This window comes from uncultured Roseobacter sp. (assembly GCF_947493125.1).
Lineage (GTDB): Bacteria > Pseudomonadota > Alphaproteobacteria > Rhodobacterales > Rhodobacteraceae > Roseobacter.
In genome coordinates this window covers 55,256-139,460 of sequence record NZ_CANLQB010000010.1, presented here as the reverse complement: position 1 = coordinate 139,460, position 84,205 = coordinate 55,256, and the positions used below count along the sequence as shown (strand labels likewise).

Sequence of the window (84,205 nt, the reverse complement as noted above, 5' to 3'; positions counted from 1 at the left end):
GGCTGTCACCAAACTCATCGGAATCGACGATGCCCGACAGGCTCTCGACCGAGCCGATCCGCAGCCCGCTCCACTCCACGGCGGCGCCCACCGTGAGCCCGGAGATGTTCTCGTCGAAGATGACCCGCAGCTCCAGTAGATCGGTCTCGGAGGCGTTGAAGACACTGTTCCGCGCGCTGGCATCATCCGGATAGACCTCAAACACGGTGCCATCGGTGACCCGGCGCCCGCCGGAGACGAAGGTGTCGAAGGTCAACCCACCGCCGACGAGGGATGCGAGCGAGGAGAAATCGACCTCGGCGCCCGAGGGGCCAAGAGAGACGCTGAAACCAGAGCTGTCCCAGAAGCGGGTGGAATTGGTAATCAGGCGTCCGTGCGGCTCATAGATGATGGCCTCGGCGATGGCGAAGGAGCCGGTGCGCGAAATCCGTGCCGGACCGACCCGGCCGACCTCGATGCCGCGAAAGAGGATTGGCGCGTTGTCCGTGAGATACCCGCCAGGGCGCGTGCGCAGCGCGATCTGCAAACCTTCCTTTCCGGGTTGGAACAGGGGCGCAGCCTCAAGACCCCTGAAGCTCGTGCGCTCCGGACCGACCTCGCTGTCCCAGGAGCCTTCGATGAAAATACCGCTGAGCACCGTGTCGAGACCCGAGACGCCTTGGATCGTCAGCTCCGGCTGCACCACCCAGAAGGAGGCGCCTGCATCGACGAAGGGTGCGATTTCCTTGTCCAGCCGCACCTCGGCGACAACGCCTTCGAGGCCTTCAGCAAAGGTCACATTCTCGACCACCCCAACCGTCACATCGCGGAACCGCAACTCGGTCTGCCCGGCGGCAATACCGGCGCCACTCTCAAACTCCACCGAGATCAGCGGCCCGCGGTCGTTGTAGGATTGCCAGGCCACCACAAGCGAGATGACCAGTGCGATCAGAGGGATCACCCAGACGATGGAAGCCCGGCCAAAAAAGCTCTCGCGCGCAGGACCAATCGGCACGGGGGCGGGGGTGTCGTTCATTCTTGTTGTTGTCCTTTGCCCTGCTGCGCATCCCAGATCATGCGACTGTCAAACGCCTGTGCCGAGAGCATAGTGAAAATCACCGAGAGCGCAAAAAAAAGACTGGCCAGCCCGGGGTTGATGGCCACCAGCACTTTGAGCTGGACCAGCGACGACAGGATGGCGACGACGAAGATGTCGATCATCGACCAGCGCCCGATGTAGTCGACCACCTCATAGAGCATCTGTCGCTGGGTCTTGGAGACGCTCGAGGGTCGCGTAACGGAAATGGCGAGGAAAGCGATGGCCATGAACTTTCCCAAGGGGATGGCGACGCTGGCGAGCAGGATGATTATAGCGATGCCGACGTTGCCATAGTGGATGAGCTCGATTGCGCCGCCGACAATCGTGTCTTCCTGAACGAAGAAGAGCGTGCGGGTCTGGAGCATGGGGTAGAGGTTGGCGGGGATGTAGCACATGAAGCCCACGATCCACCACGCCCAGACCCGTTGCAGGCTTTTCAGGTCCCGCTGGACGAGCTTGCGCCCGCAGCGCGTGCAGATCTGCACCTCGGCAGGCCACACCTGCAAACAGCGCGTACAGGCGACGACACCGAGGTCGCGGGCGCTTATGACCGTTTCGGTTTGCTCAGCGCGTTCCATACCGACCACCTGCACAGGAAGTTATCCTGCACCACAACCAGCACCACGAGGATGGCAAACATCCAGAACGCGGGGCCAAAACTTACATCCGCCAGATCGCTGACCTTGACGAGAGCCACCGCGCACCCGATGGCAAAGATCTCGGCCATGGACCAGGGCCGCAGCGCCTCGGCCAACCGGAACGCCTGTGCCGCGTGGCGCGCCGGGGGACGGTCCATCACGATGGGCACCAGCACGTAGAGCGACAGCAGGACGCGGGTGAGCGGCACGAAGATGATCAGGGCCGCCGTGGCAAGCGACAGGACGACCAGCGGCCCATCGCTGAAGGCGAGGGCGGCATCGAGGATCGATACAGAATTCCGCGCGCCTGCCGCCGAAATGGACAGAAACGGAAAGATCGCCGCCGCGGTGATCAAGATCACAATCGCCACCGACAGTGCGATGATCTGCAATCCGGCCTTGCGGCGTGGCATGATCAGCACTGTATCGCAGCGGTGACAAACCGCGCGCTCGCCATGACCGGGGCGAGACAGCGTGTAGGCCGCATCGCAATGTGGGCACACGATCAGGTCATCGCGGGGAATCGGCGCAGTCACAGCGGTCATGATCTGTTTTTACACGGATTTTTGGCAAAGACATATGCTGCAAACCGGGGCAGGCGCCTTGGCGCTAGCCTGCCCATGGCCCATGCTGATCCGTGCTGCCATCATCAAGCCGCGCAAAGCCATGCAGCCCGAAGTAGTCGCGCTGGCCCTGGATTATATTCGCGGTGCCTCGTGCGGTGCGCATCGCGTCGAAGTAGGCAAGGCCCGACGCGAGGGCAGGCGCGGCGCTCCCATGCAGCGAGGCTGCCGCCACCACCTCGCGGAGGGCGTTGTGGCTGGCCTTCAGATGATCGGCAAAATACGGCGCGAACATCAAGTTTTGTGCTGGGTTCTGTGTCAAGGCGTCGGCCATGTCGTTCAGCATATCCGACCGGATGATGCAGCCTTCGCGCCAGACCCGCGCGATATCGGGCAGCGGCAACGCCCAGCCAAACGCTTCGGATGCGGCAGAAATCATCGTGAACCCCTGCGCATAGCAGAGGATCTTGCCGCAGATGAGTGCCTGCTCTAGCTGATGCTCTTCCAGTGTACCGGATGGCATGGCCTTGGGTGCAGCACCGAAAAAGGCTTCGCCATCAGCGCGGGTGTCGCGCCGGGACGACAGGTTGCGCGCGACCACGGCAGCTTCAATCGCTGGCACCGGGGCGGCGAGATGCTGCGCCTCTATCACCGTCCAACGCCCGGTGCCTTTCTGGCCCGCGGCATCGACAATCACGTCGAGCAGGGGGCCACCGGTCGCCGGATCCGTGGTGCCCGCCACTTTGCCCGAAATCTCAACAAGATAAGATCGTAACGGCCCGTCGTTCCAGCGATCAAACACGACACCGATCCGCGCGGCGTCATAGCCCATGCCGTCGCGCAGGACGCCGTAGACCTCGGCGATCATCTGCATGTCGGCATACTCAATACCGTTGTGCACCGCTTTCACGAAGTGGCCGGCGCCTTCTTCGCCCATCCACGTGGCGCAGGGGGTGCCTTCGTACTTTGCACTGATCGCCTCGAGAATATGCGACACCCGGTCCCAATGGGTGCGCTGACCACCCCCCATGATGGATGGCCCATGGCGCGCACCCTCTTCACCGCCGGAGACGCCGACACCGAGAAACGGCCCCTCCGCCGCGCGCATACGGCGGTTGGTGTCGTGGAAATTCGCGTTGCCTGCGTCGATGATCAGGTCGTCAGGGCCGAGCAGGGGCCGCAAAGCGTCGATCTGTGCGTCCACGATTTCGCCGGCAGGCACCATGAGGATGATGGCCCGCGGCTCGGCCAACGCGCCGACAAACGCCTCCAGCGTCTCAGTCGGTGTGATCCGCTCCGCCAAATCACCGGCTTCGCTGTGGAAGTCCCGCGTGACCTGCGCAGTGCGGTTAAAGACCGCAATGTCAAAACCTTTTTCGGCAATGTTCAGCGCCAAGGCCGACCCCATCGTCCCAAGGCCAATGAGGCCGATCTCGCTACTCATGGAACTTGCACTCCGCGCCGATTGAGGATCACCCGATAGACGCTGGTTGTCGCCGTGATGTAAAGCTCATGTTTCGCCCGCCCGCCAAAGCAGATGTTCGAGACCAACTCAGGCACAAGGATCTTGCCCAGAAGCCGCCCGTCCGATGCGATGCAATGCACCCCATCGGCGGCGGAGGACCACAGGTTGCCATCGCTGTCGGCGCGGATGCCATCCGCCGCCCCGGGATCGATTGTGTGAAAATGGCGCCCGTTGGCGACACTGTCATCGGTCACGTCGTAGACTCGGATATGCTGCGGATCGTCACTGAACATGCGGCCCGTGTCGGCCACATACAAGAGCGACTCGTCCGGTGAGAAAGCCAAACCATTGGGGCAGTTCATGTCGTCAACCACTACGTCGAGCGCGCCGGTTTCGGGATCGGCCCGATAGACCACGCAAGGATTTTCCTGTTCGCTGGCAAAGCCTTCGTAGTTCGTCATGATCCCGTAGTGCGGGTCGCTGAACCAGATGCTGCCGTCGGACTTCACCACCACATCGTTGGGAGAATTCAGCGGTTTGCCATCATGTCTGTCGGCAATCACGGTAAGGCTGCCGTCTAGCTCTGTCCGTGTCACACGCCGCTGCCCATGCTCGCAGGAGATCAAGCGCCCCTGCCGATCCCGCGTATGCCCGTTCGCATAGTTCGACGGGGCTCGATAGGTGGTGACGTCCGCGTCCGGCGTCCAGCGCATGATCCGGTTGTTGGGGATGTCCGAAAAGAGCAGGCACCCGGCATCGCCAAACCACACCGGACCCTCGACCCAATCAAATCCGGTCGCGAGCTGTTTGACCGGTGCATTGCCCATCACGTATTGTCCGAAGACCGGGTCATACACCTCGAAGAATGACATCGGATTGTCCCCTCTTTTTCATATCAGGATGGCGGCCTGCAGGCCGGGAAGCCCACTCAGGCGAAGGCGATCTGTGCTTTCATGGCCTGGGTGCGATCGCTGGCCAGCTCAAAGGCTTTGACCGCGTCTTCCAGATTGAGCGTCTGGGTGATCAGTGGCTTCACGTCGATAAGGCCCTTCTGCATCAGCGTGACACCGGTGAAGAACTCCTCGTGAAAGCGAAACGACCCACAAAGGCGCAGCTCCTTCGCCGTGAGGGCCTGCACAGGCAGCGTCATATCGCCGCCGAGCCCCAGTTGCACAATCACACCGCGCGGACGGAGCACCGCGATCCCGCCAGCAAGCGCGGGGGCGGCCCCGGTGCATTCGAAGAGGACATCGAAGTGCCCCTTGTCAGCCTCGTAGCCCGCCAGCCCGTCTGGCGCGCTCGCCATATTGATCACCCTGTCAGCACCGTTGTCCGCGGCCATCTTGAGGGTGAAATCTGTCAGATCAGTAGCAACAATCTCCGCCGCCCCGGCACGCCGCGCCGCCAGAATGCAGAGCAACCCGATGGGCCCGCAACCGGTGACCAGAACGCGCTTGCCCAAGAGCTCCCCGACCTGCCGCGCCCCGTGCAAACAGACGGCCAGCGGCTCTGCCATCGCCGCTTCACCTGTTGTCAACCCATCGGCCGGGGCGCATTGCCGCTGATCTGCAACAAGGACCTGACGAAACGCGCCCTGGATGTGCGGAAAAGGCATCGCGGAGCCGTAGAACCGCATATTCAAACAGTGGTTCTGCGTTCCTTCCTCGCAATAGCGACACTTGCCGCAGGGACGGGACGGTGACACGGCCACCAACTGACCGACCTCGAGGCCCGAGACCTCCGATCCAAGTGCGGTGATATGACCTGACACCTCATGCCCGAGGATCATGGGCTCCTTGATCCGGATCGTGCCAAATCCCCCGTGCTGGTAGTAGTGCAGGTCTGACCCGCAAATCCCACCCGCCGCAATCGCGACCTGAACCTCTCCGGTGCCTGGTGTCTCTTCAGGCTTGTCTTCGATCCGCAGATCACGGGGCGCGTGGATCACCAGCGATTTCATGATGTCCCCTCCTGAGCCACTTTTTTCGTAGCCCTCAGCTTACTTGACTTCGTGCGTTACCGGTAACATAACCAGCTTCGAAATTGACGTCGAGCGCAAAGAGGGACCCCGATGAGCCTAAATCTGTTTGACCTGAGCGGGCGGCGCGCCCTGATCACGGGCTCTTCTCAGGGTATCGGCTTTGCCCTTGCCAAGGGCTTGCAAGATGCGGGCGCCGAGGTGGTGCTAAACGGGCGCGATGCCGGCAAGCTGCAGGCTGCGGCCGAAACACTCGGCGGCGCCATCCACACGCTGCCCTTCGATGCGACCGACCATGACGCCGTGCGCGCCGCCGTCGACGGGTTCGAGGCGGAAACGGGCGCCATCGACATTCTGGTGAACAACGCGGGCATGCAGCACCGCACCCCGCTGGAAGACTTCCCAGCCGACGCCTTTGAGCGCCTGATGCAAACAAATATCGCCAGCGTCTTTCACGTCGGGCAAGCCTGCGCGCGGCACATGATCGGGCGTAGTCAGGGCAAGATCATCAACATCGCCTCGGTGCAAACGGCCCTGGCACGGCCCGGCATCGCACCTTACACGATGACCAAAGGCGCAGTGGCGAACCTGACCAAAGGCATGGCGACCGACTGGGCGAAGCACGGGCTCCAATGCAACGGCCTGGCGCCCGGCTACTTCGACACACCCTTGAACGCAGCGCTCGTCGCCGACGCGGAGTTCTCTGCATGGTTGGAGAAGCGCACACCCGCCGGCCGCTGGGGCAAGGTCGAAGAGTTGGTCGGCACCTGCATCTTCCTAGCCTCGAATGCATCGTCATTTGTGAACGGTACGACGGTTTTTGTGGATGGCGGGATTACCGCCTCCTTATGATCGGTGTTGCAGCAGTCGTCTCGGTTTGTGGCTGCACAACAACCCAGCGCGGGTAGGTTATCCTCACCCAGCGCGCCGCTTAGTCACGAGAAACGTCGTTTTCAACACAGCTTCTCCATAGGTTTTTTATAATTGGGCATCAAAGGCAATCTCGAGCACTGATACCATATCAGTCTCGGAGACTACGAGCTCGACACGGATATCCTCTGAGAAATCAAGTTGTGTCATAACAGAGAGGAGTAGGGTTGGCGGAATGTCGCGCAAGGACCCTCGTAATCCTAACAGCGGTGGAGGGCGCTTGCCACCTAAAATTGCGCCTCGCCTTTCGCGCTCTTTCGCTTATGCCCTGGAGAGCTACTACAGCCTAAAATCCAGGTTGCGCGACTGCTCCAACCTTTGTTGCTCTGCGATGCTTTGCTTGACGCGCTTGAGTTGCCGCAACTTGGGGATATGGGCCATGAGGCGCGTCCTGTCGGTCTTGGCGACCTCTCAGGGTGCAAAGTCATCATAACCCGCTAAGAAGCGCTCAAGCGGCCCCCGGCGCTTGCTGAGTGCCGCCTGGAAGCCGTCCAGCCGTGCCATGACCTCCGGAGCATCCTTCCCGGCTTGTTCGAACGCGGCTGCGAAAGCCTTTTCGCCCTCTCGCGCCGCGCCATCAAGCCGCCGGAGCAAGGACGACGCCTCTTGCGAAAGGGCAGGGATGCCGACACCAAGCCGCTTGCGGCGCTCGCTCTCAACACCGCGCTCCTGGGCTTCCATCGCCTCGAACATCCCGCGATAGTCGCCGATGCGCCGCCGCAGCGGCGGGATTGCGGCAAGCGCCGCCGCGCGTTCCTCTCGGGCCGCACGTCCTGCCATCAGGCCCGTGCCGCCTCGCAATGGGGCCACACTCTCGGGGTCCTTGAGAACTCGGCTGGCCATGCGATCCGCTGCGTCGAGCGGTTCTGCAAGCAGCTGACGGAACATCGCCATCGCAGCGTCCGCGTTTCGGAAGACCTTTGCCGTCGCAGCCTGCAGGTCGCGTTCAGCCTCCGCCGCTTTCGACGAGGCCAAGGCACGGTCACGCGCCAACTTCGCAGCGTCGCGATCCGCCTCAACCATAGGCGCAATCAACCATTCGCTCGCTCTGGACACTTCTTGCGCAACAGCCTTTAGGCGGGTCACGAGGCCCGCGAGGCGCTTGGCCTGGCGTGCGATGGTGTTGCGCACACTGCGCAGCACGGACTGTTTGGACGCGAGACCCCGCCGCTCGCCAAATTCGATGGCGCTCTGGATATCGAAGCCGTTTACGTAGTCGAGCGTGCTGGACTTCAGGCCGGACCGCGACAAACGGTTTTCCAACTGAGCATGGACCATCTCGTCTACGGTCCGAAGCGTCCACGTGTTGCGATGGGTCCGCGTACCATCGGGCAGGGTGACAGGGGTGGACCCAAGGTGCTGCAGTGCGATCTCGCCGCCCACCTGGAGCACGGCCTCCGACATGACCCGCTCAAGATCCTTGCTCCAAAGCGTGTGCTGCTTGCCGTTCGCGCGTTCCAGCTTGACGTAGTAGCTCTCGCTCTTTTGCGGGTTGTGCTCAAAGGAGGCCGCGCCGTGCGCCACCAGACGACCCGCCCGCGTGTCGGCGAACTCGTCCATCGCCGCATAGAGCTACACATCTGTCCTGTGTCGCGTCATCGCCACGTAGGTCAACTGCCGATCCATCGTACGCGACGCCAGGACATGTGCGGCGAGTACACAGTGGAGACTGTGACCCGATCCAAGTCCAGCATGTTCAGCAAACGCGCCACCAACACGCGCAACTACTCGGACCAAAAGCGACGCTTGATCCTGGCGCATGAGATCCTGCAGGAGATGCGCTCCGACGAACAGCTCGTCTTTGTCCAGGGCCGCCGCCCGCTGCGCTGCGGGCGCGCCGTCTACTTCCGCCGTCCGGAGATGGTTGCGAAGGTCGGCGTAAACCGCTTCTCGAAGAAGGCCAATTGATAGACAAGCAGTGGCCATGGCAAAGTTTCGCGTTTTACGAGGTGTCGCATGCGTCAACCTGGTCCAGTGGATGCCATTTCTCAGAAGGTCGGAATGCCAGCGTCGCTCTATTCATCGTCCACAAAGGCATGGTGAGCCGCTTCAACACCGGCCGTCTTTTACCATAAGATCGATTATCTGTGATCTAGGTGTAGCGGGCGCACATTCTGAACTGGGTTGCGACAAATCCCCCATCTTGCTGGAAAGCAAGGAGAATGGAATTGGCCCATACAGAGCTGGATTTGCGTGAGAGACGCGCAATTGAAGACATGTTGCACGCAAAGGTGCCTGTGAACGAGATTGCAGCGTTGATCGGCAGGCATCGCTCGACGGTGTATCGCGAGATCAAGCGCAACAGTTTTGAAGATGACGAGTTGCCAGAACTGAATGGCTAATACGGCGTGACAGCTCAGCGAACGGCCGACGCCAGGCGTGCGCGTCGGCGCAAGCTGATCCGGCTTGATGATCTTCGCGCGCATGTCATCGCGCAGTTGAGGATCAGCTGGACGCCGGGACAGATCGCGGGCCGCCTCGGATATGATGGTCAGCCGATCCGTGTCAGCCACGAGACGATCTATGCCTATGTTTACAGCGCTGACAGTCAATCCGAAGAACTGGCGCGCTATCTTCCCAGCCGACGTAAGAAACGGCGACCGCGCTACGCGAGACGGCCCAGAGGCCAGGTTTTCCCGCCGGATCGGTCCATTCATCAACGCCCTGAGCTGTGAAGACGCGCGAGGTCTTCGGAGACTGGGAAGGCGATCTGATGATCTTCGAGCGCGCCCACCGTCCAATGAACGTCGCCTGACTGGTGAAGAGGAAAACGCGATATGCTGTTCTGTTCAGAAACAACGACCGCAACTCAACGCACTTCATGAACAAGCTGATGGATGTGATGGAACCCCTCCCCCGGCCAGCCCGAAAGTTGATCACTTTCGGCCTTGGCTTTGAGTTCCGCGCATGGCGGAAACTCAAATCTGGCATTGGCACCGACAGCTGGTTCTGCGACCCCCAAGCGCCTTGGCAAAAAAGACCGGTCGAGAGCCTCAACAAACGCGCGCGTCGATACTTGCCAAGCGACACCCAGTTGGTGGCGCTCTCAAATCGCAATACGAAGGCGATTTGCGGCCGCCTGGACGCACCCGCCCAGAAAGTGCCCGGGATAGCAGACGACCACCGAGGCATTCAGAGAAGAGATGATGAAACTGAGATAGCGCAAACCGTCGCAACGATCCTTGAGCCATCAACTTCAGAGGCGTACCAATGGCACCGCCTAACTTCACCAGATTCTCGATTTAGAACAATTGGTGACGCATGTTGCGCCGACCGAGAGCAAATACCCCAGCAGACATCAAACAACATGCGGCGTCAGCAGGACCCAAGTTGAAACAATCAGTTGAAGAAAGATGGTGGTAAGAATGAATGTCGCCGAAGGGGAAGGCCGTCCAAGCTAGAGCCTAAATCCGCCTTCAAGTGCGCCTCGTATTGGAACCCATCGGATTTGAACGAGTTCAGTGGATCTCTGCTGGGTCTCTTCAGCAGCTTCAAATCTGGGTTTGTGCGCGTTCATCCAGCCACCAAAGGACAAAGATCGTCTAAAGGGCATCCGAGAGCGGCGTTCCAGTTTGCTATATTCTGGTTTTACTCTCTAGATACGGTTAAACCGCTTCGACCGGCCAAGCTGGCAATTGTGTTCACTCCACAGCCATAGTCGCGTTGCGTGCCAATCCTCTGGAGTTCCGCAAAAATCGTCCAGAAAGCACCTACACTGCGATTGAAACCTCGATTTCGACCTGCCCCACCCTGCCAAAGTTGGCGGAAACAGAAGCAACCTCGGCGTTCACCTCTTGTACGATCAATCGCAAAAACGCCGCTTGTTCTTGCGGACCGAACCCTTGCAGTGCTGTCACGCATCTGCGAAATGCGAGGTATGTTCTAACGGAGAAGATGCTCATGACTGAGTTTACGGACCGAGTGAGCGATGGCTCTGCCGTTGTCGGCATTCTGGGCTTGGGCTACGTCGGCGTGCCCTTGGCCCTAAGGATAGTGGAAACAGGCCTCAAAGTCATCGGCTTTGACGTTCTCGAAGAGCGAGCGCGCCAGTTGAACGCTGGCGAAAGCCCATTCAAGCACATAGCCAACCAACAAATCAGCAGCATGATAGAAGGCGGTTTCGAAGCAACAACCGACTTTGCGCGCGCAGGCGACTGCGACGCGCTTATCATCTGCGTACCAACACCTCTAAATGAAACTCGCGAGCCTGATCTCAGTTTCGTTCTCTCTACAATGGACAGTCTGAAACCTTATCTGCGCGCTGGACAGATGCTTACCTTGGAGAGCACTACCTGGCCTGGAACGACTGCCGAAAAGTTGCTTCCCTATGTCGAGGGCGCTGGGTTGGACGTAGGCACTGATTTTTACCTCGTGTACTCGCCAGAACGGGAGGACCCTGGGAATGCCAACTATACGACACGCACCATCCCGAAGGTCGTCGGCGGTCACACGTCCGCCTGTCTTAGAGCAGGCGAGGCTCTCTACTCAAAGTTCATCGACCGCGTTGTCTCCGTGTCGTCGACCCAAGCCGCGGAGCTGGTCAAACTACTCGAGAACATACACCGCTCAGTCAACATCGGACTTGTCAACGAAATGAAGGTCGTAGCCGATGCCATGGGGCTCGACATCTTCGAAGTGATCGACGCAGCGGCAACCAAACCGTTTGGCTTCACGCCGTACTACCCTGGCCCCGGAATAGGGGGGCACTGCATACCCATTGATCCATTCTACTTGACTTGGAAGGCCCGCGAATATGGGCTGCATACCCGCTTCATTGAGCTGGCGGGCGAGATCAACAACAAAATGCCTCAATATGTCGTGGATAAGACGATCCGTGCACTCAACCAAACAGGGAAATCGCTGAAAGATGCGCGAGTTCTCGCGCTCGGCATTGCGTACAAGCGCGACGTGGACGACATGCGCGAGAGCCCGTCGGTCTTTGTGATGGAAATCCTACGAGATTGGGGCGCCCAAGTCTCTTATTGCGATCCAAATGTACCGGTCTTCCCGGTGATGCGAGAGCACAAGTTTGATCTCAAAAGCGAGCCGCTGACCAGCGATGTTCTTGCTAGTCAGGATGCGGTGATCCTGCTCACCGATCACACCGACTTTGATTACGATCTCATTGCCAAGCATTCGAAAATTGTCATTGATACGCGCGGCAAATACCGGGACGCGCCCACCGCCAATGTTGTGCGCGCGTAAAGGAGTTTTCGGGATGAAGAGCTACGCCTTGATTGGTGCTGCTGGCTACATCGCGCCACGCCATCTGAAAGCGATGAAAGAGACAGGCGGCACGCTTGCGGCCGCGTTTGATGTGAATGATAGCGTTGGCATCATGGACAGCTATTTTCCTGACGCTGCCTTTTTCACCGAGTTCGAGCAATTCAATGCGCACCTTCAGGCTGAATACTATGCCCGTCGCGCTCTGGACTATGTTGCCATCTGCTCGCCGAACTACCTTCACAAAAGCCATTGTGCCGCTGCAATGCGCTTTGGAGCGCACGCAATCTGTGAAAAGCCACTGGTACTTGATCCGTCAGATCTTGACGATCTTATCGAAGTCGAAAGGCAAACTGGTCAGCATGTTAACTCGATTCTGCAGTTGCGGCTACACCCTGCAATCATCGCGTTGCGCAAAAAGGTCGCTGAAGCCGACGCAGGCAAGATCTGGGATGTGGACCTAGGCTATTTCACATCGCGCGGGGCGTGGTACCATGCCAGCTGGAAGGGTTTAGTCCACAAATCCGGAGGGATTGCAACTAACATAGGAGTGCATTTCTACGACATGCTAGCCTTCGTCTTTGGTCCGCAGACAAGAAGTATCGTACATCATCGCGGCGACGACGCGGCGGGCGGCTATCTGGAGTTGGAGCGCGCGCGGGTTCGCTGGGTCCTATCAATCAACCGTGACCACCTACCCTCTCACACGCCTATCGGCCAGACCACTCATCGGTCTATAACTGTCGATGGAGAAGAGATCGAGTTCTCCGGTGGCTTCACTGATCTACACACACTCAGCTATCAGTCCATCCTCAATGGTGAGGGATTTGGCCTGGACGTCGTACGCCCGTCCATCGAAACGGTCGCCCATATCCGTACTGCACCTATCCAGTTGCATAAGGGGGAGCAGCATCCCGACCTGGCCAAGGTGATCGGATGAGCGAGGCCGCTCGGATTCATCCCGACGCCGTGGTTCACGAAAGCGTTTATGTAGATGCACCGGCGACAATCGGGGCAAACACGAAGCTTTGGCATTTTGTACATATTCTTGCGCACACGCATATTGGAGCGAATTGCTCGCTGGGCCAAAACGTTATGGCCGGGCCGAGTGTGACGATTGGTGACGGCTGCAAAATTCAAAACAATGTGGCGCTGTACAAGGGGGTCACTTTGGAACAGGACGTGTTCTGCGGCCCATCCTGCGTCTTTACCAATGTACTCACGCCTCGCGCCCATTTAGAGCGAAAAAACGAGTTCAGTGACACACTGGTTAAGCGTGGCGCCACGATTGGAGCAAACGCGACCATCGTCTGCGGGAATACGCTCGGCACCTATTGCATGATCGCCGCCGGCGCTGTTGTGACAAAGGATGTTCCAGACTTTGCCCTAATGGCAGGGGTTCCTGCGCGCCAGATCGGATGGGTCTCGCGTTCGGGTGACAGACTAGGCGATGATCTGATGTGTCCACGAACGGGCGAGCACTACGAAGAACGCGGCGGTGTTCTTATCCTTGTCGCGACCTCCTGAACATACCCAGTTCCGAAGAAGTAACAGACTTGAACATGTCAGCCCCTAGGAGACACGACATGCAATTCATTGACCTGGCAGCACAACAAAACCAAATCCGGGATCGGATCGACTCGCGGATTGCAACCGTACTTGATCATGGGGTTTACATCATGGGCCCAGAAGTTGTGGAGTTCGAAGAGGCATTGGCAGATTTTTCGGGTGCCAAAAATGTAGTAACCTGCGCTAACGGTACGGATGCTCTCCTGCTCGCGCTGATGGCGTGGGGGGTACAAAGCGGCGACGCAGTATTTGTACCATCTTTCACCTTCGCGGCCACTGCGGAGGTGGTACCATGTATGGGTGCAGTACCTGTCTTTGTTGATATCGACCCACGCACGTTCAACATGGCCTCCGATAGTCTGCGCCATGCCATAGCACATGTTTTGGAGATTGGATTGCGCCCAGCTGCTGTTATTCCAGTCGACCTCTTCGGATTGCCGGCAGATTATGATTTGATCACCGAAATCGCTTGCGCGCACGAGATGCCGATCCTTGCCGATACGGCTCAAGGATTTGGCGGCATCTACAAAGGCTCACCATCCGGCACGCTCGGCGATGTCGCTTCAACCAGCTTTTTCCCAGCCAAACCTTTGGGCTGCTACGGGGACGGGGGGGCGCTCTTCACGGGCGACGACGATCTCGCCGAGCACTTGCGTTCGTTACGCGTCCACGGCAAAGGATCCGACAAATATGATAATGTGCGCATAGGTCAGAACTCGCGCCTCGACACCCTACAAGCTGCAATCTTATTGGAAAAGCTGGCAATCTTTACAGATGAACTGGATGCGCGCCAGCGCGTGGCTGATCGATACACGTCGGCGCTCAGCAATCTTGTCACGACACCCTTTGTACCTGACGGTCTGCGCTCCGCTTGGGCGCAATATACACTGAAGGCCGAGACCACTGCCGACCGCTCTCTGATTATGGCTGGTCTAGAGGAGCAAGGCATACCGACCGGCATCTACTATCCAAAACCGCTCCATCAGCAGACTGCTTATGGCGGTTTTCCCATCGATCCAGAGGGACTGCCAGTGACTGAAGATCTCGCACAAAGGGTCTTCTCGCTACCTATGCATCCTTATCTAAGCGAAGCAGACCAAGATCGTATTATCGATGTGCTCTATTCGCTGCTGCCAGAATGAACAAATTTGTTGATCTCGACATATTGTGCTCGAATGTCGACCTCCTTACATGATCGAAATTCGTTCTCTCTAACATCAGAGAGAAGAGCTCTTTCTCAAATGGATCATCGACCCAACCCTCAATCGGTGCTCACTATAACCTTCTCGTCCTCCCTCGGAACGCTCATCAGAGAAATTGCCAACACTGCTTCCATCGCTGATCGCGGCATCAGAGAGCTGATTGTAGCTCTGTTCCGCTGCAGTATGGCCACGTTGAGGGTCTAGGGAGCCTTGGCATAGTGGAGCTGTGGCACTTCGGGACTGGATATCGACATACACCAGTGCTAGCCCCTCACCAAAACGTCTGTCGTAAACTCAATGGGTTCACGCAAATTGCCTTGCTTTGTGACGAGACTGATGAAAGCTTTTCCGCAATGATTGGCTGTTGTGTGCAGCCGTCGGTAACCCTCGATAGATCTCAATGCGCTCTGGCGAAGGAAACGGCGAAATGAAGATATTGGTACTCGGCGTGTCCGGCATGTTGGGTCATGTCACTTTCCGAAAGCTGAGCAAAGACGCATCACTAGAAGTATGGGGGTCGGCCCGTTCAAATGGAATGCTTTCCTATTTCGATGCTTCGCTGCACGACAAGGTTCTGACAGGTGTTGACATTTTGGACGAATCAAGGCTTGTCGGATTGCTGGATCGGCTCAGACCAAACGTCATCGTCAATTGTGTAGGACTTATCAAACAGCTCGAAAATGCGAATGATCCCTTGGTCGCATTGCCAATCAATTCGCTTCTACCGCATCGCCTTGCCCGACTTGCAAGCCTTGTGGGCGCGCGGTTGATACATATGAGTACAGACTGTGTTTTCTCCGGTGCTCGAGGCAGTTATTCGGAGAAGGATCCCAGTGACGCGAATGATCTCTATGGCCGATCCAAGTTCATCGGCGAAGTCGACTACGAGAATGCTATCACTCTGCGGACTTCAATCATCGGTCCGGAACTGAACCGCGCTACGGGGCTGGTTGGTTGGTTCTTGGCTCAGGAAGGGGCGATCAAGGGCTTCACTCGCGCAATCTTCTCAGGGTTGCCGACAGTCGAGTTGGCCGGAGTTATACACCGCCATGTCCTATCACGACCCGACTTGCGTGGTGTGTATCATGTTGCAGCGGAGCCGATCTCAAAATATGACTTGTTGAGACTTATTGCGCAGAAGTACGGCAAGACAATCAAGATTGTCCCCGATGATGCGCTCTCCATTGATCGCTCGCTAAATGGAGAGCGCTTCCGCGCCCAAACGGGATACACAGCCCCTCCATGGCCCGAACTTATCACACGAATGCGCGACTTCGCGTGAGGGTGGGCACTTTTGGGGTTGGGACGGTGACGATCACTGCGCGCAACAAGATCGCCTATACTCCTTACATAGTCGGCGAGAATTCTGAGCCTAAAGATGCCCGCGTTTTTTCTCATGACGACGGCAGGAAGCAGCTCAAAGCGCGGCTGGCTACGACAATCCAAGGTATAGACTAGTAAGGCTGATGACATGCAGCAATCGATTTGGCGGCATACTCTTTCAAAACCGACAACCGAGCTTACGACCAATGCCAGGACGCAAGCCGACTTAGGCGCGTCTGTCGCGCCCAATGACTGAACGCAACATCCAAAGGATTTGATGTGCTCGTCGATTAAAAGCCGCATTCAACAGCAACCTGTAAAAGCGCCGCTCGATAAGTAGCTTTGGGTAGTGACGCAACCCAAGTCCTGTGTTCAACAACCCTGGTCCTGCCCGACCCGCCCTAAAATGAAGCTGCGCGCTTAACAAGTGAGCGTTTGCTTTGGAGCGGGTCTCCAATCCTCGCACCTCATCAGGAAGATCTTGCCGCTCAAAGAAGCGCTGGATAATCGTAAATGGCTCTGCGGCTTGTTGGGGTGTTGCGGCTGCATAGGTCTGCGACTCTTCATGCACACGGAATGACGCAAGTGCCTCGTCTAAATGGACGAAGGGCCCCTTGATGCAAAGACGCAACCAGAAGTCATAGTCCGGCATTTGCCGGTACGCTGGATTCCAAGGTCCTGTAGCGAGATAGGCATCGCGCCGGAAGAATGCGCCTGGCCCCGGCAGGCACTGTACGTCGCCGATCAGTTTTCTGATATCAAAATCTGGGGCGACGATTGTCCGGATTGTCCGCCCCGCTGGATCGATCAAACGGAAGTTACAATACACCGCGACTGCCTTCGGATTGGTCTCAAGTATTTGGACGCTATGTGACACGGCGGTCGGATCCAATCCGTCATCTGCGCTTAGATATCCAAGGATCGAACCGGACGCTGTGGCCCATCCCACCTCAAGCGCCTTGGCTTGGCCTGCATTCTCCTGATGAATAACGTATACGCGTTCAGTCCCGTAGGTGGTCTGCAACTCAGCGAGCACTTCTGGCGTGTTGTCTGTCGAGCCGTCATCAACGATAATCAACTGTGTGGCCGTAAAGTCCTGTGCCAAGACACTTTCAACAGCACCTGCCAGATAATCAGCGTGATTGTAGGCTGGGATTACAATGGAGACTATTGGACCGGTCATGTTAAACATCTGTTATGAAAGAAGCGTGACATATCAATTTGCCCAAGCAGGCGACCACGTATTGGGCCGTCCGCCCGGACAGATTGGTTTCGAGTCTTCAGGCAGCTCGATCTCGAAGAGGTAAATCTGTCCAGTCTGCATCAGCAACGTTGCATCTTGGTTCGCTGCCGCTGCCCGAAGTATTTGATCATGACTGCTCCCATCGGCCACCAGATATCTGAAACCAAGGGCTTGCAGTCTATTAACGGGAGCGTTCGCCTCATGCACGCTCTTCGCCTCATCGAGGTTTGGGCCACAAAGAAGCTGATCCGTGCGCAACCAGTAGGTGTAGTATCCTGCAACAAAGACGCGGTCTTGAGGTGTGCCTTTCTCTGCGAGCAGGCGCTGTGGCGCGCAATAGTCACTCGCCATGGCACATTGATCAAGTGTGCCAACTGCATAGGCGGGTAGCGCGCGCAACGTTGGAAGCACGTGCCAGCTTGAACCCGCCAAAGCGGCCCACATCACGCAAATCACTCCAAATCGAAGTACGCCGTAAGCCGAAAATCGTCTGAGGAAATGCTCTGTCGCCACCGCAAGAACCGGTACGAAAAGAAGAACGGTTGCGAGGAAGTAACGTGGTGCGATGATCGAAGGACGCAGAGCCACCCATATCACAAGCCCTGCAAAACCTGCATATGCCAAGCGGCGCAAAAGCTGCCTACCTTCGCCGAGTTCCTTCCAAACTAGCCAAATGAACGGCGCAAATGCGAGCATAACAAAAGACAGACTTCCGCCCATCATGGGGTAACGCCCGAATACCAAGGCAAATGGATATGTTGCGAGGATCCAGTTTGTAACATCCGGGGCAAACCATACCTGATTTAACCACGCGCCGTCTTGAGGCCCCCCGATGAATGGCGCCAGCGGCGCACCAAAAACTGCAGCGTTCTTAACCAGATGCGGCACCCATGGAAGAGTAGCCCAAACTGATGTCCGCAAAATCTCCATCCCGGTGACAACAGACGCACGGCTAAGGGTCCCATGCCGCCCGTCCAAGTTTCGCCAGATCAGAAGTACAAACAGCGTTGGAACCAATGTCGGAAGATAGGAGAACTTTGAGACAGTCGCAGCACCGGACATTAGTCCAACCCAGACAAGCATGCGCGCGTGCCTCTTCTCTAAAGTTGCGAGCAAAGCCCAATAAACAGCCGCAAGCCCAAAGGCAGCTGCAAAGAGATCGACCTTTCCGTCAATCGCGTAGAACATAAAAGTTGACGAAGATAGAAGGATCACAGCGAGCACCAGTCGTGATGTGGGACCACCGCCACAAATGCTGCAAATCCGACTTAGAAATACGGCACTAGCAAAGGCTACCGGTATTGCAAACAGCTTTGCCGCACCCAAGTCCCCAATCGTCATTAGCGCAGCAAAGTGAAGCTCTCCCGGCAAGCTGATGGTTGAGAAAAACGTGAAGCCGGCCGGCATTGCAGTGAGCTTTCCGGTCTCGGAAATCAAACGCGCATAATTGATGTAAAAGGCCTCAGCATCGCCGATCGGTGGAGTAATAAGGGCCGTAAGCACGTAACCCAGCGAGAGGATAATGACTCCGCCCGACAAAAGCCTTTCGCTCCAAGGCAGTTGCTTTAGTCCCAGAGAAACAGAGCTGGCACTCCAGTGCCGCTTGGCCAGCCCCCAAAACATTGGCAACCCGACGATCAGACCCGCCAGCGTCAGGATCCAGACAGGCATCAAACAAATGCGTCCTATAACACCAAGAAGCGTTAAGAAAGCACCATTCACCACGATACCGAGAAGGAAGGCCGTCGTAAGATCGACACCGTCTGTTCGGTCCTCGCGATACACAAGAGCCCAAGCAATGCGCCATCCGAAACCCAGACATGAAAACGCGTAGACGAGGACCGTGACCACACTCCAAATCGCCGAGATGGCGCCGGCCGTCTGCATCTCTACTACCATAGCACCGATGGACTGTAGAAAAGGCCATAGACAGCGCTTTGCAATGACTGGATAGGGTCGGGTAGCATGTCTATGAGTGAACTGTCGCGGGGTATCATGACCAGAGCAAACAAAACCGTCACGGCTCCCATCCATGCCAAAAGAACCGTTGTGATCAAGACGCGCCTAGTCATCTGTTCTTCTACGCATGCTCTTGCGCGTTCGGTGTCGATGGCCGCAAAGCCACGCAGACTATTCCGATGACAACCGCACCAGCGATTGTGATGGCATGAAGCGTGACGATGGTCACCACGGCTTTTGCGCCAATAACTCCAACGATGTTAAGTGCCATTACTCCAAAAAACTCATATGTTCCTATCATTCCAGGCGATGCTGGTAGCATGCTGACATTCGCCAAGACCAAAAGCACGAACAGTGCATTTCCCAGAGAAAGATCGACTCCACAGGCTTGCGCCACCTGATGGACCAGAAAAACTTCGACTGACCAAATCGCACCGGTCAAAACACTAACGATCCCAAGACGCGCTCGCGCGAAAAGGGGATTGAGGCCCTCAAGGCCGGCACGCGTCATCGGTTCGAGGCGGACAGCGAGCGCTGGGGGCAGAATGCGACCAGCGGTATTGGTCAGGACGACTAGACGATCACCACCTGCGAGATGAAGCGCTATAGTCACGACCAACAGCCCCCCCGATATAGTCCCGATCACGATACCAGCGGCACCCAACCAGTCCGGCAGTGCCGGATACGCTAGGAGAACACCGGAGAGGATAACAAGCACTGAGCCAAGATCCACGATCTTTTCTGTGACCAATGTCGCGAGAACCTTGGTTCGCGACATTTGTTGTGTGCGCGCCAACTCGAGTGTCCGTACGAGATCACCGGCGCGTGCAGGCAAAAGCGTATTGAAGAGATAACCCTGCATCATCGCGTTGAAACAGCCCCTAAAGCCGATCGCTGGTGTATGCTCGATGAGGGCCTGCCACCGGAGCGCACGTAATGCAAACCCCAGGAGGAGGATGAACGGAACCGGCCAAAGGGTCACCAATTCGACGTCCACGAGTGCCCGCACCACTTCCGCCCAAGTCACCGTTCGTCCGAGCAGTACAAGTGCCGCAGCGCTGACCATCAGACCGATCAAGGTGACAAGATGGCGTTGTAGCCAGCCAAACTTTGTGCCTGTGGTCATTTCGAGCGCGCCTCGATTATGTCCTTGAATTCAATAACCATATCCCGCGCCACAGCGTCCCAGTCCATGTGGGTCGCGACAAAGGCTCGGCCGCCGTGACCCACACGCTCGCGCAAAACGACATTAGGCAGTACGGCGCGCAACCGACTTGCAATGCGTTCTGGGTCGGTGGTCGTCAGTTGAAAGAGATGTTCCTTATCAACCAACTTATGTTGGCCCAGAAGATCAAGCGGCACATTGGCCATGGTTGGAAGACCCAAAAGCATAGCCTCGATCGTCGCCGTACCGAGACCGACATATTTTCCCGTAAGCGACGAATAAAAGAGGTCCGCCTGTTCCATCTCCTGAAGAACGGTCGCATGAGGCCGTTCGCCCAGAAATATCACACGATCCTCTAAACCCGCTTCCCTAGCAAGCCGCCTGGCGGCGTCATAGTACACGTGACCGACTATGCGCAGTGTCAAGTCGGGAAATTCGTCAGCAATCTTCGAGAAGGCGGCGACGAGCGGAACAAAGCTCCGCTGTTCACTGACCGCACCCACACCGAGGATCACTTTCGGCGTGTCATATGTATGCGGTCGCTTTGCAAGCGCATCGATGTCTCCGTTCGCCCCATAAGTCAAGATCACGGTTTTGCGGCGAATGCGGCTGCCTTGAACGTCTTCAAGATAAGCGAGGATCTGAGAATCCCACGCGATCAACTTTGCGCAGAACGGAAAGATCAGTCGCCCGCAGATGATCCAATCAAGAATATTCAATATTTTGTTTCGGCGAGGATTCAAAGATTGCAACTGGGTACCGACAGAGCAAACCAATGGCACCTTGATTGACCGAGCGGCAAAAATAGCCGGGAATGCAATGTCGAGGTAATGATTCACGAGCAAAACGACATGAGCGTCCGATTCCCTCGCAATCCGACGCAGCCGTAACCAGTTCCGAGGGTTCCACGAACTCAGTTGAAAATACTTGAAGAACCCAGCCAGCGGCAATGTCCACGCCGGCAACCTATGAACCTTGAGACCAGCCGCGTCGGCGACGGCCTTGTCAGATACAGGATCAGCAGTCCGCAAACCGACAACCGTCACTTCGTGGCCTTGCTTCTGAAAGACCTGGGCAAGGTTGCGGGCATAAAAGGCTGTGCCGGTCTGGATCGGGGGAAACATCCCGCTGACGACGAGAATTTTCATTTGACGCGAGCTATCGGACGCGCTGGAACACCGACAACCGTTTCTCCATCAGCGATATCTCGGATCACAGCACTACCCAGCCCTGCAAGCGCGCCCGCTCCGATCTTGATACGCCCTTTGACATTCACACCACAACCGAGATAGCTGGCCGACCCCACGACCACATCGCCTGAAAGACACACATTGCTGGCTAGGATAGCAAAGTCCGCGACTCTGACACCGTGGTTCAAGACGCAATTCGCAAGTATGGTCACATGCGACCCAACAACGACATCTGATAGAATCGACACATTGGCAAAAATCAATGAACCAGAACCGATTTGTGCGTCGAAAGCCACGCTCGCGTGTGGATGAATAAGCGTAGCGAAGCGCCCAAGATCCAGCCCGGCATCGGTCAAGACCACCTTCCGGCGGGTGTAGTTGTCTGGGCTGCCCATGCAGTCGACCAGCGACACGTCCGGATCCTGCGCGCAGAGCTCGGCCCCTTGATCTAGCCCACCTAGCACCTTTACTCCGAACCGGTAAGATCCCGCTTCAGCCCCATCATCCAGCAGCCCCCTCACCTCATATCGCTGAACATCGTTGAGTTGGTTGCAGGCTTCGATGAGGCTCATAACATCCGAACCCGTACCACCGCCACCGACCAGAATAAGAGGTTGAACCAGAGCCATCGTGTATCAGATCACCTTGGTCCGATACCAATCCGCAGTGCGGCGAATACCCCCTTCAAGATCGACCTTTGCTTTGTAACCAAGCAAGGCTTCGGCTTTTTGAGTTTCGGGAATCCGCAACTCGATATCTGCAGATAGAGGCGGCTTGAAGATAATCTCGGATTTGGAGTTGAGCACGCGGCATACCGCCTCGGCCAGACCGAAGATGGTAGTTACGGCACGGGCATTGCCAATATTGAAGGACTCGCCGACAGCTGCAGGGTGCTCGACTGCAAGCATCAGTGCATCGACCATATCGTCGACGAAGCACCAGGCTCGGATTTGCGTGCCGTCGCCGTAGATTGAAATTGGCTCACCCGCTAACGCCTTGCGAATGAAGATTTGGATCGCCCCTTCGCCGGTCTGACCCGGTCCATAGACATTGAAAGGGCGCAAAGTGACTGTCGGGAGGCCCTTTTCGCGGTGGTAGGAATGTGTGAGATGTTCGCCAGCGAGCTTGCTGACCGCATAAACCCAACGCGCTTCTCCTGCGGACCCAGCTACGGCTTGAGTTGCCTCATTGACCCTATAGGCCATGGACCCAAACACCTCTGAGGTCGAAAACTCCACCACGCGTTCACTCACACCCGCATCGCTGGCCGCCCGCAACACATTAGCCGTACCGATCATGTTCACTTCCATGGTGTTTATCGGCGATTTGATCACAGTATCGATCCCGGCGATCGCCGCCGCATGTACAACAATGTCGGCGCCCTCGACGGCCTCACGGATGGAGCCGTAGTGCAGAATGTCACCCTGCATCAAGCTAACGGTGGGCAGGTCGGCAACGCCAGTATGCTTGACCGTGTTGCGCGTTAGATTATCGAACAATACAATCTCGTTTCGCTCGGCAAGTCGCCCAGCCAGTGTCGAGCCGATAAAACCGGCACCGCCAGTGATGACAATTCTCTTGTCTGCTATCATGACGATTCACCCTCCATGTTTGCGCTCTTTTGGCCAATGGGTGACGCGGAAGCAAGAGCAAGAAGCTCTGCCAGCAGCTCAGGCTTGTCGTCGAGACAAAACACTTGCTGCCCATAGGTGTCATTCAGTGATCGGATAATTTCGATCAGCCGCGCCCTTGGCAAACCCATACCGCCGACATAGCGACAATCCATTGGATCGCACATCCATTCCTTAGGAGGATCGCTATCTATAACTCTCAGGTACTTTTCAGCGCAATGCCGGGCCGTCCAGTGGTTTTGGACAAATTCTCGTGCTGCATTCCCTATCTCGCGCCGATGGTGAGCGTCTTTCACCAACTTTTCAATGGCTGCATCGATCGCTTCAGGGAAGCAGAATGAGGTTGGCGGTATCAACCCTGGATCATAGTCTTTTTCGATATGGTCGGCATAATAACCACCGACCACAGCCGGTTTACCAAAAAATGCCGCTTCAACGGCAAACCCTGCCATCGGCGTGTCAGAATATAGTTGATCCATCGCAAAATCACACCGTGCAAGGTACTCAAGCACTTCACGATTTGGTCTATCTCTAATCTCCACATATTCAATTGCATCCAAAGATCCGCAAACCCGTTCCAGAGACGCCCGGAGTTCATCACTTCCCTTGCCCAGCGGATAAGAAGGAGAGTGCACGACCATCAGTTTACGACCGGCGGCAGCGGTCCCATCATTGTGCTTTGAACGCGCACTGGCATTTGGCGCGAAAGGCAGACCGATGTAGCAGAACTTGACATATGCGCGCTGATGATGGTGAGCCGAGGCCGGATTACCGATGATCACGTCGGCGTGCCGCTCGACCGCCAACACCGTAGCGCGCCTTTGAAGTGTAAGCTTGCGATAGGCTTCCAAAACAGCCCTACGAGTCTCGGTGTCCTTTACCTGATCTAAGGGCGGTAGAAAACCCGATCCGGTACGGAACTGCTCAGGCAAGTGAATATCCTCAGCAAATCCATCGAGAAAGGCCGCGCGTTCGTCGGTCCCGTGAAAGACATAGATAATGCGCTTGCCAAGAAGTCTCAGGAGCACGAATTCACGAAACCGGAAGAAACTGTTTCCACAACTCAAGATGAAAACGTCATGGCGAACTATCGCCCATGCCAGCAGAAAGGCTCGGGCCAAGAGCATCACCGCAAACCAAAGTCTTGCCTTTACCTGACCAGTCGCCTGTTGCCGCTTAGTCAGCGACCAGCGTGCAAAACGTAGCCAGACCCCACCTGGTCGTTTTGCGACTTTGTCCGAGTACTCAAAACGGTGGTCGACTAGGGTGACCAGGTTGGCTTGGACCCCGAGGTCTTCAAATCCCTTGCTCAGGTGATAGTAGTATCCGGAGACATCGCTCAACCCGATAAAAATTCTCACGTCGCGGCTCCATCTTCGTCGATGCCGACACGCCGCGCATGTCCCCGCACCAGTGGTATGAGCACAACAACCAGAGCGAAAAGGCCAACAGATTTCGCGCCGATGACCGTAATGTTCAAATCATAATTCATAGTATTCAAGCTGATCACACAAACAATACCCCAGATCGCGCCCAAGGCTGCCAAGTACCCCCACCGGATCGGGATAGGATGCAGTTTTTGGCTGTAGTGAAAATAGCCCCATATCAGGCCAACATTCGCCAAAACCGTTGCCCAGGCGGCTCCCACTATTCCGAACGGACCGATTAGCGTCAAATTGAACACCAGATTGATACCGACAGCTATCCACGCAACCCGAGCGAGAAGCGGCGTTCTTTTCTCCAATGATATACCAACTGCAGCAATGTGATGACTGCTCTGGATCGCGACCGAAAGAACGATCAAGACGAAAGCGGGGGCCGCGAGGTGATACTCCACTGGCATCAGGAAAACCAGAATCTCTGACGCAAACAGTGCGACCGATGTACAAATAAAGAGCATGACAGAGAGCATCGCAACCAAGAGCCCCGCATAACTACGACGGTAGGTGTTTGGACTGTCGGTCCGAAGCTTGATGGACCAGGGACTCCACGCCATACCGAAGGCCGTCGAGCAAAACAGCGCGATCGTCGCAAATCGACTTGCGATTGAGTACAGACCTACGTCGGAAACCGACATCATAGACGCGATCATCCAGCGATCCATGCTTGCCATTAGCCAGAACGCGGAAGTTACAAATATGAACGGATATCCATATTGAAGCAGCGGTTTGACGAAAGACCCATCAAGTCTGGGCGTCAGATCAGATCGGATGAGCCACACACCAAGAGGTAGCGCCAGAAAAACGAGTACGAACTGCGAAACGAACATACCATCGAGCGATTGACCACGTAGAACGACCGCAAAAACTAACGCTATGGCAGCCCCTGCTCGCGCGATAAGCGCAAATGTAAAGAAGTGCCACGGACGAAACTGAAGTCTGAGCACATCGAGTATGTACTGCGTGATCTGCATCGCCACCATTAGCCCCAATGCGGCCCCCACTCCGAGAAGCGACAGCCCATAGGCACCGAGCTTCACTATGTCGCTCGCTTCTACTGTCAGCGCAGCAAAAAGGAAAATCGCCGATATCCCTGTCGTCGTAAATGTGAGAAGCAACAAACCGGTGCTGACCAGTCGTGACCGACCCGCTTCTCCGGTCTCGCCATCCCAGTAGTAACGCTGGGCCGCATTGTTCAGTCCCACATTCGCCAGCAGGCCGAGGATGTTGGTCAAGCTCATAACGAGCTCGAACACACCAAATACCTCAGTCGACAATCGCGCGGCGACAATTGGAAACGATGCGAAAATAATCAGCTTGGAGACAAAGTCGGCGCTGCCGTAGATGAGCGTATCAGTTGCAATCCGCCGCCAAACTTTCATTGGCCCTGCCACCTTAGTAGGGCGCCGTAGATGGCGAAAAGAACTTCGCTTCTGCGACCGATCCTACCGAGCATACATCGCTCGACTGACTGATCTCTTGCCTTAATCGCAATTTTTTTGTCGCTAAGAAAGTGCACAGACGTTTCTTAGCGAAAGCTGCGACACTTTTGAAACGCTCGGCAAACCTCATTGCGACCGTCGATGTCTTACCACGAGATGTCGGCTGCCATGTCATCTGAACTATGTGATCTACAGCATTGCCGATCATTTTGAAGGTCAGGTGCCTATCCACATCCTGCTCTTCGACCGTGTCGTAAACTGAGACGTCGTACAGTCCGTCGGCCTCTTGGAGGCCGATCACGTAGTTGAGATTCGTTGGTGCCGACTTCGCAGAAGCGAGATTGAAGTTCCGGTGAGACAGCGGTCGGTACAAGTGGGCATCCATGATATCGCGCCCCAAGTAAGCGCGGTTCCGATCAAACCTGTGGCGAAGAGTATATGCTTTTTGATCCACGGGTATATGACCTGCACAGGGCCGCTGAGCGGTGATTGCGCGAATCTCAACATAGACACCGGCTACCCCCGTGTCCGACACAAGAGATCCGCCAGACCTCGCGACCTGGCGCGCTGATACTCTTATGATGTCATTGTAGCCGCGTTGGCAACTCTGGAAGGCCGAGTCCCGCCTCGATTTATCTTCAGCGCTTAAACTGTTCTGAATATGAGTCGGTGTAAACACCTTACATCCATGTTCGCGACGCAGGCAGTAAGCCAACGAAAAGTAGGTAGGTCTTTGGCAGAGTAGCTTCGCCGGACCGGCTAGAAAAATGCATCTTGGCGAGCCCGCACCTCAACTGGACAGCACGCAACGCGCATCCGTCAACTCATTGTTTCCTGAAACCATGCTTCGATATAGAGCAATGACCATATGAGCAATCGTCGGTTCTCCCTACTGCTCAGGTGGTCGTTGATCAAGTCCTCCACTGGCCCGCGAGCCATGAACTGGTAGATCGCTGCATCGTTCTCAAGCAGGGTACGGCGCACAAAGTCGATACTCTCACCCTTGAACCAGCTTGCGTCTGGCGATGAGAAGCCTTGCTTGGCCGCGGCCGTCACACTGTCAGGAATATATCGGGACATCATGTCCCGCAGAATCTGTTTGCCATCACTGGTCTTATGGAAATAGCGTTGCGTCTTACGGCCAACATCATTCTCATTCATCTTTACAACATCAGCTAGACTATTGAGCTTCAAGCCCACTGGACACCGCATTGCAAAGTCGACGAGGTCGTTGTCCATGAAGGGCACACGGCTTTCGAGACCATGTGCCATGCTGAGCTTGTCTTCGACAACGAAAAGACCATGCAAGAATGTCTTGGCCTCGAAGTAAAGCGAATGGTTTATGTAGTCTTCGGGGCTGGACAACTCGTTGTCATGGCTCAGGAATACGTCACGGAAGATGTCACGCGTCCAAACCCCTTCGACTTGATCCGCGACAGGAGCAAAGACCCTCGCCAACATCGAGTTCGGTATTAACCTACTCCAGAATTGGTAGTATTTGTCGATGTACTCCTCAAAACCCTGAGCCCCGACCGCTCGATAGTACCGCCAGGGATATCCGCCGAAGAGTTCGTCGCCTCCGCTACCTGACAAAACCACCTTCACGAATTTGCTGGCGAGCTTCGCCGCATAGAAGTTCGGATAGCTCTGGCCCACGCGTGGCTCTTCAAGGTGAAGCGCGAGGCTCGGCAGACAACGCTCCATATCGCCAGCCTTCAAAACCATCTCATAGTGCTCGGTTTTGAAGAGGGCCGACATCGCCTCGGCGCGTTCTCGCTCATCATATGCCAGCTCTACGCCGGACGCCGAGCTCAAATCAAAGCCGCAGGTAAAGGTTTTGAGATAGGGAAAGGAATTCGCCGCAATCGCGGTGATCGAACCGCTGTCCATGCCGCCGCTCAAGTAGGAGCCAAGCTCAACGTCGCTTACGAGCTGGCGGTTCACCGCCTGTCGAAACAGGCGGTCGAGTTCATCGACGTATTCTTGACGATCGATTGGCTCCGTTGGTTCGGTGAACTTATAATCCCAGTATTTTGTGACGGACAGGTCGGCGCCACGCTCGCTCAACTCCAGCGTCGCATAGTGACCCGCCGGAAGCAGCTGTACGTCTTTAATCAACGTCTGATCGGTAAAAATGTTCTGGAATGTGAAGTACTCGAGAGTTGCGCGCATGTTCATCTCGCGCCGAAAATCGCTCTGAGACAAGATCGTCTTCTGCTCCGAACCGAAAGCGAACTTGCCACCTTGCTTAGCGTAGTAAACTGGCTTGATACCATAGCGGTCGCGCGCGATTGTCAGTCGCCTTTCGGCGCGATCCAAGATGGCGAACGCAAACATGCCATTGAACTTCAGTAGGGCGTCAGTCCCCCAATGCGCAAAGGCATTGAGCACTACTTCCGTGTCACTCTTCGAGCTGAACCAACAGCCGGCAGCCTGCAACTCAGCGCGCAATTCGCGATAGTTGTAAATTTCGCCATTGTAGGTCAACACGAAACGATGATCGGTCGAGATCATTGGCTGATGGGCCGCTGGCGAAAGATCAATGATAGCGAGACGGCGGTGACCGAAGCCGACATTTCCATCGATCCAGCTTCCCTCGCCGTCTGGACCGCGATGCGCTATAGAATCGGTCATGCGCTGCAGGGTGATCGGCGAGACAGGCGCCCCAGTAAGATCAATTAAACCGGCGATGCCGCACATTAGGAGGGTCCAGCGCGCACGTGCTTGATGACATGTGCCTGTTCGGCCTCGGTCATACCGTGAAAGAGCGGCAGGGAAATACTGCAGTCATTGGCTGCCCAAGCATTTGGCATGTCCTCCGGCTGAAGGCCATACTTTTCCCGGTAAAAGGTGAGCATGTGGACTGCATGGGTCGCTGGGCGCGTCGAGATACCATTCCGCAACAGATCATCCATCCAAGCGTTTCGCTCAGCATTGATGATCGCGATGGTCTCCGCCGTCTGGTGCGCTGGCCTAAACATACATGGATAGCTCTGATAGCCATTTTCCATGCCCTGAATATGCGCTGGGGTTCTGAACCACTCGAGGTCGGCGAAGGCCTCGTCGTAGACCGCCGCAAGACGCTGACGTTCAGCAACGATCGCCGCGGCGCGCTTCATCTGCGCACAACCGAGTGCAGCCTGAAAATCCGTCATGCGCTGATTGTAGCCGGCGTCCGGATGATCGGCGAGAAGATACGGTCGAGCGCCGAGATGGCGTTGCAAGTCGCTCACGGCTGCGCCGTGATCGCGCAAGCGGCGGACTTTGTTCGCCAACTCGCTGTTGTTGACGGTAACCATCCCGCCTTCACCGGTCGTTATAGCCTTGCGCGGATGAAAGCTGAAACAGCCCGGATTTCCGTAGGAACCGACATGTCGACCGTCGATCCGGCTACCAAAACCACAGGCCGCATCCTCAACCACCAAGAGCTCATGCTTCTGAGCTAGCGCATCCACTGCTGACATATTCACCGGCAGCCCGAACAAGTGCACTGGCAGGATTGCACGCGTCTTGGGGCCGACAAGCGATGCGGCCAAATCCATGTCCATGTTAAAGGTCACTGGATCAATATCGCAGAACTTCACCGTGCCACCCAGATGCTCTACGACGTTCGCTGTCGATATCCACGTAAGCGCAGGCACGATTGCCTCATCACCCCGCCCAAATCCCAACGCTGCGAGTGACAGGTGAAGCGCCGTGGTGCAGGATGTCACTGCAACGGAATGCTCCGCCCCAGTAAAGCCCGACCATGCGTCCTCGAAAGCCCGGACCTGCGGCCCCTGGACCAGCCAGCCCGACTGAAGAGGAGCCAGTACGCTGTTGATCTCTGCCTCTGTCAGAGCGGTCCGGGCGATGGGAATATTCATCTTCTCGCTCATCACGCAAGCCCAACCGCTTTGCGACGCATCTCAACCTCGGCCTTGTGTTCAGCCCTCCAAGCGATGAGCCGCTCCAGCCCCTCACGCAACTCGACCTCCGACGTGAAGCCGATTTGTTGCGCGGCTTTGACCGGCGAGCCAATGCGATTACGTACCAGTGTGGCTTGGCTACGTTCAGCATACTTGATCGGCTGGTTCGATCCAGTGATCTGGATCAACAACTCGGCCAGCTCTTTGAGCGAAGTTCTCTTCCCGGTGCCGACGTTGTAGAATTCGTCCGTCGCGTCCGATTGCATCGCACGCACATTTGCCAAGCCGCAGTCCTCAACTGCGACGAAATCGAATGCCTCCGATCCGTCGCCCATGATCGTCGGGCTTTCACCGCGATCAATCGCATCAAGCATTTTCATGATCACCGCGATGTAGGCACCATGATAGTCCTGACGTGGCCCGTAGACATTCATGTAGCGCAGCCCGACAAAATCGAGGCCGTAGCGATGATGGAACGCTCGCATCATAGCCTCGCCCGCGATCTTGGTCGCACCGTAAAAGTTCTTATTGTTATAGGGATGATCCTCGGTCATCGGCTCCTCAACGGCGTCTCCATATACCGACGCAGAGGACGACCAGACCAGGCGTTTCACACCCTTTGCTACACAGGCTTCCATTACATTGAACGTGCCGCGTATGTTGACGTCGAAAGCAGTCCGCGGAAATTCATGGCATTGTAGCAACCACAAGGCCGCGAGGTGAAAGACCCCATCTGCCCCTTCGAAAGCCGACTGCAAAATGTCAGCTTGCATTACGTCGCCGCCAATATCATAGATCGATACGCGCGGATCGGTCTGCGCCCTTTCAAGGTTCTCGCGGCTACCTCGAACGAAGTTATCATAGATTATAATCTCGCCCACATCATGGGTGAGTAATCGGTCGATTGTGTGAGACCCAATTAGGCCGGCGCCGCCGACCACAACAAACTTCTTTCCACGGATATCCATGATTGCTTCCTGCAAACTTGCGATCTACGGAAGATCCTCCCAGCACGACCGTCACCAGATCTTCACTTCCTATCCGCCCATACACGAACACAAGGGGTGAGGGCCAGAGACAGTTTAGGTCCCAAGGTCCATCTGGCAGATCACCTATCTATCGGCTTCCGAGCTGATCTCCCGCCGGAGACCGGAAAACACCGCCGGCACATAGGTCGTTCGCCAATGCGACAGAGCCCAAACGGTAACACTCGGACCATTCAGAGCCCTCTGAGGCAGATGGACAGACCGCAGCGAGATGGTAAAGCTCCTTCCATTCTTATCAAAACCTGGCCGCCTTAGCGCGCCACACGATCGCCGCCACCTCGCCCTGCTATCGTTAGAATGGCTATCTTTAAGTCTAAGAAGAGCCCCTGCAGGGCAATATAGTCCGCGTCTCGGGCTGCCAGACATTGGGGAGTGCTCATGTCGATGCCCTCCACTTGGGCAAGACCCGATATACCGGGTCGGGCGGTCAGCACCCCGCGGGCTCGGCGAGCCGCAATCAACTCATCTTGCGTGGGCAGACATGGGCGGGGTCCGACCAGGCTTAGTTCTCCTCGGACTATGTTCCAGATCTGAGGAAGTTCGTCCAACTTAGTTCGTCGGAGGATTTGACCGACACGGGTGACCGAGGCAGAACTGATCTCATGGGTCCCTGCTTGCTTGGTTCCTGATGCCATCGTCCGGAACTTGTGGCATATAAAGATCCGCCCCTCTTGGCCAATCCGCTCTTGTGAGAAGATGCCAGGACCTTGGGATGTCAGCCGTATGGTCAGCCAGATTGCGATGAGTAACCACCAGAAAAAGAGTGCAACTACCAATACAAAAGCCAGATCGATAGACCGCTTAGAGAATTGAAAAACCTTGTTGTTATTCTGTCCATCCGAAACTATCCCCGCCTTAGAACCAGCAAGGATATGCGCGCTGAGAATGTCTGCATGAACCATCGGTTTGCAAGCGGACACCAGTGGCAAAAAAGCGCGCCGCACGACGGCTGGCAGAGCGTTTAGCCAGGAAAGTCTTCCAGTAAAGCGATCAGCATAAACAAGGGGCAGATAAAGCGTAGAAACAGCGATATCCATCTTAGGGGCCAATTGCCGCTGTGCCCTTAACTTGCTCCGAGCATATGGGGTGTCAACTCTGTCGTCCAGAACCTGGACGGTCGAGACATTGACGAACTGGCCGACTTTGGCCTCACGTGCCCGACATAAAACATCCAACATGAAATCGACATTTACGGCATCAAATGCAGCTTCGTCATCGGGCTGATTGTTGTTAAGGACAGCTAGGTGCACAAGCTGATCAAATCCCTTGCCCAGCTTTGCGAGTTCATTATAGCCACATGTTTTTTGCTCCGGAAACATGCTGGCCAAACGGTCTTTATGACGTCCGGCAAGAAGCAATGTCGCGCCGGCCGCCGTGAGACGCGGCACAAGCAGCTGGCCTACAAAGCCCGATGCGCCGGTGAGAATGAGTTTCAAAATGAAGACGCTTTCGTATTGGTAGAGGCGGAACCTGAGGCCGCCGTGAGGTCAACCAACTGAGCATCCGGTCTATAGCCGGTTGGGGCATCTGCCAGAAGCTCTCTGAGCGCGGAAACATCCTGATCAAGGCAGGCCGCGAGCAGGTCTTTCACAATGGGTTGCAGTTCTTCCCAAGAGATACAGCGTTCGTTTGCGGTCATTATCCTCGGATGATCAGTTGGCCGCGCATCATCGCCAATAAGTAATTCTTCATAAAGCTTCTCGCCGGGTCGCAACTGGGTGAAGACGATTTCGACGTCCCCATTACTTTGGCCTTCGATGTAGGGCGTCAGGCCCGAGAGACGGATCATGCGATCCGCAAGATCGGCGATTTTGACCGGAGCGCCCATGTCTAGCAGAAAGACGTCGCCCCCCTTGGCCATGGCCCCCGCTTGAATAACCAGTTGTGCGGCCTCGGGAATAGACATGAAGTATCGAGTTATCTCGGGGTCGGTCACGGTCACAGGACCGCCCGTCGCGATCTGCTTACGAAACCGAGGAATAACAGAACCCGATGATCCCAGCACATTGCCAAAACGAACTATAGAAATACTGGTTTGTGTCTGGGTTCGTGAATGGGCCTGACAGATCAGTTCCGCCATACGCTTCGACGCACCCATAACATTTGTCGGTCGCACTGCCTTGTCGGTTGAGACAAGAATGAAAGACTCCACATTTGCTGCAATCGCAGCCTCCAGCAAGGTCAGCGTGCCAAATACGTTGTTGCGCAAACCCTCCACAATGTTCTGCTCTACGAGCGGGACGTGTTTATAGGCAGCTGCATGATATATGGTCTGAACACCATAACGCCGGATGACGGCTTGCACCCGACGGGGGTTCTGCACAGATCCAAGAAGTGGAACAATTTGGCCGTCGCATTGACGGGCTTCGAGGCCATCGCGCAGTTCCATCTCAAGTGTGTAGAGTGCCACCTCCGAGACATCAAAAAGAACAACTGTCCGGGGGCGATGCTGGGAGATCTGTCGGCACAATTCGCTGCCAATGGAGCCTCCCGCTCCGGTGACCATCACTATCTTGTCGGTGATATTGGCGCTCATTAGCTCGAGTTTAGCAGGTACAGGATCGCGACCAAGCAGGTCTTCCGGCGCAACTTCCCGGATTTCGGAAATCTGGGATCGCCCGGATACGATGTCTTCGAGGTCCGGAATAGTCTGCACCTGAACCGCCAGTGACGCGAGCAGGTCAATGATCTCTCGTCTCCGTGCGCGGCTTGCCTCTGGAATGGCAAGCAGTACCAGCTTGATCCCGTGATCTTCAACCAATTCAGGCAGCATCTCCGGATCGTATACTCTCAGTCCAACGATGTCAGTCCCATGCAATGCCGGAGTTTCATCTATAAATCCGATTGCTGTATAGTCTCTCCCTCTGCCAAGAACACCAACAAGATCGCGACCAGCCGTTCCAGCACCATAGATCAGGAGCGGCGTGCGTCCTCTGCGCTGCTGACGAAAAAAAAGCTCGCGTAGTATGAACCTTACACCGCCAATACTTAGGAACGCGAGCATCGCATATATCCCCGGCACGGAGCGAGGCACGAAAAGCCCCAGAAGCTGTGAGACGCAGAACAAGATGATGGAAGACGCAAAGATTCCCCAGAAAACCACCGCAAAGGCACGTGACGAAATGTACCTCACGACGGCCCGGTAGAACCCTTTGCGCACAAAGATGAAGAGAGTGATGGGTAACGTAATACCTATGGCGATCCACGGCTCATACAGCGCCAGAAAATAGAAACTGTCCAACCGCAAGGCCATCGCCCCGACGAAACTGGCCAATAGCAGCATGCCATCCACAAGCAACTGGAGCATTCGCTTGTGGACGCGGGGGAGCTGAACAAGCCAAAGCAAGCAAGCTTCAATCATTGTTCAGTTCCCGGAAGCGTTATCTTGCGTCGCAACGTAGTCAAATCTGCATACTTTCTTGAAAGCGCGAATGCCGCACCAAAGTGGCATGTGTATTAAGATGCTGTTTGGGCACTGTCCACAGGCTTGCTCGGCCGTTTTATGCCGTCATCCAGCTTCGAAAACTTTGGCCTGGGAGCGCAAATTGGCTTTACACTGGCCAAGAGCCCCCCGACCACTTCGCGGTCCGGCAAGACGCAGTCAACGACGCGCTTCGCCGCGACCTTCTTCAAATCATCGCTGAACCGAACCTGCGATCTCATATACGAGTCTTCTGATTTGCAAGTTGCCGAACAATGCTTCTGGAAATCTTAGAGGATGGCTGAGTCACTCCACGTTGGACTGTAATCAATCTCATTCATCATGCGAAGAGTGACCACTCGAAACTGACAGTCTTCACTGGCCCCTAAATTTTGACCTAGCCCCCTGATCCGGGCGGTTCAGGTGTCGAATCCGTTCTTGTTTCTTTCTGTTGATTGGGTTGTGGTTATCTCCGGCACAATTCCTGCGCCATCACACCAGCTTCATATTCGTTGACCACCCCAATGATATGTTCGCCACTAAATCTGCGTTTCATGGTCTATCCTCTACTTCGACGGATCACTAACACCTCAATGACCTGATTTCAGGGGGCTGGGTTAACTTCACTCTTCCGCTTTAGGTCTTCAAGTATGAGGATTGCAGCGATAAATGACAGACCAAGAGAAAAAGCAGAGATATCAACAAATAGCACGTTGTTGACCAAAGCTGTCCCAGAAAACGCAAGGCTGAACATAAAGCCTATCTGAAGCCGAAGAGCCGCGTTTTTTCCACGACCTAGAGCGGCAAGAATCGGTATCGCCAAAATAACGCATAATAGCACCACCGCCGGAAGTCCGCCTGCAACTGCATGTGTGAGAAAGTCATTGTGCAGATGCGAGAAACGCTCGGATACATCAGCCGGGAAGTAAGCCGCAGCCGCATCAAAACGAAACTGCGGACCATGCCCGAAAACTGGCTTTTCCGTAAACGCCTGCCATCCGGTACGAAGCATGAGAAGCCGCAAAGACATCGAATAATCCTCAACCTTACCCGACGCCGCCTCTGGTCTTGATGGTATCGCCATTGACGTCTCCGCCTCGGGCAGTTTCGCGATTGTAAGGTATCGATGCAGCGCGTCTTTATCGAGGGCGCTCGCGGCCATACCAAGCGAAAAAGCTAGTATCAGATAGGCGGACTGCTTTGCCTTCTCGCCCAACACTGCAGCGCTCGCCAGAATGAACGCCACGCGAACTACTGTGAGAACAAAAAGCACCAGCAAAATACCTCGGGTCGATCCGAATCCGCCGATCGAAACGACTGTCAGAATGAAACTAAGCAAGCCAAGGCGGGCCCAGAAGGAAGATGGCGCGAACTGTCGGAATGTGCAGAGCATCGCGGGTATCAACAAGAGCGGCATGAGGTTGAATGAGTTTCCCAGCAACAGTGAAGGGCGCGCATTGCCGAGTAGCTGCTTCTCGCAAAAAAGAAGAGCAAAAACCAAAATCAAAAGGATAACCATGGCCTTGAAGAGAATTTGCATATCCAAGGGCCGTGTCTCTCTGATCGACCACATGGCTATTGCGACAGTTAGAAGGAGGGAAAATGCATCTCCGGTAGGTTCTACGGCCGTCTGGAGCGGGCCGGCAGTGATGGCCCGAATGCCAATGTAGGCAACATAGATAGCACAAACTAGTGCAAAAATTTTGAAGCTTGGTAAGAAAGGCAAGGCGGCATCGCGGCGCAAGAGCAGACCTATGACGAACAAAGGTGGTGTGAGATTGCCAAGAACTGGCAGCGCGAGCCATAGGAAAAGGGCCAGATAAGCGGCTGGCTCACGCATAAGATGTGTCATTGATTTGAGGGCCTACTTTGTCGACGATGGACTTCTTGATCTGCGTGAAACGCAGTCCAGAGCGATTGGTGCATAGCGATCATATTCTACTGGCCTGGGTCAAATACTGCGTCAAACTTCATTGGTTTGTAACATCACCAGACACGCTGGCGGAACACACCGTATCGCAAAAACGTAGCGTTCAAGCTCGACAAATGCTGAGCCGCGACGCGATCAACCATCTGGTCAGCCTTTGAGAATAGTTCGTCCGCCATAGCAGCAGGCGGCACCAAATCGACCGGTGACGACAGGCGGAGACCTGTGACAAGCAGTTCTTCGATCAAAGAAGCAGACGCAGTCTCCGTTTCCCCGGATGGATGGTAGTCGCTTCCTCCACTATGAAGATCCACAGATACTGATGGCCTGAACGTACTTTCCGGCCCTTTGTTTTTGCCCATCCGATAATGGAGTTCCCGACCTGCTCCAGCGCTTAAGGCTGCCCGAGAACAGATCGTACAACCTTTTTGCACCGAGCGATATCCCGTTTCTTATACCCTGCTTGAGCTTGGTCAGAGTGTTGTTTTCAACCACGCTACGTGTCTGAAATCTTAGTAATCTAGGAGCCAGCCGTCCACTTTTGTAGACACATCGTCAAGACTGGTAATCCACTTTCTGCAATCACACCCTCGGCATGAAACTGCTCAGACAATAACGATTCCTAGACTTGTCAGGGCGTGACTCCTGCTTTACATTCAGTAGTCCAATAAGCGAAAAGCAAATTACAGCGGTGATCTCACCCGCAATGCCATGCATCAGATAGCTATACGCAGTGTATTGCGCTCTCGACGCTTTTGCTTCGTCACGCGTTCCTCTGCATGCAACCGACGCTTTTACAGTAATGAAGTGTATTTCGTCGCTTTCAAGATCTGAGGCCGAGCATAAGGGAGTGTGGCGACAGTCACGAGAACGCTGCTACCGATCGCCCCATCTAAAAGGCCGAGACGGAAACACGATCTTCCAAATCCGAGCCGTTGTATGGCTGCACGCATTCAGATACGTGGAACCGCTCTACAATGGGAAACGACGAGCAAGTCAGATATGGCCAAGTTCTTTGCTTTCAATTGGGATGACGCGCGTATCACCAGAATCCGAGCTCCTGACTGATCCAAGTATCAATCGGTAAACTGCTCAGTGCCTTTACCCTGCGCCGCTCTCTACTGATCCGCTTTGCGCCACACAGTACGGTTGATGTAGTCGGTATAACTCTGAACGACGCGAAGGACGTGCTTTGAGACAGGTTGCGGATCGACCTGCGAGACATAGTCCTCCACGATCGGCAAGTTTCGTGTCTGATGGCTGTGCTGGGTACGTACAATCTCAACGGCCTCAATAACGCGGCGGCGGCTGAGGCCACTCATAATGAGTGTGCCAGCGTCCATGCCCTCCGGGCGCTCATGTGCGGTGCGTATTGTGATAGCCGGGAGATTCAGAAGCGCCGCTTCTTCAGTTACCGTTCCACTGTCTGAAATCACGCAAGCAGCCCCTTGCTGCAGCCGAATGTAGTCAGCAAACCCAAATGGCTTTAGAAAACGGATCAGAGGGTCGAACTCCACGCCGTTCAGCGCATCGAGCCGCTTGCGGGTGCGCGGATGGGTCGAAACGACAACCGGGAAGCCGAATGCCTCGGCGACTCCATTCAGGCTATCGAGCAACTGGCGGAGTGTATGTTCGGAATCAACGTTCTCCTCGCGATGGGTACTAACAAGAAAGTAGGCCCCCTCCTTAAGATGCAACGCATCTACGATTCCCGAGGCTTTCACCCGATCACGCGTGTAGTGCAGAACTTCGCCCATATGCGAGCCCGTCTTGATGATCGTCTCCGGTCGAATACCTTCAGCGATCAGGTAGCGTCGCGCATGCTCGGACAAAACCATGTTGATATCGCTAAGATGGTCCACAACTTTTCTGTTCAGTTCCTCTGGGACACGTTGATCAAAGCAGCGGTTTCCGGCCTCCATGTGAAACACCGGCATCTTCCTGCGCTTTGCCGCGATCACTGAGAGACAGGAGTTGGTGTCGCCATAGAGCAACACCGCATCCGGCGCTTCAGCCTCCAGTACTGGGTCAATTGCGATCAGAATCTGCCCAATGGACTGCACCGCTGTCTCGCCTGTCGCATCGAGGAAGTAATCCGGTTTACGGATGCCTAAATCCTCGAAGAAAATCTCATTAAGCTCGTAGTCATAATTCTGCCCAGTATGCACAAGCACATGGTCTGTATGCCGATCCATCTCATGAATCACTCGGCTCATCTTTATAAGTTCCGGCCGCGTGCCAACAATCGTCATCACCTTAAGCACGCAAGGCCTCCTGCATTAAATCAAGCGTCAAGAGGAGATCTTTGACCTGAGCGACGTTCAGTCGCTCGGTGTTGTGTGAAGTATAGTCTTCCAAAGTCGAGACGTTGACTTCTCCCTCACTGAAGTACTTGTCGTAATTCAGGTCACGAACATCGGCAGGCACGCGGTAGTAAGTACCAGTGTCTTCGGCACGCGCCATTTCTTCTCGGGAGAGAAGAGATTCGTAGAGTTTTTCACCGTGTCGGGTTCCTATAACCTTGATCGGCGTGTCGCTCTTCAGCAGCGATCTGACAGCCTCGGCCAAATCGCCCACCGTTGAGGCTGGTGCTTTCTGGACAAAGACATCCCCTTGCTGCGCGTACTCGAATGCATGCAGTACGAGATCCACTGAGTCATCAAGCGACATCAAGAAGCGTGTCATGTTGGGATCGGTGACCGTCAGAGGCTTTCCAGCCTTAAGCTGATCGACAAAGAGTGGAATCACCGATCCGCGTGATGCCATAACGTTGCCGTATCGCGTCGCGCAAAACACTGTATCTCCCGGCAGACCGGCGCGGGCTTTGGCAATCATGAGCTTTTCCATCATCGCTTTGGACATGCCCATGGCATTGACCGGATACACGGCCTTGTCAGTGCTCAACACGATAACTCTTTGAACTCCGGCGTCCCGCGCAGCAGTCATCACATTTTCTGCACCGAGAACATTTGTGCGTACGGCTTCCATTGGGTAGAATTCACAGGATGGAACTTGTTTGAGTGCCGCGGCATGAAAAATGTAATCGACGCCGTGCATAGCCCCGCGCACGCTGTCGAAGTTCCGAACATCTCCAATATAGAATTTCAGCTTTGAATTGTTCAAAGTAATCCGCATGTCTTCTTGCTTCTTTTCATCCCTGCTGAAAATACGAATCTCCTTGAGATCAGTGTCCAGAAACCTGTTGAGCACAGCATTTCCGAATGAGCCAGTGCCACCGGTGATCATCAGTACTTTGTCTTTGAACACGATTTCCCCCATTAGATTTCTGTTGTGGCCCGTTGCGCGACCGGCTCATCCAAAAGATGCTGCATCAGCGCCTTGGTGATGAGTTCAGGCGCAAACTCCGCCTCGAAGTAGGCGCGGCCCGCGGCCCCCATATCTGCCCGCTCCTTCTCGCTCGTCTCATACATCTTTCGAATTGTCGACGCCAATGCCGTTGGATCATCTGTCGGCGAGATAAATCCAGCCCCAGCCTCCGTTAGGATTGCGGCACCTTCCCCGTCCAAAACAGCAACGATCGGTCGTCCGATCGCGAGGTATGTTTGAAGCTTACTGGGTACCGTGTAGGTAAAGATCTCATCACCACGTAAAGACACGAGTAATGTTGCCGCCTTGGAGAGCAGAGGCGGCATGGCGTCAGCTGGAAACCGACCGGGCAGAACCACATTTGTAAGCTGGTATCGAGCTATTTGCTCATGTAACCAAGTGTCCATACTCCCGCTTCCGATAAGAAATATCCGTAGCGAGGCGAGATCCTCTAGTTCTCGTGCTGCATCCATCACAACATCGAGGGCTTGAGCTCGCCCCAAATTGCCAGCAAAAACAATCGAAAACCCTGAACCAATGTCGTCCGCTAGTAGTGCTACATCCTGAGCGACCTGATCTGGAGGCGTTAAATCAGGGGTCGGATTTGGCAAATAGTGGACTTTGGACCGATCATTTGCCAGGGCGGAGACAGGCTGGCGAAACGCACGGGATTGGACAAGTATGCGATCACTATGACGGTAGATATACCGCACAACACTGGCGACGACTGCTAAGATGCGGCGGTCGGTCACGGCTCCGGTTGCCGATAGACTTTCGGGCCACAAGTCCTGTACCCAGAGTACCAACTTCGCCTGTTTGAGCCGGGCAATCAGTATCCCCGGGAGCGCCTGCAAAATCGGCGATGGGGCATAAACAAAGACAGTGTTAAAACGTTGTCTTCTGAGCAAAAGCGGAGCCAGCAGCCCCGCGCTGAGGACGAACGAGATGTAGTTCAACGCAAGCCGTACACCTGAATTCTGTCCGCGCGGGACAAGAGGTACACGGAAGATCTCGACGCCGTCATGCCACTCTCTCTGGACACCCCAAGCCTTGTACTCGTCGAAGACCTGCCCGTCGGGATAGTTTGGCTTACCTGTCAAAACGGTAACCTTAGCTCCTTCGGCCCTCAAGCGTGCTACTTCGGCCGTGATCGGAAAGGTCTCCGGCCAGTAGTATTGGGTCAGCAGAAGCACGTGCATTTCAGACCTGCGCTCCAATCCGAACGAGGAACTCCTTTGCATCCGTAACCTTTGTCAAATCCTCTTCTCGTCCACAAAATCGCCTAACCGCCCGGGCGATCGAAACCGCCGATACTGGGTCAAACGTCTCCTGCGGAACTACAATATCTCTTACGTAGTCTCGTTCTGCCGCGACAATTGGTAGACCCGCGTCGCGAGCCTCAAGAAGTGGCAATCCAAAGGATTCAAAGAGTGACGGATAGATCAAAGCTCGGGCCTTCCGGTACAGATCTACCATTTGGTCGGGTGGTCTCGGACCGAGGCATGTTATGGGCGCGCCGGCTTTTTCCAGAGCACTCAACTGAAAACGCAGGTCTGATGGAATCCGTTTTGGCAAGGTCAGGCCAAGCGATGGCGCAGTGCCCTCCGAATGAAGCAGTTGCCAAGCCGCAAGCAAAGTGCCGTGGTTCTTATGAGGCTCGCAGGACGCAACATAAAGAAAATCGAATTGCTTTGCACCGGAGTCCTGCGTATTCTGACGAGACGACGACCCTTGTCGGGCGAATGGGTGAACAGCCGACGTGCGGCGCAAGGCCCCGTCGACAGCCCTAGCCATGGTGGGCGTTTGCACTACGATCTCCGAGCCACGCACGCAAAGTCGCAACCAAGCGCGTTCGATCTGTAGGCGCAGTCTTGTACGGTAAGGCAGGTGCTGAAGGCCGTCTCTCTGCAAGAGGTACCTGTTTTGCACTAGAACAATAGTCCGCGCCGAACAGCGAAAGAGCGGTGGCAAATTGCCAAAACAAACGACAACGTCTTCGGGACCTGCCACTGCGCGGAGCACCCGTTCGGCACCAAGACGGCCCGCAAGACTAGGCTGGAAGCGACGTACCTCGATCCCACCACTCAGTTCGATCTCAAACCCCAGTCGCGCATCCAAATGCACACGGGCCGGCGGTTTGAGGGCTTCGAGGACGGGAAGCAATAGAATCTGGCCACCGCCCTGATGCACATTCGGCGCATGTAAGATCAACATCGGTGCCACATCTTGCCAATACGCGAGGTCATCTTACAACGCCACGCGTCTGTGCATCACCCTGGGTTCCACATGCGACAAAGACGTCTCCCCCTAGCTCCTCAATACCATCAACAAATGCCATCTGGGCCGTTTATTTTTACCCGATCTTTCCGGCTCTTGGGCCAGTTTCGCAGATTTTGAAATCCGTCTTCCTGTGGCATCGCGCGACCAAGCCTGTCGTTGTGCATTTGCAAGGTTCCCATACACCAAAAAGTTTCCAGCCAATAGACGATTAACATATGGACGTACAAGCGCATCCTGAGGACAGTTGGTCCGAGCTTACCAAGGCGCGACATAGCTTTCGAGATTCGTCAAACTCGCCACATCACCAGGGACATACTGGCATTGTGGAGATACCGCAGCGAACGGAACTTACGCAACAAGCGAAAAGTCAATTTTTCCCATTAAGCTCAGATCGCTTACATAGTCAAAGATCTGCACTACTTGAAGTCATTTCAAATCATGATCTTTCCTACGCTCCGCGAGCGCCAAGACTTCATAGATACAATGCTCTGTCTCACGATGGCAGATTGGGGCCTCATCTGGACGATCAAGTCGCAGATGTCTGGTTCCTGCTCTTTGCGTCTTGCCATTCTCGACGTGCAATCATGTCATGATTTGGCCTTCAACCATCTACAAGAGAGCATCACTCGTCGACTTGCTACCTCAGTCTGAGATCGCGTCACTCTACAACCAACTACCATTTAATCATTTGACGGAGATAGATCTAGGATACAGCTGAAAGACCTTCAAAAATGGTCTCGCCGTGCTCTTGTAGGTAAATCCGCAACCACGGAGTGAAACGTTCTGGCGTCCTTTCTACCTCGGCACTCAATTCGCAAAATCGCATCCATGAAACCGCCATGACCTCATCCGGGTTCAGCGTGATTTTCAGCCGCTGCGGAGCCTCAGCGACAAAAACATCCACGACCTCATGCTCGGTCAGACCGCCGCCGACATCCGCGCGATACTCCAAGTGGTGCCGATGTTCCGGCACAATGCTCGTCAACCCGATCTCTTCCTCCAAGCGCCGCACCGCACAGTCCAGTGGGTCTTCGTCCCATTCGGGATGGGTACAGCATGTGTTCGCCCAGAGGCCCGGCGTGTGGTACTTGCTCATCGCCCGCTGCTGAAGCAACACCTTGTCGCCGTCCAGCACGAACACCGACACCGCCTTGTGCCGCAGGCCTTTCACGTGCGCCTCGAGCTTTTCCACAGGCGTCAGCGTGCCTTCGACCCAGGCTGGTATCATGATCGTCATACGCGCGTCGGTGCCACAAGACCGCTCAGATGTGCAAGGTTCTTCAGCCCGATCTTCAGATGGGCCATGGGCCGCGCGCGCACCAGCTTCTTGTTCATGTAGGCCTCGAAGGTCAGCCGCTGCACGTCAATATCATGGCAGAGCGAGACAAAGCGCTCGCGGCGCTCATCACTCCGGTAATATGCGTTTTGCATGGATCCAAGCACGCGGAACACCATCTTGTGCTCTTTCATGAAGAGCGACCGCGCCAACTGCAGATCTTTCACCCGGCCAGACGCCAGAGCCGCGGCACAGGCGGTTGCGGCCACCCTGCCGCCGACCATCGCATAATAGATACCCTCACCGGAAGACGGTGCTACGACACCTGCCGCGTCCCCCGCAAGCACAACATCCTTGCCATTGTCCCAGCGATCCAGCGGTTTCAGCGGAATGGGCGCGCCTTCCTTGCGGAGCGTTTCGCAACCACTCAACCCTGCCGCTTCGCGCAGTGCGGCCGTCGCTTGCTTGAGATCAACGGAGGAAACCTCCGTCCCCATACCGACGCTGGCGCTATCACCGTGCGGGAAAATCCAACCGTAGAAATCAGGCGAAATCTCACCGTCGTAGATCACGTCGCACCGCACCGGATCATAGACGTCGGACTTGCCCGGCGCCTTGATGATCTCGTGATAGGCCAGCACATACGGTATCTTGTCACCGCCAGGCACCTCGGCCCGACCGACCTTGGAGCGCGCCCCATCGGCGCCGATCACAAGCTTGGTCTGCGCCCGGCGTTCCTCGCCTGTGGCCTTCTCACGGTAAACCACGAAGGTGCGAATGCCCTCGCGCTCGATCCGCATGAATGTGCCTGTGAGCGCGGTGGCTCCAGCCGCCGCAGCCCTTGCCCGAAGAAACGGATCAAAATCCTTGCGGTCCACCATGCCGACAAAACCGTTCTCGATGGGAATGTCCACGTGCCGCCCTGTGGGGGAGATCATCCGCGCCGTATTGACCTTGGCGACCAACTGATCATCGCCGATGTCGAAGTCCTGCATGAGGCGAGGCGGAATGGCCCCGCCGCAGGGTTTGATGCGCCCATCGCGATCCAACAGCGCCACCTTATGGCCCGAGTTCACCAGATCAAGGGCAGCCGTCGCCCCCGAAGGCCCACCACCGACGACAAACACATCATACATGGGTCATTCTCCCGGGACCAGATTTCGGTGTGGCACGCCGGGCCGGTCCATGACCCGCAGTGCCATAAGGGCGGCGGCCACGAAGAGCCCCGCTTCAATCAAGAAAACCGTTCCAAAGGCCGCAGCGTCCTGCCCAACGCCCGCACGCATCACATCGACCAGCGCGGCCCCCGTCAGACCACCAAAGCCGGCCGCCATGGCTTGCGCCGCACCCCAGAGACCCATGCGCGTGCCCTCGCGCGCCTGCCGCCCCTGCCCTGCCAGTGCCATCATCGATCCGATAGCCGCAACCGCGAAGACACCGTTAAAAAATCCGAGGCCAACCACCGCGGGCACCAACAGCGCGACCGCACCGATTTGCCCAAGCAGCGTCAGCGCGACCAGCATCGCCGCCGACCCGAGGCATCCACCGATCACCCAGGCGCGCAGGCTGCCCAGCTTGAACCCGGTGCACATGATGCCGACAACAACCATACCCATGAAGACACCGCCGTTCTGTGCGCCAGCCAGCGAGGTCGATTGCCCAGGTGTGAAGCCGAAGACCAAACCCGCATAGGGTTCGAGGATCAGCTCCTGCATGAAGTAGGCGGTCATGGACAGGAACACGAAAAAGGTGAAGTTGCGCGCCCTGCGCTCGGCCCAGATCTCGGCAAGCCCTTCGCGAAACGGCATGGGCGCGGCCTCCGGGGCAGCATCCACGCGTGCCTCAATGCCCCAGACAGCAAAGCAGGTCAGCAGAAGTGCGCCACCTGTCACACAAGCAACGATGCGCAGCAACAGGCCCGTCGAATAGGGATCCAACTGCGCGCCCACGACGCCTGCGGTGATCGCAATGCCAGCAATCATCATCAGCCAGGTGATCGTTGCAGCCGCCGCGCGCCGCGGGGGGGCTGTGGCTGTGGCCAAAAGGGCCAACAGGGATGTGCCCGAGGCCCCTACCCCCAACCCGATCAGCGCGTAGGCAGCAACCGAAATGCCAAGCCCCAGACCGAACCGGCTCTCCAGCACAACGACTCCGTAGGCGGCCAGCATCGCGCCGGCAGCCAACGCCGCCATACCGAGGATGATCCACCGCGTTCGGTTGCCGCCGGTATCGGACAGAAACCCCCAGTTGGGCCGGGTGATCTGAATGCCGTAGTGCAGCGCCACCAGCAGCCCCGGCAGCACCGCGGGCAAGGCCAGCTCCACCACCATCAGCCGGTTCAGCGTCGAGGTGGTTAGCACCACAATTGCGCCCAGGCACATCTGAACGAACCCAAGGCGGATGATGGCCAGCCAGCTCAGCGTCATGTCAGCCCCCGCACCGCAAAGGCGGTGATCATCATGCCGCTCACATAAAGCGACACACCGGTGCCATTATACCATGGCGCTTTCGCCTTCGGATCCTTGAACATCACGGTCATCGCCCAGAACTGCACGCCGAGCACAGCGGCCACGCCAAGGCCATGCAGCGGCTTGTCCCACAGGAACAGCAACGCCACTACGATCATCTGCGGCAGGGCCATGACCGTACAGGCGACCTTGGCCGCGCGCTCTGGGCCAAGTGTCACCGGCAGGGAGTTCACCCCCATTTGCCGGTCGCCTTCCAGCGCCTTGAAATCGTTCAGCGTCATGATCCCGTGCGCGCCAATGCCATAGAGCAGCGCGACGGTGATCACATAGACAGACGGCGCCCCCGCGCTCAGGATCGCGGCGCCGGTGAACCACGGCAGGGTCTCATAGCTCAAGCCGACAAGCCCCGGCCCCCAAATCCCGGAGCGTTTGAGCCGGACGGGCTCCGCCGAGTAGGCCCAGGCAGCCAGCACGCCGACAACCGTGGCGCCAAAGCCCCAAGGCCCAAACTGCCAGCCCACAATCAGTGACAGCACCGACATGGCCAGCGCAATCCACAACCCCCAGCGGCCCGGAATGCGCCCCGAGGGGATCGGCCGGTCGGGCTCATTGATCGCATCCACATGGCGGTCGCACCAGTCATTCGCCGCCTGGCTCATACCGCAGACAATTGGCCCGGCCAGGATGACACCGAGGATGACCAGCCACCACTGCCCCGCGGGCCAGACGCCCGACGAGACCACGCCGCACAAATAGGCCCACATCGGCGGGAACCATGTGATCGGCTTGATCAGGCGCAGTGTTGCTGCTGGGTCAGGAAAACGGCGCGACTGTATGACCTGCGTGACAGACATGTGTCAACTATGGCTGACAGTTTGAGTCGGTGCAAGAGGACAGAGCGGCACAGGCGGTATCAGTTGTTCTTGCTGAGCAACCCGTATTTGCGCAACTTCACGTAGAGGCTCTGGCGCGACAGGCCCAGCATTTCGGCAGCAGCCACACGGTTATTCCCGGTGAGTTCCACCGCGGTTTCAATGCACATCTTCTCAACCACATCCGTGGTCTCGGCTACGATGTCTTTCAGGGAGGCAGATCCCACCAGATCCATCACATTGCGCGACGGCTCCGCAGGCATTTGCGCCGTGGCAACACCCTGCGGGCGGCTGGCTTCCATATGGCTGACGTCCCGAATGATACAGCCAATGAGTTGCGCGCCCTGGTCTTCCAGATGCGTGGCCGATACCTCCACCGACAATCGGGTCCCCAGATCATTGATCAACTTGGTCGCATAGACCCGCATCTGCCCCGATCTTTGAGGCTGGTCGATCAGCACACCAAGATCGATCTGACCCCGCGCAAGAAAATCCGACAGGCTGCGCCCCACCACATCCGATAGATGTGCAGCACCCACAACGTCCAGAAAACTCTCGTTAACCGAAGTGATCACACCCTTGCCGGTCATGAAAACCATCGCGTCACTGCCCGCACGGAATAGCGCCAGCGCCTGGTTCGCCACAGTATCAGTGATCGTGGCCGCTTCCTCGTCCGAGGCGATGCGGCAGAGAAGGACCCGCTGGCCACCAGCGCGAAACACAACCGGCCGCACGATCACCGACTGCCCGCTCTTCTGCGCCTTCAGTGTGACCCGCCCGCCCTCTTCGGACAGCGTTGCATTCATCAGGCTTTCTGTCAGCTCGACGGTCGAGCGGTCCGAGAAATGCTGTGCGAAGGTGCTGCCGCGCAGGGCATCGAGCTTAAGGCCCAGCAAACCCGCCGCGGCCTCATTCGCATCATCCACCCGCCCGGATTGAACCGAAACAAAGACAATCGCATCATCCGTGTTCGCCAGGAGCACGCGAAAGCGCGCGTCGAACTCCCGCCGGGCCTCATATCCCTGTTCCAGCGCAATCTGCGCCTGCACCAGCTGCTGCTGCGTCTCGGCAATGGGCCGAAGATCACGGCCAAGCAGCAAGCAGGCGTTCTCATGGCCAAAGCGGTGGAACGTATATCGCACCGGATACTGCCACACCGCATTGTCACTGTGGTTGAGCTCCAGCGGCTTGCGCGGCACCTCCCCACCCAGGTAGGCGGCATGCGCGGCCTCGAACTTCGGGACGGTTTCCCGCGTCAGAAACTGGACGATCGGGCGCCCTTCCCAGTGCTTGAGATTGCCGAAGGACTCGCTGTGTGTGTTGAGAACCACCGAAAGGATGATACCCTCAGCCGAAACCACCAAGGCGATGTCGGAGGCTGCGCCGATGATGCTGCTGAGAAACTCCGGTTCAATCAGTGGAACAGCGCCGCTGCTCCAGAATGTGTTGCCACCGGTCGTCATCTAGAGGTTGGCGCCGTGCCGCTTTTGGAACAGAAGGCCACGGCGTCCTTTGCAATGCTGGTCACGATGTCAACGCCCGTCTGGTCCTTCAAATCTTCCGCATCATCCAGAACCCCTCCACCAAGTGCGATGACCGGCTGCACGATCGATGACGTTCGGATGGTGTGCACTGTCTCTGCGGCAGTTTCAAGGGTCTCGACCCGCGCGCAGGAGATCATCACCAGGTTGGGACTTTCTTCCAACAATCGGGCCTGCAGGCACCCCATCGACTCATCGAAGGAGACGGACACCTCACAACCCATGCGACGCAGTTGCGCCGCCACAACGCTGGTACCAAGAAAATGCTGCTCACCCTGCGGCAGAAGAACCAGCACTCGCAGGCGGCTGTCGTCCGGCGACAGATCAATCTGCATTTGCCCGTTCGCCTCGCTCAACAGCGCCTGCAACCGCAACGCCCCCACGGTGACATCTGCAAACCCGATGTCATCAGCGACCCAGCTTTCACCCAGCATGCAGGACGCCTGCGGGATATAAAGGTCAATAATCTCATCATGGGTGAGGCGATGGCCCCGCATCTCATCGAACACCAGCGCCGGGTCAAACGCCGTTCGCGACAGGATCGCGCGCATGAGATGATCGAGCACGAATTGGCGTGCGCCGTCCCGCCCCACGACCTGTCGGTCGCGCAGGACAGAAATGACCTTTGTAGCGAGCGCACCGACATCCTCCGGTCGGTTGCGCTGAAGGCCACGCGTCTGCGATTGATCATCTTGCGACATGGCACCACCTGGGCGGACTCTGGTTCGAAGCGCAGGACAGGAGCCCGCACAGAGTCGTCAACTGCACCAAGCCTCCGCTTTGAACCCTACAATGTCAAATCAAATTGACAGATTTGGGTCGCTCCAGTGCAATAAAGTGCACGCCTCAACGTCGTCATTTCAATATCTGTGGGCTTTTTCCACGAAATGGGGCCTCGGAGCCTTCTTCAGAAGTGTCAATCTGATCAGTCAAAGGTGTAAGTTTGAGTTGACACTTTTCTGTGAAAGCAGCTACCGTCAAAAGTGAAGATCGGGAGAGGTCATTCACGCGATGCACAATCGGAGCGCGCATAAAACCGTGCCAGCTGGGCTCTATACGGCTGAAGAACGCGCCCGCCGCGACGCCACGATCTGGACCCTTGTGCAAGGCATTCTGGCACCGCTGCAATTCGTCGTTTTTCTGGTCTCCCTGGCGCTTGTGCTGCGCTATCTCGCCACGGGGCTCGGCTACGAGGCCGCAACCATCTCGATCCTCCTGAAAACCGCTCTGCTCTACCTCATCATGATCACCGGCGCGATTTGGGAAAAAGTCGTTTTTGGTCAATACCTTTTCGCACCGGCCTTCTTCTGGGAAGATGTCTTTTCTTTTGCCGTCATCGCGCTGCACACAGCCTATCTCTGGGCGCTCCTTTCGGCGGCACTTTCGCCCGTCTCCCTGATGCTTCTCGCGCTCGCCGCTTACGCGGCCTACGTGATCAATGCCGCGCAGTTTTTGCTCAAGCTGCGCGCCGCCCGGTTGCAGGCCCAAAGGGCCCCCGCCCAAGCCCGCGAGGCAACCGCATGACCGAAGCCCCCCGCCTGCCCATTTCCGGTGGCTGCCGCAACGAACCGATTCTGAAACAGCGCGGTCAGCGCGAGGTGTTTTGCGGGCTCACCGGCATCATCTGGCTGCACCGCAAGATGCAGGACGCGTTTTTTCTGGTGATCGGCAGCCGCACCTGCGCGCATTTGCTGCAATCCGCCGCTGGCGTGATGATTTTCGCCGAACCGCGCTTCGGCACGGCGATTCTCGAAGAATCGGACCTTGCCGGGATGGCAGATGCACAGACCGAGCTCGACAAGGTGGTCGATCAGTTGCTCGCCCGGCGCACTGACATCAAACAGCTTTTTCTCGTAGGCTCCTGCCCCTCAGAGGTGATCAAGCTCGATCTGAGCCGCGCTGCCGAGCGGATGACCGAGAAATACGCCCCCTCCGTCCGGGTTCTCAACTTCTCGGGCTCGGGCATTGAGACGACCTTCACCCAAGGCGAAGACGCCTGCCTTGCGTCCATGGTCCCGGTTCTCCCAGACACCGCGGAACGCCAACTCGTGCTCGTCGGCGCCCTGCCTGATGTGGTGGAAGAGCAAGCCGTTTCCCTGCTCTCTGACATGGGCATCGGCCCGATCAAGGTGCTGCCCGCCCCCCGCGCCGACACGGACCTCGGCGTCGGCGAAAATACCGTCTTCGCACTGACGCAGCCCTTCCTTGGCGACACCCACGCCGCCCTCGAACGCCGCGGCGCCCGGCATCTCCCGGCTCCCTTCCCCTTCGGCGAAGAGGGCACCACGGCCTGGCTACGCGCAATCGCAGACGAATTTGGCGTTGATGCCGATACCTTCGAGCGGGTCACCGCAGCCCCCCGCGCCCGCGCCCGCAAGGCCATCGCACAGGCCGCACAGGCCCTGCGCGGCAAATCCATCTTCTTCTTCCCCGACAGCCAGCTTGAGATCCCGCTGGCCCGCTTCCTCACTCGGGAATGCGGCATGGAGGCCACCGAAATCGGCGCCCCCTTCATCCACAAAGGCATCATGGGCCCCGACCTCGACATGCTGGCCCAGGGTCCAACCTTCTCCGAAGGCCAGGACGTCGATCTCCAACTTGACCGCTGCCGCGCGGCACGCCCGGACCTCACAGTCTGCGGCCTCGGCCTCGCCAACCCGCTGGAGGCAGAAGGCCTCGCCACCAAATGGGCGATCGAACTCGTCTTCACGCCCGTGCACTTCTACGAGCAAGCGGGTGATCTCGCGGGCCTCTTTTCCCGCCCGCTGCGCCGTGCAGATCTCTTGGACCTGGAGGGCACGGCATGACCCTTCATTCTTCCCAAAATACTCAAGTCCGGCGCGCATCATGAAGCTCACCGTCTGGACATACGAAGGCCCGCCCCACGTCGGCGCCATGCGCGTCGCCACCGGCATGACCGGCCTGCACTACGTCCTGCACGCGCCTCAGGGGGACACCTACGCGGACCTGCTCTTCACGATGATCGAGCGGCGCGATCACCGCCCGCCGGTGACATACACGACCTTCCAGGCCCGCGATCTGGGCTCGGACACCGCTGATCTGTTCAAAACCTCACTGCAGGACGCCTACACGCGGTTCGAACCCGAAGCGCTGATCGTTGGCGCCTCCTGCACCGCTGAACTCATCCAAGACGACCCCGGCGGCATGGCCGAAACCATGGACATCCCCGTGCCCGTGATCCCGTTGGAGCTGCCGAGCTACCAGCGCAAGGAGAACTTCGGTGCGGACGAGACCTTCTTCCAGATCGTGCGCGCGCTCGCCAAACCGATGGACCGCACCGCGCAGATCACCTGCAACCTGATCGGGCCAACCGCGCTCGGGTTCCGCCACCGCGACGACATCACCGAGATCACCTCACTGCTCAGCGATATGGGCATCAGCGTGAATGTGGTCGCTCCGATGACCGCGAGCCCCTCGGACATTGCCCGGATGGGTGCGGCCCATTTCAACGTGCTGATGTATCCAGAGACCGCCGAAAGTGCGGCGCGCTGGATGGAACGGGAGCTCGATCAGCCCTACACCAAAACCGTGCCCATCGGCGTTGGCGCCACCCGCGATTTCGTCGCCGAAGTGGCCCAGATCACGGGGCTCGCCCCCTACCTCGACGAAAGCCGCCTGCGCCTGCCCTGGTACTCCAAGTCGGTCGACAGCACCTATCTCACCGGCAAGCGCATCTTCCTCTTCGGCGATGGCACCCATGTCGCCGCCGCTGCGCGTATCGCACGCGACGAGATGGGCTTCGACGTGGTGGGCCTCGGCTGCTACAACCGCGAAATGGCCAGGTCGATCCGCGCGCTGGCCAAGGACTATGGTGTCGATGCGCTGATCACAGATGACTACCTCGAAGTCGAGCGCGTGATCGAAAAGCTTCAGCCCGAAATGATCCTCGGCACGCAGATGGAGCGCCACATCGGCAAGCGTCTCGGCATTCCCTGCGCCGTGATCTCAGCACCGGTGCATGTGCAGGATTTCCCCGCGCGCTATTCCCCTCAGATGGGGATCGAGGGTGCAAACGTGATCTTCGACACCTGGGTGCATCCGCTGGTTATGGGCCTGGAAGAGCACCTGCTGCACATGTTCCGCGACGATTTCGAATTCCACGATGCGGCGGGCCCCTCGCACCACGGTGGTCACACTCCCAAACCCGAAGACCCCCAGGCTGCGCCTGCCTCGATGGGCAATGTCATCTGGCTCGAAGATGCGGAACGCGAGTTAAAGAAGATCCCTTTCTTCGTGCGCGGCAAGGCGCGCCGCAACACCGAAACCTTCGCAAGCGAACGCGGCGTGTCGGAAATCAGCATCGACACGCTTTACGAGGCCAAGGCCCATTATGCGCGATGATCAAGGCATAAACGGGCGCTTGCCCGGATATCGCGTCGTGATCCTGACGTTGGACAGCCACGCGGCTGGCCCGGCCCTGCGCGCGATGGAGAGGCTCAGCCTCGACTACCCCGGCCTCACCCTCTCGATCCACGCAGCCGCCGAATGGGGCGAGACGCCCGGCGCCTTTGAGACAGCCAAGGAGGCGGTCGAGACCGGCGACATCATCATCGCAAACCTGCTGTTTCTTGAAGAGCACATCAGCCGCATCCTGCCCAGCCTTGAGGCCCGGCGCGATCATTGCGACGCGATGATCGGCGTGATTGCCGACGCGACCATCGTCAAGCTGACCCGCATGGGCGCGCTCGACATGATGGCGCCGCAATCGGGCACGATGAAGCTGATGAAGCGCCTGCGCGGCTCTTCAAAACCGTCGAGCTCCTCGGGTGCGCAGAAGATGGCGCTGCTGCGGCGCCTCCCGAAAATCCTCAAGTTCATCCCCGGCAAGAGCCAGGACCTGCGTGCCTGGTTCCTGACGATGCAGTATTGGCTCGGCGGCTCGGATGACAATGTGGAAGCGATGGTGCGCTTCCTCGTGAACCGCTATGCGCGTGAGCCCGGCTGGGCCAAGGCGCCCGAAGCCGCCGCCCCCATCGAATACCCCGACACGGGCCTCTATCATCCCGATCTGCTCGGGCGGATCACCACCGATGTCACCAAGGCACCCGGCCCGAAGGGCGCAACCATGACCGTGGGTCTTCTGATGATGCGCTCCTACGTGCTGTCGTCGGACACCGCCCATTACGACGCGGTCATCCGCGCGTTTGAAGCGCGCGGCATCAAGGTGCTCGCCGGGTTTGCAGGCGGGCTCGACGGGCGCCCGGCCATTGATGGCTACTTCCGCGACGGCGCCGAGGTCAAGATCGACGCACTGGTGTCTCTGACCGGCTTCTCGCTGGTCGGCGGCCCCGCTTACAACGACAACGAAGCCGCCGTCGATGTGCTGAAGAACCTCGATGTGCCCTACATTGCCGCGCATCCGCTGGAGTTCCAGACGCTGGGTCAGTGGGCCGCTTCGGCGCAGGGTCTCGGCCCCATCGAAACCACGATGCTGATCGCCCTGCCCGAGCTTGACGGCGCCACGACACCCACGGTCTTTGCCGGGCGCCACGGCGAGGCCGGCTGCGCTGGCTGTTCGCGGACCTGCGGTGCTGCCGCGCAGGGCAAGGCCATGGCTCCGTGCCCCGAGCGCATCGAAGCCCTCGTCGCGCGCACCGAACGGCAGGCCCGCCTGCGGAAGTCCGAGGCCTTCGACCGGACGGTCGGCATTGTCCTCTTCGGCTTCCCACCCAATGCGGGCGCGGCGGGCACTGCTGCCTATCTCAGCGTTTTTGAAAGCCTTTTCAATACGTTGAACCGTATGAAGGCGGAAGGCTACGATGTCGATGTGCCCGCAGACGTTCAGGCCCTGCGCGCCGCGGTGCTGCAAGGCACCGCGCAACGCTACGGCCAGGAGGCCAATGTCGCCGCCCATGTGAGCGCCGATGACATCGTCGCCCACACACCGTGGCTGAACGAGATCGAAGCACAATGGGGCCCTGCCCCCGGTCGTGTGCAATCCGACGGGCGCGGGGTGTTCGTGCTGGGCGCACAATTCGGCAAGGTCTTTGTCGGGCTGCAACCAGGCTTCGGCTATGAAGGCGACCCAATGCGCTTGCTCTTCGAGCGCGGCTTCGCGCCGACACATGCCTTCACCGCGTTCTACCTCTGGCTCAAGAACACGCTGAAAGCCGACGTGCTCTTGCACTTCGGGATGCACGGCGCACTCGAGTTCATGCCCGGCAAGCAGGCAGGTCCATGTGGTGCCGACTGGCCCGACCGGCTGATTGGCGATATGCCAAATGTCTACCTCTACGCGGCCAACAACCCGTCCGAGGCGACGCTGGCCAAGCGGCGCAGCAATGCGGTGACCGTCAGCCACCTGACCCCACCGCTTGCGACCGCCGGGCTCTACAAAGGCCTCGCGGAGTTGAAAGACAGCCTCACCCGCTGGCGCGGCGCCGATCCGGCAGCACCCGAGCGGTCAGACCTGGAGGCACTCATTTCCGAGCAAGCCGAGGCCGTCGACATGGGCGGCGTGCCTGCCGAAACACTCTGGATCAAACTGCTCGAGACCGAGGATGCGCTGATCCCGGAGGGCCTGCACGTGGTCGGCCAGCCGCTGAGTGACACCGAGCGCGCCGAATACCTGCGCATTCTGCCCGATGTGGATGACGAGACGCGGGCGCGCATCGATCACCTGTTGCAACAGGAAACCGAGCTTGACGCGCTGATGGCCGCGCTCGCGGGCCATTTCACCGCGCCCGTGGCGGGCGGCGATCTGATCCGCTCACCCGAAATCCTGCCCACCGGGCGCAACATCCACGCCTTCGATCCCTTTCGCATGCCCACCGCCTTTGCATGCCAGGACGGTGCAAAGCAGGCGCAGCTGCTGCTCGACACCCATGCCACCCTGCCCCGCACCGTGGCCCTTGTGCTCTGGGGCAGCGATAATATCAAATCCGACGGCGGACCGATTGCTCAAGCGCTCGCACTCATGGGTTGCACTCCACGCTTCGACAGTTTCGGGCGCATTTCCGGTGCAGATCTGATCCCGTTGGAGGAACTGGGCCGTCCGCGCATTGACGTGATCATGACCCTCTCGGGCATCTTCCGCGACCTGCTGCCCCTCCAGACTCGCATGCTGGCCGAAGCGGCGCTGAAATGCGCCTGCGCCGAGGAGCCTCTGGAGCAGAACTACATCCGCGCCCACGCGCTGGCCTATGCAGAGAAAACCGGCTGTGCGATGGAAGAGGCTGCCCTGCGGGTCTTCTCGAATGCCGAAGGCGCCTATGGCTCCAACGTGAACGGGTTGGTTGATAGCTCCGCCTTTGGAGACGAGGATGAGTTGGCCGACGCCTATGAGGCGCGCAAGAGCTATGCCTACGGCACCGACGGCAAGGCCGCCGCCAATGCGGCCCTGTTGCAGGCCACCCTGGCCGAGGTCGACGTGGCCTATCAGAACCTCGAATCCGTGGAATTGGGTGTCACAACCGTGGATCACTACTTCGACACCCTGGGCGGCATCGCCCGGGCGGTGAAACGCGCCAAGGGCACCGACGCCGCCGTCTACATTGGCGATCAGACCCGCGGTGGGGGCAAGGTGCGCACGCTGAAAGACCAGGTGGCACTGGAGACCCGCGCTCGCAGCCTGAACCCGAAATTCTTCGAAGGCCTGCTCAAGCACGGGCCCGAAGGCGTGCGCCAGATCGAGGCGCATGTGACCAACACGCTCGGCTGGTCCGCCACCACCGGCCAGGTGGACGACTGGGTTTACCAGCGCATTTCCGAAACCTTCGTACTCGACCCCGAGATGCGCCAACGCCTCGCTGATTTGAACCCCACCGCCTCCAGCCGCATGGCCAACCGCCTGCTGGAAGCGAATGACCGCAACTACTGGTCCCCCGACGCCGACACGCTGGCCGCCTTGCAAGAGGCCGCCGACGCGCTCGAGGACCAGCTCGAAGGGATCGCCGCGCAATGACGGCGGCCCCAACAGAAACCCCGAGGGGAGCGCGCCCCTTTGAAAGGAGACCCACATGAGTCCCTTGGACAGAACACCCCCCTCCCTCCGCGGCCTCGATGGCGAAGGCTCGGTGCAGGTGCATCAGGATGAAACAGCCAAGATCGAGGGCGCCAAGGTCTTCTCCGTCTATGGCAAGGGCGGGATCGGGAAATCGACGACCTCGTCGAACCTCTCCGCTGCCTTTTCCATGCTGGGCAAACGCGTGCTGCAGATCGGCTGCGATCCCAAGCATGACAGCACCTTCACGCTGACCGGGATGCTCCAGCCAACCGTCATCGACATCCTCAAGGAAGTGGATTTTCACCCGGAAGAGCTGCGCGCCGAGGATTTTGTCTTCGAAGGGTTCAACGGAGTGAAATGTGTCGAGGCAGGCGGGCCGCCTGCGGGCACCGGCTGTGGCGGCTATGTGGTGGGCCAGACGGTGAAGCTGCTGAAGCAGCACCATCTACTGGAAGACACCGATGTGGTGATCTTCGACGTGCTCGGCGACGTGGTCTGCGGTGGTTTTGCCGCGCCTCTGCAACACGCCGACCGCGCGCTGATCGTCACCGCCAATGACTTTGACAGCATCTATGCGATGAACCGGATCATTGCCGCCGTGCAGGCGAAATCCAACAACTACAAGGTCCGGCTTGCGGGCTGTGTCGCCAACCGCAGCCGCGAAACCGACGAGGTTGACCGGTACTGCAAGACCGTGGGTTTTAACCGCATCGCCCATATGCCCGACCTCGACGCCATTCGCCGCTCGCGCCTCAAGAAGAAGACCCTCTTCGAGATGCCGGATGACGAGGAAATCGTGCAGGTCCGCAAGGAATACATCCGCCTCGCGGAAACGCTGTGGAACGGGACCGAACCTCTGGCCCCCGCCCCGCTGCCCGACCGCGAAATCTTTGAGCTTCTGGGATTCGATTGATGCGTGAGTTCGCCACCTCTTCCGCGCCTCAGCCTGCCGGCCCCGTTCGGGCCGGATATGATGCGACGCGCGACCGGGTGGAGACCTATTTTGATAAGACGGCAACCCAGACCTGGGAGCGGCTGACCTCGGACGCGCCTGTCTCGAAGATCCGCGAGACCGTACGCCAGGGCCGCGACCAGATGCGAGCGCTGATGCTCAACCGCCTGCCTGCCGATCTGAGTGGCCAGCGCGTGCTCGATGCGGGCTGCGGCACCGGTCAGATGGCCACCGAACTGGCCGCGCGCGGGGCCGAAGTATTGGGCGTGGACGTCTCGCCCCAGCTCATCGACATTGCCGAGCTGCGCCTGCCGGAAGAGTACCGCAAGCAGGTGCGCTTTGCTGCCGGGGATATGCTCAGCGCGGCGCATGGTCATTTTGACCATGTGATCGCGATGGACAGCCTGATCTACTACGACGCGCATGACATCGGCGCAGCACTCAAAAGCCTCGAAAAGCGGACACGCGGCACAATTGTCTTCACCGTCGCGCCACGCACCCGCCTGCTGATGGCGATGTGGTATGCGGGCAAGCTCTTTCCGCGGTCCGACCGCAGCCCGATCATGGTCCCCCACGCGCACCAACCGCTGGCACAGGCCGCCCGCGCGCACGGCGTCAGTGGCCTGATCCGCCCGGTGGAGCGGATCACCTCCGGCTTCTACATCAGCCAGGCGATGGAGGTGCGGTCATGAAAGCGCGCCTGCAAACGCTCTCGATCCGGGCGATGCCCTTTGCGGATGCGGCGAGCCCCGATCTGCCCATGGCACAGCTCTTGCGCTTGTCGCTCTTCCAGGTCTCGGTCGGCATGGCCGCGGTATTGCTTCTGGGCACGCTGAACCGGGTGATGATTGTCGAGCTCAGCGTGCCTGCGATGATCGTCGCCGCGATGATCGCCCTTCCGGTGCTGATCGCGCCCTTCCGCGCGCTGCTGGGCTTCCGGTCCGACACGCATAAATCAGCCATCGGCTGGAAGCGGGTGCCCTACATCTGGTTTGGCTCGCTCTGGCAGTTTGGCGGGCTGGCGGTCATGCCCTTTGCTCTGCTCGTTCTGGGTGGAGACGTGGTGCATGAGATCCCCTTCGCGGGCGAGATCCTCGCCGCGCTTGCCTTCGTGATGACCGGCTTGGGCATGCACATGACCCAGACCGCCGGTCTGGCCCTCGCCTCGGACCGCGCGACGGACGAGACGCGCCCCCGCGTCGTTGCCCTTCTCTACGTGATGTTCCTCGTCGGCATGGGGATTTCAGCAGTGATCATGGGCGTGCTGCTCACCGATTTCACTGCGCTGAAACTCATCCGCGTGGTGCAAGGCGCAGCGGCCGTGGGCATCATCCTGAACCTGATTGCCCTTTGGAAACAAGAGACTGTACGTCCCATGAGCCGCGAGGAGCGGGCACAGCCGCGTCCTGCCTTCTCGGATGCCTGGCGCGATTTCATGGATGGTGGGCGTGCTGGCCGGCTGCTTGTCTGCGTGTTTGTCGGCACCATGGCCTTCAACATGCAGGACGTGCTGCTGGAGCCCTACGGTGGCGAGATCCTCGGGCTCTCCGTCTCGGCAACCACGCTTCTGACCGCTCTGTGGGCCGCTGGTGCTCTTCTCGGCTTCGCCCTCGCGGGCGCGCGTCTTGCGAAAGGCTCCAACGCCTACCGTCTGGCGGGTGCAGGTATCGTTGCGGGCATCTGGGCGTTTTCGCTGGTCATCTTTGCGGCGCCCATGCAATCCAATTTCCTGTTCTACGCAGGTGCCGGCATCATCGGCTTTGGCGGCGGGCTCTTTGCCGTCGCCACGCTGACCGCCGCCATGACCATGCCCGCCACGGGTACCGCAGGCCGCGGCCTGGCCCTCGGCGCCTGGGGCGCTGCCCAAGCCACGGCGGCGGGTCTCTCCATCGCCATCGGTGGCGGCTTGCGCGACTGGATCGACCACGCCGCGATGTCCGGCCAGCTGGGCGAGGCGCTGCAAAGCCCCGCCACCGGCTATTCCTTCGTTTACCACACCGAGATTGGCTTGCTTTTCGTCACTCTCGTGATCCTGGGACCGCTCGTGCGCCAAAGCGGTTCCCTCACCCCGCAGGATGTCGGCACCCGCCCAATGGGCCTTGCCGATTTCCCAACATGACCCCGTTTCAGGAGGAAACGACATGACTGAAACATTCTTTGGCGAAGTCGATCTGGCGAGCGTAACCTTATGGTTATTCTATATTTTCTTCGCAGCGCTGGTGATCTGGATCCAGCGCGAGAACATGCGCGAGGGCTATCCGCTGGAAGATGACGAGGGCAACAAATCCTCCAATCCCAGTATGTGGCCGCTGCCGAAAGACAAGACCTTCAAGCTGCCCCATGGCCGCGGTGAGGTCACCGTGCCGAGCGGGCAGGCGCCCGAACGCCCCGATATCCCGATGAAGCGCGTGGGCCCCGGCAACGGCTATCCGCTGGAGCCCACCGGCGATCCGATGCTCGATGGCGTCGGCCCGGCCAGTTGGGCGCCGCGCCGCGATGTACCCGAGCTGGATGGCCATGGTCATCCGAAGATCGTGCCCATGTCTGCCGCCGAAGGTTTCAGCGTTGCCGCAGGTCGTGACCCGCGTGGGCTGCCCGTGGTGGCGGGTGACGGCGAAATCGTGGGCAAGATCATCGACATGTGGATCGACGAGCCGGAACAGCTTGTCCGCTATCTGGAGCTGGAGCTCGACGCGAAATGGGGCTCAGGCAACCGGCTCCTGCCGATGACCTTCGCGCGCATCCGCTCCGACAGGGTGAGTGTACACGCGCTCTACGGCAAGCATTTCGCGACCGTGCCCAGCATCGCGAGCCCACGTCAGGTGACGCTGCTCGAAGAAGACAAGATCTCGGGCTACTACGGCGGTGGCAAACTCTACGCAGGCACCCGCGCCGAACCGAAGATCTGACCCGCGCGGGGCGGTTCGCTGCCCCGCGCCTGACCCGCAACCGAAATGGAGATACTCGCCATGTCCCATGATGATTTTGAGATCGAGCCCGTTGAGGGGCTTCCGGAAAAGCCGCCCGAGGGCGAGCAGATCCTCTGGCAGGGCCGCCCCGACTGGTGGCGCCTCAGCGTCGAGGCGCTCAGCCTGAAATGGGTTGCGGGGTACTTTCTGTTGCTGGCCGTCTGGCGGTTTGTTTCGGTTGTGGATCTGATGCCGCTGGGCCGGGCAATTGGCGCAGCGGTGCCCTTCCTGCTGCTCGGGCTGGTGGTCTGCGCGCTGCTGATCGCCGTGGCTTACGTCCAGGCACGGGCAACGATGTACACCGTCACCGACGCGCGAGTTGTGATGCGGATCGGTGCCGCACTCACGATCACGCTGAACCTGCCCTACGCCCAAGTCGGTAACGCCATGCTGGATCTGCGCAAGAGCGGCACCGGCACCATCGCACTGGAGACGCTGGGTGAGACCCGGCTCAGCTATCTGGTCTGCTGGCCGCACATCCGCCCCTGGCACATGCGGCGCACACAGCCTGCTCTGCGCTGTATCCCGGAGGCCGAGCGCGTGGCCCACCTGCTCGCAGAAGCCGCACAGGCCCGCGTCGCCGTGCCGAAGGTCACGCGCGCGCTGCCCGCCAACGCCGTAGCGGCGGAGTAGGCCCATGAGCACCCAGACCCAACCCCGCATTCACGCCAAAGCCGAAGAGATGATCCCGCGCATCATGGTGCGCGCCATGTTCGGGCTCGTCGCCCTCGTGCTGGTGATCGTCACGTTCGCGACGCTCACAGATCGGCCCGTGCAGCATACGCCGCCTGTCGCCCCGGTGATCGCGGAACGCGCGATCATCCTGACGGGGGACGCCTCCGGCGCCGCGCGCGTCTTCGACACCAACGGTGTTTTGATCGCCGATTTCCCCTCCGACAAGGGCGGCTTTGTCGCCGGTGTCGAACGTGTACTGGCCCGCACCCGTGGGCTGCAGGGCATCGACCCGATGACACCCGTTCTTTTGCAATTGCACGAAGGCAATCGCCTGTCGCTGCATGACCCCGCCACCGGATGGTCCGCCGAGCTCATGGGCTTCGGCGCATCCAACTCCCGCGTCTTCGCCAGACTGCTGGACCAACCCAAACCTTAGGAGGAAGCCACCTATGGGACTACTGACGAAAGACTTTGAACGTGCGCCCTGCACGGTCGAGATCAGCCACAAGTTCGAAAGCCTGCACGCGCATGTGCGCTTTGACAACGGCGCCGTGATCTACCCCGGCGATGAAGTGAAGGTGCACGGCGAAGAAATCATGGCCCCTTTCGGTGAGATCGTCACCGAAAAACGCGAGGCCACGATCATCCGCGCCAGCAAGCTCGAACAACTCTGGACCCGCCTCACCGGTGATTTCGAGGTCATGGAGCTGTGTGAATTTTCCTTCTCCGAGGAGGTCACGCTATGAACGTCCAGACCCCCCGTGCCTCTGATGCGCCAAAGACCGCCAAGCACACCGCCGACGCGACAACGGTCGAAGAAGGCCTCGCCATCCAAGAGGAACAGGCCAAGTTCGACAGCAAATCCGCCACCGAAGTGGCCATGCGCAACACGCTGCTGACGCCGCGTTTCTACACCACCGATTTCGATGAGCTGGATGCGATAGATGTGTCGTCCGTGCGTGAGGATTGGGACAAGCTGATCGACCAGATGGTCTCGGACCCCAACAAGGGGCATTTCCGCAAGACCGAGGATTGGGATCATGTAGATTGGGAGAACATGGAGCCGGGCCTGAAAAAGGAGTTCATCGACTTCCTGATCAGCTCCTGCACGGCTGAGTTTTCGGGCTGCGTGCTCTACAAGGAGATGAAGCGGCGCGGGGCCAACAAGGACATCACCCAGCTCTTCCAGCTGATGGCGCGGGATGAGGCGCGGCACGCGGGGTTCATCAACGATGCGCTGCGCGAGGCCGGTGTGGCGGTGAACCTCGGGTTTCTGACCCAGAAGAAGAAGTACACCTACTTCCGGCCCAAGTTCATCTACTATGCGACCTACCTCAGTGAGAAGATCGGCTATGCGCGTTACATCACGATTTTCCGGCATCTGGAGGCGAACCCGGAGCATAGGTTCCACCCGATCTTCAAGTGGTTTCACGAGTGGTGCAACGACGAGTTCAGCCACGGCGAGGCCTTCGCCCTGCTGATGAAGACCGATCCCAAGCTGACCTCCGGCATTAACATCTATTGGATCAAGTTCTTCCTCACAGCCGTCTATGCCACGATGTACGTGCGCGACCACCAGCGCCCGGCCTTCCATGCGGCTCTGGGGGTGGATCCCGACTGGTATGCGCATGAGGTCTTCACCAAGACCTCGAAGCTTTCCGAGCAGATCTTCCCGATCACGCTCGACATCGAGCATCCCCGCTGGCAGCCGACGCTGGAGAAGCTGCAAAAGGCCAATGCGGATCTCGCAAAGGCCACGGAGGAGGGTCGTGTCTTTGCCAAACTCGGCGCGCAGGTCCGCGCGGCGACGGCGTTTGTCTCGCTGATTACGATTCCTGCGAACAAGCACCAGGTGCCCGCCTCGACCCGGCTGGAGCCGGCCTATTGAGACAGGTGCGTGGCATAACGGGCGTCTCCGTGTCGGGGCGCGAGCGCTTGGGCCATCGAGGCCCTGCGCGCCCGTGGCCGTCGATTGCACGCAATCGACGCCCTGCCGCCCAGCCTCGGCCCTTGCGTGACATGGGGGGCCGTTCGTGAGTTTCTGGACCCCTGCTCTCTTTGCGCTGTTCATCTGGTGGTTTTCCACCGGAGCCATCCTTTGGGTGGTGAAATCCGCCGACCGGAGTGGCTTGGCGGCGCGCAAACGGGCGGTGGTTTCGGGTTTGCCGTTCCTGGCTTTGGGTTGTCTGGGCTTTTGGGCGTCTCTGTATGACACCTCTGTTTTCGGTGCATATCTGGGCTTTGTGGCGGCGCTTGCGATCTGGGGCTGGATTGAGCTGGCCTTTCTGACCGGGGTCATCACCGGACCCAATCACCACGAGCTGCCCAAAGACGTGCCCGAATGGGAACGCTTTATCCGCGCCTGGGGCACGCTCGCTTATCACGAGATGCTGCTGGTCGCCACGCTCATCGCCATGGTTCTGATCGACTGGAACCTGGGGGCCGAGAACAAGTTTGCCACCTGGACCTTCGCGGTGCTGTTCTTTGCCCGCCTATCGGCCAAGCTGAACCTCTTTTTCGGCGTGCCGAAGATCAACATCGACTTCCTGCCCGAAGCGCTGGCGCATCTGCCGAGCCATTTCCGGCACCGTGCGATGAACTGGTTCTTCCCGGTCTCCATCACCGCACTCACCTTCGCCGCAGCCTGTTGGCTCGAGCGGCTCTACGCGGCCCAGACCGCAGGCGCGGTTGCGGGCTTCACGCTGCTCACGGCGATCACGGTGCTGGCGCTCTTCGAGCACTGGATGATGGTGCTGCCGATCCCGGACGAGAAGCTCTGGCGCTGGATGATACCGACCGACACACCGAACAAAAACCGACGCAATACCGACGTTATACCGACAGCTAAAATAAAGGGGGGACATCATGGACTTTGATGCACTGTTCCAGGCACAGCTCAACGAGCTCAAAAACGATGGCAACTACCGCATCTTCGCGGAGCTCGAGCGCAAGGCGGGGTCCTTTCCGACCGCGAAGTGCCATGATGAGGACAGCCCCAACGAGGTGACCGTCTGGTGTTCGAACGACTATCTTGGCATGGGCCAGCACCCCTCTGTGATCAACGCCATGAAGGAGGCGGTTGACAATTGCGGCGCGGGCGCAGGTGGCACGCGCAACATCTCGGGCACCAACCACAATCACAAGCTGCTTGAGGCCGAATTGGCCGATCTGCACCGCAAGGAACAGGCGCTGCTCTTCACCTCGGGCTATGTGTCAAACTGGGCGGCGCTCAGCACGCTGGGCGCGCGCATCCCCGACTGTGTGATCCTCTCGGATGAGCTCAACCACGCCTCGATGATCGAGGGTATCCGCCATTCCCGCGCCAACAAGGTCCTGTGGCGGCACAACGACCCCGAGGACCTTGATCGCAAGCTCTCCGCCCTGCCTGCGAACGCCCCCAAGATTGTGGCCTTTGAGAGCGTCTACTCCATGGACGGCGACATCTGCCCGATGCAGGAGATTGTCGAGGTCGCAGAGAAGCATGGCGCCATGACATACCTCGACGAAGTCCATGCGGTGGGCCTCTACGGGCCGCGCGGCGGCGGCATTTCCGAGCGCGAGGGGCTGGCCGACCGCATCACCCTGATCGAAGGCACCCTGGGCAAGGCCTACGGCGTTGTCGGCGGCTATATCACCGGCTCTGAGGCGCTTTGCGACTTCATCCGGTCCTTTGCCTCCGGGTTCATCTTCACGACCGCCCTGCCCCCCGCTGTGGCCGCCGCGGCACAAACCTCGATCCGGCACCTCAAGCAGTCGGATCAGGAGCGTCTGCTGCAGCGCGAACGCGTGGCCTATCTGCGCAAGCGCCTCAATCAGGAGGGCATCCCGCATCTGGAGAACCCCAGCCACATCATCCCGGTGATGATCAAGGACCCGGTGAAATGCCGGATGATCGCCGACTATCTGATGCAGCAATACGGGATCTACGTGCAGCCGATCAACTATCCCACGGTCCCGAAGGGCACGGAGCGGCTGCGGTTCACACCGTCTCCGCTGCACAGCATCGATGACATCGAAAAGCTGGTGCTGGCGCTGAAAGAGCTGTGGAAACAATGCGCAATTGCCCACGCAGTGGCCTGACCGCGCGACATTGTGACTGTTGACTCTCATCGTGATCTTCTACGTTGTACGATAAGCAACTTAGGAGATCACGATGACACGTACCTTTGCAGCCATCCTCGCCCTCAGCTTCGCGACGCCGGCCCTCGCCGAAGGCGATGCCGCGGCGGGTGAAAAGGAATTCAACAAGTGTAAGTCCTGCCACATGATCGTCGCCGATGACGGCACGGAAATTGTTAAGGGCGGCAAGACAGGCCCCAACCTCTATGGTGTGATCGGGCGTCAGGCGGGCACCGCCGACTTCCGCTATGGCGATGACCTGGTCGCCGCGGGCGAAGCCGGTCTGGTCTGGGACGAAGCAAACCTGGCCGAGTACACCAAGGACCCGCGCGCCTTCCTGCGCACGTTTCTTGACGACTCCTCGGCTAAGTCGCGCATGGCCTTCAAGCTGAGAAAGGGCAGTGAAGACGTCGCCGCCTATCTCGCCTCGGTCGGCCCGCAGAGCTGATCCCAACACGTTGCGCACAGACCGCCGTCTCCCCCCGCGGAGGCGGCGGTTTTCTTTTGCTGGTCACGACGGGCCACACCGCCGATAAACTCCGCGTGTGCCAGCTGGCGCCCCACAAGCCCGAGGCCCATCTTTGGCGCAGCAATGATCCCAGTCAGGACGGAGACCTCGATGACCTACACCAGACGCCACCTCCTTACGCTCGCTGCTGCGGCGCCCACCCTCACCTTGCTCGGACGCGCGGCTTGGGCCGCGACACCACCGGTGTATCAATCACGCGGTGTCGCCGTCGATGGCACGGACGTCGTGGCTTACCATACCGATGCGCGGCCTATGGCGGGCAAAGCTGACATCTCACACGACTGGATGGGCGTGACGTGGCGGTTTACAAGTGAAGATAACCGAGATGCCTTTGCCGCTGACCCCGTCCGCTATGCACCGCAATACGGCGGCTATTGCGCCTATGCGGTCAGCGAGGGCTACACCGCCTCAACCATTCCTGATGCCTGGCAGATTGTCGATGGCAAGCTTTACCTGAACTATTCGCGCCGCATTCAACGCCGGTGGGAACGGGACATCCCGGGGCGCATCGCCGCGGCCGATGCAAATTGGCCAGCCGTCTTGTCTGCGTAGCAAACGCACCGGGATCAGGTCACGATCCTGAGTTCCGACACCTCACTGTCCACGTCCTGGCAGGCAGTCAGAAGGCGCCCGGCCAGATGGGTCTGCACATAGGCTGCATGGAAGCGTGAGGGCGCCCGCAACGTCAGACGGCCCCCTGCCCTCTCCGCTCGCGTAAGCGCCGCGATCCAGCTCGCATAAGTCCCGGGGTCCTCTGCGTGCAGCAGCGCCTGTGCAAGCGACCACTCCGCGCCCGAAGAGACGTCTGGGGGCGCAACCACCCCGCGCACGGGCAAGGGCACCACATCAGGCTCTGCGGTCCCCTGCCCCATGCGCAGCTCGAAATCAGGGCCGACGCAGCCCCAGGTGGTTGAGGTGTCCTCCAGCAGCGTGTCGATACCCAACCCGTATTGCGTGACCCGCCCGCGTGCACCCTGGCGCTTGACAACGAGCCAGCCCTTGGCGCGAAACATGGCCATCTCACGTTTGACGGTTCGTTCATCGACGGACCACAGCTGCGCGATCTCGCGCTGCCCCACGGCCAGTTCGTCGCGTGCCCAGTTATAGCGCGCTGTAATAAGTGTCATGAGCCGCAATGCCCTGCGCTGATCATGCTTGCTCTGTGACAGCGCATAAGTGCCAAGCGCGGTGAGCAGATCGTACTTGCGTGCAGATGCGCCGCGACCGACAGGTCGGGTAGAAAACATGGGACTGCCTCGACTGTGAAAAGGACCATCATGGATCTGATGGTTTTGCCTCGGATATGGGCTGATGGATCAGCCTCTTAAGGGATCACAGAGCGGAAATCGCCGCTTTTGCGAACCGTATCCCAATTTGCGTCCGAACTTCCGATTCTGTCAAGCACGAGGAGTACGACCGTAGGAATTGCCGATCAATTCATCCAAAAGAATATTGGTCTAATGGTATTGGGGGACACTCAGAACGTCCCCCAATATGCTTGTGATGTCCCCCAATCTGCGGTGGGACAGTGATACATGACCCCCAATATCTCGTTCTAGCCATCCCATCTTCGTGCAGTTCTGACAGTGGCAAGAGAATCGCTTGGATGTCGTTTTGGCCCAGCATGGTCATGTTTGAAGCGTCCTGCGGAAATCTGCTGTGCCCATCATATTCAGTTTTGCCTTTTTCTCCAAATCAGCGTAAATCTGTAAAAAACAAGAATTAGCGTCCCCGCGGGGACACTCAATAACAGGCGCGTCATGTACACACACAGCGATCTTGCACAGCTTCAAGCGCAATCCCTCAAGATGCAGGGCTTCATTCGCCAGCAAACCTATAGCCCACAGAATGAGAAGACCCTGCGCCGGTTTTCGAGCTGGGAGGTGGCAGAGCTGATCTTCAAGGTCAACCAGTCCACCATGCGCGGACGGCTAGCCGCTGACCCCACCCTGCCCCAGGGCACGGTCGAGGCGGATGGGCGCCAACATTGGTACAGCCTCGAAGAGATCAACGAGATGCGGCGCCGTCTGAAGGTCAATCGTCGCTCGCTGATGCCGTATCGTCCGACAGGCAAGCGCGCCATGCGGGCTGCCATTGCGAATTTCAAAGGGGGGGCCGGGAAGTCTACCGTTGCACTCCATTTCGCTCATGCGGCGGCGCTTGACGGCTATAGAGTGCTGGCCGTCGACTTTGACCCGCAGGCCACGCTTAGCCATTCCATGGGGCTGAGCGACGTGGCGGAGGAATACACCGTTTGGGGCATCATGGCGCGCGATCTGGCCAGTGAGACCGAGCGGATGAACCGCGCCTCGCAGGGCGCGGAGAGCGGTGCCACCCTACCCCGCCGCCGCCTGCCCAGCAGCATCACTGACATGGGCCTTGCCGATCTACGTGCTGCGGACTTCATCAAGCCGACCAATTGGCCGACCATCGACATCGTTCCGTCCTGTGCCAATGCAGCCTTTGTCGAGTTTGCCTCGGCGCAGTACCGGCATCTGAACCCTGAGTGGTCGTTCTTTGCGGCCGTCTCGCGGTTCCTCGATCAGTTGCCAGCCGACGCCTATGACCTCATCCTGTTCGACTGCCCGCCTGCCATCGGATACCAGTCGATGAACGCGGTCTTCGCTGCCGATATGCTCTACATCCCATCGGGCCCCGGCTACTGGGAGTATGACAGTACGACCTCTTTCATCGGGCAGTTGGCCGAAGCACTGGAGGATTTGAGCCGGTTCAGTGGCCTTGTCCCCGCGGGGACAATGAACCTGCCAAAGGCGTTTCTGGATGTGCGGTTTCTGCTCACGCGGTTTGAGCCCAACAACGATCTGCACCGTGCGATGCAGCAGGCCTTCGTGAAGGTTTGGGAGGACAGGGTGACCGAACATCCGATCGAGATGACCCGCGCGGTCGAGCAGTCCGGCCGCTTCCTGTCGTCGATCTACGAGATCGACTATCGCGACATGACGCGCGAGACCTGGCGCCGGGCACGGGCGAGTTTCGATCAGGCCTATGGCGAGTTTCACAAACATCTCTGCGCGGCCTGGGACCAGCTGGAGGATGAGGCATGAGCAAGCGACGCGTCTTTGACATCGACTTTGACGAGAGTGCTGTCCCCGCGGGGACGGAAGAGACGGCCCCTGCCCGGCGTGGCCCCATGGCGGCGGCGATCTCCGAGAATGCCGAGGCGCTCGGGGCGCGTCAGGCAGCCGAGGCCGAGATCCGGGCCGAGAATGATCGGCTGGCGCACGAATATGTGGCGCTGAAGAAGAATGGCCAGATTGTTGGGCTGGTTGCGCTGGATCAGATCAGGACCACCAAGCTGATACGCGACCGCGCGGCTGATCGGGATCCGGACCTTGATGAATTGAAGGCCTCGATCAAGGCTGTGGGTCTGTCGAACCCCATCCATGTGGAAGAGGTCGCCGATGGGTACGAGCTGATCCAGGGATTCCGGCGCCTGAGCGCCTATCGGGAGCTGCTGACCGAGACATCCGATCCCCGGTTTGCTCAGATCCCGGCGACGTTGCAGGCCCGGGGTGCGCAGCTGGGTCATCTCTATCGCAGGATGGTTGATGAGAACCTGGTGCGTCGTGATATCTCCTTTGCGGAGATGGCGCAGCTTGCGATGTCATATGCAAATCGCAGTGAGCAAAGCGTTGCGGCAGCGATCGAGGCGCTCTTCGCCTCTGCTGGCCGGCAGAAACGAAGTTACATTCGGCATTTTGCGCATCTGCTGACCGTTCTCGGGAAAGATCTGAAGTACCCCGAGAGCATTCCGCGCGCTACCGGGCTGAGCCTTGTGAAGCTGCTCGAAGAGAACGACCGATTTGCCGGTCAGGTGCGGGCGGTTCTGAACAGTCAGCCGGACAGGGATGCCGCATTGGAATTGTCGCTTCTGCGGAGTGCGGTGAGCGGCGGGCAGGTGAAGTCAAAAAAGGCTAAGCCCCCTGCCCCTAAAACCTCCGCGAAGACCACGATCAAGCTTAACCGCCCAGAGGGTGTTGCCAAATGCACGGCTTCAGCGGGCAAGTTTGAAGTAGCGCTCGATCATGATTTTGGCGCTATCGAGCCGCGCCGTCTTGAGGCGGCGGCCCGGGCCTTTCTTGACCACCTGAAAGGTTAGCTGTCCAGGAACTCCAGGATGTGTCGGGCGACCAATTCCGGGACCTCTTCGTGCACGAGATGTCCAAACCCCTCTATCTCAATGACCGAAGCCTTCGGCATGTGCTTGGCCGCGTCTCGGGCAACGCGTGGCGGAACTGCGCCATCACGACTGCCCACGATGAAGAGCGCTTGGGCTTGCAGGCGTGGCAGCGACCGCACCAGCGCGTCGAGCGACCATTGAGCCATCATCAACAAGGTGCCGTCGACATGATCTCGATCTGCGACGAGACGTTGATAGCAGCGCAGCCCATGGTCGTCCAAATCAGACCCTGTACCGCGTATTAGAGCCTGAATTCGCGCTGGGTTTGACGCGGTGGCGGAAAAGACGCTGGCGCTGAATGGAATGGCAGCCAGCATCTTGGCGATGGCTGGGAATAGCACGCCAGCGATGCCGTCAAAGGTGTCGAGTGCCGGGTTGATCCCAACAACTTGAGGCGGCTGTCCCCGCGGGGACAGCAGAGTTTCTGACAGTTTTAGCGCCAGTGCGGTTCCGGCCGAATGTCCGACGATGGCGTCTGGCACCCAGCCTTCCTGTTGGCAGAGCTTTTCGATGTCGGCAGCCATTGTGTGCAGGCCACAGCGATGGCGGGCACCGAGTTGAGTGAAGCCCTGCCCTGGGAGATCAATGGCGACCACCCGGCGGGCCCGACCGAGTTGCGTGATCAACCCTCGAAGCGAATGGGTGCTGCCACCGGCGCCGTGCAGCAGAAGTATGAGAGGTCCGTCGCCCGTCTCTTGTACATGCCAGCGATGTGGGGATGCCAGTACTTGGCGCGAGATGTCTGCGTGGGGCCAGTCTTGCGGTGGTGGCCAGCGCACCGCCTAGACCTCGAGAGCGGCGCTCACAGCGCCTGTCAGCGCGTGAGCGTTCGCGCGTGGCAGTGCCAGGTACTGGGCGCCCGCGTGACGGCTCAGGTCACTCAAGGCGGCTTGAGGGCGGGCGCCGGTGTCGATCAGAAGTGCCTGAAAGCCTTGCAGTCGCAGAAGCTGGGCCATTCGCTCGGCATCGTCTGTGGCTTGGGCTCGATTGGCACTGCCATCGAGGGCTATGTTGGCGCGACCGTCCGTCAGTGCCACGATGGTCGGTGTGAGCCCCTTCGATCTGCTTTGCAGCGCTAGGACGCTCGCTTCCTGCAAGCCCATCGCCAACGGAGTTCCGCCACCACCCGGCAGGTTTGCCAGTCGGCGCTTGGTTTGCACCAGCGAGCGTGTGGGCGGGAGCAGAAGTTCCGCACCGATTCCGCGAAAGGAGATGAGTGCCACATGATCCCGGGCGGCATAGGCCTGTGCCAAGAGAAGCTCAACCGCGCCCTTGGCCTCATTTAGCCGCGCGACGGCAGCGGAGCCCGAGGCGTCCACTGCAAAGATCAGCACACGATCAGACCGGTCTTCGTACCGTTTGACCCTGATGTCCGAAGGGCGGATCAGTAGCCCACTTGCTTTTGGTTGTACACGTCGGCGGATTGGCTGCCAGGGCGCAGCGGCGCGGAGTGTTGCGACGAGGTCGATGCGATTGCGTCCATCGAGGCGTCCCGGGCGGGAGGGCAGGGGGCGCCCCCGCCGGTTTCCCTTGCGCTTCTGGCCCGCTCCCTTACCGCCAAGGGCTCGCGTTGTCCCCGCGGGGACAAGTCGGGCTAACACGTCATCTGGCAAAAGGGCCCGCACCGCATCAACCAACATGTCGCCGTGTGGAATGTCCTTCGTTTGACTTCCCTCTGACATGTCATCGTGTGAGGAGCTATCTGGAGGTGTCGATTGCTCAGGGCTATCTGCCTCCTCAGGCACACGTGTTGCGCGATGGGGGTACACAAGGCCTGCCGCTGTCTCCAAATCGGTCTGCGAAACGGCCTCACGGTCATCAATCGCGGCGAGCGTGCGTGCGACGCGCAGTGCGAGAAGCGGTGCGCGCAAGCTATCAATGCCAAACGTTGTCGCGAGCACCGCCAGAGCCATCGCATCGTCTGGCGCTACTGTGACGTCCTGAGGATGTCGGGCATGTGTCCCCGCGGGGACAACCCGCCAGTCAACGGGGCGCCGGCCGTCCGGTGCGATATGAAAGGGGAGACGATCTGACAGGGCAGGGGGTGCCGCTTCTTCGGGGTCAGCGCCCTCATCCAGAGCAATCAGACAATGGCCCCTGTCGCCGTCCAATTGATGGGCCAGCTTTGCAGCAAGTTCAGGGCCGCAGCGCTCCGCCATAGAGAGGAGCGCAGTGCAGCGCGCCAAAAATATCCCTTTTTTTTCAATAAGTTGGTTTGCTCCCAAAGTCGCCGAAAGATCAATTCCGCCGAAAAGCTGTTCATCGGAGATTGTTGTATGCAGTTTCCGGGCGGCGAGGGGGTGCAGCGCATCGGTGATGGCATCTCGATCTGGCGCTGCACGCATTCGGATGACAGCGCCTGCAAGATAATCCGGGGCAAACAACAGCATTCGCAGGCAGGTGGCCGCGCGGGCCCAGCTGCTCTCTGCTTCGCTCACCCCAGGACCTCCTCCACGACCCGTACAACCCGAGTGGTTGAGCCAGCCTCATCCAGTGGATCGCGCCGCAGCCGGTGCGACAGGGCCGAGGGCGCGACGGCGCGCAGGTGATCGCGGTGGACCTTGCGTTTGCCGTGATAGGCCGCCAGGGCGCGGGCACCGCGCAACAAGGTCAACTCGCCGCGCAGACCATCAGACCCAAGCGCAATGCAGAGCGTCGCACAATCCTCCAGAATTGCGTCGGGTGTGGCAATTTTGGCCAAACGTTTACGTGCTTTCAGGATGGCATCCCGCACCTTTGCATCTTCGGCCGTATAGTGCGACATAAAGGCGGTGTGATCGCTCTCGAAGGCGTCCCGTCGCTTGATCACCTCGACCCGCTCGGCCACGTCATTCGGCGAGCGCACGTCAACAGATAGGCCAAACCGGTCCAGCAGCTGTGGGCGCAACTCGCCTTCTTCTGGATTGCCGGAGCCGACAAGCACGAAACGAGCAGGGTGGCGGATCGACAGCCCCTCGCGTTCCACGACATTCTCACCCGATTGCGCGACATCGAGCAGAAGATCCACGATGTGATCCTCCAGCAGGTTGACCTCGTCGATGTAGAGATATCCGCGGTTGGCGCGGGCAAGAAGGCCCGGCTCGAAGGCCTTTTCGCCACGCGTGAGGGCGCGTTCGATATCGAGTGCGCCGACCACCCGGTCTTCGGTGGCGCCAAGCGGTAGATCGATGACCGGTGTGGGCCGCGTCACGATCTTTTTTGAGCCCAGTTCGGCCCAGTCCGGGCAATCCGCGGTCTTGGGTGCGTTGACCGGGCAGCTCTCGACCATCCGGATCGGGGGCAGGAGGGCTGCCAAGGCGCGGACGGCGGTTGATTTCCCTGTGCCACGATCGCCAAACACCAGCACACCGCCGATACCAGGATCAACCGCGGTCAAGATCATCGCTTGCTTCATGTCGGCCTGGCCGACGATGGCAGAGAAGGGGAACGGTTGGGTCATGCAGGGCGGTCCAATGCGGTGAGTGGGCTGCGTCCGCCCCAGGTCCCAACATCTCCGAGGATTGCAAAGCGGGCGTAGAGCTCTTCCGAAAACCAGTTGCCTTCACGCACGGCACGGATCGCCGCGGCGTGGGGGCCATTGGTGCGGGCAAATTGCGCCATGGTGCCTGCGTCAGGCCAGATGGAGAAGGTAATCTGATGCAGTAGCGGAACCTCGCCAATGCCGATCTTAAAGGCGACGTTCCGATCACTACCGACCATGAGGCTGATGTCAGGCACCCGGCGCCAGAATTTCAGCGCGACGGCCGGCTTAATGGTTGCCCGTGTCAGGGCCGCGAGCGGGCCTTCGGGAGCTTTCCCAGTCGCCTGAAACGGGCTGTGGCCCGACCAAGCCCCGCGTGCAGAGGTTGTTTCGAGAAAAACAGTCCAATCCTCGCTGGATTGGACGCGATATCTTTGGAATATCGCCGAGTCCTGCGTCCGGGCGCGCGCGGTGTGCTCATCCTGCCAACTGGCCAGAATGGCATAGACGCTGGTGTTGGGCAGGGGGGTGAAGCCTTCACCTGTGCCTGACCCGCAGAGTTTCCAAAAGCCAATGCCCGGCACAGTCCGCAAGGCGCGTCGCGCGAGGCCCATCATGGCAAAGGCCCACAGCCGTGTTGCGGGCCGCGAAAACCGAAAAAAGCTTAAGGATACAACAGGGGTATCGGTCATTGCGCGCTGTTTTTCTCCCAAGTGTCAACTAAGTCTGACACGCAATTCCGCAAATTGGAAGATCACAATTGTAAAGTAAACTGGACACATCTACTGTATCGATGTGATGACACGCGTAGATCCCATCGAATCTGCACAGGCGGCTCAGGGCGGGCGCAACCGCGCCATCGTGATAGGCGCCGGCCTTGGCGGGCTTGCCGCAGCGATGCGGCTTGGGGCCAAGGGCTACCGGGTCACGGTGATCGACAAGCTTGATGTGCCGGGCGGGCGAGGCTCCGCGATTTGGCAGGATGGGCACCGGTTCGATCTGGGCCCGACCATCGTGACCGTGCCGCAGCTGTACCGCGAACTTTGGGCTGCCTGCGGACGCGACTTCGATGCGGATGTGACGTTGAAAGCACTAGAGCCGTTCTATGAAATCCGCTGGCCCGACGGTACCAAATTCGTTGCGCAACAAGATACTGGCAAGTTGCGGGCTGAGGTGGCCAAGCTTGCGCCCCAGGATCTGGCGGGCTTCGACAAGTTCCTCGAGGACAGCGCCCATCGCTATTGGTTCGGTTTCGAGGATCTCGGCCGCCGCTCCATGCACCAGCTTTGGGAACTCATCAAGGTGCTGCCCACCTTTGCGATGCTGCGTGCGGATCGGTCTGTCTATGCCCATGCCGCCAAGCGCGTGAAGGATGAGAAACTGCGCATGGCGCTGAGCTTTCATCCGCTTTTTATTGGCGGTGACCCGCTGCACGTCACCTCGATGTACATCCTCGTGGCGTATCTCGAAAAAGAGTTCGGCGTGCATTACGCGATGGGTGGTCTGGCAGCGATGGCCCGCGCCATGGCGGATGTGATCGAAGGGCAGGGCGGCACGCTGCTGATGGAGACAGAGGTCGATGAAATCGTTGTCCGGGAGGGTGCGGTGACGGGTGTCCGGCTTGCGTCGGGCTTGGAGATGGGGGCCGATGTCGTCGTCTCGAATGCGGATTCGGGGCATACCTACACGAACCTGCTGCGCAACCATACGAAACGGCGCTGGACGAAACAGCGCTTGGCACGCACGCGATATTCGATGAGCCTGTTTGTATGGTACTTCGGCACGAAAGGTACGGCGCAGGACTGGCCGGATGTGGGCCATCACACCATCCTGAACGGTCCGCGATACACCGGTTTGCTGCGCGATATCTTCGTCAAGGGTCAGCTCTGCGATGATATGAGCCTCTATGTGCACCGCCCGTCGGTGACCGACCCCTCGGTGGCGCCGGAAGGCGATGATACGTTCTACGTGCTCAGCCCTGTGCCGCATCTGGGCCATGACAACGGCGTTGACTGGCGCGAGGAAGAACCGCGCTACAAGGCCAAGATGCTGCGGATGCTTGAAGAGCACTTGCTGCCGGGCCTCGGCGAGCGGATCAGCACCGAGGTGGTGTTTACGCCAGAAACCTTCCGTGACCGTTATCTCAGCCCGCTTGGCGCGGGATTTTCCATTGAGCCGCGTATTCTGCAAAGCGCCTGGTTCCGACCACATAACATCTCGGAAGAGGTCAAGGGCCTCTATCTGGTCGGGGCGGGCACGCATCCGGGTGCCGGAGTGCCCGGCGTGATCTCGACCGCGGAAGTGCTGAGCAAACTGGTGCCGGACGCGGAGGTGGTGCGATGATCGCGCCGGCTGATCTCGAGCATTGCCACGAGGCGATCCGCCACGGTTCGCTCTCATTCCATGCGGCCTCGAAGCTGTTGCCCGCACGGGTGCGGGATCCGTCGCTGGCGCTGTATTCCTTTTGCCGGTTGGCGGATGACGAGGTGGACCTCAAGGCAGAGAAGGTCGAGGCCGTGCTGCGGTTGCGCGACCGGTTGGATGCGGTCTATGCAGGGCGGCCCAAGGATGCCGCACCAGATCGCGCCTTCGCCGCAATCGTTGAGGATTTCGAGATGCCTCGTGCGCTGCCCGATGCGTTGCTGGAGGGGCTCGCGTGGGATGCGGAGGGCCGGCGTTATGAGAGCCTTTCCGGCGTCAAGGATTATTCCGCACGGGTCGCCTCGGCGGTGGGGGCGATGATGTGCGTGCTGATGGGCGTGCGCGATGCGGACGCCCTCGCACGGGCCTGTGATCTGGGCGTGGCCATGCAGCTCACAAACATTGCGCGCGACGTAGGTGAGGATGCGCTGGAGAAGCGCATCTACTTGCCTTTGGAGTGGCTGGTCGAAGCGGGAATCGACGTGGATCGCTTCCTGGAAGACCCCAAGCCGACCAAGGCGGTGCGGATGATGGTCAAGCGGCTGGTGATGGAGGCGAACCGTCTCTACATGCGCTCCGAAGCGGGCGTGAGCGCGCTGCCGCGGCGCTGCCGTCCTGGCATCTATGCGGCGCGGTTCATCTATGCGGGCATCGGCGGTCAGTTAACCGCAATGGGTTACGATTCAATCTCGGCCCGGGCGCGCACCAGCAAGCTGCAGAAACTTGGCTGGCTGGGGCAATCTATGCTGCTGAGTGCCGCGACGATGGTCATGCCGCGCTCCTCTGTGCTTTATGCCAAGCCACTGGACGAGGTGGATTTTCTGGTGCGGGCTGCTGCTCGGGGTGAACCCACGTCTTCACGCAGCGATACGCTGATTTCGGTTCTGGCAACGCTTGAGCAGCGGCGGCTGGAGCAGCGCGCGCGCTTGACCGGGCACCCTGCGGGTTTAACCTAGAGCCATGTTCTGGCTTTTGTTCTGCATTTTCTTTGCCGCCTGCCTGGGGGCCGGAGTGACCGGTGGGCTCTTCGCGCCGGGCCCTTGGTATCGCGCGCTAGAGAAGCCGTGGTTTACCCCGCCGGATTGGGTCTTTCCCGTAACGTGGATGGTACTCTACATCTGCATGGCCATCGCAGGTGCACGGGTTGCCATGCTTGAGAGCAATGGCGTTGCGCTCGCCTTCTGGGCGCTGCAGATCGCACTCAACGGGCTGTGGACGCCTGTTTTCTTCGGTTTGAAGAACATTCGGCTGGGGATGGCGGTGGTTTCCGTCTTGTGGTTGTCGGTGCTGAGCGGGCTGCTCGCGATGTGGCAGATTGATGTGATCGCCGGGCTGCTGTTCGTGCCTTACCTGGTCTGGGTCACCATCGCGGCAGCGCTGAATGCAGCGGTCTGGCGGTTGAATCCCGACGTTGCGCGCAACCCGCCACCCGCGCCGTCCTGAGTGTCAGCCAAAGCTCCATTTCGCGCGGCGCGGGACCCTCACCGCTAGCATGGGTTTCAGCAGAGGGCTGCGGAAGCGACGCAGGTCGAGCGCCTCGTGCACGCCAGTCACGCGCTCTCCGTCCAGCTGTGTTTCAACGGCCGCGCGCGTGTAGAAAGGGGCATCCAGCATCGCCAGTTTCTGGCGGGGCATAAAGCCACTGTCAGCCCGCGTCTCTCGTTTCACTGCCCAGAGGCTGCGGCGCAGGCGCGCCTTGGGGGGGAGGGGGATCGTCTCGGCCTCGCCTGCCTGGTCAAACCGGAACCCCGCCGCCAACTCCGAGCCATCGAGCCGCATGGCGTCATAGAAGCAGGTGGCCCCAGAGGCGGTCGGAAACCGGCCCCATGTCCAATAGCTGAAATCTTCCTCGAGCGCGCGGGTGCCAAAATTCGCGTCGAAATACCCTTCGCCTTGCCACTGCCAGCCGGGCCGGTCGATGTCTACTTCGATCCGCGCCGAGGGCGCGAAGGGCCGCCAGATATGCGCGCCGTCTTCGGTAAGTGCCAGCTCGACATCGGTCAGTGCAGAGGGAACAACCCGGATCTGGCCGCGGATGCGACTGATCAGAGGCGGGCCGGATACCTCATCGATGTCGATGATCAACTGATCGCCGCCCCACCGCATCATAGACGGGCCGACCTCGAACCGTGAATTCGTCTGACGCAGGGCTGAGGCGCCGCGATCGGTCATCGTGAACCTTCCGCCCGGCCCGTAGGTGGCGACGTTGATGCAGACGTGGTTCTGCGGGTTGCGGCGCCCGGACCAGCGGTACCAGGGCGAGAAGACCGATCCGATGAACCCGATGACCGAGACGGCACGTTTGCCGCAATCGCTCAGGCCGTCGACATACCACCACGCATAGCCGTTTGGGCGGACGTGGATGTCGAAGTTTGGCCGCTCAAGATCGCCTCGGCCGCGTGCTTGGCGGAGAGGGTCGCCATCGGCACGCCCGCGCCCGGGTGTGTCCCGCCGCCCGCCAGCCACAGCCCCTTGATCGGGGTCTGCGCCGTTGGGCGTTTCAGCGATGCCGTCAGCCCGTGCGGGCTTTGCCCGTAGAGCGCGCCCATCGTCTCGGGGAACATCTCGGCGAAGCGTTGTGGTGTTGTGATCGTCGCGGCGGTCGGTGTCGGTGACATAGTCACGCCCATATCCGCCATCCTCTGCATGATCTGATGATGCCATCTGTCCAAATCCACTGGAGGGGTGAAGGTTGACGTCGCCGGGGCATTCGAGATGATCTCAAAGCGCTCCAGCGTCGGGGGAGGGTGATCCTGGCCACGGTCTTCGGCGCAGAGATAGAGGGTCGGGTCGCGTGGGATGCGTCCGGCCATGAGGTCGTCGAATTCGGCCTGCGGGTCGTCGGCAAAGAACACGTTGTGGTGGGCGAGAGGCGGCCCTTGCGGAGTGGCCGCAAAGCTGTGCACACGGGCGGAGAACGAGCGCGGAAGCTTGGCCGTCTGGGGGGCCACGATTTTGAGATCCTCGCCCATGCTGCCGGTCGCAAGCGCCCGGGGATCGCCAGCGTAGACGACGGTATCTGCCGACAGCAACTCGTCGCCAAGCTCGACGCCGACAGCGCGCCGCTCCTTCACGACAATCTGATCGACATGCGCATCGCGTTTGAGATGCACGCCGCGGCTCTGCACCAGCTTGGTGAGCGCCTCGGTCAGGCGGTGCATGCCGCCTTGAACCACCCAGACCCCGGCGGCCTCGGCCTGCCAGATCAGCGACAGGATCGCCGGGCTGAGATGCGGGGCGCCGCCCACATAGGTGGCGTAGCGCCCAAAGAGTTGGGCCAGCCGCGGGTCGCTGAACTGTCGGCGGAGCGCTTGCCGGAGGGTCGAGAGGGGCGCCATCGCGGGAATGAGATCCGGCTGGCGCAGCACGTGCGGCACCAGCTGCGCCATCTTTGGGGCAGGAGCCTGCATCATCGGCGCGTCGAAGGCCTGAAACAGCCGGGTCGTGCGGTTATTGAACCTGCGAAACTGGTCGGCGGACTTTGCACCCGCAAAGGCGGCAATCGCGTCCGCGCTTTTTTCGGGGTCGGCGTAGAGATCGAGCTGGCTGCCGCCCGACCAGAAGTGACGCGCCAGGATATCTTGCTGGATCAGCGTCACGTGATCTTCGAGCCGTTCGCGGGCGCAGGCGAAAAGCTCGTCAAACACATGGCGGAGCGTCAGCACCGTTGGGCCTGCGTCAACAGGACCCGCGCTGCTTGCGACAGTTCGGATCTTGCCGCCGGTGTGCGCGTGCCGCTCCAATAGCGTGACAGCAAACCCACCCGTCACCAGACGCAGCGCTGTGGCAAGCCCGGCAATGCCCGCGCCAATGACGATGGCCTCGGGGCGTGCAGCAGAAAATGAAGGTGGTGCGACAACCATAAGGGATTGTTGACTCGAAGTTGTAAACTGTCCAGTATGATTTACACATTGTGTCTGAAATGAATGACACTTTGCCGATGAAAGGAGTCCCGAATGGGCATGACCTCGCGCATCGAAGCGGCAATTTCGTCGGCAGTGGCAGTCGGGCAGGGGAGCGGCGCTGTCCCTGCCAGGCTCTCGTCGGCACTGGCCTATGCAACGGCACCTGGCGGGGCCCGAATTCGCCCCACAATACTGATGTCCGTGGCCATGGCGTGTGGTGATGATCGGCCCGCGCTCTCGAATGCGGCGGCCTCGGCGCTGGAGATGATCCATTGCGCGAGCCTCGTGCATGATGATCTTCCCTGCTTTGACGATGCGGCGATCCGCCGGGGCAAGCCCTCTGTTCACAAAGCCTATTCCGAGCCGCTTGCCGTGCTGACGGGTGACAGCCTTATCGTGCTGGCGTTCGAGACCCTCGCGCGCCAGTCGGCGGACGCGCCGGACCGGGTGGCGCAACTGATCATGACGCTCGCGCAGCGCACCGGCATGCCGGGCGGGATCTGCGCCGGGCAGGGCTGGGAGAGCGAAGCGGAGATCGACCTTTCCGCTTATCATCAGGCCAAGACAGGTGCGCTCTTCATCGCGGCGACGCAGATGGGCGCGGTCTCAGCCGGGCAGGAAGCGGAGCCTTGGTTCGAGCTTGGTGCGCGTATCGGTGAGGCCTTCCAAGTGGCGGATGATTTGCGCGACGCGCTCTATGATGCCGAAACGCTCGGCAAGCCGGTGGGTCAGGACGACCTGCATGGGCGGCCCAACGCGGTATCGCTCTTGGGTGTGCAGGGGGCGATCTCCCGGCTGAAGGACATTCTGGGCGGGGCGATTGCCTCGATCCCGTCGTGTCCCGGCGAGGCGCAGCTGGCCGAGATGGTGCGCACCTACGCCGAGCGGCTGACCCCTGTGGCGCCCCATGCGGCGCAGCGGCGCAGCAATGTCTGACGCGACGAGCGATCTGCCGCGCTGGCGCGGCGGTTGGCTCAATCGACTTGTTGCACGGCCCGGGTTTCAAAGCTGGGCAAGCCGCTTTCCGCTGACGCGCGGACAGGCGCGCAAGGATGGCGCGGCGCTCTTCGATCTTGTGCAGGGATTCGTGCAAAGCCAGGTGCTGATGGCTTTGGTCGAGCTGGATATTTTTCGCCGTCTTCGGGCCGGGCCGCTCACGGCTGAGCGACTGGGGCAGGCGACGGATGTTCCGGTGGATCGGATGAAGGTGTTGTTGCAGGCGGCTGCGGCGCTGCGGCTGCTCAAGCGGGACCGCAGAGGGCGCTACCGGCTGGCGCGGAAAGGTGCCGCGCTCATGGGTGTGCCGGGGCTCGAAGCGATGATCCGGCATCACAAGGCGTTCTATGCTGATCTTGCCGACCCCGTTGGCCTGCTGCGTGGGCCTGAGCGGACACAGCTCTCTGAGTTCTGGCCCTATGTGTTTGGCGCCCGAGGCGAGATTGATCAGGGCGTGGCGGAGACCTACTCGGACCTCATGGCCCAGAGCCAGCGGTTGGTCGCAGAAGATACCCTGCGCCTGGTTTCCTTAAAGGGTGTCCAGCGGCTGCTCGATGTGGGTGGCGGAACGGGCGCTTTCCTCGAAGCAGCGGGCCGCACCGCACCTGAGCTTAACCTCATGCTCTTCGATCTGCCGCAGGTGGTGCCACAAGCGCAAGCGCGCTTCGATGATGCGGGACTGGGGTCGCGCGCCACCGTGCATGCGGGCTCCTTCCGGGATGATCCCCTGCCGGAGGGAGCGGACGCCATCTCCCTCATCCGCGTGCTCTATGACCACTCGGATGAGACCGTGCGCGCTCTATTGGCGTCGGTCTACCGGGCGCTGCCGGAGGGCGGGCGGTTGATCATCTCCGAACCCATGGGGGGTGGTGCTGCGCCTGATGCGGCGGGGGATGTGTATTTCGCGTTCTATACGCTTGCGATGCAGACGGGCAAAGCGCGCTCGGCGGAGGAGATATCCGATCTCTGCCGGGAGGCGGGTTTTGTGGGCCTGCGCAGCCCGCGGCCTCAACGCAATTATGTGACGCGGGTTGTCATGGCGCAAAAGCCATCCTCCATCACATAGAATGTGTCTAATTTAGTTGACACAATTACATGTAAGCTTAAACTGACATTACGACATGAGCCACGAGATGAGTCTTTGACGCAAGATCAAAGCGGTCCCGCGAGCGAGGAGAGAGACTTTGGACACCACCGCCGTTCTTCTGAAAGGTCCTCGTGATCTCGAGGTGGACGTTCTGACGCTCACCGCACCGGGGGCCGAAGATCTGGTCGTCGATATTCAACACTCCGGCATTTCCACGGGCACAGAAAAACTCTTCTGGTCCGGTGATATGCCGCCTTTCCCTGGCATGGGCTATCCGCTGGTCCCGGGCTATGAGGCCGTGGGCGAAGTGGTCGAAGCCGCGCCCTCGACCGGATACCGCCCCGGCGATCACGTCTTTGTCCCAGGGGCCAATTGCTATGACGGTGCCTTCGGTCTCTTTGGCGGTGCTGCCGCGCGGCTGGTGACGGCCCCTGATCGCGTGACGCGAATCGATGCGGGCCTCGGCGCGCAGGGTGCGCTGCTGGCTTTGGCGGCGACGGCGCGGCATACGATGGCCGGGCTCAACAAATCCGTTCCCGACCTGATCGTGGGGCACGGCGTTCTGGGCCGGCTCCTTGCGCGACTGACGATTGCGGCGGGCGCGCCTGCGCCCATGGTCTGGGAGATCGACCCGTCGCGGCGCGGCGGTGCCGAGGGCTATGAGGTGATCGCGCCCGAGGACGATCCACGGAAAGATTACATGTCGGTTTATGATGCGTCCGGCAGCATGGATGTGCTGAACGATCTGGTTTCCCGGATCGGCAAGGGCGGTGAGGTTGTTCTCGCGGGCTTCTACAAGGAGCCGATCCGCATTGATTTCCCGATGGCCTTCATGAAAGAGGCGCGCTTCCGCGTGGCGGCGGAATGGACCCATGACGATCTGGCCGCGACCCGTGCGCTGGTGGAGAGCGGGACACTGAGTCTGGGCGGGCTGATCACCGATGAGGCTTCGGCGAAGGACGCGCCGCAAGCTTACCAGCGGGCTTTCACCGATCCGGCCTGCCTCAAGATGATCCTCAACTGGAAGGACGTGGCATGAAGGACGGTATTGATGAGAAGGGCCCGGCATCCGGTGACGTCCCCAATCTGAAAGACTTCGACAAGCGCCTGCGCGCGGAGGCCGCCGAGCCGACGCTGGAGGTGCCGCAGTCCGAACCGACCTCGAAGACCCAGATCATCGCGATCTACGGCAAGGGCGGCATCGGCAAGAGTTTCACCTTGGCCAACTTGAGCCATATGATGGCCGAACAAGGTAAACGAGTTCTTTTGATTGGGTGCGATCCCAAGTCGGACACCACCAGCCTGCTCTTTGGCGGCAAGGCCTGTCCCACCATCATCGACACGTCGACGCGCAAGAAGCTGGCGGGCGAAGAGGTGAAGATCGGCGATGTCTGCTTCAAGCGCGGCGGTGTCTTTGCCATGGAGCTGGGCGGACCCGAGGTTGGCCGTGGCTGTGGCGGCCGCGGGATTATCCATGGGTTCGAGCTTCTGGAAAAGCTTGGGTTCCATGATTGGGACTTCGACTATGTGCTGCTCGACTTCCTGGGCGATGTGGTCTGTGGCGGGTTCGGCCTGCCGATTGCGCGAGACATGGCGCAGAAGGTGATCCTGGTCGCGTCGAACGATCTGCAGTCGCTCTACGTGGCGAATAATGTCTGCTCCGCGGTGGAGTACTTCCGCAAGCTGGGCGGGAACGTTGGCGTCGCCGGGCTCGTGATCAACAAGGATGATGGCACGGGCGAGGCAGCGGCCTTTGCCGAGGCGGTCGACATTCCGATCCTTGCTGCGATTCCACAGGATGACGACCTGCGGAAGAAATCCGCGAATTATCAGATCGTCGGGACCCAGGCGAGCCAGTGGGGCGATCTCTTTGCCGAGCTTGGGCTGAACGTGGCCAAGGCCCCGCCGATGCGGCCATCGCCCTTGGATCAGGATGGGTTGCTGGGGCTCTTCGATGCCTCGGAGACTGGCGGCAATGTGGTGCTGGAGCCTGCAAGTGATGCGGATATGCGCGGCAAGAACGCAGCGCCCAAACCGTCGTTGGAGGTTGTCTATGACGACGCGTAACAAGCTGGGGACCTCTGAACCTGCCTCGATCAGCCAGATGCTGATGAATGCGCGGGACGACCAGATCAGGCGCCTTTTGCGCGACATCAGGTTTGACCCGCACTGTGACACTCAGCCGATTTCGGATGCTCCTCATGACCAAGCTTAGGCATTTCGACGAAAGCCGGCGCGCAGTTGAACGCTGTGTCTGGAAGGGGCTGCAATCGCAGCGCATTTTTGAGACCGCACAAGAAGAGATCGCCCAGTCAAAGCGTTTGATGGAGATCGCGCGCAACCCCAAGCCAATCTACAGGGCGTCCGACGCGTGAAACAGGAAGTCACATACGACGAGGCAGCCGATGTGGAGGTGATCAAGGGTCACCCTCATGGCGATGTCGCGCGTGTGGCTGGAGCGGCACTCGCCGACGATGCGGGCTGTCATTCCGGGGCCGACATGGCAGAGGCGGCGCGTCTGGCTGGCAAGTCCGAGGTGTTGGAGAAGTTCCGGGCAGACTATCCGATGGGTCCGCATGACAAGCCGCAGTCCATGTGCCCGGCTTTTGGATCCTTGCGTGTGGGTCTGCGCATGAAGCGCGTGGCCACGGTGCTGTCGGGCTCGGCGTGCTGTGTCTATGGGTTGACATTCGTGTCGCACTTCTACGGCGCGCGGCGGTCGGTGGGCTATGTGCCGTTCAACTCCGAGACGCTTGTGACGGGTAAGCTCTTCGAGGACATTCGTGAGTCTGTGCACGAGTTGGCGGATCCGGATCGCTAT

The 84,205-nt window shown here is 59.1% G+C and carries 76 protein-coding genes (1 of these 76 only partly in view); 37 read left to right on the top strand and 39 right to left on the bottom strand.

The genetic code is table 11. From position 1 onward, the window contains the following. From Q1A71_RS20355 to Q1A71_RS20330, 6 genes are all read right to left on the bottom strand, one after another. Positions 1-1,015 (bottom strand): MlaD family protein (locus Q1A71_RS20355; protein ID WP_299681011.1); only part of this gene is annotated, 1,015 nt, incomplete at its 3' end. Beyond that, positions 1,012-1,656 (bottom strand): paraquat-inducible protein A, encoded by a 645-nt coding sequence (locus tag Q1A71_RS20350; RefSeq protein WP_299681008.1) that lies wholly within the window; start codon positions 1,654-1,656, stop codon positions 1,012-1,014. The genes Q1A71_RS20350 and Q1A71_RS20355, both read right to left, overlap by 4 nt. Beyond that, positions 1,623-2,261, bottom strand: coding sequence for a paraquat-inducible protein A (locus Q1A71_RS20345; RefSeq protein WP_299681005.1), 639 nt, complete (start codon positions 2,259-2,261; stop codon positions 1,623-1,625). Before Q1A71_RS20345 ends, Q1A71_RS20350 begins: the two co-directional genes overlap by 34 nt. A gap of 64 nt (positions 2,262-2,325) precedes the next feature. After that, complete coding sequence (gene gndA / locus Q1A71_RS20340) at positions 2,326-3,723, bottom strand: NADP-dependent phosphogluconate dehydrogenase (protein ID WP_299681002.1); 1,398 nt, start codon at positions 3,721-3,723, stop codon at positions 2,326-2,328. Next, a complete protein-coding gene (locus Q1A71_RS20335; RefSeq protein ID WP_299681000.1) occupies positions 3,720-4,616 on the bottom strand; it encodes an SMP-30/gluconolactonase/LRE family protein in 897 nt (298 codons plus the stop codon). Before Q1A71_RS20335 ends, gndA begins: the two co-directional genes overlap by 4 nt. 56 nt (positions 4,617-4,672) lie before the next feature. After that, entirely contained in the window at positions 4,673-5,704 is a 1,032-nt protein-coding gene (locus tag Q1A71_RS20330; protein ID WP_299680997.1) for an L-idonate 5-dehydrogenase, read from the bottom strand. Between the two features lie 111 nt (positions 5,705-5,815). On the opposite strand from Q1A71_RS20330, the gene Q1A71_RS20325 reads away from it, so the two are divergent. After that, positions 5,816-6,574, top strand: coding sequence for an SDR family oxidoreductase (locus tag Q1A71_RS20325; RefSeq protein ID WP_299680994.1), 759 nt, complete (start codon positions 5,816-5,818; stop codon positions 6,572-6,574). A gap of 489 nt (positions 6,575-7,063) precedes the next feature. Here the strand turns inward: Q1A71_RS20325 and Q1A71_RS20320 are convergent, their stop codons facing one another. Then, positions 7,064-8,212 carry a BID domain-containing protein gene (locus Q1A71_RS20320; protein WP_299680991.1) on the bottom strand — a complete coding sequence of 383 codons (1,149 nt, stop codon included), beginning with the start codon at positions 8,210-8,212 and terminating at the stop codon, positions 7,064-7,066. A gap of 84 nt (positions 8,213-8,296) precedes the next feature. Between Q1A71_RS20320 and Q1A71_RS20315 the strand changes: the two genes are divergently transcribed. The 9 genes from Q1A71_RS20315 to Q1A71_RS20275 all read left to right on the top strand — a co-directional run bounded on the left by Q1A71_RS20315 (position 8,297) and on the right by Q1A71_RS20275 (position 15,928). Then, a complete protein-coding gene (locus Q1A71_RS20315; protein ID WP_299680988.1) occupies positions 8,297-8,560 on the top strand; it encodes a type IV secretory system conjugative DNA transfer family protein in 264 nt (87 codons plus the stop codon). A 260-nt stretch (positions 8,561-8,820) separates the two neighbouring features. Further along, positions 8,821-8,994, top strand: coding sequence for a helix-turn-helix domain-containing protein (locus Q1A71_RS20310; RefSeq protein ID WP_299680985.1), 174 nt, complete (start codon positions 8,821-8,823; stop codon positions 8,992-8,994). Positions 8,995-9,000: 6 nt separating this feature from the next. Continuing rightward, positions 9,001-9,327: a helix-turn-helix domain-containing protein gene (locus Q1A71_RS20305; RefSeq protein ID WP_299680982.1), complete on the top strand. Its 327-nt coding sequence runs from the start codon at positions 9,001-9,003 to the stop codon at positions 9,325-9,327. Positions 9,328-9,410: 83 nt separating this feature from the next. Further along, on the top strand, positions 9,411-9,986 hold the full coding sequence (locus Q1A71_RS20300; protein WP_299680979.1) for an IS30 family transposase: 576 nt from the start codon (positions 9,411-9,413) through the stop codon (positions 9,984-9,986). A gap of 566 nt (positions 9,987-10,552) precedes the next feature. Then, positions 10,553-11,857, top strand: a complete 1,305-nt coding sequence (locus Q1A71_RS20295; RefSeq protein WP_299680976.1) for a nucleotide sugar dehydrogenase — start codon at positions 10,553-10,555, stop codon at positions 11,855-11,857. Positions 11,858-11,870: 13 nt separating this feature from the next. Next, on the top strand, positions 11,871-12,815 hold the full coding sequence (locus tag Q1A71_RS20290) for a Gfo/Idh/MocA family oxidoreductase (RefSeq protein ID WP_299680973.1): 945 nt from the start codon (positions 11,871-11,873) through the stop codon (positions 12,813-12,815). Next, complete coding sequence (locus Q1A71_RS20285; RefSeq protein ID WP_299680970.1) at positions 12,812-13,402, top strand: acyltransferase; 591 nt, start codon at positions 12,812-12,814, stop codon at positions 13,400-13,402. Before Q1A71_RS20290 ends, Q1A71_RS20285 begins: the two co-directional genes overlap by 4 nt. 59 nt (positions 13,403-13,461) lie before the next feature. Then, on the top strand, positions 13,462-14,586 hold the full coding sequence (locus Q1A71_RS20280) for a DegT/DnrJ/EryC1/StrS aminotransferase family protein (RefSeq protein WP_299680967.1): 1,125 nt from the start codon (positions 13,462-13,464) through the stop codon (positions 14,584-14,586). A 487-nt stretch (positions 14,587-15,073) separates the two neighbouring features. Then, positions 15,074-15,928 carry an SDR family oxidoreductase gene (locus Q1A71_RS20275; RefSeq protein ID WP_299680964.1) on the top strand — a complete coding sequence of 285 codons (855 nt, stop codon included), beginning with the start codon at positions 15,074-15,076 and terminating at the stop codon, positions 15,926-15,928. 267 nt (positions 15,929-16,195) lie between these two features. Here the strand turns inward: Q1A71_RS20275 and Q1A71_RS20270 are convergent, their stop codons facing one another. The 25 genes from Q1A71_RS20270 to Q1A71_RS20155 form a co-directional block, all read right to left on the bottom strand. Next, complete coding sequence (locus Q1A71_RS20270; RefSeq protein ID WP_299680961.1) at positions 16,196-17,152, bottom strand: glycosyltransferase; 957 nt, start codon at positions 17,150-17,152, stop codon at positions 16,196-16,198. Between the two features lie 33 nt (positions 17,153-17,185). Continuing rightward, positions 17,186-19,099, bottom strand: coding sequence for a hypothetical protein (locus Q1A71_RS20265; RefSeq protein ID WP_299680958.1), 1,914 nt, complete (start codon positions 19,097-19,099; stop codon positions 17,186-17,188). A 193-nt stretch (positions 19,100-19,292) separates the two neighbouring features. Then, positions 19,293-20,297, bottom strand: coding sequence for a lysylphosphatidylglycerol synthase transmembrane domain-containing protein (locus tag Q1A71_RS20260; protein WP_299680955.1), 1,005 nt, complete (start codon positions 20,295-20,297; stop codon positions 19,293-19,295). Next, positions 20,294-21,484, bottom strand: a complete 1,191-nt coding sequence (locus Q1A71_RS20255; RefSeq protein WP_299680952.1) for a glycosyltransferase family 4 protein — start codon at positions 21,482-21,484, stop codon at positions 20,294-20,296. Before Q1A71_RS20255 ends, Q1A71_RS20260 begins: the two co-directional genes overlap by 4 nt. Beyond that, positions 21,481-22,098, bottom strand: a complete 618-nt coding sequence (locus tag Q1A71_RS20250) for an acetyltransferase (protein ID WP_299680949.1) — start codon at positions 22,096-22,098, stop codon at positions 21,481-21,483. Before Q1A71_RS20250 ends, Q1A71_RS20255 begins: the two co-directional genes overlap by 4 nt. Before the next feature lie 63 nt (positions 22,099-22,161). Further along, a complete protein-coding gene (locus Q1A71_RS20245; protein WP_299680947.1) occupies positions 22,162-23,118 on the bottom strand; it encodes an NAD-dependent epimerase/dehydratase family protein in 957 nt (318 codons plus the stop codon). Continuing rightward, entirely contained in the window at positions 23,115-24,518 is a 1,404-nt protein-coding gene (locus Q1A71_RS20240) for a glycosyltransferase (protein WP_299680944.1), read from the bottom strand. The genes Q1A71_RS20245 and Q1A71_RS20240 overlap by 4 nt, the downstream gene beginning before the upstream one ends. Then, positions 24,515-25,978, bottom strand: a complete 1,464-nt coding sequence (locus tag Q1A71_RS20235; protein WP_299680941.1) for an oligosaccharide flippase family protein — start codon at positions 25,976-25,978, stop codon at positions 24,515-24,517. The genes Q1A71_RS20240 and Q1A71_RS20235 overlap by 4 nt, the downstream gene beginning before the upstream one ends. 13 nt (positions 25,979-25,991) lie before the next feature. Next, positions 25,992-26,423 (bottom strand): hypothetical protein, encoded by a 432-nt coding sequence (locus Q1A71_RS20230; RefSeq protein WP_299680938.1) that lies wholly within the window; start codon positions 26,421-26,423, stop codon positions 25,992-25,994. A gap of 434 nt (positions 26,424-26,857) precedes the next feature. Further along, positions 26,858-28,738 carry an asparagine synthase (glutamine-hydrolyzing) gene (asnB, locus tag Q1A71_RS20225; RefSeq protein WP_299680935.1) on the bottom strand — a complete coding sequence of 627 codons (1,881 nt, stop codon included), beginning with the start codon at positions 28,736-28,738 and terminating at the stop codon, positions 26,858-26,860. Next, entirely contained in the window at positions 28,738-29,916 is a 1,179-nt protein-coding gene (locus Q1A71_RS20220) for a DegT/DnrJ/EryC1/StrS family aminotransferase (protein WP_299680932.1), read from the bottom strand. The genes asnB and Q1A71_RS20220 overlap by 1 nt, the downstream gene beginning before the upstream one ends. Beyond that, complete coding sequence (locus Q1A71_RS20215) at positions 29,916-30,914, bottom strand: NAD-dependent epimerase/dehydratase family protein (RefSeq protein ID WP_299680929.1); 999 nt, start codon at positions 30,912-30,914, stop codon at positions 29,916-29,918. Before Q1A71_RS20215 ends, Q1A71_RS20220 begins: the two co-directional genes overlap by 1 nt. 329 nt (positions 30,915-31,243) lie before the next feature. Continuing rightward, positions 31,244-32,428: a sugar transferase gene (locus Q1A71_RS20210; RefSeq protein WP_299680926.1), complete on the bottom strand. Its 1,185-nt coding sequence runs from the start codon at positions 32,426-32,428 to the stop codon at positions 31,244-31,246. Further along, positions 32,425-34,353 carry a nucleoside-diphosphate sugar epimerase/dehydratase gene (locus Q1A71_RS20205; RefSeq protein ID WP_299680924.1) on the bottom strand — a complete coding sequence of 643 codons (1,929 nt, stop codon included), beginning with the start codon at positions 34,351-34,353 and terminating at the stop codon, positions 32,425-32,427. Before Q1A71_RS20205 ends, Q1A71_RS20210 begins: the two co-directional genes overlap by 4 nt. Before the next feature lie 664 nt (positions 34,354-35,017). After that, positions 35,018-36,253, bottom strand: a complete 1,236-nt coding sequence (locus Q1A71_RS20200; protein WP_299680921.1) for an O-antigen ligase family protein — start codon at positions 36,251-36,253, stop codon at positions 35,018-35,020. Between the two features lie 1,205 nt (positions 36,254-37,458). Then, the gene (wecB, locus tag Q1A71_RS20195) at positions 37,459-38,604 is read right to left on the bottom strand and encodes a UDP-N-acetylglucosamine 2-epimerase (non-hydrolyzing) (RefSeq protein ID WP_299680918.1); all 1,146 of its coding nucleotides are present in this window, start codon (positions 38,602-38,604) and stop codon (positions 37,459-37,461) included. Further along, entirely contained in the window at positions 38,597-39,607 is a 1,011-nt protein-coding gene (locus Q1A71_RS20190) for a polysaccharide biosynthesis protein (protein WP_299680915.1), read from the bottom strand. Before Q1A71_RS20190 ends, wecB begins: the two co-directional genes overlap by 8 nt. A gap of 11 nt (positions 39,608-39,618) precedes the next feature. After that, on the bottom strand, positions 39,619-40,866 hold the full coding sequence (locus Q1A71_RS20185; protein ID WP_299680912.1) for a glycosyltransferase family 4 protein: 1,248 nt from the start codon (positions 40,864-40,866) through the stop codon (positions 39,619-39,621). Position 40,867: 1 nt separating this feature from the next. After that, positions 40,868-41,461, bottom strand: a complete 594-nt coding sequence (locus Q1A71_RS23695; RefSeq protein ID WP_366140319.1) for a glycosyltransferase — start codon at positions 41,459-41,461, stop codon at positions 40,868-40,870. A 1,189-nt stretch (positions 41,462-42,650) separates the two neighbouring features. Beyond that, the gene (gene idi / locus Q1A71_RS20180) at positions 42,651-43,184 is read right to left on the bottom strand and encodes an isopentenyl-diphosphate Delta-isomerase (protein WP_299680909.1); all 534 of its coding nucleotides are present in this window, start codon (positions 43,182-43,184) and stop codon (positions 42,651-42,653) included. Next, positions 43,181-44,359 (bottom strand): geranylgeranyl diphosphate reductase, encoded by a 1,179-nt coding sequence (locus Q1A71_RS20175; RefSeq protein WP_299680906.1) that lies wholly within the window; start codon positions 44,357-44,359, stop codon positions 43,181-43,183. The genes idi and Q1A71_RS20175 overlap by 4 nt, the downstream gene beginning before the upstream one ends. 3 nt (positions 44,360-44,362) lie before the next feature. Next, a complete protein-coding gene (locus tag Q1A71_RS20170) occupies positions 44,363-45,649 on the bottom strand; it encodes a BCD family MFS transporter (RefSeq protein WP_299680903.1) in 1,287 nt (428 codons plus the stop codon). Next, complete coding sequence (gene chlG / locus Q1A71_RS20165; RefSeq protein ID WP_299680900.1) at positions 45,646-46,545, bottom strand: chlorophyll synthase ChlG; 900 nt, start codon at positions 46,543-46,545, stop codon at positions 45,646-45,648. Before chlG ends, Q1A71_RS20170 begins: the two co-directional genes overlap by 4 nt. 59 nt (positions 46,546-46,604) lie before the next feature. Beyond that, entirely contained in the window at positions 46,605-48,026 is a 1,422-nt protein-coding gene (gene ppsR, locus Q1A71_RS20160) for a transcriptional regulator PpsR (RefSeq protein WP_299680897.1), read from the bottom strand. Continuing rightward, the gene (locus tag Q1A71_RS20155; protein ID WP_299680894.1) at positions 48,023-48,805 is read right to left on the bottom strand and encodes a hypothetical protein; all 783 of its coding nucleotides are present in this window, start codon (positions 48,803-48,805) and stop codon (positions 48,023-48,025) included. The genes ppsR and Q1A71_RS20155 overlap by 4 nt, the downstream gene beginning before the upstream one ends. 310 nt (positions 48,806-49,115) lie before the next feature. On the opposite strand from Q1A71_RS20155, the gene bchF reads away from it, so the two are divergent. From bchF to Q1A71_RS20075, 16 genes are all read left to right on the top strand, one after another. After that, positions 49,116-49,628 (top strand): 2-vinyl bacteriochlorophyllide hydratase, encoded by a 513-nt coding sequence (gene bchF, locus Q1A71_RS20150; protein WP_299680892.1) that lies wholly within the window; start codon positions 49,116-49,118, stop codon positions 49,626-49,628. Next, entirely contained in the window at positions 49,625-50,911 is a 1,287-nt protein-coding gene (locus Q1A71_RS20145) for a ferredoxin:protochlorophyllide reductase (ATP-dependent) subunit N (protein WP_299680889.1), read from the top strand. Before bchF ends, Q1A71_RS20145 begins: the two co-directional genes overlap by 4 nt. Before the next feature lie 40 nt (positions 50,912-50,951). Further along, complete coding sequence (gene bchB / locus Q1A71_RS20140) at positions 50,952-52,466, top strand: ferredoxin:protochlorophyllide reductase (ATP-dependent) subunit B (protein ID WP_299680886.1); 1,515 nt, start codon at positions 50,952-50,954, stop codon at positions 52,464-52,466. Next, complete coding sequence (locus Q1A71_RS20135; protein ID WP_299680883.1) at positions 52,456-56,028, top strand: magnesium chelatase subunit H; 3,573 nt, start codon at positions 52,456-52,458, stop codon at positions 56,026-56,028. Before bchB ends, Q1A71_RS20135 begins: the two co-directional genes overlap by 11 nt. A 55-nt stretch (positions 56,029-56,083) precedes the next feature. Beyond that, on the top strand, positions 56,084-56,983 hold the full coding sequence (bchL, locus tag Q1A71_RS20130) for a ferredoxin:protochlorophyllide reductase (ATP-dependent) iron-sulfur ATP-binding protein (RefSeq protein ID WP_299680880.1): 900 nt from the start codon (positions 56,084-56,086) through the stop codon (positions 56,981-56,983). Then, a complete protein-coding gene (gene bchM / locus Q1A71_RS20125) occupies positions 56,983-57,714 on the top strand; it encodes a magnesium protoporphyrin IX methyltransferase (protein ID WP_299680877.1) in 732 nt (243 codons plus the stop codon). Before bchL ends, bchM begins: the two co-directional genes overlap by 1 nt. After that, positions 57,711-59,141, top strand: a complete 1,431-nt coding sequence (locus Q1A71_RS20120; protein ID WP_299680874.1) for a PucC family protein — start codon at positions 57,711-57,713, stop codon at positions 59,139-59,141. The genes bchM and Q1A71_RS20120 overlap by 4 nt, the downstream gene beginning before the upstream one ends. A gap of 22 nt (positions 59,142-59,163) precedes the next feature. Continuing rightward, the gene (gene puhA / locus Q1A71_RS20115) at positions 59,164-59,931 is read left to right on the top strand and encodes a photosynthetic reaction center subunit H (RefSeq protein ID WP_299680871.1); all 768 of its coding nucleotides are present in this window, start codon (positions 59,164-59,166) and stop codon (positions 59,929-59,931) included. Between the two features lie 60 nt (positions 59,932-59,991). Continuing rightward, positions 59,992-60,624, top strand: a complete 633-nt coding sequence (gene puhB / locus Q1A71_RS20110) for a photosynthetic complex putative assembly protein PuhB (RefSeq protein WP_299680868.1) — start codon at positions 59,992-59,994, stop codon at positions 60,622-60,624. 4 nt (positions 60,625-60,628) lie between these two features. Continuing rightward, positions 60,629-61,102, top strand: a complete 474-nt coding sequence (puhC, locus tag Q1A71_RS20105; protein WP_299680863.1) for a photosynthetic complex assembly protein PuhC — start codon at positions 60,629-60,631, stop codon at positions 61,100-61,102. Between the two features lie 13 nt (positions 61,103-61,115). Further along, positions 61,116-61,412, top strand: coding sequence for a hypothetical protein (locus tag Q1A71_RS20100; protein ID WP_299680859.1), 297 nt, complete (start codon positions 61,116-61,118; stop codon positions 61,410-61,412). Continuing rightward, positions 61,409-62,554 (top strand): magnesium-protoporphyrin IX monomethyl ester (oxidative) cyclase, encoded by a 1,146-nt coding sequence (gene acsF / locus Q1A71_RS20095; RefSeq protein WP_299680855.1) that lies wholly within the window; start codon positions 61,409-61,411, stop codon positions 62,552-62,554. Before Q1A71_RS20100 ends, acsF begins: the two co-directional genes overlap by 4 nt. 145 nt (positions 62,555-62,699) lie before the next feature. Further along, complete coding sequence (gene puhE / locus Q1A71_RS20090; RefSeq protein WP_299680851.1) at positions 62,700-63,542, top strand: putative photosynthetic complex assembly protein PuhE; 843 nt, start codon at positions 62,700-62,702, stop codon at positions 63,540-63,542. Continuing rightward, complete coding sequence (gene hemA / locus Q1A71_RS20085) at positions 63,532-64,746, top strand: 5-aminolevulinate synthase (protein ID WP_299680847.1); 1,215 nt, start codon at positions 63,532-63,534, stop codon at positions 64,744-64,746. Before puhE ends, hemA begins: the two co-directional genes overlap by 11 nt. 73 nt (positions 64,747-64,819) lie before the next feature. Further along, entirely contained in the window at positions 64,820-65,233 is a 414-nt protein-coding gene (locus Q1A71_RS20080; protein ID WP_299680843.1) for a cytochrome C, read from the top strand. A 171-nt stretch (positions 65,234-65,404) separates the two neighbouring features. Further along, complete coding sequence (locus Q1A71_RS20075; protein WP_299680838.1) at positions 65,405-65,866, top strand: YHS domain-containing (seleno)protein; 462 nt, start codon at positions 65,405-65,407, stop codon at positions 65,864-65,866. A 14-nt stretch (positions 65,867-65,880) separates the two neighbouring features. Here Q1A71_RS20075 and Q1A71_RS20070 read toward each other — a convergent pair whose 3' ends face one another. Then, positions 65,881-66,561 carry a DnaA N-terminal domain-containing protein gene (locus Q1A71_RS20070; protein WP_299680835.1) on the bottom strand — a complete coding sequence of 227 codons (681 nt, stop codon included), beginning with the start codon at positions 66,559-66,561 and terminating at the stop codon, positions 65,881-65,883. Positions 66,562-67,074: 513 nt separating this feature from the next. Here Q1A71_RS20070 and Q1A71_RS20065 point away from each other — a divergent pair. After that, positions 67,075-68,379 (top strand): AAA family ATPase, encoded by a 1,305-nt coding sequence (locus Q1A71_RS20065; protein ID WP_299680830.1) that lies wholly within the window; start codon positions 67,075-67,077, stop codon positions 68,377-68,379. Beyond that, positions 68,376-69,434 carry a ParB N-terminal domain-containing protein gene (locus tag Q1A71_RS20060; protein WP_299680827.1) on the top strand — a complete coding sequence of 353 codons (1,059 nt, stop codon included), beginning with the start codon at positions 68,376-68,378 and terminating at the stop codon, positions 69,432-69,434. The genes Q1A71_RS20065 and Q1A71_RS20060 overlap by 4 nt, the downstream gene beginning before the upstream one ends. On the opposite strand, the gene bchO is transcribed toward Q1A71_RS20060, so the two are convergent. The 4 genes from bchO to crtA are packed head-to-tail and all read right to left on the bottom strand — an operon-like array spanning position 69,431 to position 73,667. After that, positions 69,431-70,294, bottom strand: coding sequence for an alpha/beta fold hydrolase BchO (gene bchO / locus Q1A71_RS20055; protein ID WP_299680824.1), 864 nt, complete (start codon positions 70,292-70,294; stop codon positions 69,431-69,433). The two genes, Q1A71_RS20060 and bchO, sit on opposite strands and share 4 nt — an antisense overlap. Positions 70,295-70,297: 3 nt before the next feature. Then, on the bottom strand, positions 70,298-71,953 hold the full coding sequence (locus Q1A71_RS20050) for a magnesium chelatase subunit D (protein ID WP_299680821.1): 1,656 nt from the start codon (positions 71,951-71,953) through the stop codon (positions 70,298-70,300). Further along, positions 71,950-72,954: a magnesium chelatase ATPase subunit I gene (bchI, locus tag Q1A71_RS20045; RefSeq protein WP_299680818.1), complete on the bottom strand. Its 1,005-nt coding sequence runs from the start codon at positions 72,952-72,954 to the stop codon at positions 71,950-71,952. The genes Q1A71_RS20050 and bchI overlap by 4 nt, the downstream gene beginning before the upstream one ends. Further along, positions 72,951-73,667: a spheroidene monooxygenase gene (gene crtA / locus Q1A71_RS20040; protein ID WP_299680815.1), complete on the bottom strand. Its 717-nt coding sequence runs from the start codon at positions 73,665-73,667 to the stop codon at positions 72,951-72,953. The genes bchI and crtA overlap by 4 nt, the downstream gene beginning before the upstream one ends. Before the next feature lie 106 nt (positions 73,668-73,773). On the opposite strand from crtA, the gene Q1A71_RS20035 reads away from it, so the two are divergent. The 3 genes from Q1A71_RS20035 to Q1A71_RS20025 are packed head-to-tail and all read left to right on the top strand — an operon-like array spanning position 73,774 to position 76,839. Continuing rightward, on the top strand, positions 73,774-75,318 hold the full coding sequence (locus Q1A71_RS20035; RefSeq protein WP_299680812.1) for a phytoene desaturase: 1,545 nt from the start codon (positions 73,774-73,776) through the stop codon (positions 75,316-75,318). Beyond that, positions 75,315-76,352, top strand: coding sequence for a 15-cis-phytoene synthase (crtB, locus tag Q1A71_RS20030; protein WP_299680810.1), 1,038 nt, complete (start codon positions 75,315-75,317; stop codon positions 76,350-76,352). The genes Q1A71_RS20035 and crtB overlap by 4 nt, the downstream gene beginning before the upstream one ends. Positions 76,353-76,356: 4 nt before the next feature. After that, the gene (locus Q1A71_RS20025; protein WP_299680807.1) at positions 76,357-76,839 is read left to right on the top strand and encodes a TspO/MBR family protein; all 483 of its coding nucleotides are present in this window, start codon (positions 76,357-76,359) and stop codon (positions 76,837-76,839) included. A 3-nt stretch (positions 76,840-76,842) separates the two neighbouring features. Here the strand turns inward: Q1A71_RS20025 and crtC are convergent, their stop codons facing one another. Together crtC and crtD are read right to left on the bottom strand one after the other, a co-directional pair. Then, positions 76,843-77,715 (bottom strand): carotenoid 1,2-hydratase, encoded by an 873-nt coding sequence (gene crtC / locus Q1A71_RS20020; protein WP_299681020.1) that lies wholly within the window; start codon positions 77,713-77,715, stop codon positions 76,843-76,845. Then, a complete protein-coding gene (crtD, locus tag Q1A71_RS20015) occupies positions 77,712-79,259 on the bottom strand; it encodes a 1-hydroxycarotenoid 3,4-desaturase CrtD (RefSeq protein WP_299680804.1) in 1,548 nt (515 codons plus the stop codon). Before crtD ends, crtC begins: the two co-directional genes overlap by 4 nt. 93 nt (positions 79,260-79,352) lie before the next feature. Here crtD and Q1A71_RS20010 point away from each other — a divergent pair, with 93 nt between their 5' ends. The 6 genes from Q1A71_RS20010 to bchY form a co-directional block, all read left to right on the top strand. Continuing rightward, positions 79,353-80,237 carry a polyprenyl synthetase family protein gene (locus Q1A71_RS20010; protein ID WP_299680801.1) on the top strand — a complete coding sequence of 295 codons (885 nt, stop codon included), beginning with the start codon at positions 79,353-79,355 and terminating at the stop codon, positions 80,235-80,237. Beyond that, on the top strand, positions 80,230-81,363 hold the full coding sequence (locus tag Q1A71_RS20005) for a methyltransferase (protein WP_299680798.1): 1,134 nt from the start codon (positions 80,230-80,232) through the stop codon (positions 81,361-81,363). Before Q1A71_RS20010 ends, Q1A71_RS20005 begins: the two co-directional genes overlap by 8 nt. 118 nt (positions 81,364-81,481) lie before the next feature. Beyond that, positions 81,482-82,423, top strand: a complete 942-nt coding sequence (bchC, locus tag Q1A71_RS20000; RefSeq protein WP_299680795.1) for a chlorophyll synthesis pathway protein BchC — start codon at positions 81,482-81,484, stop codon at positions 82,421-82,423. Further along, positions 82,420-83,451, top strand: coding sequence for a chlorophyllide a reductase iron protein subunit X (locus tag Q1A71_RS19995; RefSeq protein WP_299680792.1), 1,032 nt, complete (start codon positions 82,420-82,422; stop codon positions 83,449-83,451). The genes bchC and Q1A71_RS19995 overlap by 4 nt, the downstream gene beginning before the upstream one ends. Positions 83,452-83,585: 134 nt before the next feature. Then, positions 83,586-83,759: a hypothetical protein gene (locus tag Q1A71_RS19990; RefSeq protein WP_299680789.1), complete on the top strand. Its 174-nt coding sequence runs from the start codon at positions 83,586-83,588 to the stop codon at positions 83,757-83,759. Beyond that, positions 83,756-84,205, top strand: partial view of a chlorophyllide a reductase subunit Y gene (bchY, locus tag Q1A71_RS19985; protein ID WP_299680786.1) — the start only. Its footprint extends 1,122 nt past the window's final position; 450 of the gene's 1,572 nt are visible here — the first part of the coding sequence; its start codon is at positions 83,756-83,758; its stop codon lies off the right edge, out of view. Before Q1A71_RS19990 ends, bchY begins: the two co-directional genes overlap by 4 nt.

What these genes read in the sequence shown, in the direction of transcription:
- bchL (WP_299680880.1), top strand. Translation starts at nt 56,084, where the DNA reads ATGAGTCCCTTGGACAGAACACCCCCCTCCCTCCGCGGCCTCGATGGC.
- Q1A71_RS20170 (WP_299680903.1), bottom strand. Translation starts at nt 45,649, where the DNA reads ATGACGCTGAGCTGGCTGGCCATCATCCGCCTTGGGTTCGTTCAGATG.
- Q1A71_RS20320 (WP_299680991.1), bottom strand. Translation starts at nt 8,212, where the DNA reads ATGGACGAGTTCGCCGACACGCGGGCGGGTCGTCTGGTGGCGCACGGC.
- Q1A71_RS20285 (WP_299680970.1), top strand. Translation starts at nt 12,812, where the DNA reads ATGAGCGAGGCCGCTCGGATTCATCCCGACGCCGTGGTTCACGAAAGC.
- Q1A71_RS20070 (WP_299680835.1), bottom strand. Translation starts at nt 66,561, where the DNA reads ATGTTTTCTACCCGACCTGTCGGTCGCGGCGCATCTGCACGCAAGTAC.
- Q1A71_RS20280 (WP_299680967.1), top strand. Translation starts at nt 13,462, where the DNA reads ATGCAATTCATTGACCTGGCAGCACAACAAAACCAAATCCGGGATCGG.
- Q1A71_RS20185 (WP_299680912.1), bottom strand. Translation starts at nt 40,866, where the DNA reads ATGCACGTGCTTCTGCTGACCCAATACTACTGGCCGGAGACCTTTCCG.
- puhC (WP_299680863.1), top strand. Translation starts at nt 60,629, where the DNA reads ATGAGCACCCAGACCCAACCCCGCATTCACGCCAAAGCCGAAGAGATG.
- Q1A71_RS20035 (WP_299680812.1), top strand. Translation starts at nt 73,774, where the DNA reads ATGACACGCGTAGATCCCATCGAATCTGCACAGGCGGCTCAGGGCGGG.
- Q1A71_RS20120 (WP_299680874.1), top strand. Translation starts at nt 57,711, where the DNA reads ATGAAAGCGCGCCTGCAAACGCTCTCGATCCGGGCGATGCCCTTTGCG.
- Q1A71_RS20220 (WP_299680932.1), bottom strand. Translation starts at nt 29,916, where the DNA reads ATGAGCGAGAAGATGAATATTCCCATCGCCCGGACCGCTCTGACAGAG.
- crtA (WP_299680815.1), bottom strand. Translation starts at nt 73,667, where the DNA reads ATGACCGATACCCCTGTTGTATCCTTAAGCTTTTTTCGGTTTTCGCGG.
- Q1A71_RS20325 (WP_299680994.1), top strand. Translation starts at nt 5,816, where the DNA reads ATGAGCCTAAATCTGTTTGACCTGAGCGGGCGGCGCGCCCTGATCACG.
- Q1A71_RS20145 (WP_299680889.1), top strand. Translation starts at nt 49,625, where the DNA reads ATGACCGAAGCCCCCCGCCTGCCCATTTCCGGTGGCTGCCGCAACGAA.
- Q1A71_RS19995 (WP_299680792.1), top strand. Translation starts at nt 82,420, where the DNA reads ATGAAGGACGGTATTGATGAGAAGGGCCCGGCATCCGGTGACGTCCCC.
- Q1A71_RS20245 (WP_299680947.1), bottom strand. Translation starts at nt 23,118, where the DNA reads ATGATAGCAGACAAGAGAATTGTCATCACTGGCGGTGCCGGTTTTATC.
- Q1A71_RS20275 (WP_299680964.1), top strand. Translation starts at nt 15,074, where the DNA reads ATGAAGATATTGGTACTCGGCGTGTCCGGCATGTTGGGTCATGTCACT.
- Q1A71_RS20255 (WP_299680952.1), bottom strand. Translation starts at nt 21,484, where the DNA reads ATGAAAATTCTCGTCGTCAGCGGGATGTTTCCCCCGATCCAGACCGGC.
- Q1A71_RS23695 (WP_366140319.1), bottom strand. Translation starts at nt 41,461, where the DNA reads ATGGCTAGGGCTGTCGACGGGGCCTTGCGCCGCACGTCGGCTGTTCAC.
- Q1A71_RS20260 (WP_299680955.1), bottom strand. Translation starts at nt 20,297, where the DNA reads ATGACCACAGGCACAAAGTTTGGCTGGCTACAACGCCATCTTGTCACC.
- Q1A71_RS20235 (WP_299680941.1), bottom strand. Translation starts at nt 25,978, where the DNA reads ATGAAAGTTTGGCGGCGGATTGCAACTGATACGCTCATCTACGGCAGC.
- Q1A71_RS20350 (WP_299681008.1), bottom strand. Translation starts at nt 1,656, where the DNA reads ATGGAACGCGCTGAGCAAACCGAAACGGTCATAAGCGCCCGCGACCTC.
- Q1A71_RS20075 (WP_299680838.1), top strand. Translation starts at nt 65,405, where the DNA reads ATGACCTACACCAGACGCCACCTCCTTACGCTCGCTGCTGCGGCGCCC.
- Q1A71_RS20175 (WP_299680906.1), bottom strand. Translation starts at nt 44,359, where the DNA reads ATGTATGATGTGTTTGTCGTCGGTGGTGGGCCTTCGGGGGCGACGGCT.
- idi (WP_299680909.1), bottom strand. Translation starts at nt 43,184, where the DNA reads ATGACGATCATGATACCAGCCTGGGTCGAAGGCACGCTGACGCCTGTG.
- bchM (WP_299680877.1), top strand. Translation starts at nt 56,983, where the DNA reads ATGCGTGAGTTCGCCACCTCTTCCGCGCCTCAGCCTGCCGGCCCCGTT.
- Q1A71_RS20135 (WP_299680883.1), top strand. Translation starts at nt 52,456, where the DNA reads ATGCGCGATGATCAAGGCATAAACGGGCGCTTGCCCGGATATCGCGTC.
- bchI (WP_299680818.1), bottom strand. Translation starts at nt 72,954, where the DNA reads ATGACCCAACCGTTCCCCTTCTCTGCCATCGTCGGCCAGGCCGACATG.
- Q1A71_RS20205 (WP_299680924.1), bottom strand. Translation starts at nt 34,353, where the DNA reads ATGATTGAAGCTTGCTTGCTTTGGCTTGTTCAGCTCCCCCGCGTCCAC.
- Q1A71_RS20200 (WP_299680921.1), bottom strand. Translation starts at nt 36,253, where the DNA reads ATGCGTGAGCCAGCCGCTTATCTGGCCCTTTTCCTATGGCTCGCGCTG.
- asnB (WP_299680935.1), bottom strand. Translation starts at nt 28,738, where the DNA reads ATGTGCGGCATCGCCGGTTTAATTGATCTTACTGGGGCGCCTGTCTCG.
- Q1A71_RS20155 (WP_299680894.1), bottom strand. Translation starts at nt 48,805, where the DNA reads ATGTCGCAAGATGATCAATCGCAGACGCGTGGCCTTCAGCGCAACCGA.
- Q1A71_RS20265 (WP_299680958.1), bottom strand. Translation starts at nt 19,099, where the DNA reads ATGCAGACGGCCGGCGCCATCTCGGCGATTTGGAGTGTGGTCACGGTC.
- Q1A71_RS20335 (WP_299681000.1), bottom strand. Translation starts at nt 4,616, where the DNA reads ATGTCATTCTTCGAGGTGTATGACCCGGTCTTCGGACAATACGTGATG.
- gndA (WP_299681002.1), bottom strand. Translation starts at nt 3,723, where the DNA reads ATGAGTAGCGAGATCGGCCTCATTGGCCTTGGGACGATGGGGTCGGCC.
- acsF (WP_299680855.1), top strand. Translation starts at nt 61,409, where the DNA reads ATGAACGTCCAGACCCCCCGTGCCTCTGATGCGCCAAAGACCGCCAAG.
- puhB (WP_299680868.1), top strand. Translation starts at nt 59,992, where the DNA reads ATGTCCCATGATGATTTTGAGATCGAGCCCGTTGAGGGGCTTCCGGAA.
- Q1A71_RS20345 (WP_299681005.1), bottom strand. Translation starts at nt 2,261, where the DNA reads ATGACCGCTGTGACTGCGCCGATTCCCCGCGATGACCTGATCGTGTGC.
- Q1A71_RS20100 (WP_299680859.1), top strand. Translation starts at nt 61,116, where the DNA reads ATGGGACTACTGACGAAAGACTTTGAACGTGCGCCCTGCACGGTCGAG.
- Q1A71_RS20060 (WP_299680827.1), top strand. Translation starts at nt 68,376, where the DNA reads ATGAGCAAGCGACGCGTCTTTGACATCGACTTTGACGAGAGTGCTGTC.
- chlG (WP_299680900.1), bottom strand. Translation starts at nt 46,545, where the DNA reads ATGTCTGTCACGCAGGTCATACAGTCGCGCCGTTTTCCTGACCCAGCA.
- bchB (WP_299680886.1), top strand. Translation starts at nt 50,952, where the DNA reads ATGAAGCTCACCGTCTGGACATACGAAGGCCCGCCCCACGTCGGCGCC.
- bchF (WP_299680892.1), top strand. Translation starts at nt 49,116, where the DNA reads ATGCACAATCGGAGCGCGCATAAAACCGTGCCAGCTGGGCTCTATACG.
- Q1A71_RS20250 (WP_299680949.1), bottom strand. Translation starts at nt 22,098, where the DNA reads ATGAGCCTCATCGAAGCCTGCAACCAACTCAACGATGTTCAGCGATAT.
- Q1A71_RS20290 (WP_299680973.1), top strand. Translation starts at nt 11,871, where the DNA reads ATGAAGAGCTACGCCTTGATTGGTGCTGCTGGCTACATCGCGCCACGC.
- ppsR (WP_299680897.1), bottom strand. Translation starts at nt 48,026, where the DNA reads ATGACGACCGGTGGCAACACATTCTGGAGCAGCGGCGCTGTTCCACTG.
- Q1A71_RS20270 (WP_299680961.1), bottom strand. Translation starts at nt 17,152, where the DNA reads ATGACCGGTCCAATAGTCTCCATTGTAATCCCAGCCTACAATCACGCT.
- Q1A71_RS20010 (WP_299680801.1), top strand. Translation starts at nt 79,353, where the DNA reads ATGGGCATGACCTCGCGCATCGAAGCGGCAATTTCGTCGGCAGTGGCA.
- Q1A71_RS20065 (WP_299680830.1), top strand. Translation starts at nt 67,075, where the DNA reads ATGTACACACACAGCGATCTTGCACAGCTTCAAGCGCAATCCCTCAAG.
- puhA (WP_299680871.1), top strand. Translation starts at nt 59,164, where the DNA reads ATGACTGAAACATTCTTTGGCGAAGTCGATCTGGCGAGCGTAACCTTA.
- Q1A71_RS20295 (WP_299680976.1), top strand. Translation starts at nt 10,553, where the DNA reads ATGACTGAGTTTACGGACCGAGTGAGCGATGGCTCTGCCGTTGTCGGC.
- Q1A71_RS20230 (WP_299680938.1), bottom strand. Translation starts at nt 26,423, where the DNA reads ATGGATGCCCACTTGTACCGACCGCTGTCTCACCGGAACTTCAATCTC.
- Q1A71_RS20330 (WP_299680997.1), bottom strand. Translation starts at nt 5,704, where the DNA reads ATGAAATCGCTGGTGATCCACGCGCCCCGTGATCTGCGGATCGAAGAC.
- Q1A71_RS20215 (WP_299680929.1), bottom strand. Translation starts at nt 30,914, where the DNA reads ATGGATATCCGTGGAAAGAAGTTTGTTGTGGTCGGCGGCGCCGGCCTA.
- Q1A71_RS20025 (WP_299680807.1), top strand. Translation starts at nt 76,357, where the DNA reads ATGTTCTGGCTTTTGTTCTGCATTTTCTTTGCCGCCTGCCTGGGGGCC.
- Q1A71_RS20080 (WP_299680843.1), top strand. Translation starts at nt 64,820, where the DNA reads ATGACACGTACCTTTGCAGCCATCCTCGCCCTCAGCTTCGCGACGCCG.
- Q1A71_RS20005 (WP_299680798.1), top strand. Translation starts at nt 80,230, where the DNA reads ATGTCTGACGCGACGAGCGATCTGCCGCGCTGGCGCGGCGGTTGGCTC.
- crtD (WP_299680804.1), bottom strand. Translation starts at nt 79,259, where the DNA reads ATGGTTGTCGCACCACCTTCATTTTCTGCTGCACGCCCCGAGGCCATC.
- hemA (WP_299680847.1), top strand. Translation starts at nt 63,532, where the DNA reads ATGGACTTTGATGCACTGTTCCAGGCACAGCTCAACGAGCTCAAAAAC.
- Q1A71_RS19990 (WP_299680789.1), top strand. Translation starts at nt 83,586, where the DNA reads ATGACCAAGCTTAGGCATTTCGACGAAAGCCGGCGCGCAGTTGAACGC.
- Q1A71_RS20315 (WP_299680988.1), top strand. Translation starts at nt 8,297, where the DNA reads ATGTGCGGCGAGTACACAGTGGAGACTGTGACCCGATCCAAGTCCAGC.
- crtB (WP_299680810.1), top strand. Translation starts at nt 75,315, where the DNA reads ATGATCGCGCCGGCTGATCTCGAGCATTGCCACGAGGCGATCCGCCAC.